The sequence below is a fragment of the Pseudomonas moorei genome (assembly GCF_042846945.1).
GTDB lineage: Bacteria > Pseudomonadota > Gammaproteobacteria > Pseudomonadales > Pseudomonadaceae > Aquipseudomonas > Aquipseudomonas moorei.
This window is the reverse complement of sequence record NZ_AP035776.1, coordinates 55,529-167,563: the sequence shown is the minus strand read 5'-3', so window position 1 is coordinate 167,563 and position 112,035 is coordinate 55,529. Positions and strand designations below refer to the sequence as shown.

Sequence of the window (112,035 nt, the reverse complement as noted above, 5' to 3'; positions counted from 1 at the left end):
GGGTCTTCAGGAAAAATGGGCAACAGGGCGGATCCACCATTGCCCGAACGATTGGGCGTTACAGATACTTGAGTTGCAGGGTCGCTGAGCCGTCGATCAGCACGTCGTCGGTCAGGGTCAGTTCCCTGGTTCTGGCGATTTGAGTGGTTATTCGAAGATCCAGGGTCAGGTCTTTCACTCGGAGCGGCGTACTGGTGTCGTCCATGGCGCCGACTGCCCAAAGATTGTCGGCATCCCAGTAATCCTTGATCCAGGTTTTTCCGCCGTCCGTCGATACAATATGTTGTGCGTCGACTCCGTCGGCCCTCATATTCAACGCATCAACCATGAAGCTGCCCAGCTTCTCGCCTGCATTGGTCAGGCCCAGTCCAAATTGACTGCGCGTGCCCCAGGCGGTACCGGCCCGATGGTCGATCGGAGAAAAGTAATACTGAACCGGCGCATCGCAGTTCACGGCCATTTGCAGCGCTAGTTTGGGCAAAGTAGTGGGGTTGTCGGGCCGGAGGTCTTTCGCGGAAATTTTGCCATGATCGACAATGCCACCCCGGACAGCGTCGGCGTGCACGCACTTGGGGTGATGACGCCAGTGACGGTCAAGTCGGTGCTGGCGGCAAAAGCGGGCGAAGCTGTCGTCAGGAGTAATGCAGTGCAGAGTGCGCTTAACGTCTTGTTCATGCAGGGGCTCTTTTCGGCAAAAGGGGATCAGGGATTGAGGCGCAATTTAGACGGGTGCAGTCAGCGATTTGAATGCAACAAATACGAAAAGCGATAGCACTGTTTATGTAGAGATGTATTGGGTGATGGCGGATGCACCGATTGCTGGTCGCCCACTGCTGTAGGTTTTTGCGTTGTGCAATGTATGAATAATCTGAAAGTTTGTAAGGTAAAAGCACTGGCCCTTGAATACGTTGACTGAACCCGTTTTCGGCGTCTGGCGAGGCATTGTGGGAGGGAGAAAACGGCGTTAATTTCCGCGCCCTTCAATCACAAGCAGGAGACCTCCCACTATGCGAGTCGTAATTGCTGACGACCACAGCGTCGTCCGCATCGGGCTGCGGATATTGATCAATGCCACCCGGCGATGCGTCATCGTCGCTGAGGCTGAGGGTACCGATAGCCTGATGCGCGTTCTTTCGGATACACCGTGCGATCTGTTGATCACCGATTTCTCGATGCCGGGAGGACGGCAGGCCGATGGTTTGAAAATGTTGAGTACGATTCGGCGCGACCATCCGGCATTGCCGGTCATTGTGCTGACGATGTTTACCAGCGTCGCGACAGCGAGGGCGGCGCTGGCTCAGGGGGTGCGGGCCATTGTCGCCAAATCCGCGTCGGAGACTGAACTGCCCCTGGCGATCAAAGCGGCGGGGGTGGGGCGCCGCTACATCAGTGAGTCATTGCGAACACTGCTGGCTGACACAGGCAGCCAGATGATTGAGTTGCCGTTGTCGGCCAAAGAGCATGAAGTGGTGAGAATGCTGGCCTGCGGCATGACCGTCAGCGAAATTGCCAGTCACTTCCAGCGCAGTGTGTCGACCATCAGTAAACAAAAAAACATGGCCATGCACCGCTTGGGCATCTCCACGGATGCCGAGCTTTTTTCCTACGCCCGTGACAGCGGAATGTCGCCCTAGACGCTCAGCGCAGGAGCGGTCCCGCTATTCTCGCGGCGAATGCCCATAGCGTTCGGCTCATTCGCAGACTATCGTGCAGGCCATCTTTCGAAAATATTTTGCAACAACAGGGAGCCTGCCCATGAGCGATGTCCACAGTGCATTGATCACCCGTTTCTACCAGGCCTTCCAGCGCCTGGATGCCGAGGCCATGGCTGCCTGCTATACCGATGACGTGGTGTTCAGTGATCCGGCGTTTGGCGAGCTGCACGGACGTGATGCCAGCGACATGTGGCGCATGCTGACCACCCGGGCCAAGGATTTCTCCCTGAGTTTCGATAACGTGCGCGCCGATGAGCGCACCGGCGCTGCCCATTGGGTGGCGACCTACCTGTTCAGTCAAACCGGAAACGTTGTGGTCAATGAGATTCAGGCGCGTTTTGTCTTCCGTGACGGCAAGATTTGCGAGCATCACGACAGCTTCGATCTGTGGAAGTGGTCGCGTCAGGCGCTGGGTTTCAAAGGCCTGCTGCTCGGTTGGACGCCGTTGGTGAGTAATGCAGTTCGTGCTCAGGCCTTGAAGGGGCTGAGGGCATTCCAGGCCAGCCGCTGATAAGATCGCGGCTTGTTTCCCTTTCAAGCACTGATCGTTACGTGAACGCCCCCAGCGAAAACCCTGTCGACACCGTCACTGCGGTGAGCAAACCCTGGTTCGTCTATCTCGTGCGCGCGGCCAATGGTTCGCTCTACTGCGGGATCAGCGACGATCCCGTGCGTCGCTTCGCCAAGCATCAAAGCGGCAAAGGGGCACGCTTCTTCCTGTCCAGCCCGGCCATGGCGCTGGTCTACACCGAAGTCTGTCGCGACAAGAGCGAAGCGTTGCGCCAGGAACGCCTGATCAAGAAGCTCAAGAAAAGCGCCAAGGAATGCCTGGTGGCCAGCGCGGCCGCAGGCTTATCACTCTGACTGATCAGGTCCCATCAGGCAGATCTGTAGGCTGCTAACCGATTGCGCGTTAAGCTGCGACTTCCTATTCGTGCGGCGGAGCCGAGCATGTCCGAGTTGATCCTGCATCATTACCCGACGTCCCCATTTGCCGAAAAGGCGCGATTGCTACTGGGTTTCAAGGGGCTGTCCTGGCGCTCGGTGAAGATCTCACCGGTGATGCCCAAACCTGATCTGACCGCGTTGACCGGTGGCTATCGCAAGACCCCGGTGCTGCAGATCGGTGCGGATATTTATTGCGATACTTCGTTGATCGCCCGTCGATTGGAGCAGGAAAAAGCCTTGCCGGCGTTCTTCCCGGAAGGACAGGAAATGATCGCCGCCAGCTTCGCCAGCTGGGCCGATTCGGTGGTGTTCCAGCATGCGGTCAGCCTGGTGTTTCAGCCGGAGTCGATCGCGGTGCGCTTTGGCAACCTGTCACCGGAGGCGATCAAGGCCTTTATCGCCGACCGCGCCGGGCTGTTCAGCGGTGGCAGTGCGACACGCCTGTCGGCGGAACAAGCCAGGCATCAATGGCCGACGATCATGTCTCGGCTGGAGCAACAGCTGCAGCGTGAGGAGGGGGATTACCTGTTCGGCGAGCCGTCGATTGCCGACTTCGCCCTGGCGCATTCGCTATGGTTTCTCAAAGCGACGCCCGTGACGTCTCCGCTTGTGGATAACTATCCTGCGGTGACCGCGTGGCATGCCCGTGTGTTGGGGTTCGGCCATGGCGCTTCGAGCGAGATGAGCTCCGAAGAGGCGCTGCAAGTGGCGCGAACGTCCACCCCGGCGGCATTGCCGGATGAGCAGTTCGATGAGCCGAATGGTTTCAAGGCTGGCCAGCCAGTGGTGATTGCTGCGACCGACTATGGCGTCGATCCGGTGGCGGGTGAGTTGTTGTTTGCCGGTCGCGAGGAGTTGATTCTTCGTCGCGAAGACGAGCGTGGCGGTGTGGTGCATGTGCACTTCCCGCGGTTTGGTTTCCGGATCGAAGCGCAGTAACCGCAAACCGCTGATTATCTGATGGCTCGATAACCTGTGGGAGCTGACTTGCCAGCTCCCACAAAGGGTAAGTCGGTTTGAGCGGTTATTTCAGGGCGGCCAGGATCGCATCCGGGTCATATTTGCGGATCAGCGTGCCGTTCACATCGATGATCGGAATCCCGCCGCCGCCCAGCGCTACATAGTCCTTGCGCGCCACAGCATCCTTTTCGATATCGAATTCCTTGTAAGGAATGTTCCTTTGATCGAGAAAGCGCCGGGTCTGTTTGCAGTAGCCGCACCAGTCCGTGCTGTAGATCACGACATTGGCTTTGAGCTGCATCTGCTCGGACACCAGTCGGGTCGGATCCATCAGGCGCTCGATCTTGCCCCAATTCTGGTAGACCACGACCACCAGCAGGATCAGCAGGCATTTCTTCAACACATTGCCCAGCATCAGTTGCGACGCTTGAGCTGGTCGGTGAGCGAGGTGGGCAGGCCCTTGATGATCAGCGTGCCGGCCTCTTCGTCATACTCGATCTTCGAGCCCAGCAAATGCGCCTCGAAACTGATCGACAGGCCTTCGGCGCGACCGGTGAAGCGGCGGAACTGGTTCAGGGTGCGCTTATCGGCCGGGATCTCCGGCGACAGGCCGTAATCCTTGTTGCGGATGTGGTCGTAGAAGGCTTTCGGGCGTTCTTCGTCGATCAGCTCCGACAGCTCTTCCAGGCCCATGGGCTCGCCCAGTTTGGCCTGGCTGCTGGCGTAATCCACCAGGGTCTTGGTTTTTTCGCGAGCGGAGTCTTCCGGGAGGTCTTCGCTCTCGACGAAGTCACTGAACGCCTTGAGCAGCGTGCGGGTTTCGCCCGGGCCGTCGACGCCTTCCTGGCAGCCGATGAAGTCGCGGAAATACTCCGAAACCTTTTTGCCGTTCTTGCCTTTGATGAACGAAATGTACTGCTTGGACTGCTTGTTGTTCTGCCACTCGGACACGTTGATCCGCGCCGCCAGGTGTAACTGGCCAAGGTCCAGGTGACGGGACGGGGTCACGTCCAGTTGATCGGTCACCGCGACGCCCTCGCTGTGGTGCAGCAGGGCAATGGCCAGATAGTCGGTCATGCCTTGTTGGTAGTGCGCAAACAGGACATGGCCGCCGACCGAGAGGTTGGATTCCTCCATCAGTTTTTGCAGGTGTTCCACCGCCACGCGGCTGAACGCCGTGAAGTCCTTGCCGCCATCAAGGTATTCCTTCAGCCAGCCGCTGAATGGAAAGGCCCCGGACTCCGGATGAAACAGCCCCCAGGCTTTGCCTTGTTTGGCGTTATAGCTTTCATTGAGGTCGGCGAGCATGTTCTCGATAGCGGCGGACTCGGCCAGTTCCGATTCGCGGGCGTGGAGAACTGCAGGTGTGCCGTCGGGTTTTTTGTCGATCAGGTGGACGATGCAATGACGGATCGGCATGGGCTTCTCGGCTGGTTGAAGAGAGGAGGGCGTGCTCCCCCGAAAAAGCGCTCAGTGTACCGCAACCGCTGGTTTTGGCGCGGAGCGAAGGCCAATTCCACGGTGACCGGCGGTGCTTATGCGATTTTTTCCCGGTTTAGAGCAATAAAGCTGACCAAATGGGTAGCTAGAGGCGGATATTTCCCCGTCTCTGTGCTAGTTTTGCCCGGTCTTACGCGAAGTCACTGCGTTAAGCGTGCATTCAGCATTTGTCAGGTCGAACCAAACCCTGATTTCGGTATCTATAATCCCGATCCAGTGGTTATTTGGCCGAGGGTGCCAGATCCAGAAGATCGGGCTCGATGGCTGACACTGCACTCTGCAATCCATATGAATTTGATAGGGAAGGAACACTACATGGCTCTTACTAAAGACCAACTGATCGCCGACATCGCTGAAGCTATCGACGCGCCAAAAACCACCGCGCGTAACGCTCTGGACCAACTGGGCCAAATCGTTGCCGATCAGCTGGAAAACGGCGGCGAAATCACTCTGCCAGGTATCGGCAAGCTGAAAGTGACTGAGCGTCCTGCCCGTACTGGCCGTAACCCTTCGACTGGCGCTGCCATCGAAATCGCTGCCAAGAAAGTGATCAAGCTGGTTGTGGCCAAAGGCCTGACCGACGCTGTTAACAAGTAAGACTTGTTAAAAGAAACCGTGCGCCGGAGCAGTCCGGGCACGGTTTTTTTGTGCCCGTCAAAAAGATCTGCGCCAGGTGGATCGATGTAACACTTTGTTTATTTAGCTGCATGACGTTTTGTCTCCTGATATTTCAGCGGCGATCATTTCTGGTAACGAATTTTTGGACATGTCGGTTAAATATCAATTCGGCTTTTTAGTGTGAGTTGAATAAGTCGGTTTTCTCTGTCTATCTAGCGAAATTTCCCACAGAACTGATAGTTAAGTGTATGCCGTGGATCGGTAGTATCGATCTGGTGTCGCGCTCGGCTTTGCGTAAAAGCCAAAAACTCAATTCTGGTTGTTAGTTACAGGGACGTTTTATGAAACTTAAACAGTTGGTGATGTGTGTGTCGATTCTGTTGTCCGGTCAGGCCTGGGCAAGTGTCACGGAGTACTGCCCAAGCCCTTCAGACATCAAGGAGTTGGCCTCGGGTGTCTACAAAGCCCCCACGGCCAGCGGTGACGGCGAGTGGTATGGCGTGTCTCAGGGCGGCCAGGGACCGGTGGGTGAGTTCGAGTTGGCGATCTTCATGCCTCACAAGGATGTCGAGGGGAATACCGTCATAGGGGAAGTCCAGCGTTGTGGTTACAGGCTGCAAAAGGGCGGCGCGGTGGATATGAAGTTCAAAAGGGAAGGGACTGTCGCGAGTATTGATGCCGGCGGGTCGTGGGAAGAGTGGAACTCACGGTACTACTGCGATAACAAAGAAGTGCGCGGGTGCGCATTCAAAGAGATCGTCAGGCCAGCGAAGCGCTGATGTATAGCCTGTTTGGCTTGGGCCACCTGGCGAGTTGCAATCAAAGGCAGCGTTCGCACTGTTAGTAAGTAAAACGTGTAAAAAAAACCGTGCACCGGATTAACCGGGCACGGTTTTTTTATGGCAACGACTTGTCCCAAGGCAAGTCACTGCGATGTTCTGTTATTCCGTTGAAGCCTTTGCCCAGCGCGCCTGACGCCAAGCCTGTTGCTGTGCCTTGGTCTGGAACGTCCAGGCGACGAAGCGACTCTGCTTCTGACCCTGGGACATTTCCACCACTCGGCTTTCCAGTGCGCCCGCCTTTTTCAGGGCGGACTGGATCGCAGGCAGGTTCGAGGCCTTCGACACCAGTGTGCTGAACCACAGCACCTGTTGCCCCACCTGCGCGCTCTCGCTGATCAATTGCGTGACAAACCGTGCCTCGCCACCCTCACACCACAACTCCGCCGCCTGACCGCCAAAATTCAACACCGGCAGTTTGCGCTTCGGATCGGCCTTGCCCAGCGCGCGCCATTTACGCGTGCTGCCTCGGGTCGCTTCCTCCAGAGACGCATGGAACGGCGGGTTGCACATAGTCAGGTCAAACCGCTCGGCGTTTTCGAGCAGGCCCAGCAGGATCTGTTTCGGGTTGCTCTGCTGACGGATCTGAATGGCCTTGTTCAAACCGTTGGACTGAATAATGGCTTTGGCGGCGGCGATGGCGGTGGCGTCGATCTCCGAACCGAGGAACTGCCAGCGATAGTCGCTGTGACCGATCAGCGGATACACACAGTTGGCGCCCATGCCGACATCCAGGACCTTCACTGCTGCGCCACGGGGGGATCACACCGTCATTGCCGCTGGCCAGCAGGTCGGCCAGAAAGTGCACGTAATCCGCACGTCCCGGCACTGGCGGACACAGATAGTCGGCCGGAATGTCCCAATGGGCGATGCCATAGAACGACTTGAGCAGCGCCCGATTGAACACCCGCACCGCATCCGGGCTGGCGAAGTCGATGCTTTCCTTGCCATACGGGTTGGTGATCACGAACTGCTTCAATTCCGGCGTGGTTTTGATCAGTGCCGGGAAGTCGTAGCGACCCTGGTGGCGATTGCGCGGATGCAGGCTGGCCTTCTCGCGTGGTTCAGCGGCTTTGGCTGCCTTGGTCGGTTCAGGCTTTTGGCGCGCAGGTTTGGGGGGGCGGGGGGCAGTCATGGGTGTGGTCGATTCGGGCATGGCTAAAAGTGGCGGGTATTGTCCCACATCTGCCTCCATGACGCGGTACAGGCTTTCTGAGCCGGCTTGCCGGCGAAAGAGGCTGTAAGGCCTGCGGTGATCTATCGGGCGTTTCGCTGGCAAGCCTGCTCCTACAAATCGCGGGTATGAAAAAGGGAGGCCACCCGGGCCTCCCTGTTTCATTGCGACTTGCCGTTACAGACTGGCAATCCGCGCGTGTTGCTCCGCCAGCTTGCCCAGAGCCTGTTCGGCTTCGGCCAGCTTGGCGCGTTCTTTCTCGATGACCTCAGCCGGTGCCTTGTCGACGAAGCCGGCGTTGGACAGCTTGCCGCCAACCCGTTGCACTTCGCCTTGCAGGCGCTGGATTTCCTTGTCCAGACGCGCCAGTTCCGCACCCTTGTCGATCAGGCCGGCCATCGGTACCAGCACTTCCATCTCGCCGACCAGCGCGGTCGCCGACAGTGGCGCTTCTTCGCCCGTTGCCAGAACGGTGATCGATTCGAGGCGCGCCAGTTTTTTCAGCAAGGCTTCGTTTTCAGTGAGACGACGCTGGTCCTCGGCGCTGACGTTCTTCAGGAACAGCGGCAGCGGTTTGCCCGGACCGATGTTCATTTCGCCACGGATGTTACGCGTGCCGAGCATCAGGCCCTTGAGCCATTCGATGTCGTCTTCGGCGGCCTGATCAATGCGTGTTTCATTGGCCACCGGCCAAGGTTGCAGCATGATCGTCTTGCCTTCGATGCCGGCCAGCGGCGCAATGCGCTGCCAGATTTCTTCCGTGATGAACGGCATGAACGGATGGGCCAGACGCAGGGCCACTTCCAGCACGCGAACCAGGGTGCGGCGAGTGCCGCGCTGACGCTCGACCGGTGCATTCTCGTCCCACAGCACAGGCTTGGACAGTTCCAGGTACCAGTCGCAGTACTGGTTCCAGATGAACTCATACAAGGCTTGGGCGGCCAGGTCGAAGCGGAACTGGTCCAGTTGGCGGGTCACTTCGGCTTCGGTGCGTTGCAGTTGCGAGATGATCCAGCGGTCAGCCAGGGACAGTTCGTAGGCTTCGCCGTTCTGGCCACAGTCTTCGCCCTTGTCCAGCACGTAACGCGCGGCGTTCCAGATCTTGTTGCAGAAGTTGCGGTAGCCTTCGACGCGGCCCATGTCGAACTTGATGTCGCGACCGGTGGACGCCAGCGAGCAGAAGGTGAAACGCAGGGCGTCGGTGCCGTAGCTGGCGATGCCGTCGGCGAATTCTTCGCGGGTCTGCTTCTCGATCTTCTTTGCCAGTTTCGGCTGCATCATGCCGGAGGTGCGTTTGCTGACCAGCTCTTCCAGTTCGATACCGTCGATGATGTCCAGTGGGTCAAGGACGTTGCCCTTGGACTTGGACATCTTCTGGCCCTGGCCATCACGCACCAGACCGTGCACATAAACCGTCTTGAACGGAACCTGCGGCGTGCCGTCTTCGTTCTTCACCAAATGCATGGTGAGCATGATCATCCGGGCAACCCAGAAGAAAATGATGTCGAAGCCGGTCACCAGCACGTCGGTGGAGTGGAATTTCTTCAGGAATTCGGTTTGCTCAGGCCAGCCGAGCGTCGAGAAGGTCCACAGGCCCGAACTGAACCAGGTGTCGAGAACGTCGTTGTCCTGTTGCAGTGCAACGTCCGGACCGAGGTTGTGCTTGGCACGCACTTCGGCTTCGTCGCGGCCGACGTAGACCTTGCCCGATTCGTCGTACCAGGCCGGGATCCGGTGGCCCCACCACAGCTGGCGGCTGATGCACCAATCCTGAATGTCGCGCATCCAGGAGAAGTACATGTTTTCGTACTGCTTGGGCACGAACTGGATGCGGCCGTCTTCAACGGCGGCAATGGCGGGCTCGGCCAAAGGCTTGGTGGACACGTACCACTGGTCGGTCAGCCACGGCTCGATGATGGTGCCGGAGCGGTCGCCTTTCGGGACTTTCAGGGCGTGATCGTCAACGCTGACCAGCAGGCCTGCGGCTTCGAACGCGGCGACGATCTGCTTGCGGGCTTCGAAACGGTCGAGACCGGCGTATTCGGCCGGGATCTTGCCGTCGATGCTTTTGTTCAGCGTGCCGTCGAGGTTGAATACCTGGGCGGCTGGCAGGACGTTGGCGTTCTTGTCGAAGATGTTCAGCAGCGGCAGGTTGTGGCGCTTGCCGACTTCGTAGTCGTTGAAATCGTGGGCCGGGGTGATTTTCACGCAGCCGGTGCCGAATTCAGGGTCGCAGTAATCGTCGGCGATGATCGGGATGCGGCGGCCGACCAGCGGCAACTCGACAAATTTGCCGATCAGGGCTTTGTAGCGTTCGTCGTTCGGGTTCACGGCCACGGCGGCGTCGCCGAGCATGGTTTCCGGACGAGTCGTCGCGACGATCAGGTAGTCGTTGCCTTCAGCGGTTTTGGCGCCATCGGCCAGCGGGTATTTCAGGTTCCACAGGAAACCTTTCTCATCGTGGTTTTCCACTTCGAGGTCGGAAATCGCCGTGTGCAGCTTGGTGTCCCAGTTGACCAGGCGCTTGCCGCGATAGATCAGACCGTCTTCGTGCAGGCGTACGAAGGCTTCTTTCACCGCTTCCGACAGGCCGTCGTCCATGGTGAATCGCTCGCGGCTCCAGTCGACGGACGAGCCTAGGCGGCGGATCTGACGGCTGATGTTGCCGCCGGATTCATCTTTCCATTCCCAGACTTTCTCGAGGAATTTCTCGCGCCCCAGGTCGTGGCGGCTCTGGCCTTTGGCTTCGAGTTGACGCTCCACCAGCATCTGCGTGGCGATACCGGCGTGGTCGGTGCCCGGCTGCCACAGGGTGTTGCGACCCTGCATGCGGCGGAAACGGATCAGGGCGTCCATGATCGCGTTGTTGAAGCCGTGACCCATGTGCAGGCTGCCGGTGACGTTCGGCGGCGGGATCATGATGGTGTAGGACTCGCCCGCGCCTTGCGGGGCGAAGTAATTCTCTGACTCCCAGGTGTTGTACCAGGAGGTTTCAATGGCGTGCGGCTGGTAGGTCTTATCCATGCGCGGCGGGACCCTATTGGCATTTATTCAGGAAAAGCCGATGAGTATAGCGGGGATATACTGTTACGCGTAGAGCGGGGCGGTAACGGGTGGGGAAAATTCGCGACCGGTTGGGGATATGTTTTGCCAATCAGGACGCCATCGCGGGCAAGCCACGCTCCCACAGGTTCTTTGTCGTGCAATTCCGTGACCGACTTCAATCCTGTGGGAGCGGGCTTGCCCGCGATGGCGATCGGTCAGGCGACCCGATTCAAATCGTTATGCCGGGTTTCCTTCAGGCACAGCACCGCAATCAAGCTCAGCACCGCTGCCCCGGATACATACCCGCCGACATAACTCAAACCGCCCATCGCCACCAGTTTTTGCGCGAAAAACGGTGCCGCCGAGGCCCCGACAATACCGCCCAGGTTGTAGGCGGCCGAGGCGCCCGTGTAGCGCACGTGGGTCGGAAACAATTCCGGCAACAGAGCGCCCATTGGCGCAAACGTCACGCCCATCAGAAACAGTTCGATGCACAGGAACAGCGCCACGCCCCAGGTCGAGCCCTGGGTCAGCAGGGGTTCCATCAAGAACCCGGACAGAATGGCCAGCACGCCACCGATGATCAGCACCGGCTTGCGCCCGAAGCGGTCACTGGCCCAGGCCGAGAGCGGCGTGGCGGCGGCCATGAACAGCACGGCGAAGCACAGCAGGCCGAGGAAGGTTTCGCGGCTGTAGCCGAGTGTCGCCACACCATAGCTCAGCGAAAACACGGTCGAGATGTAGAACAGCGCGTAGCACACCACCATCGAACCGGCGCCCAGCAAAACCGGCGCCCAGTATTGGCTGAACAGCTCAATCAGCGGGATCCTCACCCGTTCCTGGCGTGCCATGGCGCTGGCGAACTCTGGAGTTTCGTGGAGCTTGAGACGCACATACAGCCCGACCATCACCAGTACGGCGCTGAGCAGAAACGGAATCCGCCAGCCCCAGGAGCGGAACTGTTCGTCGTTCAGGGCCATGGCCAGCGTCAGGAACAGGCCGTTCGCCGCCAGAAACCCGATGGAAGGGCCCAATTGCGGGAACATGCCGAACCACGCACGTTTACCTTTGGGCGCGTTTTCCGTGGCCAGCAAGGCGGCACCGCCCCATTCGCCGCCCAGCCCCAGCCCTTGGCCGAAGCGCAGCACGCAGAGCAGAATCGGCGCCCAGGCCCCAATGCTGTCGTAGCCCGGCAGCACGCCGATCAGCGTGGTGCACACCCCCATCAAGAGCAGGGAGGCCACCAGGGTGGACTTGCGGCCGATACGGTCGCCGAAGTGACCGAACAGCGCCGAACCCAGTGGGCGTGCAAGGAATGCGATGCCGAACGTGAGGAATGCCGAAAGCATCTGCGCCGTGCCGGATGTCTGCGGAAAGAATACCGGGCCGATCACCAGTGCGGCTGCGGTGGCATAGACGTAGAAATCGTAGAACTCGATGGCGGTGCCGATGAAACTCGCCGTGGCCACGCGGGTGGCGGAGTTCGTCGGTTGCGCGGGTGTGGAATCACTGTAAGTCGTGCTGGTCGTCATGCGGTTATCCCTGACAGTCATGTGCCCCAGTGGAGCGAATTATTATGGTCGATACCCAGGGATGTGGGTGGGGGCGCGGTCGCCATTCCAGGTAGGAACAGTCGTCGGTTTGTTGCGGATATTACGGGTGGTCGGGCCGTAACCCGTGGTGTGCAGGGTAAGCACAGGGGCGGCGCGGCTTGGGTAAGCGGCTCGATTATAGGAAGGTGGCTAACGATTCAACAAGGGGCTTGGGGCAGCGTTGTTTTCAGTGGCGAGGGAGCTTGCTCTCTCGCCACAGGGGAAGTTGCACCGAGTTCTAGATCACCACCGGCATCGGGGTGGTCTGCCAGATCAGTACCCGCGTCACCCGATTGTCCTCGGTCTCGAGGATTTCCAGGCGATAACGACCGATCTTCAGGCATACCGCGCTCTCGGGGATGGTTTCCAGCGCCTCGGTCACCAGACCGTTCAGGGTTTTCGGGCCGTCGCTTGGCAGATGCCAGCCCAGGCTCTTGTTGAGTTCGCGTATCGAGGCGGCGCCTTCGATGACCAGGCGGCCGTCGGCCTGGGGATGGATGTGCGGGTTGTTCAGGCTTTGCTGGCTTTCGAACTCGCCGACGATTTCTTCGAGAATGTCTTCCAGGGTCACGATGCCGAGCACCTCGCCGTACTCGTCGACCACCATGCCCAGTCGGCGTTGCTGTTTGTGGAAATTCAGCAGTTGCAGTTGCAGTGGCGTGCTTTCGGGCACGAAGTAAGGTTCGCGACTGGCAGCCAGCAGTGCTTCCAGGGTCAGGCTCGCATCGGGCAGCAAGTGGCCGATTTGCCGGGTGTTGAGCACGGCTTCGACCTGATTGATATCGCTGTGGAATACCGGCAGGCGGGTGCGCTTGTTGTGGCGCAGTTGCTCGATGATTTCCTCGATGGGATCGTCAAGGTTGATCCCGTCGACTTCACTGCGCGGTACCAGAATGTCGTTGACCGTGATGTTGTCCAGCGCATGGATGCCCGGCAGTGAGTGAGGACGGCAGATGGCGGGTTCGCGATCGTCGTATTGGGCTTTCGGTGGCTCGTCTTCGCTCTGTTGCACCACTTTGGCCTTGCGCGCGAGCGGTCGCAGCAGCAATTGGCTGGTGGCGTTGAGCAGCCAGGCTGCCGGGTAGATGATCTTCAGCGGGATGCGCAGCAGGTTGTTGCCCAGGGCCAGGATCGCATCCGGATGGCGGGTGGCGAGGGCACGTGGCAGGTAATCGGCGAACACCAGCAAAATGGCGGTCGCACCCAGGCAGGCCACCCACGGGCCCTTTTCGGCCCAGGTAAAAATGGCCAGCAAGGTGCTGATGACCACCACCAGTGCACGGCACAGGGTGTTGCACAGGATCAGGCTGTTGAGCGGAAAGCTCAGCCTGGCCAGCGGCTTGTCGCTTGAGCGTGTGGCGATGCGCCGGGCCAGCACATGCTGGTAAGCAGCCTCAATGGCGGTAAACAGCACCGACCATAAAATCAGCAGGGCCACTACAGCGAGCATCGGCCCTATGGGCAAGTCGTCCATTAATACCGCCCGTCAGATATGCAGGATGTATTCACGAACCAGCTTGCTGCCAAAATACGCCAGCATCAGCAGGCAGAAACCGGCAAGGGTCCAGCGAATGGCTTTGTGTCCGCGCCAGCCGAGGCGGTTGCGACCCCAGAGCAGTACGCTGAAGACGATCCAGGCCAGGCAGGCCAGCAAGGTTTTATGTACCAGATGCTGGGCAAACAGGTTTTCGACGAACAACCAGCCCGAGATCAGCGACAGGGACAGCAGGGTCCAGCCAGCCCAGAGGAAGCCGAACAGCAGGCTTTCCATGGTTTGCAGCGGCGGGAAGTTCTTGATCAGTCCCGACGGGTGCTTGTGCTTGAGTTGATGGTCCTGAACCAGCAGCAGCAAGGCCTGGAACACCGCGATGGTGAACATGCCGTAGGCGAGGATCGACAGCAGGATATGAGCGAGGATGCCCGGTTCTTCATCAATGATCTGTACGGTGCCGGCCGGAGCGAATTGCGCAAGCAATGCTGTTGCGGCCCCCAGAGGGAACAGCAATACCAGCAGGTTTTCCACCGGTATGCGCGAGCAGGCCAGCAGGGTCAGGGCTATGACGGCCACCGCAATCAGGCTGGCGGCGCTGAAGAAGTCCAGGCCCAGGCCGATTGGCGTCAATAGATGTGTGACCAGGCTGGCGCCATGGGCCAGCACCGCCAGCACGCCGAGCGTGACGAGCAGGCGTTTGTTCGCCTTGGCGCCGTTGGCCAGGCGAGTGCCCTGATAGAAAGTCGCAGCGGCATATAAGCAGGCGGCGGCGAGGGTGGTTAGCAAACTGGGTGACAAAGGGAGCATAAGTCCTGTTAGGCAAGCCCGAAAGCCGATGAGTTTGGCATAGAACCCACACGGCACGAAAGTGCGAGGTGTCCGCCAGACGCAGTCTTCGCTATAATCCGCGACCTGCCCACGCCGCAGGCTCGCCGAGTACACGTTCAGTCCGGTCTGGGCCGCCACTATCCCGGTCTACACAGGGCCTGAAAGGATCGCGCAATGTTTGAAAACTTAACCGACCGTCTCTCGCAGACGCTGCGCCATGTCACCGGCAAGGCCAAGCTGACCGAGGACAACATCAAAGACACCCTGCGTGAAGTGCGCATGGCGTTGCTTGAAGCCGACGTCGCCTTGCCGGTGGTCAAAGACTTCGTCAATTCGGTCAAGGAACGCGCTGTCGGCACCGAGGTGTCGCGCAGCCTGACGCCGGGCCAGGCCTTCGTGAAGATCGTCCAGGCCGAACTCGAAAGCCTGATGGGCGCGGCTAACGAAGACCTGAACCTGAGCGCCGTTCCGCCTGCCGTGATCCTGATGGCCGGCTTGCAGGGTGCTGGTAAAACCACCACCGCCGGCAAGCTTGCGCGCTTTCTTAAAGAGCGCAAGAAGAAGTCGGTCATGGTTGTGTCCGCGGACGTGTACCGTCCAGCGGCGATCAAACAGCTGGAAATGCTCGCGGGCGAAGTCGGCGTCACCTTCTTCCCTTCCGACCTGACCCAGAAGCCGGTCGAGATCGCGCAAGCCGCTATTAAAGAAGCAAAACTCAAATTCATCGACGTGGTGATCGTCGATACCGCCGGCCGCCTGCACATCGATGAAGAGATGATGGGCGAGATCAAGGCGCTGCATGCCGCGATCAACCCGGTCGAGACGCTGTTCGTGGTCGACGCCATGACCGGCCAGGATGCCGCCAACACGGCCAAGGCCTTCGGCGATGCGCTGCCATTGACCGGTGTGATCCTGACCAAGGTTGACGGTGATGCCCGTGGCGGTGCGGCCCTTTCGGTGCGCGCCATCACCGGCAAGCCGATCAAGTTCATCGGTATGGGCGAGAAGAGCGAAGCGCTCGATCCGTTCCACCCTGAGCGTATTGCTTCGCGGATCCTCGGCATGGGTGACGTGCTCAGCCTGATCGAGCAGGCAGAAGCCACCCTCGACAAGGACAAGGCCGACAAACTGGCCAAGAAGCTGAAGAAGGGCAAGGGTTTCGACCTCGAGGACTTCCGCGATCAGCTGCAACAGATGAAAAACATGGGCGGCCTCGGCGGCCTCATGGACAAACTGCCGAACATGGGCGGTGTGAACCTGGCGCAGATGGGCAATGCCCAGAGCGCGGCAGAAAAACAATTCAAGCAGATGGAAGCCATCATCAACTCCATGACCCCGGCCGAGCGTCGTGACCCTGAGCTGATCAGCGGTTCGCGCAAGCGTCGTATCGCCATGGGTTCCGGCACGCAAGTGCAGGACATCGGTCGCTTGATCAAGCAGCACAAGCAGATGCAGAAGATGATGAAGAAATTCTCCGCGAAAGGCGGAATGGCCAAAATGATGCGCGGCATGGGCGGTATGTTGCCCGGCGGCGGCATGCCGAAAATGTAAAGAATACGCGCGAGAGCTTGCTCTGGCGCAGCCCACAGGGAAGTGGGATCTCCAGCAAACCCGCATAGGCGGGAGCTGATCGGCCGTTTTCAACGACGGCTCTATGGCAAATCTGCATGGCGGCCAACAGGCGCCGGAAAAAGTCATTTGCAAAAGTCCGGATATTCCTTAGAATATGCGGCCTTTCGGGCACCCATGCCCGCTGTGCATTTAGATTTGCAGCACCGACTACAGGAACGATGTTCACATGCTAACAATCCGTCTTGCCCTTGGCGGCTCCAAAAAGCGCCCGTTTTACCACTTGACCGTAACCGACAGCCGCAACCCGCGCGACGGTTCGCACAAGGAACAGGTTGGTTTCTTCAACCCGGTTGCTCGTGGTCAAGAAGTCCGTCTGTCCGTGAACCAAGAGCGCGTAGCCTACTGGCTGAGCGTTGGTGCACAACCTTCTGAGCGCGTTGCTCAGTTGTTGAAGGAATCTGCTAAGGCTGCGGCCTGAGCAATATGAACGCGACGCCAGCTGTTGCTGATGATTTGATCGTTATCGGCAAGATTTATTCGGTTCACGGCGTTCGCGGCGAAGTGAAGGTGTATTCCTTTACTGATCCGATTAAGAACCTGCTGGATTACAAAACCTGGACGCTCAAGCGTGACGGCAATGTAAAGCAGGTAGAGCTGGTCAGCGGACGCGGGAACGACAAGTTCCTGGTCGCAAAGCTCAAGGGTCTCGATGATCGTGAGGAAGCTCGTCTTCTGGCCGGTTATGAGATCTGCGTGCCGCGCAACCTGTTCCCTGAACTGACCGACGGCGAGTACTACTGGTACCAGCTGGAAGGTCTCAAGGTTATCGACACCCTCGGACAACTGTTCGGGAAGATCGATCACCTGCTCGAGACCGGCTCGAATGATGTCATGGTGGTCAAGCCTTGCGCTGGCAGCCTGGATGATCGCGAACGCCTGTTGCCCTATACCGAGCAATGCGTGTTGGCTGTCGACCTGGCCGCAGGCGAGATGAAGGTGGATTGGGACGCGGATTTCTAAGCGTGGCTAACTTGCGCGTAGAAGTGATCAGTTTGTTTCCCGAGATGTTCTCCGCCATCAGCGAGTACGGCATCACCAGTCGTGCGGTGAAACAGGGGCTCTTGCAGCTCACCTGTTGGAATCCGCGAGACTACACGACGGATCGACATCACACTGTGGATGATCGCCCATTTGGCGGTGGTCCGGGCATGGTGATGAAGATCAAGCCCCTGGAAGATGCTCTGGTTCAAGCCAAGGCAGCCGCCGGGGAGGGCGCGAAGGTGATTTACCTGTCGCCCCAAGGCCGCCAACTGACTCAGTCGGCGGTGCGCGAGTTGGCGAATCTGGATGCATTGATCATGATTGCCGGCCGCTATGAAGGCATTGACGAGCGTTTTATTGATGCTCATGTCGATGAAGAGTGGTCGATTGGCGACTATGTACTGTCTGGCGGTGAGCTGCCGGCGATGGTCCTGATCGATGCGGTTACACGACTGCTGCCTGGAGCTTTAGGGCATGCGGACTCCGCCGAGGAAGATTCCTTTACGGATGGTTTGCTGGATTGCCCGCACTACACCCGACCTGAGGTGTATGCGGATCAGCGTGTTCCCGACGTATTGCTAAGTGGCAATCACGCGCACATCCGGCGTTGGCGTTTACAGCAGTCCCTTGGTCGGACCTATGAACGACGCGCCGATCTTCTAGAAAGCCGCTCGCTTTCTGGAGAAGAGAAGAAGCTGCTCGAGGAATACATCCGCGAGCGGGACGATAGTTAACAACGTATCGATGGTAGATCCGACGATTTACCTTAGGAGCACAGCATGACTAACAAAATCATCCTTGCACTCGAAGCAGAGCAGATGACCAAAGAGATCCCTACCTTTGCCCCGGGCGACACCATTGTCGTTCAGGTGAAAGTGAAGGAAGGCGACCGTTCGCGTCTGCAAGCGTTCGAAGGTGTTGTTATCGCCAAGCGTAACCGCGGCGTAAACAGTGCATTCACCGTTCGTAAAATCTCCAACGGTGTTGGCGTAGAGCGTACTTTCCAGACCTACAGCCCGCAAATCGACAGCATGGCTGTCAAGCGTCGCGGTGACGTACGTAAAGCCAAGCTGTACTACCTGCGTGACCTGTCCGGTAAAGCAGCTCGCATCAAGGAAAAACTGGCTTAAGTCCAGCTTCCGATGCAGAAAAAAAGCAGCCTACGGGCTGCTTTTTTGTTGCCTGTGATTTAGCGACGCTCGAGCGGATTGCCGTGGTATTGAGCCTACTCGGTCGTGGACTGAATCAACGTCGGCAGGGTCCACTCGACTGTCCGGTTGCTACAGAGCCTGCGCAATGTTTGTGCAGACGTATCAGTACAAAACGGGATCGGCCAGAATGCCAGCATCAACTGCTGTTCACTCATTCAAGCTCCCTGTTCCTTGCAATGGCTGGCTATGAAAGACTAGCGGCCGTTTCTACAGTCCTCCTGATTTTTTACGCGCCGTTTCAAGGCCGTGTGTTTTGAGTGCCCATGCCTGCCATCGAACATCCATTGATAGACCAGTTCCTCGACGCACTCTGGTTGGAGAAAGGTCTTTCCGATAACACCCGCGATGCCTATCGCAGCGACCTGGCCCTGTTCAACGGCTGGTTGCAGGATAAAGGGCTGGAGTTGGTTAACGCCGGACGCGAGTTGATCCTCGACCATCTGGCGTGGCGTGTGGAGCAAAACTACAAGCCCCGTTCAACCGCACGATTTCTCTCGGGCGTGCGTGGCTTCTATCGTTATCTGCTGCGGGAAAAACTGATCGCGGTTGACCCAACGCTTCGTATCGATATGCCGCAACTCGGCAGGCCGCTGCCCAAGTCCTTGTCGGAGGCCGATGTCGAAGCCCTGTTGAAGGCGCCTGATTTGAGCGAAGCCATCGGGCAGCGCGACCGCGCCATGCTTGAAGTGCTTTATGCCTGCGGCCTTCGGGTGACGGAACTGATCAGCCTGACGCTGGAACAGGTCAATCTGCGCCAGGGCGTATTGCGAGTGATGGGCAAGGGTAGCAAGGAGCGACTGGTGCCGATGGGCGAGGAGGCGATTGTCTGGGTCGAGCGCTACCTGCGCGACGGACGCGGCGAGCTGCTCGGCGGGCGTCCCAGCGATGTCTTGTTCCCCAGCCAGCGAGGAGAGCAGATGACGCGGCAGACATTCTGGCATCGGATCAAGCATCAGGCGAAAGTCGCCGGTATCGGCAAGTCGCTGTCGCCGCACACGCTGCGCCACGCTTTCGCCACCCACTTGCTCAATCATGGTGCCGACCTTCGGGTGGTGCAGATGCTGCTGGGCCACAGCGATTTGTCGACCACCCAGATCTATACCCATGTTGCCCGGGCTCGGTTGCAGGATCTGCACGCCAAACATCATCCTAGAGGCTAGTGAAAGTCCTGTGGGAGCGAGCTTGCTCGCGATGAGGCCTGAACATCCAACATTAATGGCGCCTGACTGACTGCAATCGCGAGCAAGCTCGGTCCCACGGAAAGCAGTCGCCAAAGCCTTGCATCACCGGGAGTCGGACACCGTTGCCTTATGTGGTAGGCTTTGACGGTTTGCACGATGGGCGGTTATGACCCGGTGTTTCGGCACGGGCGTTCTGACCGTCCCATTTGTCCGCCTTCAGGAGTTCTCATGCGTCTGATCCAGATTTTCGCCGCCGCCGCCATTGCGTTGGTCAGCACCTTTGCCGTCGCCGATGACGCGGCCGACAAAGCCATCCGTAAAAGCCTGGAAAACCTCCAGCTCGAAGTGCCCGTAGAAAGCATCACCGCCAGCCCGCTGCCGGGCCTGTACGAAGTCAAATTGAAGGGCAGCCGCGTGCTGTATGCCAGCGCCGACGGTCAGTACGTGGTTCAGGGTTACCTGTTCCAGCTCAAGGACGGCAAGCCGGTCAACCTGACCGAGAAGACCGAGCGCCTGGGCATCTCCAAACTGATCAACGAGATTCCGGTTGCCGAAACCGTGGTTTATCCGGCCATTGGCGAAACCAAATCGCACATCACCGTGTTCACCGACACCACTTGCCCGTACTGCCACAAACTGCACGCCGAAGTGCCTGAGTTGAACAAGCGTGGCATCGAAGTGCGTTATGTTGCGTTTCCGCGCCAGGGCCTTGGCTCGCCAGGTGACGAACAGCTACAGGCCGTGTGGTGCTCGAAAGACAAAAAAGCGGCCATGGACAAGATGGTCGATGGCAAGGAAATCAAGGCCGCCAAGTGCGATAACCCGGTTTCCAAACAGTTCGCCCTCGGCCAGTCGATTGGCGTGAACGGTACACCGGCCATCGTTTTGGCCGACGGTCAGGTCATTCCGGGCTACCAGCCTGCGCCACAAGTCGCCAAACTGGCGCTGGGCGCGAAGTAAATTCGCATCGTCATGGTCCGCCATTGACGATCGTGGTCCGGCAGCAGCATTCGCCGGGCCATCAATAGAGAGCCGCGAGCATGCGGTTGTTTTCACGGCCGGCCTTGAGTCGGCCGTTTTATGGGGAGTTCACAGTGAAACCGGTCAAAGTAGGCATCTGTGGGTTAGGAACCGTCGGTGGCGGTACCTTCAACGTACTTCAGCGCAACGCCGAGGAAATTGCTCGTCGTGCCGGGCGTGGAATCGAAGTGGCACAAATTGCCATGCGCACGCCAAAGCCTCAGTTCCAAACGACCGGTATTGCGATTACCAACGATGTCTTCGAAGTGGCCACGAACCCTGAGATCGACATCGTTATAGAGTTGATGGGCGGCTACACCGTTGCCCGTGAGCTGGTACTCAAGGCCATCGAGAATGGCAAGCATGTGGTCACCGCGAACAAGGCGTTGATCGCCGTTCACGGTAACGAAATTTTCGCCAAGGCTCGCGAGAAGGGCGTGATCGTTGCGTTCGAAGCAGCCGTGGCGGGTGGCATCCCGGTGATCAAGGCGATCCGCGAGGGCCTGTCGGCCAACCGTATCAACTGGGTGGCCGGGATCATCAACGGCACCGGTAACTTCATCCTGACCGAAATGCGCGAGAAGGGTCGCACCTTCGAAGACGTGTTGGTTGAGGCGCAGGCCCTGGGTTACGCCGAAGCCGATCCGACCTTCGACGTTGAAGGCATCGACGCGGCGCACAAGCTGACGATCCTGGCGTCCATCGCTTTCGGTATCCCGCTGCAATTCGACAAGGCCTACACCGAAGGCATCACCAAGCTGACCACCGCTGACGTGAACTACGCCGAAGCGCTGGGCTATCGCATCAAGCACCTGGGCGTGGCGCGCAGCACTGCGGCCGGTATTGAATTGCGCGTCCACCCGACGCTGATCCCGGCCGATCGTTTGATCGCCAACGTCAACGGCGTAATGAACGCGGTCATGGTCAACGGTGATGCTGCTGGCTCGACCCTGTTCTACGGTGCCGGCGCCGGCATGGAACCGACCGCTTCGTCGGTCATTGCCGACCTGGTGGATGTGGTTCGCGCCATGACGTCCGATCCGGAAAACCGCGTACCGCACCTGGCCTTCCAGCCGGATTCGCTGTCGGCCCACCCGATCCTGCCGATCGAGGCCTGCGAAAGCTCCTACTACCTGCGCATTCAGGCCAAGGACCACCCGGGCGTGCTGGCGCAAGTGGCGAGCATCCTGTCGGAGCGTGGCATCAACATCGAATCGATCATGCAGAAGGAAGTTGAAGAACACGACGGCCTGGTGCCCATGATCCTGCTGACCCACCGTGTGCTGGAGCAGCATATCAATGACGCGATCGCCGCCCTGGAAGCCTTGGCTGGCGTTGTGGGTCCGGTCGTACGGATCCGCGTCGAGCACCTGAACTAAGCCGTTATCGTTCACCGGGCTCACGGGTTGAGCCCGGGTTTGCGAACACTGTCCATTGGAGTCAGTCATGCGTTACATCAGTACCCGCGGCCAGGCACCGGCCCTGAATTTCGAAGACGTCCTGCTGGCCGGTCTGGCCACCGACGGCGGTCTGTACGTCCCGGAAAACCTGCCACGTTTCACCCAGGAAGAAATCGCTTCCTGGGCCGGCCTGCCGTATCACGAGCTGGCGTTCCGGGTCATGCGCCCATTCGTCACCGGCAGCATTCCGGACGCCGATTTCAAAAAAATCCTCGAAGAAACCTACGGTGTGTTTGCCCACAGCGCCGTTGCGCCCCTGCGTCAGTTGAACGGCAACGAATGGGTGCTGGAGCTGTTCCACGGCCCGACCCTGGCCTTCAAGGACTTCGCCCTGCAACTGCTCGGTCGCCTTCTGGACTACGTGCTGGAAAAACGCGGCGAGCGCGTGGTGATCGTTGGTGCGACCTCCGGTGATACCGGCTCGGCCGCCATCGAAGGCTGCAAACACTGCGAAAACGTCGATATCTTCATCCTGCACCCGCACAACCGTGTATCGGAAGTGCAGCGTCGGCAGATGACCACCATCTTCGGCGAGAACATCCACAACATTGCGATCGAAGGCAACTTCGATGACTGCCAGGAAATGGTCAAGGCGAGCTTCGCCGACCAGGGCTTCCTGAAGGGCACTCGCCTGGTGGCGGTGAACTCGATCAACTGGGCGCGGATCATGGCCCAGATCGTTTACTACTTCCACGCTGCGCTGCAGCTGGGTGGCCCGGCGCGTTCGGTGTCGTTCTCGGTGCCGACCGGCAACTTCGGCGACATCTTCGCAGGCTACCTGGCGCGCAACATGGGCCTGCCGATCAATCAATTGATCGTCGCCACCAACCGCAACGACATCCTGCACCGCTTCATGAGCGGCAATCAGTACGTCAAGGAAACCCTGCACGCCACCCTGTCGCCGTCCATGGACATCATGGTGTCGTCGAACTTCGAGCGTCTGCTGTTCGACCTGCACGGTCGCAATGGCGCGGCGATTGCCGGGTTGATGGACAGCTTCAAGCAAGGTGGCGGCTTCAGCGTCGAGCAGGAGCGCTGGACCGAAGCACGCAAACTGTTCGATTCGCTGGCGGTGGATGACGCACAAACCTGCGAGACCATCGCCGAAGTCTACGAGCAGACCGGTGAGGTGCTGGATCCGCACACTGCCATCGGTGTCAGGGCCGCGCGGGAATGCCGTCGCAGCCTGGACATTCCGATGGTGATCCTGGGCACGGCTCACCCGGTCAAATTCCCGGATGCCGTGGAAAAAGCCGGTGTAGGAAAAGCGCTCGAACTCCCGGCACATCTTTCTGATTTGTTTGAGCGAGACGAACGTTGCACGGTGTTGCCGAATGACCTTAAAGCCGTACAGGCCTTTGTCAGTCAGCATGGCAACCGCGGCAAGCCTTTGTAACCGGCAAAAGCTGTCACAAATTGAAGCCCGTCTCATGACGGGCTTTCTCGTTTCTGCATGCCACACTGATCAGCTGGAGTCGCCCATTAAGGACGGGCGAGCTGATCATCAAGGAAGTGGCAATGTTGTTTTTCAGAAAGTTAACGCCCGCCCCGCGCTGGCTGATTTTGCTCGGGACCCTGGGTTTTACCCAGTGGGTGCTGGCGGCAGATTCGGCGGCTCCCGCGCCTGCGAAGGCCCTCAAGCTGGACGAGCAAGAGCGTAAATGGATTGCCGAGCATCCGCGCGTCATCGTCGCTTCGCTGGAGTACCCACGGTATCTGTTCAAGGATGAGCATGGCCGCTGGATCGGTTTGAACAAGGATGTACTCGATCGCATCGGCGCCATGACCGGTTTGCAGTTCGTTCATGTCGAAGCGTTTTCTACCGATCAGATGCTGGCCAGCCTGGAAAGCAGTGAGGCGGACATGAGCACCACGCTGGCAATCAATGACGAACGCAAGGTGTTCCTGGACTTCAGCCATGCATATGGTGGCGCGGGCTGGGTATTCGTCGGGCGGGCAGAGGCACCGAAGGTGCAATCTTTGGAGGATCTGGCGAAGCGGGTGCTGGTGTTGCCGGCTCGTCATGCGTTGGAAGCATCAATTCGCCATGAATACCCGACCATTGAGCTACGCACCGTCAAAACCTACGCGGAGGCCCGTGCGCTGGTTGAAAGCGGTGAGGCCTATGCCACCATCGACAACGAAATCGGCGCTCAACTCTTTCCCTCGGGGCAGCTTCAGCTGGGGCATATTCTGGAGGGACGGTGGGACCCTGAGCATCTGGCGGTGCGCAAAGGCCAGCCGCATCTATTGAGCATTCTCAACAAGGCACTGGAGGCGTTTCCCCCCGCCGAGTTACGCGCCATTCGCCGCAAATGGCTCAATGGTGTCGTTACGACCGCAGAGCCGACGGTTTGGCAGCGGGTGACACAGTGGAGCTGCCGGGGTGTGTTTGTCGTCAGTGTATTCGCCGTGCTGTTCCTGCTCTGTAACCGCCGGCTGGCCTCGGTGGTCCGGCAACGACTGGAGACTGAGCAGCGTCTTGGGGATCAGCTCGCTTTCCAGCAGGCGCTGATGGACGCGACGCCTGACCCGATGTTCGTTCGTGATCTGCAAGGGCGCTTGATCCTGTGCAACAGGAGTTTCGAAGAGAGTCTGTCGACCCGAATCGATCGGATTCAGGGGCGGCAGCTGATTGAATTGGAGATCCTGCCCAAAGAGACCGCTGAACTGTTGCATACCGAATTCATGGCCCAGCTGGGCTCGCGCTCCACACGATTCTGCAGGCGGCAATTGATGTTCAACAACGGCCTCAGGGACATCTACCAATGGACGGTGCCGTTTTACGGTGCGGACGGCCAGCTGCGCGGTTTGCTGGGGGGCTGGACGGATCTCGGTCAGCGTATCCGACAGGCGTGATGCGACTGTTTTTTCTCTGTCATCTTTGCCATGCATGCTCTTTCGACCGGAGACGCAGACGAAGTTGCATCCGGTATTCAGAACTTTCTTCTCGGGCCAGCGGTCATTTACTGTAGGCACGCCCCAGGCACTTTTTTCGGACTATTGAGTGGTGATCGAGATGGAAAGTATCAGTCTCTTGCTCGGTGAGGCTCTGAGCCCGTACCAGGTGACGCTGACCCCCTCGGGTATTCATGGTGAATGCCGGGTGACATTGACCAATACCATGGGCACCACTGTGGTTGAACGTGAGTTCAGTCAGGCCCAGTTTAGCGATAAACGTCTGCTCACCGATGTGGTCGACGGTTTGCATCGTGATGTACTGATTGCGGAAGGTCGCCTGGAGCCCTGTGTTATCGCGGCGTTGCGCAATGCTGCGCAAGACAAGTTGCTTGCCAGCCGCAACTGAATTGTTTTTTGTGGGAACCTTCCTGCACCAACGTCAGTCAGATCTCTTAACAGCAGGATCAAGCATTGTGCTCCGGTGCTTGTAGCTTGCTGCTACGGGTCTTTATGTAGGCCACGTTTAACCCCGAGTCGTCTCCCCACTTCTCGGGGTTTCTTTTGCCCGGGATTTGTCAGTGCCCGGCCTGCTGTTCAAAAAACGCCTTGGCATCTCTCAGATAATCGCTGCGCCTTTCCGGGTCCAGCCAATCGGCGTATAGCTGATCCAGTCGGTCGTGCGGCAAGGTGCGCAAAAGCAGGTTTATCTCGCTGATCGCCTCTCGGCCCTGAGGTGTATTGGAGCAGCCGATGTACCCGAACAGGTATTTTCCCGTCCCCTTGATCGGATAGAACTGCAGCTGCTCATCGGAGATGTGTTTCTGTTGTGCCTGATAACGGATCTCGGGCCAGTAACCCAAAACCACCTGTAATCGCCCCAGGCGTTGCATCTGCAACAGACTGCCAAGGGCGTCATTGCCGTAATGGGGCGTCAAGGCGCCGGGCGGTGCCTGTCGCAGCAGGGTGTCGAGAAATTGACCGTAACTGCGGCCAGCCACTACGCCGACTTTTTTCGTGCCACTGGCCAACATGGCTGCCAGATCGACTTCTCCGTCGACCAGAAAAGGTTGCAGAACCGATCGATCTTCCTGCCGGACCGCAAGGCCATTACTCACCGCAAGAAACGCCGGAATGGAGAATGTAATCCACTGCTCCCGCTCTTTGGTCCAGACCAGCGAGGGATCGCAAGTAAAAGATTCTTCGTGGAGCATTTGCATTCCACGAGCGCGGTTAACCCGCATCAAAGTGTGTTCGTACTGCGGCATGCCGGCGATCAACAGCGGCAACAGTTGATCGATGACACCCTGATCTTTTTTCGGGCCTTCAAGAATCATGGTGGGTGGCAAATCGCGCAGGAGCCAGATCAAGGTGTCCCTGGGTTGCGCCAAAACGGGCGAGGCCAGTCCCGCCAACAGCGCGAACACGGTCAGTACGCGTTGATTGCGGCAGGAATGGCTTGCTGATGAAAACAGGCGCTTCAGCTTAGATGGCCCCGTCTTCACGCAGCTTTTCGATCTGTCCCTTGTCATAGCCAAGATCGTGGAGTACCTGAGCATTGTGTTCACCCAGTTGCGGCCCGACCCATTCACATTCACCGGGTGTCTCTGAGAGTTTCGGCACAATCCCCGGCATCTTGAAGCCTTTGCCATCCGGAAGTTTGGCTTGCAGGAACATTTCCCGGGCGAGGTATTGCGGGTCGCTGAACATGTCTTCGGCGCTGAAGATCCGGCTGGCGGGCACGTCGGCCTGGTTCAAACGCTCGATGACCGTGTCCAGCGGCAACGAATTGACCCAGCGATCGATCACCCCGTAGAGCTCGTCGCGGCGGGTGTCACGTCCGTCGTTGCTGGCCAGGGTCGGGTCATTGGCCAGGTCTTCGCGACCGATGATCAGCATGAAACGCTTGAAAATCGCATCGCCATTGGCGCCGATCTGCACGTGTTTGCCATCGGCGCTGGTGTGGATAGAGGAGGGTGTGATGCCGGGCATGATGTTGCCGGTGCGCTCGCGAATGAAGCCGAACACATCGAATTCCGGGACCATGCTTTCCATCATGGCGAAGATCGCTTCATACAGCGCCACATCCACCACTTGGCCCTGGCCACCGTTGACCTCGCGATGACGCAGGGCCATCAGCGCGCCAATCACGCCCCAGAGCGCGGCGATCGAGTCACCAATGGAAATCCCGGTGCGCACCGGTGGCCGGTCTTCGAACCCGGTGATGTAACGCAGGCCCCCCATGGATTCACCGACCGCACCAAAACCAGGCTGATCCTTCATCGGACCGGTCTGACCGAAGCCCGAGAGTCGCACCATCACCAGTTTCGGGTTCAGCGCGTGCAAGACGTCCCAGCCCAAACCGAGTTTTTCCAGCACGCCGGGGCGGAAGTTTTCGATCAGGATGTCCGCTTCGCTGAGCAATTTTTTCAGAATCGCCAGGCCATCCGGATGTTTGAGGTTGAGCGTCAGGGATTTTTTGTTGCGCGCCTGAACGAACCACCACAGCGAAGTCCCCTCGTACAACTTGCGCCACTTGCGCAGCGGATCGCCACCGTCCGGAGACTCGATCTTGACCACATCGGCACCGAATTCAGCGCAGATGCGCGAGGCAAAAGGACCGGCAATCAAAGTGCCCAATTCGATGACTTTCAGACCCGAGAGCGGTTTGTCAGTGAGCGGCATACTAAATCCTGTAGGACAAAAGACTGAGCGAATACAGACTTTTAACATAGCCGACTGTCAGGCGCTCAAGGTAGATCGCCTTCTATTCGTTGATTGCCTGTCGCATCGGTTAGACTTGCCGACTTTCCTCGTATCAAGAAGCCCGTTCATGGCCCAGCCGTCCACGACCTACAAGTTTGAACTGAACCTCACCGACCTCGACCGCAGCGTTTACGAGAGCGTCAAGCAGACCATCGCCCGTCACCCTTCGGAAACCGAAGAGCGTATGACCGTGCGCCTGCTGGCCTATGCCCTCTGGTACAACGAGCAGCTGTCCTTTGGCCGTGGTCTTTCAGAAGTGGATGAACCGGCCTTGTGGGAAAAAAGCCTGGATGACCGTGTCCTGCACTGGATCGAAGTCGGCCAGCCGGATGCCGAGCGCCTGACCTGGTGCTCGCGTCGCACCGAACGCACCAGCCTGCTGGCCTACGGCAGCCTGCGTGTCTGGGAAGGCAAAGTGATCCCGGCGATCAAGAACCTGAAAAACGTCAACATCGCCGCCGTGCCTCAGGAAGTACTGGAAACCCTGGCCAAGGACATGCCTCGCGTTATCAAGTGGGACGTGATGATCAGTGAAGGGACGATTTTCGTCACTGACGATCGTGGTCAGCATGAAGTCCAGTTGCAGTGGCTGGCCGGCGAACGCGGCTGATCAATCGCCGCTGGACCGCGTCATGCACTTCTATCCCACATACTGAAGAGAAACCCCTGTCACCCCATGCGCATCGAATCTCGCCTGTTGCCCGACCCCTTTCCATTGCTGGGTGATCTTCCACCCCTGCTGACCCGACTCTACGCCGCGCGGGGCGTGCAATCCGCAGTCGAACTGGACAAAAGTCTGGCGCGGCTGATTCCGTTCCAGCAGCTCAAGGGCATTGATGCTGCCGTGGATCTGCTGGTTACAGCGCTCGAACAGCGGCAACGGATTCTGATCGTCGGCGATTTCGATGCCGATGGCGCGACGGCCAGTACCGTGGGCACCCTGGGTCTGCGCCTGCTGGGCGCGGCTCATGTCGACTACCTGGTGCCCAACCGTTTTGACTACGGTTACGGCCTGACACCGGAGATTGTCGCCGTGGCGCTGGAGCGTCAGCCACAGCTGTTGATCACCGTGGACAACGGTATTTCCAGTGTCGAAGGTGTGGCAGCGGCGAAAAAGGCTGGCCTCAAGGTGCTGGTCACCGATCACCACTTGCCCGGTGATGAATTGCCGCAGGCCGATGCCATCGTCAACCCGAACCAGCCAGGTTGTGAGTTCCCGAGCAAGGCGCTGGCCGGTGTCGGGGTGATTTTCTATGTGCTGATGGCCCTGCGTGCGCGCTTGCGCAGTCTGGGCTGGTACGAGAACAAGCCGCAGCCGAACATCGGCGAATTGCTCGACCTCGTGGCGCTGGGCAGCGTGGCGGACGTGGTACCGCTGGATGCCAATAACCGGATTCTGGTGCACCAGGGCCTCGAGCGGATTCGCGCCGGACGTGCGCGACCGGGCATCAAGGCGATCCTCGAAGTGGCCAAGCGTGAGCCAGCGCGCATTACCTCCACCGACCTGGGATTCATTGTCGGCCCGCGCCTGAACGCGGCGGGGCGCCTGGATGACATGAGCCTGGGCATCGAATGCCTGCTGACCGAAGATGCGACGCTTGCCCGTGAGATGGCTGCTCAACTGGACGGCATGAATCAGGACCGTAAATCCATCGAGCAGGGCATGCAGCGTGAAGCGCTGGCGCAGCTCAAGGATTTGCCCGTTGATTCCATGCCCTTCGGTCTGTGTCTGTTCGATCCCGAATGGCACCAGGGTGTCATCGGCATTCTCGCGTCGCGCATGAAAGAGCGTTACTTCCGTCCGACCATTGCCTTTGCCGATGCGGGAGACGGGCTGCTCAAGGGTTCGGGGCGCTCGGTGCAAGGCTTCCATATTCGCGATGCCCTGAGCGTGGTAGCGGCGCAGCACCCGAACCTGATTACCAAATACGGCGGCCATGCCATGGCCGCTGGTCTGACCCTGCCGGAAGCGAATTTTCCGCTGTTCGCCGAAGCCTTTGACGCCGAGGTGCGCAGGCAAATGCGTGAAGAGGACCTGACCGGGCGCCTGCTGTCGGACGGCACCCTGGCGGTCGAGGAATTTCACCTGGAACTGGCCCGCGCGCTGCGCCATGCCGGTCCCTGGGGGCAGCATTTTCCGGAGCCGCTGTTTCACGGGGTGTTCCAGTTGGTCGAGCAGCGTGTCGTCGGCGAGCGGCACCTCAAGGTGGTGCTCAGAAGCGAATGTGGTTCGGTCAAGCTCGATGGCATTGCCTTTGGTATCGATCGCGATATCTGGCCGAATCCGACCATCAAGTGGGTGGAACTGGCCTACAAGCTCGACGTCAATGAATTCCGCGGCAACGAGACCGTGCAACTGATGATTGCCCACATCGAACCGCGCTGAGTCTTTTTCGCCGTTGTGGCGAGGGAGCTTGCTCCCGCTGGAGGGCGCAGCACTCCCAATGCGGGCTGATGCGGTTTATCAGATCGACCGCGGTGATTTGTTTTGGGACGGCTGCGCCACCCAGCGGGAGCAAGCTCCCTCGCCACAGTGCGCTGTACCCTGTGCGGGTCATCTGTGTTTTCAGTTCTTGAACCCTCCCTCATCCCCCGTTGTCGACTAGGCTCTAAGCACTGCTTGATAATCCTTGTGACGTCTTGTCGAATTTTTTGCCCGCGGGGGCGGGTGCTGCACCTTTTTCCTGTCACTCGTCGACTTTTCAAACAGAACCCTGGAGCCTGCCCACTGATTCGAGAGGTGCCCCATGAGTCTGCTGCTTGAACCCTATACCCTTCGTCAACTGACCCTGCTCAACCGCATCGCGGTATCGCCAATGTGCCAGTATTCCAGTGCCGATGGTCTGGCCAATGACTGGCACCTGGTCCACCTCGGCAGCCGTGCCATCGGCGGGGCCGGACTGGTCTTTACCGAAGCCACGGCGGTCACGGCCGACGGGCGCATCACCGCGCAAGACCTCGGTTTGTGGAACGATGAACAAATCGAGCCGCTGCAGCGCATCACTCGCTTTATTGCCGCCCAAGGCGCCGTTGCCGGTATCCAGCTGGCTCATGCGGGGCGCAAGGCCAGCACCTTTCGGCCGTGGCTGGGCAAACATGGCAGTGTCAAACCCGAAGACGGCGGCTGGCTCCCGGTGGGGCCCTCACCGATCGCGTTCGATCCACAGCACACACAGCCCAGGCAGCTCGATGACGGTGAAATTGCCACTATCATTCAGGCCTTTGTCGATGCGGCAAAGCGTGCGTTGGTCGCCGGTTTCAAGGTGGTCGAAGTGCATGCAGCCCATGGTTACCTGCTGCACCAGTTCCTTTCGCCCTTGAGTAATCAGCGGCGTGATCAGTACGGTGGCTCATTCGAAAACCGCATCCGCCTGGTGTTGCAAGTCACCGAAGCCGTGCGGGCGGTCTGGCCTGAAGAGTTGCCGCTGTTTGTCCGGGTCTCGGCCACCGACTGGGTGGAAGATGGCTGGAATCCCGATGAAACCGTCGAGCTGGCGCGGCGCTTGAAAGCCCTGGGCGTGGACCTGATTGATGTGTCGTCGGGAGGCACGGCAGCCAACGCGGAAATCCCGACAGGCCCCGGTTATCAGACTCGCTTCGCCGAACGAGTGCGCAAGGAGGCTGAAATTGCGACTGGCACCGTGGGAATGATCACCGAGCCGGCTCAGGCCGAGCACATTCTGCGCACCTGTCAGGCGGATATCATTTTCCTGGCCCGTGAGCTGTTGCGCGATCCTTACTGGCCGTTGCATGCCGATGACGACCTCGGCGGACGCAAGGCCATCTGGCCGGCGCAGTACCAGCGGGCGACCCACCGTGACCAACCCATCCATGAATCAGACTTGCGGGATATATGAGACAAAGCCTCTTGTAGGAGCGAGCCTGCTCGCGACGGACGTCAACGATAACGCGCTCTGTCGGGTACTCCGCGTTGTCCTGGCGTTCTTCGCGAGCATGCTCGCTCCTTCAGTATCAAGCGGTGCAATCAGGCTGCTTCGATCTTGCTGCGGTTCTGTTCGACCTTGTTCAAGTAGTCCTTGAGCTTGTCTTGTTCAGCCAGCGTGGTGAACAACCCGAGCTTGCTGCGACGCCACAGAATGTCCTGCGCGGTGGTTGCCCACTCTTCGTGCCACAGGTAATCGACTTCGCGGGTGTAGAGACCGCCGCCGATGTGTTCGCCCATGTCGCTCAGCTTTTCCACGCCTTCGAGCAGGCGCCAGGTGCGGCTGCCGTAGCTGGTGGCCCAGCGACGCGAAATATCTGTCGGGACCCAGTCGAACTTGTCGCGAATCAACGCGCTCAGCGCTTGCGGGGTGGTCATGTCTTCGCCGCCCGGCAGCGGTGCGTTGGCCGTCCAGCTCGGCTTGATGTGCTGGAAGTAAGGTGCCAGTTGCGCCAGCGCCGACTCCGCGAGCTTGCGGTAGGTGGTCAGCTTGCCGCCGAACACCGAAAGCAACGGCGCTTCTTCGCCACTGCCGGACAGCGCCAGGGTGTAATCGCGGGTAACGGCCGAAGGGTTATCGGATTCGTCATTGCACAGCGGACGCACGCCGGAATAGCTGTGCAGGATGTTGTCGCGGCTGATTTGCTTTTTGAAGTGGGCGTTGACCACTTTCAGCAGGTAATCGGTCTCACCGTCAGTGATCGCCACTTTTGCCGGATCGCCCGTGTATTCGCGGTCGGTGGTGCCGATCAGGGTGAACTGGTTCAGGTAGGGAATGGTGAATACGATGCGCTGGTCTTCGTTTTGCAGAATGTGCGCGTGCTCGCCTTCGTACAATTTTGGCACGATCAGGTGGCTGCCCTGGATCAGGCGGATGCCGTAGGGCGATTCCATCTTCAGATCGTCGCGGATGAACTTGGCGACCCATGGGCCAGCGGCATTCACCAGCGCCTTGGCGCGGATCGAAAACAGGCTGCCATCGGAACGTTCCAGATGCAGGTGCCACAGGCCTTTGGCGCGACGAGCGCTGACGCAACGGGTCTGGGTATGGACATGGGCGCCTTGTTCCCGGGCGGCCATGGCATTGAGTACCACCAGCCGGGCATCGTCGACCCAGCAATCTGAGTATTCGAAGCCTTGGGTGATTTCGCTTTTCAGTGCGCTGTCGGGACCGAACTTCAGGCTTTTCGAACCGGCGAGTTTTTCCCGTTTGCCAAGATGGTCGTACAGGAACAGGCCGGCGCGAATCATCCAGGCGGGCCGCAGGTGCGGGCGATGCGGCAACACAAAGCGCATCTGTTTAACGATATGCGGAGCCTTGGCCAGCAGGACTTCCCGCTCGGCCAGTGCTTCGCGCACCAGGCGGAATTCGTAATGTTCGAGATAGCGCAGACCGCCGTGGATCAGCTTGCTGCTGGCTGACGAGGTATGGCTGGCCAAATCATCCTTTTCGCAAAGGAACACCGAGAGGCCGCGACCCGCGGCATCCGCTGCGATCCCCACACCATTGATCCCGCCACCGATGACGGCGATATCGTAGACCTCGGCAAGAGGGGGCGTGGGCAAGGTGGAAGTGGGCATCGGCTCGGGCCTCGGAATTCTTTGATGTTCTGTATTTGAAATCGAACATTAATGTTCATTTGCGAAAATACTAGCCCATAAAGACGCGCACAGCCAGTCAGATTCGATTGAAAATACTCATCGAAAGGCGATAAAAGGAAAATTTACGAACATTGGGTGCGTAATCTGACTGCTTTGCTGGCGAGGGCGCTCGCTCCCACCGCTTTTGCGGCGAGTTCAGTGGGTTTGAATGAGCTCAATTGAAGGGTTGAGGGCCGCTTCGCAGCCCAGTGGGAGCAAGCTCCCTCGCCACGGGAGATGTGCTTAAACGACTTCCAGTCGGACTTTGTGCTGGTTTAAAAGCTGCATCAGCGCCGGGGAAGGCTGCTGATCGGTCACCAGGCAATCGATCAGGCTGATCGGCCCCAGGCGAATCATGGCGTTACGCCCGAACTTGCTGGAGTCAGCCGCCAGAATCACCTGTCTGGCGTTGGCGATGATCGCCTGGGAAACCCGCACTTCCTGATAGTCGAAATCCAGCAGGCTGCCGTCTTCATCGATGCCGCTGATGCCAACCAGGGCAAAGTCGACCTTGAACTGGTTAATGAAATCGACGCTGGCCTGACCGACCACGCCACCGTCACGCCGCACATTGCCCCCGGTCAGCAGAACGTCGAAGTCGTCCTTGGCGCTGAGCATCGAAGCCACATGCAGGTTGTTGGTGATGATCTTCAGATGATTGTGGTTGAGCAGCGCCCGGGCAATCGATTCGGTCGTCGTACCGATGTTGATGAACAGCGAGGCGTGATCGGGGATCTGTGCGGCGATGGCTTCGCCGATACGCTGTTTCTCGTCGCGCATCTGATCGGCGCGCATGGCGTAGGCGGTGTTTTCAACGCTGGAGTCGTAGGCTGCGCCGCCGTGGTAGCGGCGCAACAAATTGGCTTCCGCCAGCTGATTGATATCGCGGCGAATGGTCTGCGGTGTAACAACGAACAGCGTGGCCATTTCCTCGATGCTGACATAGCCGCGTTCGCGGACCAGTTCGAGAATTTGCTGCTGACGGGGAGGCAGATTCATGGGGCGTCCTTTGGGCTGCCGAGCAAAATTTGCCCATGATGCCGCAGGAATCGCCTCCCGACCAGTTACTCGCAGATACAGTCAGCGGCTCGGCTTATTCAGCCCCTTCGTGCGGCTCCCAATCGCGGGTGCGGCTGACGGCTTTTTGCCAGCCAGCGTAGAGTTTTTCCTTTGCCGCTTCGTCGAGCGCCGGTTCGAACTTGCGTTCGATAACCGCCTTGCCGCGCAGCTCTTCCAGGCTGCCCCAGAAGCCGCAGGCCAGGCCCGCCAGGTAAGCGGCACCCAGCGCGGTGGTCTCGCGCATTTGCGGGCGTTCGACCTGCGTGCCGAGGATGTCGGCCTGGAATTGCATAAGGAAGTTGTTCGCCACGGCGCCACCGTCCACGCGCAGTGCCTTGAGTCGCTCGCCGGCGTCCTGCTGCATGGCGTCGAGTACGTCGCGGGTCTGGTAGGCGATCGACTCCAGCGCTGCACGAATGATGTGATCCACACGTACACCGCGGGTCAGGCCAAACAGTGCGCCACGGGCATACGGGTCCCAGTACGGCGCGCCCAGACCAGTGAACGCCGGTACCAGGTACACGCCGTTGCTGTCCTTGACCTTGTTGGCGAAGTATTCGGTGTCATGGGCGTCGTTGATGATTTTCAGCTCGTCGCGCAACCACTGGACGGTGGAGCCGCCATTGAACACCGCGCCCTCCAGGGCGTAGGCCACTTCACCGCGCGGACCGCAGGCGATGGTGGTGAGCATGCCGTGTCTGGACTTCACGGCTTTGTCGCCGGTGTTCATCAGCAGGAAGCAGCCGGTGCCGTAAGTGTTCTTGGCCTGGCCTGCCTCGACGCACATCTGACCGAACAGCGCTGCTTGCTGATCGCCGGCGATTCCGCCGATGGCGATGCCGCTTTTGGTATGGCCGTAGATTTCCGACGACGATTTCACCTGAGGCAGCATTTCCTGCGGGATATCCAGCAGCTCCAGCATCTTCGCGTCCCACTCCAGGGTGTGGATATTGAAGAGCAGGGTGCGCGAGGCGTTGGTGTAGTCGGTGACGTGGACCTTGCCGCCGGTAAATTTCCAGATCAGCCAGCTGTCGACGGTACCGAACAGCAGCTCGCCATTGCGCGCGCGTTCACGGCTGCCTTCGACGTGGTCGAGGATCCACTTGAGCTTGGTGCCGGAGAAGTACGGGTCGGTGACCAGGCCAGTGGTCTCGCTGATGTATTGCTCGTGGCCATCACGCTTGAGCTGCTGGCAGATTTCGGTACTGCGGCGGCACTGCCAGACGATTGCGTTGTAGATCGGCCGGCCGGTGTTCTTGTCCCAGACCACGGTGGTTTCACGCTGGTTGGTAATGCCGATGGCCGCGACCTGATCGTGATGCAGGCCGGCTTGAGCCAGGGCCTCGACCATCACGGCGCTCTGGGTGGCGAAGATTTCCATCGGGTCGTGTTCGACCCAGCCCGCTTGCGGGTAATGCTGGGCGAATTCGCGCTGTGCGGTGCAGACCACGTTGGCGTCGCGGTCGAAAATGATCGCGCGGGAGCTGGTCGTACCCTGATCGAGGGCAATGATGTAGTTCTTATTCTGAGTGTCGGTCATGTCGATTGCCTTGGACGAAAAAAGGGAATGCGGTCTGGCGCGCGATTGAATGGGCAGTATCACGCGCCAACGGTATCAAGAAATTTCTGGTTTGCCGTCAATGGCCGGTGTTGTGTCCTTTGTAGCAGGCGCGACGCTTGGCAGATGGCGGGCAATCACCCCGCGATAGGCTGCGGCGCCGAGGCAGGCCCCGATAATCGGTGCGAAAACCGGAACCAGGAAGTACGGGATATCGCGCCCGCCGGTGAAGGAAATGTCACCCCAGCCAGCGAAGAACGTCATCAATTTGGGGCCGAAGTCACGGGCCGGGTTCATGGCGAAGCCGGTCAGCGGTCCCATCGAGCTGCCGATCACTGCGATCAGCAAGCCAATCAGGATTGGCGCCAGTGGTCCGTTCGGCAGGCCATTGTTGTCGTCGGTCAGGGACATGATCACGCCCATCAGAATGGCCGTGATGATCACCTCGACCAGAAAGGCCTGTGACGTGGTCAGGCTCGGGTTGGGGAAGGTGGAGAACACCGACGCCAATTCCAGGCTGGCTTCAGTGCCTCGAACCATATGGTGAGTTTGTTCGAAATCGAAGAACAGATTGCTGTAAAGCGTGTAAACCAACAAGGCGCCACAAAAGGCACCCGCCACTTGGGCCAGAATGTAGAACGGCAGTTTGCGCTTTTCGAAGTCGGCGAAAATGCTCAGGGCGATGCTGACGGCAGGGTTGAGATGAGCGCCGGAAACCCCGGCAGTCAGGTAGATCGCCATGCTCACGCCGATGCCCCATATGATGCTGATTTCCCACAGACCAAAGCTGGCGCCCGCGACCTTGAGGGCGGCGACGCAACCCGTACCAAAAAAGATCAGCAGAGCAGTACCCAAAAACTCGGCCATGCATTGGCTCGAGAGAGACGGTTGTTGTAAGGCGGTTGTCATTGAAACCTCATTTTTATTTTTTGGCGCTTTCTTTCCATCATGGTCAAAGCGCGTTTTTCACCGGGTCAGGATCCCCATCCAGTTCCCGGATTGCTGCTGGGTGCTGCGGTAGGACGTTTCGTGCAGTTTCAGAAACGAAAAAATATAGACAAGAAACACTGCTGTCAAAGGTCGAAAGTGAACCATCGCTCACAAATGAACTATTAGTCTTGTGAATGAGTGCGTTGATACGTGGATGAAATCCGGGTGGGCGACGATGCGCACTTGTTGAAAAGGCACCGCGATAGAGCCTTTTGTGGATCAATGTCCTAGAATCCGGCGCAGTATTTTTTGCTGCCGCCAAGTCTGGAGCTGTCATGACACCCGCATTGGATTTGTTGAAAAAAGTTCGTGCCGAACACCGAGTGCACAGTTATGAACATGACCCGAAGGCCGCCTCCTATGGGTTGGAAGCGGCGGAAAAACTCGGGCTCGACCCTGCTCAGGTGTTCAAGACCCTGCTGGCGGCCAGTGAGAAAGGAGAGTTGCTGGTAGCGGTAGTGCCGGTTGCCGGCAGCCTGGACTTGAAGGCCCTGGCTCACGCGGCCGGGGTGAAAAAGGTCGAGATGGCCGACCCTGCGGCGGCGCAGCGTTCAACCGGTTACCTGTTGGGCGGGATCAGTCCGTTGGGGCAGAAGAAGCGCTTGCGCACGTTTATCGATAATACGGCTCAGCCCTTTGCGAGCATTTTTGTCAGCGCTGGGCGACGCGGTCTGGAAGTTGAATTGGCTCCCGCCGTGTTGGCCGAACATACCCAGGCGAAGTTTGCCGATATCGGTCGCGCCTGAGCGGCATCACTCGCCGCTGTATGGTGGAAATACGCCGGTTCTGTCACTGGTGCGTTTGTTTCGACGGCTCCATGCTCGCTGACCTGACAAAAGGGAGAAGGTTATGCAGCTAGCGTTTCATCAGGTCGATGCGTTCAGTGATCGGCCATTTGGCGGCAATCCGGCAATGGTTTATCGGCTGGACGCCTGGCTCGCCGATGAGTTGATGCAAAAGATCGCCGCCGAGCACAATCTCGCCGAGACCGCCTTCGTGGTGCGCGAAGGGCAGGTCTGGCACATTCGTTGGTTCACCCCGACCACCGAGGTGCCGTTGTGCGGTCACGCAACCCTGGCCAGTGCTTATGTCTTGTTTGAGATCCATAAGGAACCGGTCGAGCGCCTGGACTTTATCGGCAAGTCCGGTCCGCTCAGTGTGAGCCGTGAGGGTGAGCGCCTGTGGCTGGATTTTCCGGTGATCGTACCGTCGGCAGTCGGCGTGACCCTGGATGTCGAACGTGCACTCGGTGTCGAAGCTGTCGAAGTGTTGGGGTCCAATGAGTTGTTCGTGGTGCTGGAGTCCGAGCAGGCGGTGCTCGACTGCAAGCCGGACATGGTTGCCCTGGCGAAGCTGCCGTGGCTGGGGGCGATCGTGACCGCCCGGGGCAGCAAGCACGATTTCGTTTCGCGCTATTTCGCACCGGCCATTGGCATCAATGAAGATCCCGTGACCGGGTCGACCCATTGCAGCCTGATTCCTTATTGGTCGGCGCGGTTGGGCAAGTCGAGCCTGACGGCTTATCAATGTTCGGCCCGCGGCGGAGCGTTGTTCTGCCGATTGGAGGGGGAACGGGTGAAGATCGGTGGGAATGCGACGCTGGTGGCGAGCGGAACGCTGATGCTGGGTTAAACAGATTCCTTTGTGGGAGCAAGCCTGCTTGCTCCCACAGGGATTGTGTTTCTCAGTGAGTGGTGCTGTACCGCCGGACACCGGATTCGACGACCGGAATCTGTGCCGCTGTGCTACCGGATGCCTGGAACAGTACCAGGTGTTCCGCCGCGACCCGAATGCCCACTTCTACGCCAACCTGATGATCGACGTGGCTCGGGAAGATCGACTCCAGTTGTGCGCCGGTCACCAGTTGCAAGCGATACAAGGTTGAAGCACCAAGGAAGGTCTTGCCGACGATCCGCGCCTTCAACGGGCTGTCCGGCGCATAAACAATATCGTCCGGACGCAACAGCACATCCACCGCACCGCCGACCGGCCAGGTGTAGGCACGGTTGCCGCGCAATTCGCCCAGTTCGGTCTGCACCGACTCAGGACTGCTCAACTGGCCACGGATGAAATACCCCTGGCCGATGAAACTGGCCACAAAGGGCGTCAGCGGTTCGTGATAGAGGTTGAAGGGCGTATCCCACTGCTCCAGTCGACCTTCCTTGAACACGCCCACGTGATCGCTGACGGCGAACGCCTCTTCCTGGTCGTGGGTCACCAGTATCGCGCTGGTGCCTCGGGCCTTGAGGATGTCACGAACCTCATGGCTGAGCTTGCGGCGTAATTCGCCATCAAGGTTGGAAAACGGTTCGTCGAGCAGCAGCAATTGCGGCTCTGGCGCCAGGGCGCGGGCCAGGGCGACGCGTTGCTGTTGGCCGCCGGAAAGCTCATGGGGGAAGCGCTTGCCGAGGTTTTTCAGGTTGACCAGCTCAAGCAGCTCTTCGGTGACGCGATCCTTTTGCGGGTGCTTGCGGATCCCGAAGGCGATGTTGTCGGCCACGCTCAAATGCGGAAACAGGGCATAGTCCTGAAACACCATGCCGATGCGGCGTTTTTCCGGGGCAAGGGTGAAACCGGCGCTGGAAATCGTTTCGCCCGCCAGCTGGATGTCACCTTCGTGCACCGGTTCGAACCCGGCAATCGCACGCAGGGTGGTGGTCTTGCCGCACCCGGAAGAGCCCAGCAGGCAGCCGATATCACCGGCGTTCAAATGCAGGTTGAGGTTCTGCACCACGCGCTGGTCTTGATAGCCGCAAGCCAGGTTGCGCAGGTTGAGCAGTAATGGCTGGCTCATGCGTGGTGATAGGCCGGCTCAACGAGAAATTCGAGCAGTGCCTTTTGTGCGTGAAGACGGTTTTCAGCCTGGTCCCAGGCCACTGAGCGTGGGTCGTCGAGCAGGTCGACGCTGATCTCTTCGCCACGATGCGCCGGCAGGCAATGCATGAACAGAACGTCCGGGGCAGCCAGGTCGAGCAGGGCGCGATTGACCTGGTATGGTGCGAACAGCTCGAGACGCTTGGCGGTTTCCTCTTCCTGGCCCATGGAGGTCCAGACGTCGGTGCTCACCAGATGGGCGCCGCGAACGGCATCCTTGGGGTCGCGGACGATGGTGACCCGGTCGCCGGCCATGGCCATGAACTCGGGGTTCGGCTCGTAACCTTCCGGGCAGGCAACGCGTAATTGGAAGTCGAACTGGATTGCCGCTTCTATATAGCTGTTGCACATGTTGTTGCCGTCGCCGATCCAGGCCACGGTCTTGCCCTGGATGGCGCCACGGTGTTCGAGGAACGTCTGCATGTCAGCCAGCAATTGGCACGGGTGCAAGTCGTCGGACAGGCCATTGATCACCGGTACGCGCGAGTTGGCGGCGAATTCGGTCAGGGTGCTGTGGGCAAAGGTACGGATCATCACCGCATCGAGCATGCTCGACATGACGATGGCGCAGTCGCTGATCGGCTCGCCACGGCCCAGTTGGGTGTCACGCGGCGACAGGAAGATCGCCTGGCCACCGAGCTGGATCATGCCGGCTTCGAACGAAATGCGGGTGCGAGTCGAGGACTTCTCGAAAATCATCCCGAGCACGCGGTTTTTCAGGGGCTCGAACAGTACGCCGCGGTTACGCAGGTCCTTGAGCTCAACGCCTCGACGGATCACGCTGACCAGCTCTTCGGGCGTGCAATCCATCAGGGAGAGAAAGTGCCTTGCGCTCATCATTGACTACCTTTTTGCTACAAACCGCAGATGCTCAAAGCCTTGTTTAACGGAACAACGGGCGAGACCTGCGGCGTAAGCCGCACGGGGCGACGAAATAGGGGAAGGCGCGATCTTATAATTAAATGTCGCGTCTTACCAATAGGGCTACGGTTTTTAGGGGATTTCAGAGGGGCTACGGGATAACCGCAGTAGCGCTTTTGAAGCCTGTTTCCTGACAGCAGCTGGCCATTTGTACACCGCCCCCGCTCAGCTTGGCAATCAGGCGAGACGGTGGCGGCAAGCTGACGGTCGGTTTCTGACCTGCTGTTCGCTGCTCGCGCATGGCACTTGCGATTTGAAACACTTGCTAATGCAAAGTGCTGGGTTATAAATAAATCACGAGTGATGCAGGAAGCTTCAGCATGGAATCGAAAGAACAGCAGTTGATGGAATTGCTCGGCCTTACGGCCCGCTCCCTGACTCACCTGACCGCCTCGATGACCTCGATGTCCTTCGAACTCTTGCGAAGTGACGACAAAGTGACCCGGGAAGCCGGGCGACGCATGATCGATCGCATGGTTACCATCAGCGCCGGGCTGGATGAGCATTGGCGCCTGATCGGCGAGCTGACCGGTGTGCAGGCCGCCCACGACCCCATCGAAACCCTTCAACAAATCCAGTCGCAGGCGCCGCCCAGGCTGCCGTCGAGCTGATAGGCAGGCGCCATCGGCCGGCCTGATGGCCAGCAATTCACAAGACAAACGTCGCTGGCGCGGTCGCGGGGCAGGCGCCATAGTTTTGTTCCCGCGGCCGACATTGCCCGCTCAGAACAAGACAGAGACTGGCCATGACCAAGACTCTCCATCACCGTGCGTGCCACCTGTGTGAAGCCATCTGCGGACTGACCATCGAAACCACCGAGCTCGAAGGCAGGGTGCAGATCACCTCGATCAAGGGCGATCCGCTGGATACGTTCAGTCGTGGGCATATCTGCCCCAAGGCCGTCGCCCTGCAGGACATTCAGAGCGACCCTGACCGTCTCCATCAACCCATGTTGCGGGTGGGCAGTGAGTGGCAGCCCATCGAGTGGCAGGACGCCTTCAACCTTGTGGCTGAACGCCTGGCGGCGATTCAGGAGCGTCATGGGCAAAATGCGGTGGCGGTCTATCAAGGCAACCCCAGCGTGCACAACTATGGATTGATGACCCACAGCAATTACTTCCTCGGTCTGCTGAAAACCCGCAACCGGTTTTCTGCGACATCGGTCGATCAATTGCCCCATCACCTGACCAGTCATTTGATGTATGGCCACGGTCTGCTTCTGCCGATACCGGACATCGATCACACTGACTTCATGCTGATCCTCGGCGGTAATCCGCTGGCCTCCAACGGCAGCATCATGACCGTACCGGATGTGGAAAAACGCTTGAAAGCGATCCAGGCCCGGGGCGGCAAAGTGGTGGTGGTCGACCCGCGCCGCAGCGAAACGGCGGCGATTGCCGACCAGCACCTGTTCGTGCATCCGGGTGGCGATGCGGCTCTGCTGTTTGGCTTGCTCAATACCTTGTTCACCGAAGGACTGACCCGCGACAGTCATTTGCCGGTGGAAGGCCTGGATGAGGTGCGCGAGGCTGTTGCAGGTTTCACTGCCGAGGCCATGAGTCCGTTGTGCGCGGTGCCCGCCGGGCAGATTCGCCTGTTGGCGCGGGACTTCGCCGCAGCGCCAAGCGCGGTTTGCTATGGCCGCATGGGCGTCTCGACCCAGGCGTTCGGCACGCTGTGCCACTGGGTTGTGCAGTTGATCAACCTGGTCACCGGTAACCTCGATCGCGTCGGTGGTGCGTTGTGCACCGAGCCGGCGGTGGACCTGGTGGCCTCCACATCGGGCGGACATTTCAATCTGTGGCAGAGCCGCGTTTCGGGGCGCCCCGAATATGCGGGCGAGCTACCCGTATCGGCGCTGGCCGAAGAGATGCTGACCGAGGGGGAAGGGCAGGTTCGTGCGCTGATCACCGTGGCCGGCAATCCGGTGTTGTCCACGCCCAACGGCAGGCAGTTGGAGCAAGCGCTGGACGGACTGGAGTTCATGGTCAGTGTCGACTTGTACATCAATGAAACCACGCGCTATGCCGACCTGATCCTGCCGTCTACCTCGGCGCTGGAAAATGACCACTACGACACCACGTTCAACCTGTTTGCCGTGCGCAACGTCACGCGTTTCAACCGCGCAATTCTGGCCAAACCCGAAGGCGCGCTACATGACTGGGAGATTTTTGTCGGGTTGGCCAAGGCCTTCGCCGCGAAGACCGGCAAGGAATTGAAACCGACCATCGCCCCTTCGCAGATGATCGATCACGGCTTGCGCATGGGGATGTATGGTGATGCCTCGGAACACAAACTGTCTTTGGCAACGCTGTTCGATCATCCCCATGGGGTCGATCTGGGGGCGCTGAAGCCCAACCTGGCGCCACGCCTGAAAACCGCCAGTCAGCGCGTACAGGCCGCTCCCGCAGTGATCCTCGCTGACCTGGCGCGCTTTGCGGCACTGCAGGCGCCGGCCGCCGATGAATTGTTGATGATTGGTCGGCGGCATGTGCGCAGTAATAACTCGTGGATGCACAACTATCACCGCCTGGTGAAAGGCAAGCCGCGTCATCAGTTGCTGATGCATCCGGATGACCTGGCCAGTCGCGGCTTGAGCGACGGGCAGCGGGTTCGGGTGAGTTCGCGGGTCGGCACGATCGAAGTTGAAGTGCTTGGCAGCCTGGATATGATGAAAGGAGTGGTCAGCCTTCCGCACGGTTGGGGCCATGCTCGACCGGGTGTGCAAACGACCATTGCCAGTGGTCAGCCGGGATCCAGCGCCAATGACCTGACGGACGAGTGTCAGCTCGATGAGTTGTCGGGTAATGCGGCGTTGAATGGCGTTCCGGTGACCGTGGCGGCCGCCTGATCGTATCTGACGGAGAGACCGAGCAGGGCGCTCGGCTTTCCGTTACAATGCGCCACCGTGCCGACCCATGAGTCGGAAAGTTCAGCCGAGGTGCTCCATGGATATCATCGAAACGATTAAAGAGCAGATTGCCAACAACACCATTCTGCTTTACATGAAAGGCTCGCCAAATGCCCCGCAGTGCGGCTTCTCCGCGAAAGCCGCGCAGGCCGTGATGGCGTGTGGTGAAAAGTTTGCGTACGTGGACATCCTGCAGAACCCGGAAATCCGCGCCAACCTGCCAAAATACGCCAACTGGCCAACCTTCCCGCAACTGTGGGTGGCTGGCGAGCTGGTTGGTGGTAGCGACATCATGACTGAAATGTCCGCTGATGGTTCGCTGCAGGCGCTGATCAAGGACGCTGCCGCCAAGGCTGCTGCTCAGAAGACCGAAGCCTGATTCGCTTCCTGTAGGAGCGAGCTCGCTCGCGATGGACTAAAGAACGCCGCGGAGTGTCAGGCCCCAGCGTTATCGTTAACGACCATCGCGAGCAAGCTCGCTCCTGTAGACGGCACAAGAAAGCCCCGCCTCTTGAAAGAGAGCGGGGCTTTTTATTGCATCGAGATTAATGGCCTGAAACTTACTCGTCTTCGCCCATCTGCGATTGCAGGTAGTTCTCGATACCGATTTTGTCGATCAGGCCAAGTTGGGTTTCCAGCCAGTCGATATGTTCTTCTTCGGACTCGAGGATATCTTCCAGCAGTTCACGGCTGCCGAAGTCGCCCACGGTTTCGCAATGGGCAATGGCAACCTTGAGGTCGGCATGACCGGTGCGCTCGATGCGCAGGTCGCATTCAAGCATTTCCTTGGTGTGTTCGCCGATGTGCAGCTTGCCCAGGTCCTGAACGTTCGGCAGGCCTTCCAGGAATAAAATACGCTTGATCAGCTTGTCCGCGTGCTTCATCTCGTCGATGGATTCGTGGTACTCGTGCTTGCCGAGTTTGTTCAGGCCCCAGTCCTCATACATGCGCGCATGCAGAAAGTACTGATTGATTGCGACCAGTTCATTGCCAAGGATTTTGTTGAGATGCTGGATGACTGTTACGTCGCCTTTCATGATGGGGTCCTGCCCTTTATTAGCTGTCAATAAGCCTGAGTTTGAGCCGCGCACTTAATAGTGTCAAACCTAAGTTATTGAAACTTATATGAAAAATTAATAGGAATAAGAATGTTTGTGTTCCGCGTCTGGAGCATAAGCGATTGATTTGCAGGCATAAAAAAACCGGACAGGCGTCCGGTTTTTTGGAATGCGGTATTTATGCTGCTGTAAATTCTGCTGGAAAAGGAATCGCGGCCTGGGCCGTTTGCAGTTTTGTCAGGGTCTCGCGGACCACTTCCTTGGCGAGGCAGGCACATTTGCCGCATTGACTGGCAACGCCGGTGGCCTGGCGGACTTCCTTGTAGCTGCAGCATCCTTCATAGATCGCATCGCGGATTTGGCCGTCGGTGACGCCAGTGCAGAGGCAAACATACATAAGTGAAGACCGTCGCTTGTTTATGTCTGGAATGCGATGGATCTTAATGTTAACGAGAATGATTGTCAAAGTGCTTTCGGAAGGCTTTTTCCGGTACTGACGAACGGTTCATCTCTGGGCGTGAGAAACAAAATCCGGCCGCGCATTTTCAGGGCGGAGGGAAAAAAGCGTTGAGGACAGGCCAAAAACGCAGTGTATGATGACCGGTCTTTTCGAAACGGGTTTGTGTCACAGGGCTGTCGCCTGAGGGTGGCAGGCTGGCACCAACCTTGTTTTTTACGTTTCTACACCAGGAGATATCCAATGAGCGTACTCGTAGGCAAACAAGCCCCTGACTTCACCGTACCGGCCGTACTCGGCAATGGCGAAATCGTTGACAGCTTCACCCTGTCTTCGGCCATCAAAGGCAAATACGGCCTGGTGTTCTTCTACCCACTGGACTTCACCTTCGTTTGCCCGTCCGAGCTGATCGCTCTGGACAACCGCCTGGCTGACTTCAAGGCGCGCAACGTGGAAGTGGTCGCTGTGTCGATCGACTCGCACTTCACCCACAACGCATGGCGCAACACCCCGGTGAACAACGGCGGTATCGGCCAGGTGGGTTACACCATGGCTGCCGACATCAAGCAGGAAATCATGAAGGCCTACGACGTTCAGTCCGCTGACGGCGTTGCTTTCCGTGGCGCGTTCCTGATCGACGACAAAGGCGTTGTTCGCTCGCAGATCGTCAACGACCTGCCACTGGGCCGTAACATGGAAGAGCTGATCCGTCTGGTTGACGCTCTGCAATTCCACGAAGAGCACGGCGAAGTCTGCCCTGCCAACTGGAAAAAAGGCGACAAGGGCATGAACGCTTCGCCAGAAGGCGTTGCGGCTTACCTGACCGAGCACGCTGCTGCGCTGTAAGGCACGTTCCCAAAAAAACCGGCCTCTGAGAGGCCGGTTTTTTTATGGGTGATTTTTATGCGCTCCTGCAGGTCAATCGTCGAAATCTTCCCAGCCGCCCATTTGCTTCCAGCGATTGACGATGCCGCAGAACAGCTCGGCCGTCTTCTCGGTGTCGTAGCGAGCCGAGTGAGCCTCGCGACCGTCGAAGTCGATATCGGCTGCCTGACAGGCCTTGGCCAGCACGGTTTGACCGTAAGCCAGACCGGCCAGGGTCGCGGTATCGAAGCTGGAGAACGGGTGAAACGGGTTGCGCTTCATGTCCAGGCGCGCGACCGCAGCGTTGAGGAAGCCCAGGTCGAAGCTGCTGTTGTGCCCGACCAGGATCGCCCGCTTGCAGCCGTTGGCCTTCAGGGCCTTGCGCACGCCACGGAAGATGTCGTTCAGGGCTGTTTCTTCACTCACGGCCATACGCAATGGGTGATCGAGCTTGATGCCGGTGAATTCCAGGGCTGCTGCTTCGATGTTCGCACCTTCAAACGGCTCGACACGGAAAAAGTAGGTGTGATCCGGGTACACAAAACCCTTTTCATCCATGGCGATGGTGGTCGCGGCGATTTCCAGCAGGGCGTCGGTGGCCGAGTTGAAGCCACCGGTTTCTACGTCGACGACAACAGGCAGGTAACCACGGAACCTGGCAGCCATTGGATGACGTGGACCGCCTCCGCCGCCATGACCATCCTGTTCGTCGTCGAAATGCTCTTCACTCACGCGTGTTCCTCCAGCAGGCGCCAGCGCAGTTTTTCACCGGCGCGCAGCGGGATAACGGTCAGCTCGCCAAACGGCAGGCTGGTTGGGGCGGTCCATTCTTCGCGGACCAGGGTAATGCGATCGGTGTTCGCCGGCAGGCCATAGAAACGCGGGCCGTTGAGGCTGGCGAAGGCTTCCAGCTTGTCCAGCGCATTGCGCTGTTCGAAGGCTTCGGCATACAACTCGATGGCGGCATAGGCGGTGTAGCAGCCAGCGCAGCCACAAGCGGCTTCTTTGGCGTGCTGGGCATGGGGCGCCGAGTCCGTGCCGAGGAAGAACTTCTCGCTGCCGCTGGTGGCGGCGTCGAGCAGGGCTTCCTGGTGCGTATTGCGCTTGAGGATCGGCAGGCAGTAGAAGTGCGGCCGAATCCCGCCCACCAGCATGTGGTTGCGGTTGTACAGCAGGTGATGGGCGGTGATGGTTGCGCCCACGTTGGCCGGAGCCGAGTTGACGAACTGCACGGCGTCCGCGGTCGTGATGTGTTCGAACACCACTTTCAGGGTCGGGAAACGCTCGACCACACGGCGCATGTGCTCATCGATGAAGATCTTTTCGCGGTCGAACACGTCGACATCGCCACGGGTGACTTCACCGTGAATCAACAGGGGCATTCCGACTTCGGCCATGGCCTCCAGTGCAGGAAAGATCTTGTCGATGCTGGTCACGCCAGAGTCCGAGTTGGTGGTCGCGCCGGCCGGGTACAGCTTGGCGGCGTGGACGAAACCGCTGGCCTTGGCCTCGCGAATTTCTTCAGGTTGGGTGCGGTCGGTCAGGTACAGGACCATCAGCGGTTCGAACGGGCTGCCGGCCGGGCGAGCAGCGAGAATCCGCTGGCGATAGCCGTCGGCCTCAGCCGCATTGCGGACCGGCGGAACCAGGTTGGGCATGATGATGGCGCGACCAAAGGTGCGCGCAACATCCGCAACGGTATTGGTCAACACGGCACCATCGCGAAGATGAATGTGCCAGTCGTCGGGACGCAGCAGGGTCAGGCGGTCGGACATGAGGGGATTCCAGGCGGGTCAAACTGAGGGGAATGCTACCGGAAAAGACTCTTGCAGGCACTCGCTATCAAGTTTTGCGGGAAGCTTCCGATATCCAACAGGTATGCCGTAAACATATGTGTGTCGGTCTTTTTGTTGTAGAAGCCAGTGGAGCCTCCCGTGCGCCAGCGTTATTTAGCCTTGCTCAGTGTGTTTGCCAGCCTCCCTGCGATGGCGCTCACTTTCCAGACCCGACTGGAGAGCATCGAGTGGACGGTCGAAGGTGACAAGTTCGAATGCAGGCTGACCCAGCCGATCACTGACTTCGGTTCGGGTGAGTTCGTGCGTCGTGCCGGCGAGCAGGCGACGTTTCGTCTGAAAGCCTACAACGCGGTGATGGGGGGCGGTTCAGCCACCTTGCTGGCGGCGGCTGCGCCTTGGCAGCCGGGGCGTGGCGACATCAACCTGGGTACGGTGAGCATCGGCAGTGGCAACGTGCTGTTCAACAGTTCGCAGGCGCAGGCCGGGCGATTGATCAGCGGCCTGATGGACGGGCGCAGTCCTGTGGTCCGCCATTCATCGGGCGATGGCCGCGTGTCGGAAGTGCGACTGCTGCCGGTAAAGTTCAGCAAGGCGTTCGCCGACTATCAGGGGTGCGTGGCCAAGTTATTGCCGAAAAACTTCGAGCAGGTGAAGCAATCCGAAGTGGGCTTCCCCGGCGGCGGAATTGATCTGGACGCTGCCGCGAAAGCCAAGTTGCAGGTGATGCTTGAGTATATGAAGGCCGATCCAACGGTCAATCACATCGAGCTCGATGGACACTCCGACAACAGTGGCAATCGCCTGACCAATCGTGAGCTGTCACGGCGCCGGGCCCTGGCGGTCATGGAGTTCTTCAAGGCCAATGGCATTCAGGAATCCCAGGTCACCATGCGGTTTCACGGTGAGCGCTACCCGTTGGCACCTAACACCAATAACGCCAACCGGGCCAAGAACCGTCGAGTTGCGGTGCGCCTGGAGCGAGGCGCAGCGCCGGAACAAGTCGCCCCGCAAGCCACGAAGCCCACTACATCGGCGACTTCCTGACTCACCGGTCATCGTCGCGCTCTCGACATAATCTGTCGCTTCGTCGTCATAAGCTGTCGCGCCTCTGTAAATTATCCTGCATGAGCGGTAGACTTCCCGGCTTTCCGTAGAACCCCGTGGAGTGATGGCATGGCGGACGTAAACAAGGTCGTTCTGGCGTATTCCGGCGGCCTGGACACTTCGGTGATCCTCAAGTGGCTGCAGGATACTTATAACTGTGAAGTGGTGACCTTCACCGCTGACCTGGGTCAGGGCGAAGAGGTCGAACCGGCACGCGCCAAGGCACAGGCCATGGGCGTGAAAGAGATCTACATCGACGACTTGCGCGAAGAATTCGTGCGCGATTTCGTTTTCCCGATGTTCCGCGCCAACACCGTTTACGAAGGCGAGTACCTGCTGGGTACTTCCATCGCTCGTCCGTTGATCGCCAAACGCCTGATCGAAATCGCCAACGAAACCGGCGCAGACGCCATTTCCCACGGTGCCACCGGCAAAGGCAACGACCAGGTTCGTTTCGAACTGGGTGCCTATGCCTTGAAACCAGGCGTGAAAGTGATTGCCCCTTGGCGTGAGTGGGACCTGCTGTCCCGTGAGAAGCTGATGGATTACGCCGAGAAGCACGCCATCCCGATCGAACGTCACGGCAAGAAAAAATCTCCGTACTCGATGGATGCCAACCTGCTGCATATCTCCTATGAAGGCGGCGTGCTGGAAGACACCTGGACCGAGCACGAAGAAGACATGTGGCGTTGGACCGTCTCCCCCGAGAAGGCACCTGACAAGCCGCAGTACCTGGAGCTGACCTACCGCAACGGCGACATCGTCGCACTGGACGGCGTCGAAATGACTCCGGCCACTGTGCTGGCAACGCTGAACCGTATCGGTGGCGAACACGGCATCGGTCGTCTGGACATCGTTGAGAACCGTTACGTGGGCATGAAATCCCGTGGCTGCTACGAGACACCTGGTGGCACCATCATGCTGCGCGCCCACCGTGCGATCGAATCGATCACCCTGGACCGCGAAGTGGCTCACCTCAAGGATGAGCTGATGCCGAAGTACGCCAGCCTGATCTACACCGGCTACTGGTGGAGCCCTGAGCGTCTGATGCTGCAGCAGATGATCGACGCGTCCCAGGCTCACGTGAACGGTGTTGTGCGCCTGAAGCTGTACAAGGGCAACGTGATCGTCACCGGCCGCAAGTCCGACGAGTCGTTGTTCGACGCCAACATTGCCACGTTCGAGGAAGATGGCGGCGCCTACAATCAGGCTGATGCGGCGGGCTTCATCAAGCTCAACGCATTGCGCATGCGCATTGCCGCTAACAAAGGCCGGAAGCTTTTCTGAGACCTTTGAGTGGGTAATGGATTTGTGGCCTCGTCATTGACGAGGCCACAAGCCCGGAATTTGTTTTTACCTGGCGTTGCGATACCACGATCTAACCTGTCACTTGTCGATACCTTCCCTCTTTAATTCCGCTTCACGTGTCCTGCGTTACGACCTGCTTATCGTTGGTCGCTCTGATCAATCACTGTCACCTCATGTGAATTCAAATTGTAAGCAGCATAAAATGCGGCCTTGTCGTGTTTTCGTGCCTGACTTGAATGTTTGAATGCGCTTTCTTTCAGTGCCGTCTCCGATTCAGCACAGGTGAGAAACAAAATGATGTGTGTCTGTCTTTCCTGCGGCTTCTGGATTTTCTCCAGCAAAGCGCTGAACTGAGTTTTTTTGCCAAGCCAGCGTGCATCAATGATGCAAAGATCATTCAGCACCTCGGCCTGTTGGATGCGCTGCTGTACGCCTGGGCCCGCAGTCGGCGTCTGAGTGGGGGAAGAAGGCGAAGTGGATCGCCGGTCATCCGTTGGCTTATGTCGCTTGGTGTTTTCCCTCGATACCGATGAATCGTTGTTTGCCGAAGGCTCGGTATTATCCAGAGCTTTCAGGAAGTGCTTTCCCTTTTCAAAATCCGATGGGGCGTATAGCGACCGATAATTGAAATTGAGTGTGACGAAGAAAAGAAGCAGCAAATAAAAGGGGAAGCTGATCAGAAACCATATGTAGATTTCTCTGTCCTTATTGTCCAGAAAAGGCAGGGAAATGGCTGCTGATGTTTCGGATAATGTTGCGAATATCGCGATGACAGTCATGGGGTTGGTGATCTTGCTTGTTAGTTTTGTCATGTTGTCTGCTCATTTAAGTTGGTCTTCTCGGTGGGTTGATAAATTGATTTTGGATGGGTGTTGTCATGGTGTCCATGTGTTGGCAATTTCGATTTATCTAATTTAATGGGTGGTGTTCTGTGCGTGTATTGGGGCTGGTTGCTGGGTTGTCGTATTTTTTAATATATCGCGCATAATAATTTTCCTGCTGTAAGAGTAAGCGGATGCTGGGTGTGTGATATTTCTGGTAAGAAAATAGATGTGGAAAATATCAGTTACTTTTTAGGTGTGATTGAATGATTTGTATCTGTTGGACTACCGCTTTCCCGCAGTCGTGATCATTTTTTTTGGTCGTAAGTGGATACAAAAAGCCGTTGAGAATCGAATTGTCTTCACACGAATTTTGTTTCCGATGCATTTTGAAGGCGGTTTTTTTGTAAGACTAATCCGCGATGTTTGTAGGGAATGTCTCTCGGTGTGGGTGGCTGGGGGGAGCGGCATGCCATGGGTGAAACGACTAGGCTATTGTGCGGGCTCTAAAAATTCGAACAGCGAAAATTGGACTGCCCATGAATAAAGTGCTGATCGTGGATGATCACCCCGTCATTCGTCTTGCGGTACGTATGCTGATGGAGCGTCATGGCTACGAAGTCGTTGCAGAAACAGACAATGGCGTGGATGCATTGCAACTTGCCCGTGAACATATGCCGGATATTGTTATTCTGGATATTGGAATACCGAAACTGGATGGGTTGGAAGTCATTGCTCGATTGGCAACGCCTACGATGCCCATGAAAGTGTTGATATTGACATCCCAGGCGCCAGGACATTTTTCCATGCGTTGCATGCAATCGGGGGCTGCCGGGTATGTTTGCAAACAACAGGATTTGACTGAGTTGCTCAGTGCAATAAAAGCTGTTTTATCCGGCTACAGTTACTTTCCCAATCAGGCGTTGCACACGGTTCGTGCAAGTCTGGGGAACGCGAGTGAAGCCGATATGGTGGATCGTCTGTCGGGGCGGGAAATGATGGTCTTGCAACAGTTGGCCAAGGGCAAGACTAACAAGGAGATTGCCGATGGAATGTTCTTGAGCAACAAGACTGTCAGCACTTACAAGACCCGTTTGCTGTTGAAACTTAATGCGCGCTCTCTGGTTGACCTGATTGAATTGGCGCAACGTAACGGACTGGTGTGATGGCATCAGTATTTGGCGAAGTGCGATGAACGGGCATTTATCGCGGTACGGTCAAAGTAAAAAGCCTCCGTTTCGGGAGGCTTTCAGGTGTCATAAGTCAAAATCGTAATCGGCCAATTGCTTTTGCAGTCGGCGCTCCTCCAGCAGATTGTCGATGGTACGGCGTTTGCTCAGGTTGGTTTTCGCCACTTCAACCACAGGTTCAGCGTCATCGGCCTCAACGGGGGTAAAGTCGTCTTCTACGTCCAATTGCTCTTTGCCAGTGCTCATTTAGTTACTCCAGGCTAAGACTGCCTTTGGGGCTCCTTATATCGATAATCTCCCGGCGGGTAAAAAAGATTTTTTCAATCGATAAATCAATAAATCCAATAGCGCCTCAATCGTCGGAGGTTTTGTGCTTGTATTCGCACAAATCTTCGATGCGGCAACTGCCACAGCGAGGCTTGCGGGCCAGGCATACGTAGCGCCCGTGAAGGATCAGCCAGTGATGGGAATCGAGCAGGTATTCCTTGGGCACGAATTTCATCAGCTTCTTTTCGACCTCCACCACATTCTTGCCAGGCGCGATGCCGGTGCGGTTACTGACCCGAAAGATGTGGGTGTCCACGGCCATGGTCAGTTGGCGAAAGGCGGTATTGAGCACTACGTTAGCCGTTTTGCGTCCCACGCCGGGCAGTGCTTCCAGTTCCTCGCGAGTTTGCGGCACTTCGCCAGCGTGGCGCTCCAGCAGCAAGCGACAGGTTTCGATCACGTTTTTTGCTTTGCTGTTGTACAGGCCGATGGTCTTGATGTATTCCGACAACCCTTCGACGCCCAAGGCGTAAATCGCCGCCGGGGTGTTGGCAACCGGGAACAGCTTTGCCGTGGCCTTGTTGACGCCGACATCGGTCGATTGTGCCGAAAGAATCACCGCGATCAGCAACTCGAACGGTGATGAGTAGGCCAGTTCGGTCTTTGGTTCCGGGTTGTCTTCATGCAGTCTGCGGAAAATTTCCAGACGTTTTGCGGCATTCATGGGCGGTACGTTTCCTCGAAAGCGGTCAGTTTAAGGTGCTGGACGGTGCCAGATCTGCCAACCGGCAACCAGCATTCCCAACAGAATGAATCCTCCCGGGGCCAGTGTGGCCAAGCGCAAGCCACCATCGGCGGTCAATGCCCAGCCCTGCCAATCCGCTTGCGGCGTACCGGCGAGCCAAGGCAGATGGCGAGCGATAGTCCCGTAGCCAATCAGCTCGCGTAGCAGGCCCAGGCCCGCCATCAGCACACCGAACACACCGCACATGCGCAAGCGATCGGCCAGTGAACTCTGGAAATAACCGGAGTGTTCCAACAGGACACATTGCACCGCGATCAAGCCTGCATACACGCCCATTTGTTGATGCCATTGCAGCGACCAGGCTTGTGCGCCGAGTTCTGCACAACTGGTTAATGTCGCAGCAATCAGCACGCTCGCCAAAAGGTGTGTTGCGGACAGCAGTCGGGGCCGCAACGCGTTCATGCTCAGGCCAAAAGCACTGGTGACCGCCATGAACATCAGCCACACACCCGCAGCGGTCACCAGTGAGTCGGTAGCGCCAATCAGTGGTGCCAGCATCAGCGAGTTCCGCAGAAACGGTGACTTAATCATGGGACGCCTCCCCAAGCAGAGCTTGCCGGTGCTCATCGAAATAGCGCAGTGCGTCATGGGTGGCGTTAATCACCGCCCTTGAAGTGATGGTCGCCCCCGCGATCTGATCGAATTGTCCCTGATCCTTTTTCAGCGCCCAGCCGTTATCGCCCGGATCCGTACGAGACTTGCCGGAAAACACTTGCAGCCAGGCGTTGGGCCAATCGGCGATCCGGGCGCCAAGTCCCGGCGTTTCCGATTGCTTCAGGGTTTTGACCCCTACCAACCTGCCATGGGCGTCGATGGCGATCAGCAACTCGATGGCACCGGCGTAGCCCAGGGTCTGGCTACGCAGCAAAACCGCGCAGGGTTGGCCGGATTTGCTTGCCAGGTAACCACTCAGCACTGTGCTATTGGCCAGCGCTGTGTCTTCGAGCGTGAGCGGTTTTTCCAGCGGTTGATTGTCGTAACTGTCAGGCGGCAGCAGGTCCAGGAGGTTGCGACTGTCGATCAGGCGCTGCTCGGCCGCAATACGCGAAGCACTGCTGTGCTGCACAAAGTACGTCGCGCCAATACCAAGGCATGCCAGCAGTGCCAGGATCGCAACACTCGATACTTTGTTCATGGCACTGTGCGCTCCTGCCTGGACGCGACAAGCCGCTCCAGCGCCGGTACACACAGGTTCATCACCAGCACGGCAAACGCCACGCCGTCGGGGTAACCACCCCAGGTGCGAATCAAATATGTCAGCAGCCCGACACCCACGCCAAACAGCAGTCGGGCGCCGGGGCTTTTCGCGCCGGACACCGGTTCCGTAACGATGAAAAACGCGCCCAGCATGCTGGCGCCGCTGAGCAGGTGAAACAGAGGCGAACCATGGGAATCGGAGCCCGAACCGTTCCAGCACAACAAACTGATAACGAACAGGCTGGCGAGCATGCCAACCGGCGCGTGCCAACTGAACACGCGCTGTTGCAGCAAAAACGCGCCGCCCGCCAGAAACGCCAGATTCACCCATTCCACACCTCGACCACCGAAATGGCCAAATGCAGGGTTGGTAGCGAACAGTTCATCCATGGTCAGGCTTTTGTTGATCCGCAAGCTGTCCAGCGCCGTGGCCTGAACCCAGGCATCCGGCAACTGACCAATACTGAAAACCTGCTGAAGGCCACCCATCAGGTCCATGCCGTGGGAGGTTGGCCAGTGCGTCATTTGTTGCGGAAACGTCACCAGCACCAAGGCAAAACCAAGCATTGCCGGATTGAATGGATTCTTGCCGACGCCGCCATACAAGTGCTTGCCGAACAGCATGGCTGAAGTGGCGGCACTGACCGTCAACCACCAAGGGCAGTAAGGCGGCAGAGCCAGGGCCAGCAATGTTGCGCTGACCAATGCACTGCCGTCGCTCAGGCTTGGCTTGAGTGAGCGCTTGCGCAACTTCAGCACCGCCGCTTCAGCGGCCAGAGCGCCCACTGCCGCCAGAACCAGATTGATCAGGACCCCCCAGCCATACAGCCAGAACAACGCGAGCGTGCCCGGCAACGTAGCCAGGAGCACCCGCTGCATGGCCTGCTGAAGGCGCTCGTCGACCGGTTCAAGGGGTGACATGGGCGTTCACCTGACGCTCGGCTTCCTGCAGGCGAGCGCGGGCCTTTTCCATCAGTTCGGCGGGAGTATCGGTGCGACGTTCGAGTTTGCTGACGTCGGCCCTGGCGTAGGCCAGTTCGGTCTTCAGTTGCCGAAGCTGGCTGTCGATCGGACGCTTTTCCACGCGAGCCAGGTCAGGCAAGGGTTGTTCACTGAGGGCCTCGGCGGCATGCAAGGCTTGCTCGGCCTCGCTGAGCGCGCGCTCCAGCGTTTCGATCTGTTCAGTGGGCGCTTGATGGGTCTGAGCTTTCTTGAGTTCGGCGCGGCGCATGGCCAGCTGGATCTTGGCCCGTTTCAGATCGGCATCTTTTACTGGTGTAACGGCTGGCGCCGGGGCGGGCACAGCGGTATTTTCCAGCTGCATCAAGGCTTGCTCGGCCGCCTCGAACTGCTGTTGCAGGACGATCAGTTGCGATTGCTGCTCGAAGGTAGGCGGATGGCCGAAGGCCTTGAGCGATTTGTTCAATTGCGCCCGGCTCATCGCCAGATCGATCTTGGCTTTCTTCAATGCTGCGTCGGCAGTGGCGGCCTTCTGGGCGCGCACGCGTTCAAGGGCGGCCTGCACCGGGTCGAGCGTCGCTACGCTGGGTTGGGCGGCACGTTGCGCCCGGGCCTGGCGTTCGGCGGCCTTCAGTTCTTCTTCACGCTGCAACCGCGCATTGCGCTGCTCGAAACGGCGCCGTGCCCGATTGCGTTTGGCGGTGCGGGCGCGTTGCTCTTCAAGGCTGAATGCCAGGCCTCCAACAATCGGCAGCACTGTGGATATCGGCAACGGACGCATTTCAATGCAATCGACCGGGCAGGGTGCCACGCAGAGGTCGCAACCGGTGCACTCGTCGATGATGACTGTGTGCATCAGTTTGGCCGCGCCGACGATGGCGTCTACCGGGCAGGCCTGGATGCATTTAGTGCAACCAATGCATTCCGCCTCGCGAATATAGGCGATCTGCGCCGGAGCCGAACCACGGCTGGTGTCCAGTTCCAGCACCGGTATGTGCAGCAGTTCGGCCAGGGCGTTGATGGTTTCGCTGCCGCCCGGCGGGCACTTGTTGATGGGCTCGCCGTTGGCGATGCCTTCGGCGTAGGGCTTGCATCCGGGGTGGCCGCACTTGCCGCATTGAGTCTGTGGCAAGAGGGCGTCGATGCTTTGAATCAGACTCATGTTTTGATCAGTCCGCTGAATCCGAGAAAGGCCACCGCGATCAGGCCGGCGCTGATCAGATCGATCGGCAAGCCGCGGAAGGGCAGGGGGATATCATTATTGAGTGTGCGTTGGCGCAGGTCTTGAAACAGGCTCAGCACCAGCCAGAAGCCCAGCCCGGCACCCAGGCTCATGGCCGTGGCGTGAAAGAATCCATGGTCATCCTCGACGTTGAGCATCGCTACGCCAAGCACGCCCGCATTGCCCAGCAGCAACAGCCATAGACCATCGAAGGAAAGTGTCGGGAGCATCCTCCCCAGCAATTTCAGCAACGGAGTGATCAACAACACGCTCAATGGCAGAAACACAAACAGGCGCAGTGACGCCATGTCCAGCGGCACCAGCAACCAGTGGTAGAGCGCGTAGCCGAGTATGCCGGCGATCAGCATCAAGCAGGTGGTCGCGATGCCGAGTGCATGGACCTGCTGGCGTTCGCTGCCCAACAGCGGATCGACGCCCAGTGGCGAGTGCAACACGAGGTTGTTGATCAAGGCTGCACTGACAAGCGTAAGGAGCGTTTCGGTCATGATCGTGCCGGCAAGAACGGGGCTTTTTAACGAAAGCGGTCTAAAAAGCTTAGGCATTATCCGGCAAGGGCGGAGGGTGGGCCAGACATGAAAATCCCACAGTCGCGCCAGGCACGACTGTGGGATCGATTGGCCGCAGGACCTTACTTGATCCGCTGGCCAGGCTTGGCGCCGCTGTCAGGGCTCAGCAGGTAGATTTCTTCACCGCCGGGACCCGCCGCCATCACCATGCCCTCGGAGATCCCGAACTTCATTTTGCGAGGCTTGAGGTTGGCGATCATCATGGTCAGCCGACCATCGAGCTTGGACGGGTCCGGGTAAGCACTCTTGATGCCGGAGAATACGTTGCGTTGCTCGTCACCGATGTCGAGGGTCAGGCGCAACAGCTTGTCGGCCCCTTCCACGTGTTCGGCCTTGACGATCAGGGCGACGCGCAGGTCGACCGCCGCAAAGGTGTCGAAATCGATTTCCGGTGACAGCGGGTCCTTGGCCAGTTCGCCATTGCCGGCCGGTACAGCTGCGCCGGTATCGGTCTGACTGGCGGTCAGGTCTTCTTTCGAAGCATCGGTCATGGCTTGCACTTTGACCGGGTCGATACGGGTCATCAGCGCCTTGAACTCGTTCAGCTGATGGTTGCCGAGCAAGGTCGCATGGTCGTTCCAGGTCAGCGGGGCGACGTTGAGGAACGCCTCGGCATCAGCGGCCAGCAGCGGCAGGACCGGCTTGAGGAAGATCACCAGTTGGCGGAACAGATTGACGCCCGTGGCGCAGATGGCCTGGACCTCGTCCTGCTTGCCTTCCTGTTTGTTCAGCGACCACGGTGCCTTGTCGGCGATCCAGGCGTTGGCACGGTCGGCCAGGCCCATGATCTCGCGCATGGCGCGGGCGAAGTCGCGGGCTTCATAGGCGTCGGCGATGCCTGGCGCGGCGGCCAGGAACGCATCGGTCAGTTCCGGCGCGGCGTTGGTCTCGACCATCACGCCGGCATTGCCTTTGTGGATGAAGCCGGCGCAACGGCTGGCGATGTTGACGACTTTGCCCACCAGGTCGGAGTTGACCTTCTGCACAAAGTCTTCGAGGTTCAGGTCGAGGTCATCTACGCCACGGCCCAGCTTGGCCGCGTAGTAGTAGCGCAGGTATTCCGGCGACAGGTGGTCCAGATAGGTCCGGGCCTTGATGAAAGTGCCGCGGGACTTGGACATTTTCTGGCCGTTGACGGTCAGGTAGCCGTGCACGTTGATGCCGGTCGGCTTGCGGTAGCCCGCACCCTCAAGCATCGCTGGCCAGAACAGGGCGTGGAAGTTGACGATGTCCTTGCCGATGAAATGATACAGCTCGGCGGTGGAGTCCTTGCCCCAGAACGCATCGAAGTCCAGCTCCGGCGTGCGGTTGCACAGGTTCTTGAAGCTCGCCATGTAGCCGATCGGTGCGTCCAGCCAGACGTAGAAGTATTTGCCCGGCTCGTCGGGGATCTCGAAACCGAAGTACGGCGCATCGCGGGAGATGTCCCACTGTTGCAGGCCCGCGTCCAGCCACTCGGCGATCTTGTTGGCGACGGCGTCTTGCAGGGTGCCGCTGCGGGTCCAGGTTTGCAGCATTTCCTGGAAGTCCGGCAACTTGAAGAAGAAATGCTGGGAATCCTTGAGTACCGGGGTGGCACCGGAAATCGCCGACTTCGGATCTTTCAGGTCGGTCGGTGCGTAGGTCGCGCCGCATTTTTCGCAGTTATCGCCGTACTGGTCTTCGGTGCCGCATTTCGGGCAAGTGCCCTTGATGAAGCGGTCGGCCAGGAACATTTTCTTTTCCGGGTCGAAATACTGGGTGATCGAGCGGGTAGCGATGTGCCCGGCGTCCCGCAGCTTCAGGTAGATCTGGCTCGACAGCTCACGGTTTTCTTCGGCGTGAGTGGAGTGGAAGTTGTCGAAGTCCACCAGGAAATCGGCAAAGTCGGCGCTATGTTCAGCCTGGACGTTGGCGATCAGTTGTTCCGGGGTGATGCCTTCCTTTTCCGCGCGCAGCATGATCGCCGAACCGTGGGCGTCGTCGGCGCAGACATAAATGCATTGGTTGCCGCGGTGCTTCTGGAAGCGCACCCACATATCGGTCTGGATATATTCCAGCATATGGCCGAGGTGGATCGAACCATTGGCATAGGGCAGGGCGCTGGTGACGAGAATCTTGCGTGGCTCGGACATGGGGCTCGGCTACTTGATGAAACGGAGGTCGGTCACTATAAAGGGCTGGCGCAGATTTTTCACCCCGTGGCTCGGGGGAGTTGTGTTGCAAATGCGCTTTATGTGGCGAGGGGGCTTGCCCCCGACGGCTGCGAGAAGGCGAATGAGTCAAGTCTTGAACACGGCGTGGGTTTATTCGGGGCCGCTTCGCGCCCCAACGCGGGCAAGCCCCCTCGCCACAGGCAACTTTCCAGCCTCGCCACAAATCCGTGTCCGGCGTAGGATACCCGCCTGATTTTCCAGTCTTGTTATCGGAGTTGCCCATGAGCGCCGTCAATCGCGCAGCGGTGGAAGCCGTTCTTCGCCAGTACACCGACCCTTATCTGAACCAGGACCCGGTCAGCGCCGGATGTGTGCGCAGCATCGATATTGCTGGCGACCGCGTCAGCGTCCAGCTCGAACTGGGCTATGCCGCCGGCCTGTTCAAAAGTGGCTGGGCGCAAATGTTGCAGATGGCTATCGAAGGCCTGGACGGCGTGACGACTGCGCGTGTCGAGATCACCAGCGTGATTGCCGCGCACAAGGCCCAGGCTCAGATTCCCGGCCTGGCCAACGTCAAGAACGTGGTCGCCGTGGCGTCCGGCAAGGGGGGCGTGGGCAAATCCACCACCGCCGCCAACCTGGCATTGGCGCTGGCTCGCGAAGGCGCCAAAGTGGGCATTCTGGATGCGGACATTTACGGTCCAAGCCAGGGCATCATGTTCGGCATCGCCGAAGGCACCCGGCCGCAGATCAAGGATCAGAAATGGTTCGTGCCGATCCAGTCCCATGGTGTCGAAGTGATGTCCATGGCGTTCCTGACCGACGACAACACGCCGATGGTCTGGCGTGGGCCGATGGTCTCCGGCGCCTTGTTGCAACTGGTGACACAGACCGCATGGGGCGATCTGGATTACCTGGTGATCGACATGCCGCCAGGCACCGGTGACATCCAGCTGACGCTGGCGCAGAAAGTCCCTGTGGCCGGTGCGGTGATCGTTACCACGCCGCAAGACCTGGCCTTGCTCGACGCGCGCAAGGGCGTGGAAATGTTCCGCAAAGTGAACATTCCGGTGCTCGGCGTGGTGGAAAACATGGCCGTGCACATCTGCTCCAACTGCGGACATGCCGAGCATCTGTTCGGTGAAGGCGGTGGTGTGAAGTTGGCCAACCAGTACGGCGTTGAACTGCTGGCTTCATTGCCGCTGGCGATGGCTATCCGTGAACAGGCCGACGGTGGCAAGCCAACGGTGATCGCCGAGCCGGACAGCCCGATTGCGCTGGTCTACCAGGAGCTCGCCCGCCATGTCGGCGCGCGCATCGTGTTGCAGGAAGCTGCGACGCCGGCGATGCCGAACATCACTGTCAGCGACGATTGATGTGCTGTCTGTAGGAGCGAGCCTGCTCGCGATGGACGTAAACGATGACGCGTTTTTTCTGGAAAAACGCATCGCCATCCAGTCCATCGCGAGCAAACTCGCTCCTACCGTTGTTTTGCGTGGGCTTTAGATGCGCAACCCGCCATCCATTTCCAGGATCCGCCCGGTGTAGTAGTCGTTCTCGAAGATGTACACCGCCGAATGGGCGATCTCTTGCGGTTTGCCCATGCGCTTGAGCGGAATTCCAGACGTCATCTTCTCCAGCGCTTCCGGTTTCATGCCCAGGGTCATTTCGGTTTCGATAAAGCCTGGCGCAATGCCGGCGACACGAATGCCGTAGCGCGCCAGTTCCTTGGCCCAGGTCACGGTGGCGGCTGCAACACCGGCCTTGGCGGCGGAGTAGTTGGTCTGACCGACGTTGCCGGCACGGGAAATCGAGGAGATATTGATGATCGCGCCGCTGTTCTTCAGCTCGACCATTTTCGCCGCGACTTCACGGGTGCACAGGAACACACCGGTCAGGTTGACGTCGATGACCGCTTGCCATTGGGCCAGGCTCATCTTGGTCATTTCGCCATCCTTGACCTTGAGCAGCAGGCCGTCACGCAGGATCCCGGCGTTATTGATCAGTCCATGGATCGCGCCGAAGTCTTCGGCGACCTGGGACACCATGTGGGTCACTTGTTCTTCGTTGGCGACGTTGCACAGGTAGGCGCGGGCTTCGACACCCTTGGCCTTGCAGGCCGCCACGGCGTCGTCGAGCTTGTCCTGGTTAAGGTCCACCAGCGCCAGTTTTGCGCCCTTGTCGGCGAAATACTCGGCCATGGAGCGGCCTAAACCCTGGCAACCGCCAGTGATAATGATTACTTTGTCAGTGAGTTGCATTCGCATGCCCCGGTAGCAGGTCTGGAGTGGTTTCCTTGTAGAGAGCCTCTCGATCTGCGCCCGACGTGGCCTGGCTGCACATGAGAACTGCCCCGATGGCGATCTGGATCTATTGGCGATCGCCTGTCCGCTTTTGTGACGGATTCTATATAAGGAGTCATAAATTGAGCGTTGAAGCTGCCAAGCATGCACGAGAATTGCTGCTCAAGGAATACCGTGGGGTGCTCTCCACGCACTCCAAAGCGATGCCCGGTTTTCCATTCGGTTCCGTGGTTCCTTATTGCCTGGACGAGCAGGGCCGGCCGCTGATCCTCATCAGCCGTATCGCCCAGCACACCCATAACCTGCAAAAAGACCCGAAATGCTCGCTCTTTGTCGGGGAGCGTGGGGCCGAAGATGTACAAGCCGTCGGCCGTCTGACTTACCTGGCTGAGGCACAACAGCTTGAGGACGAGGCGGCCATCGAAGCGGCCGCTGAACGTTACTATCGCTATTTCCCTGAATCGCAGAACTATCATCAGGCCCATGATTTCGATTTCTGGGTGCTCAAGCCCGTGCGCCATCGTTACATCGGCGGTTTCGGCGCCATTCACTGGGTCAACGAACTGACCCTGGCCAACCCTTTTGCCGGCAAGGCCGAAGTGAGCATGGTCGAACACATGAATGCCGATCACGCCAAGGCCATTGCCCATTACGTCGATTTGAGCGGATTGCCGAAAACCGTAGCGGCACAGATGGTTGGCATCGACAGTGAGGGCATGCATCTGCGCATTGGCCAGGGACTCTACTGGCTGGCATTCCCGGCACTGTGTAATACGCCGACACAAGTTCGCGAAGCCTTGGTTTTCCTGGCTCACGCCGAGCATTGGCCGAAAAATGAAGTAGCCGACGCTTGAATTCACGAAACGGCGACGTCATCTAGGGATTACTGGCAAGGCATTCTTGCGTTGAGGAACCATTTGATGCGCCCTTTTCTGTTGCTCTTTGTACTGCTCCCGGTTTTGGAGCTGTTCGTTTTCGTCAAGGTGGCCGGGGCGATCGGGTTTTTCCCGGCCCTGCTGCTGATCATTCTCGGCTCGATGCTCGGCGTGTTCGTGCTGCGGATCGCCGGCCTGGCAACTGCGTTGCGTGCCCGTGAAAGTCTGAATCGAGGCGAACTGCCCGCCCAGACCATGCTCGAAGGCCTGATGCTGGCCCTGGCTGGCGGTCTGTTGATCCTGCCCGGCTTCGTCACCGACGTGCTGGGTCTGATCATGCTGCTGCCGCTCTCCCGTCGGCTGGTGGCCAACAAAATGCGTAAGCGCGCCGAGGAACAAGCGATCCGTCAACGCGCCTTCGCCGATGACCTTCAGTCCCGCGGCGGCCCTGCGCCACGCGAACCGTTGGGCCGCGAGCCCAACGTTATCGAAGGCGAATTCGAACACCGCGATACCAAGTAACGCCCTATATCGACACGGCACCTTCGGGTGCCGTGTTCGTTTGCGGAGCATCGAGATGAAATTTTTTCGATCGCCGCCCTTGTAATAACCTTATGCGCCCTTATGTAACGGTCACCGCAAGGTTTCTGGTGATAAGCCAGACAGACTTCCGCGGTTCGCTCGACGAACCGCACCCGGCACCGCCGGACTTTGTTAAACCCGCCGGGACCACACCGGCCGATGAAAACCACAATTAGGAGAGATCGACAATGAAGCTTCGTCCTCTGCATGACCGCGTCGTCATCCGTCGCAGCGAAGAAGAAAAGAAAACCGCTGGCGGTATCGTCCTGCCAGGTTCGGCTGCTGAAAAAGCCAACAGCGGCGAAATCCTCGCTGTAGGCACCGGCCGCGTACTGGAAAACGGTGAAGTGCGTGCACTGTCCGTGAAAGTGGGCGACAAGGTTGTGTTCGGTCCTTACTCCGGCAGCAACACTGTGAAAGTCGATGGCGAAGACCTGCTGGTAATGAGCGAGAACGAAATCCTCGCTGTTGTCGAAGGCTGATTCCCCGCTCATTTTCCCGCTACTACAAAGTATTTAAGGAATATCGATCATGGCTGCTAAAGAAGTTAAATTCGGCGATTCCGCCCGCAAGAAAATGCTGACCGGCGTCAACGTCCTGGCCGACGCAGTAAAAGCGACCCTGGGCCCGAAAGGCCGTAACGTGATCATCGAGAAGAGCTTCGGCGCTCCGACCATCACCAAGGATGGCGTTTCCGTAGCCAAAGAAATCGAACTGAAAGACCGTTTCGAAAACATGGGCGCGCAGCTGGTCAAAGACGTTGCCTCCCGTGCCAACGATGACGCGGGCGACGGCACCACCACCGCTACCGTTCTGGCTCAATCGATCGTCAACGAAGGCCTGAAAGCCGTCGCTGCCGGCATGAACCCGATGGACCTGAAGCGCGGTATCGACAAAGCGACCATCGCGATCGTCAAAGAACTGAAAGGCCTGTCCAAGCCATGCGCTGACACCAAGGCAATCGCTCAGGTCGGCACCATCTCCGCCAACTCCGACAGCTCCATCGGCGACATCATTGCCGAAGCCATGGAAAAAGTCGGTAAAGAAGGCGTGATCACCGTTGAAGAAGGCTCGGGCCTGGAAAACGAACTGTCGGTTGTAGAAGGCATGCAGTTCGACCGTGGCTACCTGTCCCCGTACTTCGTCAACAAGCCGGAAACCATGACTGCCGAACTCGACGGTCCGCTGATCCTGCTGGTCGACAAGAAAATCTCGAACATCCGCGAAATGCTGCCAGTGCTGGAAGCCGTTGCCAAAGCCGGCCGTCCACTGCTGATCGTGGCCGAAGACGTTGAAGGCGAAGCCCTGGCGACTCTGGTTGTGAACAACATGCGTGGCATCGTTAAAGTCGCAGCCGTCAAGGCTCCAGGCTTCGGCGACCGTCGCAAGGCCATGCTGCAGGACATCGCTGTTCTGACCGGCGGTACCGTGATCTCCGAAGAGATCGGTCTGAGCCTGGAAAGCACTACCTTGGAGCACCTGGGTAACGCCAAGCGCGTCACCCTGTCCAAGGAAAACACCATCATCGTTGACGGTGCTGGCGTACAAGGCGACATCGAAGCGCGCATCACCCAGATTCGCGCCCAGGTTGCTGAAACTTCCTCGGACTACGACCGTGAAAAACTGCAAGAGCGTCTGGCCAAGCTGTCCGGCGGCGTAGCAGTGATCAAGGTTGGCGCTGGCTCCGAAGTAGAAATGAAAGAGAAGAAAGCCCGCGTTGAAGACGCCCTGCACGCTACCCGTGCAGCCGTTGAAGAAGGCGTGGTACCTGGCGGCGGCGTGGCACTGGTTCGTGCCCTGCAAGCCATCAGCGAGCTGAAAGGCGACAACGATGACCAGAACGTGGGCATCCAGTTGCTGCGTCGCGCTGTAGAAGCGCCGCTGCGTCAGATCGTTGCCAACTCCGGCGACGAGCCAAGCGTTGTAGTCGACAAGGTCAAGCAAGGCGCAGGTAACTTCGGTTACAACGCCGCGACCGGCGAATACGGCGACATGATCGAAATGGGTATCCTGGACCCGGCCAAAGTGACTCGTTCGGCTCTGCAAGCGGCTTCGTCGATTGCCAGCCTGATGATCACCACCGAAGCCATGATCGCCGAGATCAAGGAAGACGCACCAGCTGGCGGCGGCATGCCAGACATGGGCGGGATGGGCGGCATGGGCGGCATGATGTAAGCCAGCCTTACCCCGTACGAAAAAACCCCGCCTGCGAAAGCAGGCGGGGTTTTTTATTGGCTTCACATTGGAGACTCGGTAGATCACGTCGCACCACCGCGGGCAGGCCGCGCTCCAGTGTGGGCGCGCGGTGTGTCCGCGATGGCGTCCGATCAGGATCTGACCGGTGCCGCCTTTGCCTCGCGTTGCGCCTTCATCGCTGGCCGATAAAGAATGAAGTAATACGACCCCAAACAGATCAGCCAGCAGAAAACTGCCGTCCACACGTTGTGCGAGAAAAAGTGCGCACCCTGCATCATCCGGCCGATGGAAAACACCGAGCCCAGGGCAAAGGCGAAGGCAAGCGCAGCGCGCGCCATGCGCGGCCGACGGTCGCGCAATACGAAGAACAGGGCAAACAGTGTGAAGCCGGTTGCCGCATGACCGCCGGGCCAGCAGCGACCCGGTTTATCGGTGTACGGGCGAGGGCTCAACAATTCACTGTAGGTCTCGTGCCCGCCGAATTGCTCAAGACTCCACGGGCATTGCACCGCCGTCACCGCTTTCATCGGGGTGACAAAAGAGGTCGCCAAACCCAGGGACAGCACCAGGCAACCCAGTTCCCGTTTGAGCGGCTTGAGTTTGACCATAAAGAACGAAGCAATGAAACCGAGGATGGCGAACACCGAAAACGCGATGACCACTTGCTTGGCGCGGTCGTGCAAGATGTTTTCCAGGAAGTAGCTGTGCTTGCCGATGAACTCACCGGCTACCGGGTCATAGAACAATCTGGCGAGATCCATGTCCAGGGAAGTCAGTTCCAGCAGGACCAGAATGAGCGCCGTGATGGCGGGAACGCCCAGGCACACCCAGAAATTGAGCGGGCGAGAGGCAGGGCGGACAACGGTTGATGACATGATGGATCCTGAACAATTGAAAAAGCCCCGGGGCATCAGCCCGGGGCCTTTCGGTTAACGTTCGCTGACTTGATCGGTGCCCTCCATGGGCGCTTTCCAGTCAAGCAGCTGTTGCTTGTAGCCATAACCGGCGGTTTGGTAATCGGTGATTACCTGGTTGATCAGCGGGTCAGTGGCCGTGGATTCGCGACTCTCGGTCAATCTTCATCGTGTCGCCGCAGCCTCTGACGGGGACTCAGAATCGCCAGGTTTTTGCCGTCGAACAGGCCCAGATGCTGATAATGGCCAACGACGACGCTCGGCGGCAGCATGTGCTGCCGGCGGTAAGGTCGGCGACGAGGATAGAGATTGTATTGTCGAACCGGGGCTTTTTGCGAGCCTGATCGAGAAACTCGCCAATAGCCTGGTCAGTGTACTTCACCGCGCCATCGCAGCCATTACCGGATTTGATGTCGATCCGGTTGTCTGGATAGGTTCAGGGGCAATGGTTGGACGTCGTCATCAATTGCAGCAGGAACGGCGCGAGGGGCAAGCAGTTGAGCACTCAGACCGGAGGCGATCAACAGGCCCAGCGCACTATTCCTTATGTCCAATCACGACCAGCTTGCGGCGCGGTCGCGGGCTTGTGACTCGGGGGTGAAAAACTCGTAAATTGGCTGCTTTGGTCGCGTAAGTCGACTCTGCGTCCTGCGGCCCTAGCCGTGAGCAACACTTGGCCTTAAGCTGCGCGGGCCAAGACGGCGGTTACTGTATACGGAGGAGATGCCGATGCGAATTTTATTGGTTGAAGACAACCGCGATATCCTCGCCAATCTGGCTGATTACCTGGGGCTCAAGGGTTACACCGTGGATTGCGCGCAGGACGGTTTGTCGGGCCTGCACCTGGCGGCCACCGAACATTACGACTTGATCGTGCTCGACATCATGCTGCCCGGTATCGACGGCTACACCTTGTGCAAACGCCTTCGCGAAGACGCCCGTCGCGATACGCCGGTGATCATGCTCACCGCACGCGATCAACTGGATGACCGGCTGCAAGGCTTCAAGTCCGGTGCCGATGATTACCTGATCAAGCCCTTTGCCCTGTCAGAACTGGCCGCGCGCATTGAGGCGGTCATGCGCCGTACCCAGGGTGGAGGTCGCCGCACCTTGCAGGTCGGCGACTTGAGCTACGACCTCGATACGCTGGAAGTCACCCGCCAGGGTCGCTTGCTCAAGCTCAATCCAGTGGGCCTGAAGTTGCTCGCTGTGCTGATGCAGAAAAGCCCCCATGTGCTGCGCCGGGAAATACTCGAAGAAGCACTGTGGGGCGATGACTGCCCGGACAGTGACAGTCTGCGCAGCCACGTTCATCAGTTGCGTCAAGTGATCGACAAGCCGTTCACCAAGCCGTTGCTGCAAACGGTGCACGGCGTGGGTTACCGCTTGGCCGAGGGCCGTGATGGAGTTTAAACAGAGCCTTTCCCAACGCATCATCATTGCCTTCGCGTTGATGAGCGCATTGGTGGCGGGCGCCTTTGCCATCGGCATTATCGCCACCGTACACCTGGTGGAGGCAAAGCTGATTTCGGCAAGCCTGGGTGGCGACCTGCAACGCCTGTTACTGATGGACAACATCGAGGAATGGCGCCATCGCCCTGAACCGGACCAGTTGTTCTATTTCAGTGGCGGGCATGGCGACTTCGAGCTGCCCAGGGATCTGCGGCACCTGGACGCGGGTTTTCACGAAGTGTTCCGCGAGAATCTGTCGTACCACGCGATAGTCGAAATTGTCGACGGACGGCGGTATGTGCTGTTGAAGGACCAGAGCGACTTCGAAGAGCGCGAACGGGTCCTGTTTGCCGTGGTGCTGGTGGGCTTCGTGCTCAGCCTGGCGCTGGCGGTTTTCCTCGGCTGGGTGCTGGCGCGCAAGGTAATGGCACCGGTGGTGCGCCTGGCCCGTCAGGTACGTCATCGTGACCAACTGTTGGGTTTGGCGCCGCCTCTGGCGCCGGATTACGCCGCCGACGAAGTGGGCGAGCTGGCGGTGGCTTTCGACGCCACGCTTGGACGGCTGCGGCAGGCATTGACCCGGGAGCGGCTGTTTACCAGTGACGTCAGCCACGAACTGCGTACGCCCTTGATGGTGCTGGCCAGTTCCTGCGAGTTGTTGTTGGAAAATCCCGGGATCGATCAGCGTGGCCGTGCTCAGGTCGAACGCATTGCTCGCGCGTGTGAGGAGATGCGCGAACTGGTTCAGACCTTCCTGATGCTGGCCCGCGCTCAGCGTGAAGACGCCAGCATGGCGCCACAGCAATCCGTTCGTCAGGTGGCCGATGGGCTACTCAATCTGTGGCGCGAGCCGATCGAGGAGAAGGGGCTCGAGTTGATCTTCGAGCCGGGTAACCCACCCGCCACCGGTTACAACGCCACGCTCCTGCACGCGGTCATGGGCAACCTGCTGCGAAACGCGCTGCATTACACCGAGCACGGGTTCATCCGCTTGACGCTCACGAGTAATGGGTTCCTGGTCGAGGACAGTGGCGTCGGCATTCCCGAAGAAAAACGTGAAGCCATGTTCGAACCTTTCGTCCGGGGCACCGAAAAGCGCGGTGAGGGCCTTGGGCTTGGGCTGTCTTTGGTCCAGCGAATTTGCGAAAACCAGGGCTGGAGCGTCAGCCTGACGACCATGGAACCCAATGGCTGTCGTTTTGAAGTGCAGTTGAAGGCCTCGACTGTGAACTGATCCCTCTTCACGGCCCTTCCTGGTTATTCAGCAAAACGTTATCCAGTAAAACTTCGAAATGATTTGGCGTTTCACTTAACTGTTTTTTTCACAAAGGCATGACCTGACGCCGACAAGTCCCTACCTATGGTGGTCGGTACCACGAGAGCAGGAGTCTTTGATAATGGCAGATGGCCCGATCAAGCTGGCGTTCTCCGAGAAGTATGACGACCAGCACGCTCAACGAACCCTGCGCAAGCAAACGGATGGGCTTGGGCGCCGTCTGTCCCACTGGCGGGACGAGCAATTGGCACGCAAGGCTCTGGCGCTGGCGGGCGATCCGGGGCTGGTTCTCGATTTGCCCTGCGGCGCGGGGCGCTACTGGCCATTGCTGGCAGAAAAAACCAACCGCGTGATCATCGGTGCCGACAACTCCAAGGCCCTGCTGCAGATCGCCATGCAGGCGCAACCGGTCGACGTGGTCAAACGCGTACAGACCTTGCAGACGTCCCCATTCGATATCGCCTTGCCTGATAACGCCGTTGACAGCATTTTTTGCATGCGTCTGTTCCATCACATCGGCGAAACCGAGCATCGGTTGGCCATCTTGCGTGAACTCGTGCGCGTGACCCGCGACAGCGTGATCCTTTCGTTATGGGTGGACGGCAATTTCAAAGCCTGGAAACGCAAGCGCGCGGAGAAAGCCCGTGGACAGAAGGGTTACCAAAACCGATTTGTGTTATCGGCCGCGACTGTAGAAAACGAATTTGAACAGGCCGGTTTCCAGATTCAGGAACAACTGGACTTTTTACCGCTCTATTCCATGTGGAGAGTTTATGTTTTACGCAAGAGGTGACCGCATGGCAGTGCAAAGTGCAGCAGGAATGGACATCGCACCCCAGGCCCCTGAAGTACGTCGCCACTCGTCGTTCAGCACGGCAGACAGGAACAAACTCGACTACTTTTACAAGACGGCGTTTGGCAGCGCTATCAAAGGTTTATAGCGATGAAACTCGAAGTTGCGCGAGGTTTGTTTCTGCTGGGAGCCTTGGCAGTCGCTTCACTGGCGGTGGCGGCCTGGGAGCAGCCCCGCATGCAAGTTCTCAGCTCGGTACACGGTGACGACCATTGTCCGTTGCCGCGAGTTGCCAAGGCATCCGTGGCAACCCATCCCGACCATGATTTATTGCTGTTCATGTTCGGACTCTCTCAGGGATTGAAGCCGCAAAGTTGAACAGAATGAAGCCCAGGTAAAAGGCCTCGCAAGTGCGAGGCCTTTTTTTTGCTGTTCCCGCACCGAGCGTTGGAACGACCGTTCGCATCAGCGCTTGTCGGTTTTAGCCAGCAAGGTGTACACGCAAGGCAACACAAACAGCGTAAACAGCGTTCCGATGGACATCCCCGTTGCGATCACCGTACCGATATCGAAGCGGCTGACTGCGCCCGCGCCCGTGGCGATGATCAACGGCACCATGCCGAAAACCATGGCGGCGGTCGTCATCAGCACCGGGCGCAGACGAATGGCTGCGGCTTCCTCTACGGCCTCGCGGGGTGTCAGGCCTTTATCCTTGCGCAACTGGTTGGCGAACTCGACGATCAGGATCCCGTGCTTGCTGATCAGACCGATCAGTGTCACCAGGCCGACCTGGGTGTAGATGTTCATGCTCGACCAGCCGAGGAATAGCGGAAGCAACGCGCCGCAGATCGACAGCGGCACCGTGACCAGAATCACCAACGGGTCGCGGAAGCTTTCGAACTGGGCGGCCAGCACCAGGAAAATGATCGCCAATGCCAAGGCAAAGGTGACCCACAGCGCACTGCCTTCCTGCACGTATTGGCGCGATGCGCCGGCATAGTCGACGGCAAATCCCGCCGGGGCTTCTTCCCGGGCGATCTGGCGCACGGCATCAATGGCTTCGCCCATGCTGACCAGCGGCACTCCGGAAAGAATGGCCGAGTTGAGTTGCTGGAACTGGTTCAATTGCCGAGGGCGCGCTCGATCAGTCACGCTGATCAGGGTCGACAGAGCCAGCAGTTCACCCTTGCTGTTCTTGACGTAATAGTTGTTCAGCCAATCAGGGTTATCGCGAAATGCTCGTTCGACCTGGGCAATGACTTTGTAGCTGCGACCCTCGATGGTGAACCGGTTGATTTCCGCTTCACCCAGCAAGGTGGCCAGTGTGCCGCCCAGGTCCTGCATCGACACGCCCATCTGGGCCGCCTTGGCGCGATCGATATCCACGACGACCTCTGGCTTGTCGAAGGCCAGGTCGACATCGACGAAAGCGAACTTGCCGGACTCCATCGCGCGCTTTTTCACCCGGTCCATCACCTGCAGCAGCAACTCGTAATCGTTGGCGGTGTTGATGACGAACTGGAAGGGCAGGCCCTCGCCAGTGCCGGGGAGGGACGGCAGGTTGAAACCGAAGACCTGCAGCCCGGCGATGCCCGCCAGTTTCGCCTGGACCTCGGGCAGAATTTGCATCTGGGTCCGGTGGCGCTCGTTCCACGGCTTGAGCAGGAAGCCGCCGACCCCGGATTGCACGCCATTGAAGCCGTTGATCTGGAACGAAGAGTAGTACTCGGGAAACGCCTTGAAGATCGTGACGAACTCGTCGGTGTAGGCGCTCAGGTAGTCAAGGTTGGTCGGTTGCGGGGCATTGGCCAGCATGAAAATGATGCCCTGGTCTTCATCCGGTGCCAGTTCCGATTTGGTGAACTTGAGCAGCACCGGAATCAGGCACAGCACGATCACGGCGAACACCAGCACCACCGGGCGGGTGTTGAGCGTGCCGTGCAGCATGCTTTGGTAACGGCGCTTCAGGCTTTCAAAAATCCTGTCCAGGCGATGGGCCAGGCCGCTGGGGTTTTCATCGTGGCGCAGCAGCAGGGCGCACATCATCGGCGACAGCGTCAGGGCGACGACGCCGGAGATGACCACCGCGCCGGCGAGGGTCAGCGCGAACTCCTTGAACAGCGCCCCGGTGAGGCCGGTCAGGAAGCCGATCGGCGCATACACCGCTGCCAGGGTGATGGTCATCGAGACCACCGGCATGGCGATTTCCCGTGCGCCCTCGATGGCGGCGTCCAGCGGCGTCTTGCCTTCCTCGATGTGGCGGTGAATGTTTTCCACCACCACGATGGCGTCATCCACCACCAGACCGATGGCCAATACCATTGCCAGCAGGGTCAGCAGGTTGATCGAGTACCCCATCATCTGCATGAAGAACATCACCCCGATCATCGACAGCGGGATGGTGACCACCGGGATCACCACCGAGCGCAGTGCACCGAGGAACAGGAACACGACCACGATCACGATCAGCACCGCTTCGAACAGGGTTTTGATGACCTCATTGATTGAGGCCTGAATGAACAGTGTGGCGTCGTAGGCAATTTCGCCCTTGAGATTCGGCGGTAGCTGGGCTTGCAGGTCCGGCATGATCTTGCGCACTTCCTTGATCACGTCCAGCGGGTTGGCACCGGGTGTCGCCTTGATGCCGATGTACACCGAGGGCGTGCCACCGAAAGAGCTGATGGTGTCGTAGTTTTCCGCCCCCATCTCGACCCGCGCCACATCCCGGAGCAGCACACGGCTGTCGCCTTCGACCTTGAGCGGGATCGCGGCGAAAGCCTCGGCGGACTTGAGTTCGGTGTTGGCGTTGATGCTGGTGACGACGTACTCGCCTTTCACTTCACCGGCGGCAGAGAGAAAGTTGTATTTGCGCACCGCATCGGTCACGTCGCTGGCGCTCAGACCGAAACCGGCGAGCTTCACCGGGTCCAGCCACAGGCGCATGGCGAACACCTGGTTGCCGAGAATCTCGGCTTCGGCCATGCCCGGCAGGGTTGCCAGTTTCGGCTGGATGACCCGCGACAGATAATCGGTGATCTGCGGGTTGCTCAGCTCCTTGCTGAAGAAACTGATGTACATCAACGCCGAGGCGTCAGCCGCCTGCTTGCTCAGGACCGGATCTTCGGCGTCCTGGGGCAAGCGGTTCTTGACCTCATTGGCCTTGGCCAGCAGTTCGGTGAACAGTCGATCGCTGTTTGAGCCGACGCGCGCGTAAATCGAGACCACCGAGAAGTTCTGGCGACTGACCGACGTCATGTAGTCGATGCCTTCGGCGCTGGCCAGGCTCTGTTGCATCGGTTGGGTGATGTAGCCCTGGATGGTCTCGGCGTTTGCCCCCGGATAGGCCGTGGTGACGGTGATCAGGGCATTTTCCATTTGCGGGTACTGGCGCAGCGGCAGCTTGCTCCAGGCCTGAAAGCCCAGCAGTACGATCAACAGGCTGACCACGGTGGCAAGCACCGGGCGGCGGATGAACGGATCGGTAAAAGCCATGGGGGTTCCTTGATCAGTCAGCGCGCGGCTGACTGTTCTTCTCGGCTAGGGTCTTGTCGTCGCTGATGGCGATGTGCGCACCGTTGTCCAGTTTGATCTGGCCGGCTGTAACCACTTTTTCGCCGTTCTGCACGCCTTTGGTGATCAATACCAGCCCCTCACGGCGCTCGCCGGTTTCGATGAAACGCCGTTCGGCGATCAGGACCGGCTGGCCTTTGTCGTCCTTTTCCACGCTGCCGTCTTCGGCCTTTTTCTGGGCGACCACATACAGTGAGTTACCGTACAACGTGTAGGTAATCGCGCTTTCCGGCACGACAATGTGCGCCTGCGGGTCGGGCAGCATCACCTGGAGACTGGCGAACATCCCCGGCAGCAACTTGCCGTCCGGGTTGGCCAGCGTCGCGCGGACCTGCATGTTGCGGGTGCTGTTCTCGAGTTTCGGGTTGATGGCACTGATCGTGCCGGGGAAGGTCCGGGTCGGATAAGCCGAGACAATGACTTCAACCGGCTGGCCGATGGCGATTTTCGGCACGGACTGCTCGGGCACGAAAAAGTCGACATACAGGCTGCTGAGGTCTTGCAGGGTGGCGATCATGGTGCCGCTGGCCACATAGTCGCCGACGTCGACCTGACGTATGCCGATGGTTCCGCTGAACGGTGCCAGGATGCTTTTCTTGCTCAGCGCCGCCTTGAGCTGATTGACCGTGGCTTTGCTCTTTTTCAGGACTGCCGAGAGTCGGTCGAACTCGCCTTTGGAAATGGCCTGGCTGCCTACCAGCTGGCTACCGCGACCGTAATCGAGTTGGGCCAGCCCCAGGTCGGCCTGGGCGGTTTCGAGCAGGGCACTTTCCACCGCGCTGTCGAGTCGCAGCAGGGGTTGGCCGGCCTTGACCTTCTGCCCTGACTCGAACTGCAGCTCGACGACGGTGCCGTCGGTCTCCAGACTCAGGTCCACGCCCTGTAATGCCTTGAGTGTGCCGACGGTCGGCAGACGCGCCTGCCACGGCTGTTCGGTGGCGGTGGCCACGGCGACACTGATCGGTGGTTTAGGCGCAGCGAAGCCTTGAATCATCGTGTAGATGGAGAAGGCTTTGTAACCGGCCAGGACCAGCACGATCAACAGAACAACACCCAACATGATCAGCATGCGGCGACGCAGCATATTTCCAGTTCCTTGGAGAAAATCAGGTGAGACAGACGGGAACCTTACCCCGACTCAGAGGGTGATTCCAATGGATGTTTCAGAGGGGGGGCGAACCGTAGGAGCCGGCTTGCCGGCGAAGGGGGCGCTGGATTCGCGGCGATCTTTCTGATGCCTTCGCTGCGATGGGCGACCCGACAAGCCAGCTCCTGCAAGGGAATGTTCAGGTCATCAGATGCAGATGGTTGTCCCAGAGCCCCGCTGGCAGCTCCAGCGGTTTTGCAACCAGATTTGTCTGGCGGCAATCGTAGTACCGGCATCGACCCTGGCCCGAGGTCACGACAAAACCATCGGCCACCGCGCCAACCCCTGCGCAATCCGGAAGAGGTGCGTCCAGGCGTACTTCGCCGCTGTCCAGGTCCCAGATGAAAAAGCGGTTGCCCCTTGGCGCGGTCAAGGCCACCAGCCGTAAATCACTGTGCACCGCGACGCTGGCGGTGTAATGCCCCATGGCCTGCAGTTGATGCTCGGGCACCGGGAACGCCACGAACGGTTGGCCCGGACGCTTGATCGCCAGCAGCTCCGAGGACTCGTGGGCAGGCCCCATGAATTGCTGGCCGGCAACGATGGTGCCGTCGCTGGCAATGGCCAGGTGCCGCACGCTGTTCATTTGCTGGGCCAGGGTTTCCTTGCTCAGCAGGGTGCCGTCCCGTTGCATCAGGACCAGGCTCGGCTCCATGGCGTTGAGGTTCATGTCGACGCGGCTTTCGGCCTCGGTACGAATCCCGCCGTTGGCCACCACCAGGGTTTCCCCGTCGGGCATCCACGACACCTGATGCGGGCCCAGACCATGGGTGGATATCTCGCCGGCATGCACCAGCCGTTCGCCTTCGAACTTATACACACCGAGCAAGCCGCGACCGGGATCGGTCGTGTCGTTCTCGGTGGCGTAGAGCCAGTCGCCACTCTTGTGAATCACGGCGTGACCGTAGAAGTGCCGGTTCGGTTGCGATGTCACGGTTTGCAGCAGCGTGCCGTCGCGCAAGTCGATCAAATAGCTCTCGGTGCCCGGACGCCGGGCGACGAACAGCGCCATCGGCAGTGTCGGGTGATTGATGATGTCGTGGCAGCGCTGGCCAACCTGGGTGGCAAACACCCGGGTGCCGTCCAGCCGATAACCGACGGCGTAGTGCTGGCCATCGGTGTCGTCCCGTGCCGAGAGCAGCAGCGGGCTTTTGTCCTTTTGCTTGAACAGCGTCCAGCCGCCCAGTGTCACTGCTCCGAGCAGCAAACTACCTAAAGTCAAAGCCTGACGTCGCAGCATGGCAGTCGCCCTCATCAGTCACCGTCGTTGGCGTTGAAGCCCAGTTGGATGCCCAGCGCCTTGGCCAGTTCGCCTTCGTGCAGGCGGTGGACGGTGTTGAGGCTGTCATAGAGATCGTTGAGTTGCTGGCGACCGGCGTCGTCAGCGAGCATTTCGGTCAGCGAACGCTGGGTGCTGGCGAACAGCTTCAAAGACGCGGCGTAGGCGGCGTCGATCTTGTCGGCCAAAGGCTTTTGCTCGCTCGGCAGCAGGCTGCGCAGACCCTTGTTATCGACACCTTCCCAGACGGTCTTGGCGGCAGCGAGGCTGGCTTCGAGACCGGTCAGGGAAGACTGGCTGCGCCAGGCATCAGCCAGGAACGGTTGCGGAACGCCTTTGCTCTGGCGGCCCATCGGCGTGCCGAGCTTTTTCTTCAAGGTGTCGATGGCGGTGACTTGCACACGCAGCAGATCGGCGATGGCTTCGTGGGAATCGGCATAGCGCTGGTTCGGGAATTTGCTCATCTGCGCGAGCATGCCGTCGGTGTTGTTCCAGCTCTTGAGAATTTCTTCGGCCAGTTGTTTTTGACGCTCGCCAATCGCGATCAGCAATGGGCAGTATTTGGCCTTCTGTTCGGCGTTGGCCATGTCCGGCTTGCTGTCGAACAGAATGTATTCGTAGGCCGACAAACCTTGCACCACGACGCTGGATTGGGCCAGGGCGGCGGCGTCGATCTGCGGTTGTGCAGTGACCAGTTGCTCGACCTGACGGCCGACCAGGTTTTTCTTGTCCGGCCAGAATTGCACCTGCCACGAACGGTTGCCCTCGGCCAGCGGGCCGATCAGCAGCGGTTGCAGCTCGGCCCAGGCTTTTTGTGCGTGCAGGAAATCGGCGCGGGCGGTGTCCAGGGACTCCTTGCCTTCACAGTAGGCGAGGGCGCTGACGGCCAGTTGCCGGTCGGCTTCGACCCAGCGGGTGTAGGTCGGCAGGATCACCGATTTGGCGATGGCCGCCGAAGTGACGGCCTGCGGGTCCTGTGGCGAACAGGCGCCGAGGGCTAGCGCGGCAAGGCTGGTGAACAATAATTTGGGACGGAACATGTCGGGCTCCCGCTGGAAGATTGCGTATTAAAGGGAATTCAAAAACGCCAGCAACGCAGCACGCTGCTCGGCATTGAAAGTCAAAACCTGTTGCTGCGCCGCCTTGGCTTCGCCGCCATGCCAGAGCACGGCTTCAAGCAGATTGCGGGCGCGGCCGTCGTGCAGGAACTGGGTGTGGCCACTGACCGCTTGCGTCAGGCCGATGCCCCACAACGGCGGCGTGCGCCAGTCGCGGCCACCGGCCTGAAATTCACTGCGGTGGTCGGCCAGACCTTCGCCCATGTCATGCAGCAGCAGGTCGCTGTAAGGGCGAATCACTTGATTGGCCAGCTCAGGTTCGGCGGCATTGGCGGCGGTGGTGTATTTCGGTGTGTGGCAAGACTGGCAGCCGGCCTGGAAAAACAGGTTCTTGCCGGCCAGCACGTCAGGTGCGCTGACATCGCGGCGGGCCGGTACGGCAAGGTTGCGGGTGTAGAACAGCACCAGGCGCAGGATGTTGTCGCTGACTTCCGGTTCGCCATCGGGGCCGTTGCCACTGGGCGCCTGCTTGCAGGCCCTTTGCGCATCGGTGCAGTCATCAAAGGGGCGCAGGCTGGTCGTGAGGCCCATGTCCCCCGAAAAAGCATGAACGTTCTGCTGATTGAGATTCGGTTGCCCGGCCTTCCAGCCAAACCGCCCGAGGACGGTTTGGCGTTGCGCGTCATCCCATACCCGGTTCGGGCGTCCGGCGATGCCGTTGTTGTCCCTGGCCTGAGCAGCGGCATTGGCCAGGATGGCCTCTTCGGGAATCGCCTCCAGCAAGCCCAGGCCGATCATCGGCGGCGCGACGCGGGCCGAGAAACGGGTGTCAGGGTGCATCGGGCCGTAGCCCAATTGAGTGATGCTCAGGCTCGGCTTGCGCAGCTCGATTTCGGTGCCGTCGTTGAAGCGAATCGGTACGGGCGTGTAATCGACACGTACCTTGCCTTCCGGCGCGACACCGGGGATCGCCATGTCCTGGAACTGCCCGCCGTACACCGGCTCCGGCACGACACCCTGTTGCTCGATGATTTTGGCGTAGGCCGGGGCATCGGGGATCGACAGGCGTACCAGCATCGACACGGCATTCGGCGCATCGGGCCCCGGCGGGTGGCCGCGGCCATCCTTGATATGGCAGCCCTGGCAGGCATTGGTGTTGAACAGCGGGCCGAGGCCGTCACGGGCGGTGGTGGTCGACGGGGCGATCACCCAGGGGCTGCGGAAGAAACTGTTACCGACACTGAAGTCCACGCGCCGCGAGGGTGGCAGGTTGGCGGAGGGCAGGGAAAAGGCGTTCTGATCGGTCTTGCGTACAGTAGCGCTGCCCCCCGAGCTGGCTTCACCGGGTTCGGCCTTGGTAAAACGCGGGGCGTCATCGCAGGCACTCAGGCCCAGGGCCAGGAACAGTGCGGACAAGCGAAGAGGCAGCGGGGGCATCAGACATCCTGCAAGACGAGCAAAACAAGGGCGCAAAGTCTAACAGGGGATGGGAATTTGAATAAGAGGAATTATCGTTTACTTGATGTGGGGCAGGATTCGGGTGAGACCGCGTCACGGCCATCACGGGCAAGTCGGGTCATCAACATCACTGAAAATTCAGGCAAGAAGGCGACCCGAAGGTCGCCTTTTTTGCAGCCAGCGTTGATCAGAACTCGTGATCAGCGTTGTCCGGGTTCAGATCCTTGATGCCCAGTTTGCCAGCGGCGGTTTCGATCGAACCGGTCTGCTTGACCAGGGCGGCAATGGCGTCACGTACGATCTGGTTGCCAGCGGTGTTACCGGCCGCGATCAACTGATCGTAGTGCTCACCCTTGTTGGCGTGATCAACCATGATCTGGATCTTGGCTTCGGTGGCGGCCAGGTCGGCTTTCAGTGCGGCGTCGGCGGCGGGGTCGGCCTTGGCCACCAGGGACGACAGGCTGGCGCCGGTCATTTTGGTGCCGTCGGTGCGGGTGTACTCGCCCAGGTAAACGTTACGGATACCTTTGGCATCGTAGAAGTGCGAGTTATGGGTGTTGTCGCTGAAGCAATCCTGCTCGTCTTCAGGGGAGTTGGCTTCCAGGGAAACCTTCATGCGCTCGCCCGCCAGTTCGCCCAGGGACAGGCTGCCCATGCCGAACAGCATTTTACGCAGGCCGGTTTCAGCCGGTTCCGCTTCCAGGGTGGCGCGGTAGTTGTCGGCCACGTTCGGCTTCCAGTTCCCGACCATTTCTTCAAGGTCGCTGACCAGCAGTTGGGTCACGGCTTTGAGGTAGGCGCGACGACGATCGTTGTGGCCGCCAGTGGCACCGGCGCCCTCCAGGTAATCCGAGGCAGGACGGTTGCCGGCGCCAGGGCCGGTGCCGTTCAAGTCCTGGCCCCAGAGCAGGAATTCGATGGCGTGGTAGCCGGTGGCGACGTTCGCTTCGGAACCGCCCAACTCGTTCAGGCTGGCGAGTTTTTCCGGGGTGATGTCTTTCACGTCGACCTTGTCTTCACCGATCTGAATTTCAGGGTTGGCGATGATGTTGGCGGTGGCGCCGGGGTTACCCAGGGCATGCTCGTAGGATTTGTCGACGTAGTCGATCAGGCCTTCGTCCAGTGGCCAGGCGTTCACCTGACCTTCCCAGTCGTCGATGATGGTATTGCCGAAGCGGAACACTTCGCTCTGCAGGTAAGGAACGCGGGCTGCAACCCAGGCGGCCCTGGCCGCTTTCAGGGTGTCGGCATTCGGCTTGGCGAGGAAGGCGTCGACGGCGGTCTGCAGGGTTTTTGCGGTGGATTCGGCATCGCTGTAAACAGCAAAAACCATGTCAGCGTAATGCGCGACAACGGCTTTGGCCGCGGCTTCGTCGACGTTGCCCACAGCGGCCGGCGCGACGGCAGTGCTGGAAGCCGGCGCGGGGGCAGCAGTTTTTTCCTTGTCTTTGCCTTCACCGCAACCGGCGAGGGAAATTGCGATGGCCAACAGACTGGCGGTAGCCAGAGGCATACGAATCATGGCGAACATCCTGCTTCGAAAGGGGGGTGGTAGGGCGCGCCCGGCGCGCAAAACTGCGACATAATGCAAATCTTTCGCATTATGTGTAAAGGTCGTTCTTGAAAATATTTCTTATTCGCACCGGAGCACACTCCACCCTGCAGGAGTCAGCTTGCTCACGATCAGCGTCCAGGCATTGCATTCTTTCAGACAGCCCGCGTCATCGTTGACGTCCATCGCAAGCTCGCGCCTAACGTGGTGAGCGAGGCGCGTTTGATACCCGATCACAAGATAGCGGCGTTGCTGCGCTGGGCCTGTTTCAAGTAAGCGCCCAGTTCCCGCGCCGGCAGCGGTTTGCTGTAGTGATAACCCTGACCTTCGTGGCAGCCTTCGGAAATGATGTAAGCCTCCTGTTCGGCGGTTTCCACGCCTTCGGCAATCACCTGCATGCCCAGGCTCTTGCCTAACTGGATGATGGCGCGAACGATGGTTGCATCGTCGTCGTCATCGAGCAGGTCCTGAACGAAGCTCTTGTCGATCTTGATCTTGTCCAGGGGCAGGCTTTTCAGATAGCTCAGCGATGAATAACCGGTTCCGAAGTCATCGATCGCAATCAGCGCGCCGGAACGGCGCAGGCTGAGCAAGTGCTGGGCGGCGGTGCTGATGTCTTCCATCAGGCCGGTTTCGGTGACTTCCAGCTCCAGGCTGCGCGGTGGCAGGCGGTACATTTGCAGGAGGTTGTTGACCACCCGCGGCAGCTCGGCGTGGTGCAGTTGCACGGTGGACAGGTTCACCGCCATGCGCAGCTCGCTGAACCCCTGGTCATGCCAGTCGCGCAGTTGTTTGCAGGCCTGATCCAGCACCCACTCGCCGATGGCGATGATGGTGCCGTTCTGTTCGGCCAGCGGAATGAACAAGTCGGGTGGAACCAGCCCGTGCTCGGGATGCTGCCAGCGAATCAACGCTTCCACGCCCACTACCCGGTGATCGCGATAGCTGATTTGCGGTTGATAGACGAGGTAGAACTGCCCGCGGATGAGGGCGTCGCGCAAGTCTTTCTCCAGTTCGCGACGGCGCCGCATCTCGGTGTCGACGCTGGCGATATAGAACTGATAGCGATTGCGCGAGCGGGTCTTGGCCAGGGTCATGGTCTGCTCGGCCTTTTGCAGCAGTTTCTCGGTGCTGTCGCCATCTTCGGGGAAGAGGGTGATGCCGATGGTGGCGCGCAGGCGGATTTCCTGATGATCAAGGGCAAACGCCGCTTCCAGGTCGTCGAGGATGCTTTGCGCCAGTTCCGCGGCTTCGTAGGGTTGTTCGATATCGGCCTGGACCAGGGCGAACTGGTCGCCGCCCAGACGGGCCAGGGCGCCGAGGCGACCGCTGTGTCCCCGCAGACGATCGGCAAGGGCCAGCAGCAACTGGTCGCCGGTCTGGTAGCTGAACTGTTCGTTGATGCCCTTGAAATCATCCAGACCGACGCACAGTACGGCGACCCGCCGCTGTAATTTGCCGGCGTCGACGAGGATCTTGTCCAGTTGCGTTTGCAATTGCTGGCGGTTGGGCAGGCCGGTGAGGAAATCGTACTGGGCCATGCGCAGCAGGCTGTTTTCCGCCTCGTGGCGCAAGTGGGTGTTGCGCTCAATGGATTCCAGCAACTGGTTGGCGGTATTGATCCAGATACCCAGTTCGTTTTTCTCGTGGCCCTTGAGCTGCGGGATCTTGTGTTCGCTGGGGCGGTCCGGATTGATTTCGGTCAGGTGCTCGATAATCCGCGACAAGGGTTTGGTCAGCAGCCAGTGATAGACCAGGTACAGCACCAGGCCCATCGCCAGGGCGCGCAACACGCCGGAAATGAAGATGATCACCGAACTGACGATGAAACCTTGCCCGTAGGTGGCGGTGTCGAGGGTGATGCTCAGGTCGCCGTAATACTCGCTGTAGGGGCCGCGACCCACCAGTTGGGTGGTGTAGGTGCGCTCCTTGCCCAGGATCAGATCGGTCAGCCAACGGCTCCTGGAGTGCTGCAACTCCCGTGATTTTTGCGCGAGCATGGCTTCGTTGGGATGGCCGATGGAGGCCTGGCGCACGGCATCATCCTGAAACAGTCCCTCGATAACCTGCATGCCCATCTCCCGGTCCAGGCTGTAGACGGCCTGGGTCGAAGGGTCGCGGAACATGTCGAGGATGCGTTGGGCATCGGCTGCGACGGCCTGGCGTGTTTTATAAGCATCGAAAACGATCTGCGCGCAGCTCAAGACCACGCCGACGATCAATGCCGACAGGAGCACGACCCGGAGCAACTTCACCGACAAGCTGTTCTTGAGTTCCAGCTTCAAAGGGTTATTCCTTGTTCCGTGCGGGTAGCATCAAGTTGCCATGAGTATTGGCAATCCCGCGATGGCAGTCAAAGGGACAATTCACCTTGCGGAATTTTGCCTGCAGCTTGACCGAAATGCTGTTGCTGGAGTTACTGCCCGATGAGTACTGTTTCGGTTGTCGAGTCCTTCAACTTGAGGGAGGGGGGCGAGATATTTTCCTTCTTGTTGATGTTAGACGGCTGTGGCGCTGGAGCAAGGGTGCAAACGCTGGTTTCTCTGGAGGCGCTGGCTTGCCAGCGAAGACGGCCCCATCGCTGCGTGGCTCACCTGTGCCCCATAAAAAAACCCGGCTAAAAAGCCGGGTTTTTTGACTGGGCATCAAGCTTAAGCGGTGAAGGTTTTGCCTTCGAACTGCTCAGCTACGAATTTCCAGTTGACCAGGTTCCAGAACGCTTCGACGTACTTCGGACGCAGGTTGCGGTAGTCGATGTAGTAAGCGTGTTCCCAGACGTCGCAGGTCAGCAGCGGGGTGTCGCCGTTGGTCAGCGGGTTGCCGGCGCCGATGGTGCTGGCCAGGGCCAGGGAACCGTCAGCCTTTTTCACCAGCCAGCCCCAACCGGAACCGAAGGTGCCGATGGAAGTCTTGCTGAATTCTTCCTTGAACTTGTCGAACGAACCGAAAGCAGCGTTGATGGCTTCAGCCAGAGCGCCGGTTGGTTGACCGCCGGCGTTTGGTGCCAGGCAGTTCCAGTAGAAAGTGTGGTTCCAGACCTGAGCGGCGTTGTTGAAGATACCGCCCGAGGAAGACTTGACGATTTCTTCCAGGGTCTTGCCTTCGAACTCGGTGCCTGGCACCAGGTTGTTCAGGTTCACGACGTAGGTGTTGTGGTGCTTGTCGTGGTGGTATTCCAGAGTTTCCTTGGAAATGTGCGGCTGCAGTGCATCGTGTGCGTAAGGCAGTGGCGGCAATTCGAAAGCCATGGTGGATCTCCTAATCAGGTCAGGTGCGGTGAGCGCAAGGCCGATCACGGGCGGCCAGACTAGCGCCGGGGAGTTTGTACTCTTTGCGGCGCAGGTCTCGGATCATAGCACCGGGGGTGCGGCATAACCACGCAACAACTGTGTGGAATAGAGGTTCCAGAGCTGTTTGGAATAAATCACCCGGCGGTAATCAGTTGCAGCGCTACGGCAAACATCATCACGGCCACCAACAGGTCAAGAATACGCCAGGTACTGGGGCGAGCCAGCCAGGGCGCCAACCATGCCGCGCCGAGCGCCAGGGTGAAAAACCACAGCAACGAGGCACTAGCCGCCCCCACCACATAGGCGCCGGGCTCTGTCTGCTGGGCGCCGAGGGAGCCGATCAGCAACACGGTATCCAGGTAGACGTGCGGGTTGAGCAGGGTCACCGCCAGCGCGCTGAGCATGACCGCCCGCAGCGAGCGCACGGTCTGGTTTTCACCCTGTTGCAGGCTTTGTTTCGAGCAGGCCCGACGCAACGCCTGGCTGCCATACCACACCAGAAACGCCGCGCCACCCCAGCGGGCGACGGCCAGCAAGGTCGGGTTTTGCGCCAGTACCGTCGCCAGGCCGAAAACCCCGGCGGCCACCAATAATGCGTCGCAGGCCACACAGAGTGCCGCCACCGGCAGGTGGTGTTCCCGACGCAGGCTTTGGGCCAGCACAAACGCATTCTGGGTACCGATCGCCATGATCAGTCCGAAGGCCACCAGCAGGCCGTTCACATAGCTTTGCCACATAATGATTACTCCGCGTTGGCTGCCAGATCACGCAGCACTTGCATGGCGCGTTCGGCATCGGCCTGGCCGACGAACAAATGGTCGTGGTAATAGCCGGCGATCACGTTGCAACTGATGCCGGCCTGGCCCAGTGCCGTGGCGAATGCTGCGGTCAGGCCGACGGCTTCGAGGGCTGAATGCACATTGAGGGTGATCCAGGCCGCGACGTAATCGAAAGCGAAACCGGCCTGCTCGGCGCGGGAACGTTCGAGAATCACGGTCAGACCTTCCTGCTCACGAAAGCTGCCGATGATGTCCAGGCCTGCCGGCAATTGACCGTCATGCAAGGTGCAGAACACGTACTCGCCGGCATTGAGTTGCGGGCTCATGCTGCGCAGCAGCGTTGCCAGTGAAGTTTCGCCAGCCATGGGGATGTTCCTTGTTCAAGTGTTCTTGCTGGTCATTCTCCGGTCTCAGGCTGTATAAGAAAAACCAATCTTGCTGATCGCTCATTAGGAAAACTGATGTTCGACTATAAATTGCTTTCGGCTCTGGCCGCCGTGGTCGAGCAGGCCGGGTTCGAGCGCGCTGCCCAGGTGCTGGGGTTGTCGCAATCGGCCATCTCCCAGCGCATCAAATTGCTCGAAGCGCGAGTGGGTCAACCGGTGCTGGTGCGGGGCACGCCGCCATCGCCGACGGAAATCGGCCGGCGTCTGCTTAACCATGTGCAGCAGGTGCGTTTGCTAGAGCGCGATTTGCAGAGCCTGGTGCCGGCGCTGGACGAAGAAGGCCTGCCGGAGCGCCTGCGTATCGCCCTCAATGCCGATAGCCTGGCCACTTGGTGGGCGCAGGCCGTGGGGGATTTTTGCGCGGAGCAACATCTGTTGATGGATCTGGTGGTTGAAGACCAGACCGTGGGCCTTAAACGCATGCGCGCCGGTGAAGTGGCTGCATGCCTCTGTGCCAGCGAGCGGCCGGTGGCGGGCGCCCGTAGCGTATTGCTGGGGGCGATGCGCTACCGGGCGTTGGCCAGCCCGGCGTTTATTGCGCGGCATTTTCCTCAAGGTGTGCGCGCCGATCAGTTGGCTCGAACACCCGCGCTGGTGTTTGGCCCGGATGATTTCCTGCAGCATCGATACCTGGCGTCTCTCGGCGTCGATGGCGGATTCGAACACCATTTATGCCCGTCCTCTGAAGGCTTTATCCGTCTCACCGAAGCGGGCCTCGGCTGGGGGCTGGTGCCCGAATTGCAGGTTCGTGAACAGCTGGAGCGCGGTGTGTTGCTGGAGCTTTTGCCAGATAAACCGATCGACGTGCCGCTGTACTGGCATCATTGGCGCAATGGCGGTCAATTGCTGGGGCTTCTTACCGATCAATTGGTGCGCGCGTCGAAACAATGGCTGGTGCCGTTGGACTGACGGGCAGCGTCAAGACCTCTCGCAATACGCAAAACGAAATATTCGGAGCAATACATGAAGATTCTGGTCACCGGCGCAAGCGGTTTCATCGGCGGGCGTTTTGCGCGTTTCGCCCTGGAGCAGGGCCTTGATGTGCGGGTCAACGGTCGCCGGGCCGAAGGAGTGGAGCATCTGGTGCGGCGCGGCGCCGAGTTCATCCAGGGCGACTTGAGTGATCCTGAACTGGCGCGCGACCTGTGTTCCGACGTCGAGGCCGTGGTGCATTGCGCCGGTGCCGTCGGTTTGTGGGGACGTTATCAGGACTTTCACCAAGGCAACGTCCAGGTCACTGAAAACGTAGTCGAAGCCTGCCTGAAGCAGCGGGTCCGGCGGCTGGTGCATTTGTCGTCGCCGTCGATTTATTTCGATGGTCGCGATCACCTGGGGTTGACCGAAGAACAGGTGCCCAAACGCTTCAAGCATCCTTACGCCGCGACCAAATACCTGGCCGAGCAAAAGGTCTTCGGTGCCCAGGAGTTCGGTCTCGAAACCCTGGCCCTGCGTCCGCGTTTCGTCACCGGTGCCGGTGACATGAGCATCTTCCCGCGCTTGCTGAACATGCAGCGCAAGGGACGTCTGGCAATAATCGGCAACGGCCTGAACAAGGTCGATTTCACCAGCATGCAGAACCTTAATGAAGCGTTGCTCAGCAGTTTGCTGGCCAGTGGTTCGGCCTTGGGCAAGGCCTACAACATCAGCAACGGAACACCGATTCCATTGTGGGACGTGGTCAATTACGTCATGCGCAAAATGGAAGTCCCACAAGTAACACGCTACCGTTCCTACGGCCTGGCCTACACCGTCGCCGCACTCAATGAGGGCGTCTGCAAAGTGTGGCCGGGGCGCCCCGAACCGACCCTGTCGCGGCTGGGCATGCAGGTCATGAACAAAAATTTCACCCTGGACATCAGCCGTGCCCGGCATTATCTGGATTACGACCCCAAGGTCAGTCTGTGGACAGCGCTGGATGAGTTCTGCGGCTGGTGGAAGGCCCAGGATATTCGCTGAGCAGCGCGGCACTGAACCGAGCCGGGGGGTGAAGGTCAATCGGTGCGGCAGTGAAGGTTATACTCGCCGCATCCAGTTATCACCGCGTTCCACAAAGGTTGACTCAATGTCCATGCGTAACGATGCCAACGATGACTTCGACGACGTACCGAGCCTGCGCGCCGACAGCCTCGACGACGATGATTTTCCGGTCACCAAGCGTACTTCCGTGCACTCACGGCCCGTGCCGGTAGTGCAGGCCAAAGGCCCGAGTACCGGGCCATTGTGGGCCTTGGTCGGGGCTCTGTTCTTTGCCTTCGCGGGGCTGGCCTGGTGGAGCTTTCAACAGATATCGCTGATGGAGCAGCAACTGGTGGCTACCCAGGAAAGCTTCGCCCGGATCAGTGAGGAAGCGGCGGGGCGCTTGCAGGACATTTCCGGCAAGGTCGTCGCCAGCCAGACCAACGTCACCAGCGACAGCGAAGCCCTGAAGTTGCAGATCAAACAGCTGGAAAGCAGGCTGCAGGACCAGAGCCAGCAGCAACAAGGCGTGGCCGGGCAAACCTCGGAACTGGACAAGCGCCTGGCGCAGATGACGGCGCAAACCACCGATCTGGACAAGCGCCTGGCGCAAATCACCGCGCAAAGCACTGAGCACCAAGCCGCCAACACGCAGTTGCAGGCCCAGGTCAAAGTGTTGATCAGCGACGTGGCCGCACTGAAGAGTGCCCCGGCAGACACGGGAAAATTCGATGCCCAGCTGAAAAGCCTCGGTGCCGACATCACTGCACTGAAGAAGCAAGGCAACCCGAGCGCCGCCATCGAGCGTCTGGAGCAGGAGATCGTGGTGCTCAAAAGCGAACAGGACAATCGCCCGACGCCGGTTCAAGGCTCGACCAACACCGCGGAGTTCGATGCGTTCCGCAGCCAGGTCACTCGCAATATCAATACCCTTCAGGCGCAGATCCAGAACCTGCAGCAGCAATTGCGCGCCCGCCAGTAATCGCGCGGGCAGGCAGACTTTGTGGCGAGGGAGCTTGCTCCCGCTGGGTGGCGAAGCCGCCCCGATACCTTCACTGCGGATCCTGAATATTCGTGCATATCCCCAACGCGTCTACGCTCTTGAAACACCATCAAGAACGAGGAATGCGCAATGGGGGTTCTGCACAAGTTGGCCTGGCTGGGCAGCATGCTTTTGCTGTGCCTGGGCCAGGTCCAAGCCGCCGACACAGAAAAGGCTGACAGTCAGGCGGCCATCGCCTTGCTGGAAAAAGCCCTGGCCTATTACCACGAGAATGGCGACAAGGCCTTCGCGGCGTTCAGCCGACAGGGCGAATTTGTCGATAAGGACCGCTATGTCTTTGTGCTCGACACCAAGGGCGTCATGCTCGCCAGTGGCGGGCCGTCTTCGGCGCTGATTGGCCGTGATGTCTCTGATGTGCTCGGGCCGGATTTGCAGAAAACCTTCAAGGACGCCCTGAAAGTGCCAGAGGGCAATGGCATTCAACAGGCGGAATACCGCTGGCAGAACTGGGCCGACGGCAAGGTCGAGCGCAAGCATGTGTTCTACCAGCGCGTGGGTCAGCGGATCATTGCGGTCGGTTACTACTTGCCCCGGGCGTCGGCGGAACAGGCCATGGCCCTGCTGAATAAAGCCGCGGCCGATCTGGCCAAGGACGAAAAGGGCACCCTGAAGGCCATCAACTCCCTCAAGGGCGGTTATTTGCAGGATGACCTGTATGTATTTGTGGTCGATCTCAATACCCAGCGTTACGTCGCCCACGGCACCAACCTGCGCTTGATCAACACCGATTTCAGCAAGATCAACGACCCCGAAGGCAAACCGGTGGGCGAGCCGATTCTGGCGTTGATCGCCAGGCAGGATTACGGCGAGTACGAATATCGTTGGAAAAATCCGGTGACCGGCAAGGTCGAGGACAAGCACGCCTACCTGAAGAAAGTCGGGCATTTTCTGGTGGCTGTGGGGTATTACAGCCCTTGAGGATGTGGTGTCTGTCGATGACGCCATCGCGAGCTTGCTCGCGATGGCAGGCGACACGTTCCAACTACCGGACTTTGTCCTCACGCCCGCGCAACAGCATGTTCGGCATGGCAATCGCCGCCGCCAGCCCCAGCAGCGACACCGCCGCGCTGACCATCAATAAATGCCGAAACGTCAGCAGCAGTTCGGCCCGCAGAGCGTTTTGTGTATCACCCGCCGCAGCGTTCAAACCGTCCAGCAGCACATTCCCCGAATGACCTTCGGCGATCAGCGACGAGCCGGCGAGGTGCGCGAAACTCGAATCCTGCAACAATGCCAGCAGCAGCGCCGACATCACCGAAACGCCCACCGCGCCGCCCAGCGACCGGAACAGGTTGGTGGTGCTGGTGGCGACGCCGATGTCACGTTGTTCCACTGAGTTCTGTGTGCCCACCAGTGACGTCGGAAACTGCATGCCCCCGGCGATGCCGCAGAGCAACATGCACAGGCTGCTGAGCAAAAACGCCTGGGGTGGGCTGAAGGCCATGCCGAGAATCGAGATCGGCATCAGCACGGTGCCGGTCAGGATCATCGGTTTGTAGCGTCCGGTCACAGACGTACGACGGCCGGCGAAATACGCACCGATCGGCAAACCCATGGCCAGCGGCAGCAGATGCAGGGCCGCGCTGTCGGCGCCGGCACCGGTGACGCTCTGAAAGCGCAGCGGCATGAGCACGATCAACGAAATCGCCTGGAAACTGGTAAAGAAAATCGTGCACCAGCACAGGACCGCATTGCGATTGGCGAACAGATGCATGGGCAGCAACGGTTCCGGTGCCCGTCGTTCATAGGCCACGAACAAGCCCAGCACGAACACTGCGCAACCGAGCAGGGCCAGCACTTCGGCGCTGCGCCATGAATGACCCTGACCAACCTGGGTAATGCCCAGCAGCAACGCCGTCAGCCCGATGATCATCAGCAGGGTGCCGAGGTAATCGATGACTGGCTTGCGCTGTGGAATCGGCAAGCCGACCAAGGTGCGATTGGCCACCAGCCAGGCACCCAGGCCGAGCGGCAGGTTGATCAGGAACACCCAGCGCCAGGACAAGTACTCAGTCATGTAGCCACCCAGCACCGGACCGGCCACGCTGGCCACCGCATACATGCTGCTGAAATAGCCCTGATAGCGACCGCGTTCCCGTGGCGGCACGATGTCACCGATGATCGCCTGGCTGACCGAGATCATGCCGCCGGCGCCGATGCCTTGAAAAATCCGCGCCAGCACCAGTTGCTCCATGCTCTGGGCCATGCCGCAGAACAACGACGCGAGGGTGAACAAGCCCATGCCGAACAGCATCAACTTGCGACGCCCATACAAGTCGCCCAGTTTGCCGTAGATCGGCACCGCGACCGTCATCGCCACCATGTACCCGGAAATCACCCAGGCCAGCAGACTGACGTCCTTGAACTGCGCGGAAATGGCCGGCATCGACACGGCGACGATGGTTTGGTCCAGGGCGCCGAGGAAAATCGCCAGCATCAGGGCGATCAATACGCTACGGATGGCCGGTTTGGGCGTTTCAGGCTGTTTGAGATTGGTCACGAGGAAAACCTGCGGGCAGTGATAACCCGCAAGTGGCAAGGCGAGCGGGGATGCTCGCCAGTGTAAGTCGGTAGCAGGCTATTCGATAGCCTCATACGGAAGGCCGACATAATTTTCTGCAATGGTTTTCCGGCCAGCCTCAGAATCAACGAAGTACTCCAGCTCCGACTCGGCAATGCGCTGGCTAAAGGCATCATGATCATCGAAGCGGTGCAGCATCGAGGTCATCCACCAGGAAAACCGTTCAGCCTTCCACACTCGCCGCAGGCAGACTTCGGAGTACTTTTCCAGCAGGTCGACACGGCCTTCGCGGTAAACCTTCAGCAGGATATTGAACAGTGTGCTGACGTCGCTGGCAGCCAGGTTCAAGCCCTTGGCGCCGGTGGGCGGGACGATGTGCGCCGCGTCGCCGACCAGGAACATCCGCCCGTACTGCATCGGCTCAACCACGAAACTGCGCAGTGGCGCGATGCTTTTCTCGATCGACGGTCCGGTCACCAGGTTGTCTGCCAAAGCTTGTGGCAGACGGCATTTAAGCTCATCCCAGAAGCGCTGATCGGACCAGTTCTCGACGCTTTCGTCAGCCGGCACCTGCAAGTAATAACGGGTGCGGGTCGCCGAGCGCATGCTGCACAGGGCAAAACCTCGCTCATGGCGGGCATAGACCAGTTCTTCGTGGACCGGAGGCGTGTCGGCAAGAATCCCCAGCCAGCCGAAGGGATAGACCCGTTCGAAGACCTTCAGGCACTCGGCGGGAATCGACTGTCGCGCCACGCCATGGAAGCCGTCGCATCCGGCGATGTAATCGCAGTCGAGGCGATACTGTTCGCCGTCTTTTTCAAAGGTGACAAACGCTTCATCGGTTTTCATGCCGTGGGGCACGACGTGGCTTGCCTGGTAAATCGTCTGGGCGCCGGCGACCTGACGAGCGGCCATCAGGTCGCGGGTGACCTCGGTCTGGCCGTAGATCATCACGTTTTTTCCGCCGGTCAGGGCTTGCAGATCGATGTGGATCCGGCGTCCGTCGAGGGCCAGTTCGAAGCCGCCGTGGGGCAATCCTTCGGCGTCCATGCGCTGACCCACGCCGGCCTGGCGCAACAGCTCTACCATGCCTTGTTCGAGGACCCCGGCGCGGATTCGCCCGAGCACATAATCCGGGCTTTGACGTTCGAGAATGAGGGTGTCGATGCCGGCGTTGTGCAGCAATTGACCGAGCAGCAGACCGGAAGGACCGGCGCCAATGATGGCGACTTGGGTTTTCAGGGTTTTCATTGTTTTTATGACTCGCAAGCTGCACACGACCAGGGTCGGTGAGTGAGTTTTATGGATCGAGTGCTTGCATTTTTCACTTGCGGGTCTGTCAATTGAAGGTGAAAACTGAGCTGATACCTGTACATTCTGCCAATCGGTGCGATTATCGCCCGTCATCTATTCCGAGGCCTGGATTGAAGTGATGAACAAGCCTGACCTGCCTTCGATTCCAGTGTTCAAGCTCTACGGTGAAAGCCTGGATTGGCCAACCCCGGACTTGCTGCACTGTGAAACCATTTCCAAACGCAGTCGCGAACATCAATGGGAAATCAAACCCCATCGCCACGCCGATTTATGCCAGTTGCTCTTCGTGTTCAAAGGTCAGGCAGAGCTTGAAATCGAAGGCAAACGTACGCAGCTGAGCGAACCGGCAATCCTGGTCCTGCCGCCGTTATCGGTGCATGGCTATCGTTTTTCCGAAGATGTCGAAGGCTTTGTCGTGACCCTGGCGGCGCCGCTGATCGCCCACCTGCAGGCGCAACTGGGGCAGTCGGTAAATGCACTGGCCCAGGCCGAGAGTTACCCGGCGGGCGAGAACAGCGAGTACCTCAACAGCCTGTTTTCGGCCTTGCAAGCCGAATACACAGGGCACCAGCCGGCGCGGGAAATGCTGATGCATTCGCTGGTCAGCGTGATCATGGTATGGATCAGCCGCCAGGTGATTCAGCGTCGTAACGCCACGCAGCGACCACAACGCGCCCGGGAATATCTCAACGGGTTCATTCAACTGGTGGAAGAAACCTATCGCCAACACGTCAAGGTCGAGGATCTGGCCCATCGACTGGGGATTTCCGTGTCCCACCTCAATGGTACCTGTCGCGAACTGGCCGGCCAGCCGGCGTTGCAGATCATGCACGAACGCCAGTTGCTGGAGGCCAAGCGCTTGCTGACCTACACCAGCATGACCATTTATGAAATGTCCGACGTGTTGGGGTTTTCAGATCCGACCAACTTCACGCGCCTGTTCCGACGCCGGGTGGGGATCTCGCCCAAGGCTTTCCGCGACCGCTTGAAGGCCGATCAGGGCAACGAGGCCTGACCTCTTCGTTTACCGCAGGGCGTTGAGGGTCGCGTTGTGTGGAATGCAGCGCTCGAAGTTGCAGCTGGCATATTCACGGGGCAGGTTGCGTAACTGCTCGACCCGCCAGGCCGCAGCGCCATAGAGCCCGAGCGTGACCGCGCAGGTGATGAAGATGGCGAGGTACCTTCTGGTTTTGATGTTCATGGCGCTGACCTCTGAACGAATACCTTTCGGTATTACTTTGAGCATAGGTCAGCGCTACTGAGTTGCCAGCTCGTACAGGGAACGGAGTTTAAAGGCCGACATCCCACACCGGTTCTTCGGGGAATCTCACCACCAGAAAATCCAGCAGGCTGCGCAATGCCGCCGGCATGTGTTTGCGCGAGGCGTATACCGCGTACACGCTCATCTGTCGCGGCTCGGCCCCTGGCAGCAAGCGCACCAACTCGCCGCTATGGATGTGCACGCCAGCCTGATAGGTCGGCAGCATCGCCACCCCGGCGCCGGCCATCGCCGCGCGCATGAGAGTGCTGGCTTCATTGGCGCTTATGTTGCCCTGGACGGGCACCGAGACCTCTTCGCCGTCCTGTTCGAAATGCCACAGGCTTTTGCCGAAGTAGGAATGGGTCAGGCAATTGTGCTGGCTCAAGTCCTCGACCCGTTGCGGGGCCGGGTGCTCGCGCAGGTAGGCGGGGGAGGCGCAGATCACCGAGCGGCAGACGGTCAGTCGGCGGGCGATCAGGTTGGGGTCCAGATCATTGCTGGTGCGAATCGCCAGATCGATGCGCTCATCGACCAGGTTCACGGTGCGATCGAGCATCTGCATGTCGATGCTCACGCCGGGGTAGCGCTTGACGTATGCCGCCATGGCATCAGCCAGCTGCGCCTGACCGAATGAAGTACTGACGCTGATCCGCAGCAGGCCGCGCGGAGCTTCGTCCGGTTCGCTGACGGCGGCTTGCATGTCGCTGGATAATTCGAGCATTTGCCGGCATCGGGGCAGGATTTCGCTGCCGGCGGCGGTCAGGCTCAACTTGCGTGTGGTGCGGTGCATCAAGCGCGCGCCGACCCAGTCTTCCAGCTCCGCCAGATACCGCGAAACCACCGGCCGGGATAGCTCCAGATGATCGGCGGCGGCCGACTGGCTACCGAGGTCGACCACCGTGACGAACACTCGCATTGCTTGTAGACGATCCATGATTTGCCCGATTTCAGAAACAAACTATGTTCCAGCATCGCATTTTTTGTACTGAACCGTGCAACTAAGCTGCGTTCCCTGTAGGAGCAAGCTCGCTCCTGCAAGGGACCACGACAGCCATTGGATTTACGGAGCAACAGATGATTGGTTTCACCACTCTCAAACGCGTTTTACTGGCCGGCGCCGCCTTGGGTTTTGCCACTCACGCTGCTGCATCGACGTTGACACTGGATGTTTACAACCCCGGCGATAAGGCTATTTTTCCGGTGTCGTCGGTGCTGGTCAGCGGGGAGAAAGAGGCCATTCTGGTGGATGCCCAATTCGGCAAGTCCCAGGCCGAACAGGTGGTGGAAAAAATCCGCGCCAGCGGCAAGCAACTGACCACCATCTACATCAGTCACGGCGACCCGGATTATTACTTCGGCCTCGACACCCTGACCGCTGCCTTCCCCAAAGCCAAAGTGCTCGCTTCCCGGCCGACCGTTGAGCACATCAAGCACACCGTCGACGGCAAACTGGCATTCTGGGGCCCGAAAATGGGGGCGGATGTTCCGTCCAAAACCATCGTGCCGCAGGTGCTGAAGGGCGACAGCCTGATGCTCGAAGGGCAGAAACTGCAGGTAGTCGGTCTTGAGGGCCGGCAACCGGATCGCAGCTTCGTGTGGATTCCATCGATCAAGGCCGTGGTCGGTGGTGTGGTGGTGGCAGAAAACATCCATGTGTGGATGGCCGATACCCAAACCCCGCAGTCCCACGCCGATTGGTTGGCTACGCTGCAGTCGATCGAAACCCTGAAGCCGAAAACCATCATCCCGGGTCATTACCTCGGTGACAGCGCCCGTTCCCTGGCGGCTGTGCAATTCACTGCCGATTACATCAAGGCCTTCGACGAAGAAACCGCCAAGGCCAAGGATTCTGCCGCGCTGATCGCCGCGATGAAAAAGCGCTTCCCGACCCTGGGTGACGAAAGCTCCCTGGAGTTGAGCGCCAAGGTCGCCAAGGGCGAGATGAAGTGGGGTGAATGAGTTTTTGTGATGACTGCTACATAAACATTTTTTGTCGCTACAGATACACCTCAACCAACTGGAGAACGTCATGAGCAAAATCGCAATCATCGGGGCCACCGGTCGTGCCGGTAGCCAGCTGTTGGAAGAAGCCCTGCGTCGTGGTCACAGCGTCACCGCCATCGCCCGCGATACTTCGAAGATCGGCCCGCGTGCCGGTGTGGTCAGCCAGAATGTCGACGCCCTCGACAGCGCGGCGTTGCAAGCCGCAGTCGCCGGTCATGACGTGGTGATCAGCGCCGCGCATTTCTCCACGCTGCCTGCCAGTGCCGTCATCGGGCCGGTGAAGAAGGCCGGGGTCAATCGCTTGCTGGTGGTGGGCGGTGCCGGGTCTTTGTTGTTGCCGGATGGCACCCGGGTGATCGACAGCAAAGGCTTCCCGGCAGAGTACAAGGCAGAGGCCGGGGCGGGTGCCGAGTTTCTGGAGAATCTGCGTCAGGAACAGGATCTGGACTGGACCTTTCTGTCGCCGTCGGCAGAGTTTGTCGAAGGCAAACGCACGGGCAAATTCCGGATCGGCAAGGATGATTTGCTGGTGAGCAGCGAAGGGCGTAGCTGGATCACGTTTGCCGACTATGCGATCGCCATGCTCGATGAAGTGGACGCGCCGAAGCACATTCGTCAGCGGTTTACCGTCGGGTACTGAACAGACGTTTTCTGTGGGAGCGAGCTTGCTCGCGATAGGGGGTGATCAATCAACAGTGATGTTGACTGATTCAGCGCCCTCGCGAGCAAGGTCGCTCCTACAGGGGGGGCTCACGCCAGGATTCCTGGCTTTCAGCGACTCTGCGCCTGTTCCACCAACCACCCCATCAACTCGCGTAATTTCGCCGAAGGTCCTGGTTTTTCGGGGAAAACCAGGTAATACGCCAAGCCGGTTTTTACGATCAGATCGAAGGGCATGACCAGCCGCCCGGCATTCAGGTCATCGCCAATCAGCGACCAGTCACCGATCGCCACACCGGTTCCCTGCGATGCCATCGACATCGCCAAATCCAGGGTTTCGAAATGCTGACCCTTGCTCACATTGCTCAAGCGAACATCCGCCGTGGCCAACCAGGTCTTCCAGTCCCGTTCATCCCGGGTCGGGTGCAGCAACATGTGCTGTTCCAGATCCTCCGGCCTTTGCAGCGGCACGGGGCCTTCGAGCAATGGCTTGGAACACACCGGTGTCAGCCGTTCCTCGAACAGGCGTTGCGACACCAGCGAAGCGTCCGGGGGCGCGCCATACATCACGGCCGCGTCGAATTGTTCGCGATGAAAATCCACACCGTGCTTGACCGTGGTGGTCAGTTCGACCGGCACGTCCGGGCGTTCTTTCTGCCACTGCAACAGGCGTGGCAACAGCCAGCGCATGACGCAGGTCGGGGCCTTGAGTTGCAGGGTTTCGCGCTTCTCGCCGATCTGCTCCACCGCTTCGTCGATCAGGCCGAAAATCTGCCGGACCCGTGGCAGCCATTCCCGTCCTTCGGCGGTGAGGTCGAGGCCGCGGGCCTGACGGATGAACAGTTCATAACCCAGGTGATCTTCCAGCCCGGCAATCTGCCGGCTCACCGCGCCCTGAGTGATGTGCAGTTGCTCGGCGGCCCGGGTGAAGTTGCAGCACTGCGCGGTAATCAGAAATGTGTACAGCGCCGGCAGGGGAGGCAGTCGTTTCATTCGGATCCAAGGTATGACGTGAGGACATGGCTAGTATGACTTTTTATCCATTGTTGCGGCTACGTGTCGCCCGTTCCAATGAGGCCATCCCTGGACCTGCGAATCCATCATAAACACTGCGCAGGCCCGGCGTCTCAATCGAACAAGAAGGGCAATGACATGGCGACGTGTGGCGAAGTATTGGTCAAGTTACTCGAAGGTTACGGGGTGGAGCAGGTGTTCGGCATCCCCGGGGTTCATACCGTGGAGCTGTATCGCGGGCTGGCCCGTTCGAGCATCAACCATGTCACGCCGCGTCACGAACAGGGCGCCGGTTTCATGGCCGACGGCTATGCCCGTACCAGCGGCAAACCAGGCGTGTGCTTCATCATCACCGGCCCGGGCATGACCAACATCACCACCGCGATGGGCCAGGCCTACGCCGATTCGATCCCGATGCTGGTGATCTCCAGCGTGCAATCGCGCAACCAGTTGGGCGGCGGTCGCGGCAAGCTGCATGAGCTGCCGAACCAGGGCGCCCTGTGCGCCGGTGTCGCGGCGTTCTCCCACACCCTGATGTCGGCGTCGGAATTGCCGGGTGTTCTGGCCCGTGCGTTTGCGCTGTTCCAGGCCGGTCGTCCGCGCCCGGTGCACATCGAAATTCCGCTGGATGTACTGGTGGAAGAAGCCGACGACCTGCTCGACAGCGTCCCGGTGAACATCGACCGTGCCGGTGCTTCGCCGAGCGCAGTGTCGCGCATGGCCGAGATGTTGGCCGGCGCCAAGCGTCCGCTGATTCTCGCCGGTGGCGGTGCCATCGATGCCGCTGCCGAGCTGACTGAACTGGCTGAGCTGCTGGAGGCGCCTGTCGCGTTGACCATCAATGCCAAAGGCATGCTGGAGTCTGGCCATCCGCTGCTGATCGGTTCGACCCAGAGCCTGGTCGCCACCCGTGCGCTGGTCGCCGAGGCAGACGTGGTGCTGGCCATCGGTACTGAATTGGCCGAGACCGACTACGACGTCACCTTTGCCGGTGGTTTCGAGATTCCTGGCAAGTTGCTGCGCGTGGACATCGACCCGGATCAAACCGTGCGCAACTACCCGCCGCACCTGGCGCTGGTGTCCGACTCGCGCAACGCGGCGCAAGCCTTGTTGAGCGCGCTGTCGGATAAATCGTTGGCCCAGCGCCAGGGCGATTGGGGTCAGGTCCGTGCCGCGCGTTTGCGTGAAGAGCTGGCGGCCTCCTGGGATGCGCCGACCCTGGCCCAGACCTGTTTCCTGGAAACCGTGCTGCAGCAATTGCCTGACGCGGTGTTCGTCGGCGATTCGACCCAACCGGTGTACACCGGCAACCTGACGTTCAACCCGGAGCGCCCGCGTCGCTGGTTCAACTCGTCCACCGGTTACGGCACCCTCGGTTACGCCTTGCCGGCCGCGATTGGCGCCTGGTTGGGTGGCAGCACCGAAGCTGGCGCCCGCCCGCCGGTGGTGTGCCTGATCGGCGACGGTGGCCTGCAATTCACCCTGCCGGAACTGGCCAGTGCCGTTGAAGCGCGCACACCGGTGATCGTGCTGCTGTGGAATAACCAGGGCTACGAAGAGATCAAGAAATACATGGTCAACCGCGCCATCGAGCCGGTCGGCGTGGACATCTATACACCGGACTTCATTGCTGTGGCCAAGGGCCTGGGCTGCGCCGCCGAAGCGGTCAGCGACGTCGAGCAACTGCGTGGTGCATTGCGCGTGGCCTCGGATCGTCAAGGCCCGACCCTGATTGAAATCGATCAGACTGCCTGGACCAAGGCGGTGTCGAAATGAGCGTTGCCTTGACCTTACCAACCACTCTGGACGGCCTGTTCATTGACGGCCAATGGTCGGCCGGCAACGAACACTTGCGTGTGATCAACCCGTCGACCGAAGCCTTGTTGACCACGGTCAATGGCGGTGACGAACGGGCTGTCGAGCAAGCGGTCGGCGCGGCGACCAAAGCGTTCGCCGACTGGTCGAAAACCACCGGTGCCGAGCGTGGTGCGATTCTGCGCAAAATCGCCGCTGGCGTGCAGGCCGGTCGTGACCGCCTGATGCATTTGCAGTCGACCAACAACGGCAAGCCACAGTTCGAAGCGGCCATCGATGTCGACGACGTGATCGCCACGTTCGAGTACTACGCCGGTCTGGCCGAAGGCCTCGACGCGAAACAGGACAGCGCCGTCGAATTGCCGAGCGAAGATTTCAGCGCTCGTCTGCGCCGCGAACCCTGCGGTGTGGTCGGCCTGATCGTGCCATGGAACTTCCCGATGGTCACCACGGCCTGGAAACTCGCCCCGGCCCTGGCTGCCGGTTGCTGCGTGGTGCTCAAACCGTCGGAAGTGACGCCGCTGCCGGAGCTGGAACTGGCCCGCATCATTGCCCAGGCCGGTTTGCCCGATGGCGTGTTCAACCTGGTATGCGGCACGGGTCTGGCGGTCGGCGCACCGTTGTCGGCGGACCCGCGCATCGCCAAGGTGTCGTTCACCGGCAGTAACGCGGTAGGCGTGCAAGTCATGCAGCGCGCGGCGGAAACCGTCAAGGGCGTGAGCCTGGAACTGGGCGGAAAATCCTCGTTGCTGGTGCTGGCCGATGCCGATATCGATTTGGCGGTGGAAGTCGCCTGTGGCGGCGGATTCTTCAACGCCGGGCAAATGTGCTCGGCCACCAGCCGCGTGCTGGTCGCCGATGAAGTGGCCGATGAATTCCTGATTCGTCTGAAGGCCCGTGCCGAAGCGATTCGCGTGGCAGACCCGTTCGACCCGAACGTGGAGATGGGCGCGCTGGTCAACCAGGCGCAATACCAGCGCGTGCTCGGCCACATCGACCGCGGTCTGAGTGCCGGTGCCAAGCTGATTTGCGGCGGAAATCGTCCGGCGGATCTGCCGCGCGGATATTTTTTGCAGCCGACAATCTTCACGGAAGTGCCCCTCGACAGTGCGTTGTGGTGTGAAGAGATTTTCGGCCCGGTGATCTGCGTACGCAGCTTTGCCAGCGAAGCCGAAGCGATTGCCTTGGCCAACGACAGCCAGTTCGGTCTGGTCGCCAGCGTGGTCACGCGTGATGCACAGGCAGCGGATCGCGTCGCCAACGCTTTGCAGGCGGGGCTTGTGTGGATTAACGCACCCCAGGTGATCTTCCCGCAGACCGCCTGGGGTGGCTACAAACAGAGCAGCATCGGCCGCGAATTGGGCCCATGGGGCTTGCAGGCATTCCAGGAAATCAAGCACGTGATTCGGGCCGTCTGAAGGCACGAAAAAGGTGAGTGCATGCCTCCAAACGAGGCATGCACTGGCGTCATGGCTTCGATGAGTTTTTATCGATAGTCAGGTGTTTTACACGACCTCAGGATGAACCCGTCGGCTCAGCTCAAGCCCCGTAAACAAGGGGGTTTGAAGCTGGTCTGGCCGCGCGGATGCAACGGTTGCGACCAACCTAATACTTAAAAAAACAAAGGGAGTCCGTAATGGGCAAGCACGATCTGAACAGACGTCAATTCATCAAGACCGTGGGCGTAGCCTCGGTTGCAGCGGCAGCCATGAGCCTGCCGTTCGTCAGGGCCAATGCCAGTGACACGCGCTTTCAGGGCAAGACCCTGCGTCTGCTGACCTGGTCCGATGACACCGGTCTCGCCGCACTGCGCAACATCGCCGCGACTTTCGAAGACAAGTACGGTGTCAAGGTCATCGCCGACCGCACCGGCAGTACCTCGGAGATGGTTGCCAAGCTCAAGGCCGGCGGTGATCGTCCGCAGTACGACATCATCACCCTGGCAGGCGTTGGCGCCGAAGGTCTGGCCGCCGCCAACCTGCTGGAAAAACCTGACCTCAACCGCATTCCGAATATCGTCGACGTACCGGAAAAATACCGCACCGGCGCCAATGGCCACGGTATCGGTTACCTGCTCTGGTGCAACAGCCTGGTCTACAGCACTCGCACGCAGAAGGAAGCTCCGGACAGCTACGCCGCCCTGTGGGACGCCGAGCTGGCACCGAACATCTTCCTGCCGCCGCCGAACTGGACCGAGGCCATGGACCTGATCATCATCGCCGCCAAACTGGCCGGTGGTGACGAACACAACATCGAGCCTGGCTTCAAGAAGCTCGCCGAGCTCAAGGACCGCGTGGTGACCCTGGGTGAAAACCCGAACCAGATCGCCGAACTGTTCCGCACCGGTTCGCTGGACATGGGGGGCCTGTATGCGCCGGCATTTTTCCCGAAACAGATCCGCGATCCGAACTACGGCCTGAGTGCAACCTTCGGCATGAAAGAAGGTTTCTACACCGACCTGATGCAATCGGTGATGCCGAAAAACCGTCCGGGCGACACCGACCTGGCCTACGCCTTCATCAACCACTCTCTGGACCCGCTGGTACAGGGCAAGATGGCCGAAGACATCTACAACGGCCCGGTCAACGCCAAGGCGATCATCTCCGCCGAAGCGCGCAAGAGCCCGTACATCCTCACGCCAGAGCAGATTGCCGAGAAGGCGATCATGCACGACAACGCCTTCCTGGCCACCGTGCATGACCAATGGATTCGTCGTTACACGGAAATCTTTTCTTCCTGATTTCTGAGGTTCAAAGAGCTTTTGTGGCGAGGGAGCTTGCTCCCGCTCGGCTGCGCAGCAGCCGCAATACCAGGCACCGCGATCTATCCGGATCAGCACGGTGATTGATTGGGGCCGCTTTGCGACCCAGCGGGAGCAAGCTCCCTCGCCACAGGTTTTTTACCCAATCTCAGTCTTGCTGCTTTCCATTGACGAGACCCTTTGCTATGGAACACCAACCTCTGACCCATCCGGTGAGTGCCGCCCCCGTGCGCGCCGATCGGGGTGTTTCGCCGACGACGCGCGCCTGGCTATTTCTTTCGCCGTCGATGCTGTTCATGGGCGTGCTGATTGCCGCCAGCCTGCTGGTCCTGCGCATGAGCGTGGGCACCAAGGGCGCGGAATGGACCGGGTTCAGCCTGGCCAGCTACGCACAATTGCTGGAACCCTACTACCTCAAATCCCTGGTCCTGACCTTGCGCCTGGCGCTGATCAGCGCGGTGATCGCGGTCGTGCTGGCGATCCCTGTGGCCTACACCATGTCGCGCCTGACCTCGCCGTTCGTGCGCCGGATTTTCCTCGCGGCGGTGCTGCTGCCATTGCTGGTCAACCTGCTGCTGCAAAGCTACGGCTGGCTGGTGATTCTCGGCCCGGGCGGGATGCTCAACCAGACGCTGATGGGCCTGGGCCTGATCAAGCGTCCGATCATGCTGCTGTACAACCAGAACGGCGTGTTGATGGGCCTGGTGCAAACCGCCTTCCCGCTGGCCGTACTGCCAATCGCCAGTGCCATGCGCGGCGTTGCCCGCAGTTACGAAGAGGCCGCCGCTACCCTGGGCGCCAGTCGTTTTCAAGTGTTCCGCCAGGTGGTGCTGCCGATGAGCCTGCCGGGGATCATCACCGGTGCGACCCTGGTATTCGCTTACAACGCCAGCAGCTTCGTGGTGCCGCTGCTGCTCGGTGGCCGTCGCGTGCCGATGCTGGCGGTGATGGTGCATGACCAGATCGCGCCGCTGATGAACTGGCCCGCCGCGTCCGCTGCCGGTGTGGTGCTGATCGTTACCACGCTGGCGATCATGACGTTGTCCGAATACATCACTGGCCGTCGTCGGCGCATGCTGGAGGCTTCGCAATGAGTACCCTGATCAAAAAGCGCCAGTCGCTGTTGCCGGGAGAGACCGGCAAGTTCGCGGGCATACTGTCCGGCTTCATCCTGTTGCTGGCGGTGTTGCCGATCCTGACCATGATCGTCATGTCCTTCAGTGGCTCGTCGAACCTCGACTTCCCGCCGAGCAGCTACAGCCTGCAATGGTACAAGGCCGCCTGGCACACCTTCGTTTCGCCGGACGCCAGCGACGTGCTGAGCCTGGGCAAAGCCATGACCACCAGCCTGATGGTGTCGTGCCTGACCATGGTCTTCGCGACGCTGATCGCAGTGCCGGCGGCGTACGCGCTGACCCGTTGCGAGTTCCGCGGCAAAGCCGTGGCGATGCAGTTGATGTCGCTGCCGCTGGTCTTCCCGATGGTGGTGTTGGGCCTGGCGTTGCTGCTGGTGTTCGACAGCCTGCCGTTCCAGATGACCATCTCGCGCCTGGTGATTGCCCACGTGATCCTGGCGTTGCCGTTCGTGGTGAAGAACTGTACGGCCGCCATGCTGTCCATCGGCAGCGAAGTCGAGGAGGCGGCGCAAATGCTCGGCGCTTCACCGCTGCGGGCGATCGTCGATGTGGTGGTGCCGTTGATGAAATCGGGGATTCTGGCGGGCATGCTGCTGGCGTTCATCGTTTCGTTCAACGAATTCACCGTGACCTACTTCCTCTACACCATCGACGTCATGACCGTGCCGATCTGGATGTACAGCCGCACCGTGTCCTCGCTCGACCCAACCGTATTTTCGTTTGCCGTGCTGATCGTGCTGATCGACTTCGTCCTGATCTGGGCGCTGGAGAAGCTGGTTGGTGAAGGTGGCGTTTCGTTCTGATTTCTTGAGGTGATTTATGTCTGGCTTGATTCTGGAAAACGTCGAGAAACGCTACGGCTCGGCCTGCGCGGTAAAAGATGTAAACCTGCATTTGCCCGAGGGCAAGCTGGTGTGTTTCCTGGGCCCTTCGGGTTGCGGCAAAACCACGTTGCTGCGGATGATCGCCGGCCTGGAAACCCTGTCCGGCGGTGAGATTCGTCTGGACGGTGAAGACATCGGCCAAACCCCGGCGCACTTGCGCAATTTCGGCATGGTGTTCCAGTCCCTGGCCCTGTTCCCGCACATGACGGTCGGGGAGAACATCGCTTATCCACTGAAACTGCGCGGGGTCAGCAAGGCTGATCAGCAGGCGCGAGTGGTGGAGTTGCTGGAGTTGATCCAGTTGCAGCAGATGATTGATCGTCCGGTGGCGAAACTGTCCGGCGGGCAGCGCCAGCGCGTGGCGATTGCCCGGGCGATTGCCAATCACCCGAAAATCCTGTTGCTCGACGAACCGCTGTCGGCGCTGGATGCCAAGCTGCGCGAGTCGATGCAGGTGGAAATCCGTCAACTGCAACAACGCCTGAACATCACCACCATCATGGTGACTCACGACCAGCGCGAAGCCATGACCATGGCGGATATCGTGGTGGTCCTGGGTGAGCATCGGGTGCAGCAGGTCGGCACGCCGATCGAAATCTACCGGCACCCGGCCAACGAATTCGTCGCGGATTTCATCGGCTCGGGCAACATCTTCCCGGCCACGGCGCTGGGTAATGGGAAGGTCAGTCTTCCGGGCGGCGATGCGCTGCAAGTGCCGATCTGCAGCAGCATTGTGGTCGGTGAGAAAGTGAAGATGCTGATTCGCCCGGAAGACCTGCAACTGTCGGAGCCGCAGGCGACGGCGGGCAATCGTCTGTTGGGCAAGGTGACGTTTGTGCGGGATATCGGCGCGACCATCGAAACCACGGTCGAGTGTTCCGGGGTGACGTTCACGGCGCTTAGCACACCGTGTCAGGGCTTTGGCTTGAGCGTTGGGCATCCGGTGTCGGTGACCTTGCCGGCGGAGGCTTGCAGGGTGTTGGGCGCCTGATCCGGATTGGATGTTGGCCTGTCTGGCCTCTTCGCGAGCCTGCTCGCGATGGGGCCGGTACTGACGGCATAAATCCGGATTAAACGCTCAACCGCAACCGCGCCAGATCCCGCAACGGCGGCGCGCCGAACAAATGGCTGTACTCGCGACTGAACTGCGAAGGGCTTTCATACCCGACGCGGTAACCTGCGGCCGAAGCTTCCAGCCCTTCGGCCAGCATCAAGCGTCGCGCTTCCTGCAATCGCAGTTGCTTCTGATACTGCAACGGGCTCATCGCCGTCATCGCCTTGAAACGATGATGCAGCGTCGAAACGCTCAGATTCACTTCTTTCGCCAGATCATCGATGCGCAGCGGCTGTTCATAATTGCTGTTGAGCCATTTGATCGCCTGGCTGATGCGGTGGCTCTGACTGTTGGCGATGGCAATTTCGTATAGCCGGTGTCCCTGTTTGCTGCGCAGCAACCGATAGAGAATTTCCCGGCGAATCAGTGGCGCGAGCATGGCGATGTCTTTCGGTGTGTCGAGCAACCGCGCCAGGCGCAGCACCGCATCGAGCATCGCGCTGTCGAGCCGTTCGACATACAGGCCGCGCCCGGTCGGTCGTGTAGGCACGCCAAGCGGACCTGCGTCGGCGATCAACGCGGTGATTTCCGTCGGGTCGATGTCCAGCCGCACGGCCAGTATCGGTTCTTCGGCCGAGACGTTCACCACCCGGCCGCTCAGAGGCATCGAGACAGAGACCACCAGGTAGTTGAGCGGATCGTAATTGAAGTACTCGTCGGCCAGCCGAACTTCCTTGCGCCCCTGGGCCATGATGCACAGCGCCGGTTGCGCCAGCACCGGGGCGAAGTCGTGGTTTTGGCTATGACGCGACATGAACAGCGAATCAACAGCGGTGGCATAACTGCCATCTTCGGCGGTGTTGCGACGAATGATCGCCGCCAGTTCCGCGCGCTGTTTCTCCATGTCGGCGTCCAGCGGGGCTTGAAAGTGATCGAGCGACGACATGCGAGGCATCCTCGGCAAGGTTGGGTTTGACGGGCAGAGCATAAGTTTGTGCAAGCGACAGCGGTAGACACATCCTGCCTGATGCTTGCCTGATTCTGCATGGGTGTTGCTTTCTCCCCCGACAAGACCTGACAGGCGCGGGGAAACTTGCTTGAAACTCGTGGGGCAGAACCGTGACAGGGTTTTGCCGATTGTTACAGAGAATCCCTGCACGCTCGCAGGATTGTGCAACGCCCCGGCAGAAATCGACTAACGAGCCACGCGCGCCAACCCTTAACCTTTGATCCTGTCGCAGCCCGTCCCCCGGCTGCCACGCGACTCCCCGGGAGGGTTGAACATGTCAAAGCAGATCCCCGTCAGTCATATGGCCTTCGTTCGAGCGCGCGCCGGGCGTTCGCAGGAGCTGGGTATGCGCCTGAGCGCATTGATCGAGCCGTCTCGCGCCGCGCCAGGCTGCCTGAACTTTGCCTTGCAGCATTCGCAATGCGATCCGCAGCTGTGGCTGGTGTCCGGTTTCTGGAGCAATCAACAGGTCATGACCGCGTACTTCAACACGCCGGCGATGGAGATTTTTGCGGAGCTGGTGCAGGAACTGGTGGTCGACAGCCTGGATTTCCATACCTTCAAGGATGTGTCGGCGGAACAGGCCCTCGGTCAGTCCGGCGCAGCAGTACACAAACTGGCCGGTTGAGGGTTTAATGACGACATTCTCAACCCGCCAGGATTCGTGACATGGCAAGAAAAGCCTTTGAACACTTCGAAGCTGTTTCCGCTGTAGTACCGGGTGAGGGCGGCTACCACGCCGCAATCGCCGTCAAAGCGCTGGGAGGGGCCGGCGCCCCGCGTTTTCACAAGGTGCTCGAAGGCCAGACCTTCAAGACCGCCCACGAGGCCGACGAAGCGGCCGCCAGGGAGCTGACTCGCCTCAAGGACGTCAAGGAAAACACCGACCTGCTCTGGTGATCACTTCACTGCCCCCGGGCGGTACATCTTGAACAGCGCCTCAGGCCCCAGCTGGAAATAATCCGCCGGCCCGCCGCCGCGCAGAATCGGTTCTGCCGCGGCGGTGTCGTAGACCCCGTCCTTCAACAGCCATTTGGCGATATGCACGGCGACCACTTCGCCCAGAATCAGCCAGCTCGGCACGACATTCCCATCCGCTCGCTGCAACTGAATGATCTGCGTGACCTTGCACTCGAAGGACACCGGGCTTTCGGCGACTCGCGGCACCTGAATGACTTTCGACGCGACGGGCGTCAGCCCCGACAGCTCGAACTCGTCGACCTCTGGCCCGACCATGGCGCAGCTTTGGTTCATCTGTTCGGCCAATGGCCGGGTGGCCAGGTTCCACGCGAATTCGCCGGTCTGCTCGATGTTGTTCAGGCTGTCTTTGCGTCCGATGCTGGAAAAACCAATGATCGGCGGAATGTAGTTGAAGGCATTGAAGAAGCTGTAGGGCGCCAGGTTCAAATGGCCCTCGGCATCCTGTGAAGAGATCCAGCCAATGGGGCGCGGGCCGACGATGGCGTTGAACGGATCGTGGGGCAGGCCGTGGCCGTTGGCGGGTTCGTAAAAGTGGATGTCGTCGGGCATCGGGTAAACCTGGGTTTTTCGAGAGAGGGTCATATTGCTGGCGACGATGAGTAATTTCCAGTCAATCGCAAGAGATGGGGTCTTCTATGGGGAACCTGTGGGAGCGGTTGTCATAATTTGTGTTCCCCCGGAAATGACTCAGCCCGGCCGAAGCCGGGCTGTGGTACCGCGATTGCGGATCAGCTGATGGAAGCGCCGCCCGTGCGGTCGTAGCCGTCTTCGGCGACGGTGGCGCCGCCCGTGCGGTCGTAGCCATCTTCGGCGACAGTGGCAGAGCCGGTGCGGTCATAGCCGTCTGCTGCAACAGCGGAGCCGGTACGGTCAAAGCCGTCGGCGGCGAAGGTGTTGGCGGTCAGTACGGTGAGGGCCAGGGCGAGGAACAGTTTGGTTTTCATCTTCATTTCTCCAGATTCGTTGGCGGTTGTGTCTTGGGCATGGGTCTCATGCTACGCCAATTAAACTGATTAAAAAGCGCAAATAAATGCTAAAAACAATCGATTAAATAGATGTTAAGGGCCGCAGATGTTTTTGCTTTCAAGGTCTGAGTGAGCGCATCAGCGTTTATCGATCAGGCAGGTTCAGGGTGGTGGTTGAGCATTAACTCGTGATTAATCCGGCTCTCGCGGGAGTGAAGGTTTTTTCATGGCAGCCAAACAAAAAAGGGGCAGACCCATGACGGTCTGCCCCTTTCGATGGTGATGCGGCTGGACTTAGTCCGTGACGATCCGCGAATGCTTGCGGGTGTCTTTCATGGTGATGTACACCAGCAGCGACACGGCGATGCAGGCGGTGACGTACCAGTAGTAACCGGTTTCCATGCCGATGCTCTTGAACCACAACGCGATGTATTCAGCGGTGCCGCCGAAGATCGACACGGTCAGTGCGTAGGGCAGACCAACACCCAGTGCGCGGATTTCGGTCGGGAACAGTTCGGCTTTGACCACCGCATTGATCGAGGTGTAGCCGCTGACAATGATCAGCGCCGCCATGATCAGGAAGAACGCGCCCCACCACGTGGTGATGGTGTGCAGGGTGGTGAGGATCGGTACGGTGAACAGCGTGCCCAGGATGCCGAAGGCAATCAGGATCGGCCGACGACCGATTTTATCCGACAGGCCGCCGATGACCGGTTGCAGGCACATGAACAGGAACAGTGTGGCGGCGGAAATGGTGGTGGAGTCGGAAATGCTCATGCCGACGGTATTCACCAGGTATTTCTGCATGTACGTGGTGTAGGTGTAGAACGCCAGGGTGCCGCCCATGGTCAGGCCGACCACGGTCATCAGTTCCTTCGGATGACGCAGCAAGGTGCGCATCGCGCTTTCCTTGGCTTTTTCCTTCTTGGTGAACGATTCGGTTTCTTCCATGCCGCGACGCAGGTACAGCGCGACGACGGCACACAGTGCGCCGATGGCGAACGGAATGCGCCAGCCCCAGGCATAAAGCTCCTCGGTGGTCAGCAGTTGTTGCAATACGATCAATACGGCCAGGGCGATGAGCTGGCCGGAAATCAGGGTCACGTACTGGAAGCTGGAGTAGAAGCCACGACGTTCCTTGGTTGCCATTTCGCTGAGGTAAGTGGCGGAGGTACCGTATTCGCCACCGACCGACAGGCCCTGCAGCAAGCGGGCGAACACCAGCAGGATCGGCGCGCCGATACCGATGATTTCATAGCCCGGGCTCAGGGCGATCAGCAGCGAGCCAAAACACATCAGGTACACCGAGGCCATCAGGGCCTTTTTGCGCCCGACCTTGTCGGCATACAGGCCCATCAGCCAGCCACCGATCGGGCGCATCAGGAAGCCCACGGCGAAGATTGCGGCGGTGTTCAGCAGTTGTGCAGTGGTGTCGCCTTTCGGGAAAAAGGTTTTGGCAAAGTACAACGAGAAAGCGGCGTAGACGTACCAGTCATACCACTCGACCATGTTGCCGACGGAACCGCTGAAGATCGATTTGATGCGGCTGGAGGTGGTGCGTTCTCTTGTCGGCGCGGCGGCCGACCCACGGGGCAGGGTATTGGAGTTATCCATTGAAGGATCCTTCGTCTAATTATTTTTTGTGGAGCGCGCGTTAACGCAGCCTGCGGGGGCTATAGCAGGAGGTGTGCCAAGGGGTAGAGGGCCGGTTTAGAGGGGTTTGAGCGGTTTGATGAGCGGAAATCCGCTCATGAAAAATTGGGCGTGAGCGAAAAATTGCTCATGGGGTCATGGGTGATGTTGCCTGGACCTGCCTCTTCGCGGGCAAGCCCGCTCCCACAATGACCGAGCTGATCGCGAATTTTGTGTACGACACCGGCCCCTGTGGGAGCGGGCTTGCCCGCGAAGAGGCCATCAAAGGCGCTGGAGCATTCAGTTTTCTTGCAGGAACATCTCTCGGCTCAAGCCATGGCGCTGCATCTTTTCGTTGAACGTGCGGCGTGGCAGTTGCAGCTCTTCAAGCACGGCCTTGACGTCACCCTTGTGTCGCGTCAGCGCTGCGCGCAGGCACTGGGCCTCAAAGGCTTCCTGCTGCGCCGCCAGTGACTGCCCGGGGTCGATGCCTGCCGGAACAGGCTCGCCAAGTCCCAGTACCTGACGCTCGGCGACATTCGCCAGTTCGCGCACATTGCCCGGCCAGTCGTGGCTCAACAGGTGGCTCAACTGCGGCCCGCTCAGCGGCGGCAGGGTACGTCCCAGGCGCTCGGCGGCATGGCGGGCGAACGATTCGTACAACAACGGAATGTCTTCGCGGCGGTCGCGCAGCGGTGGCAGGCGCAGTTCGGCGACGTTCAGGCGATAAGCCAGATCCTCACGGAAACGTCCGGCCCGTGCCTCGTCGAGCAGGTCCGGCTTGGTCGCGGCAATGATCCGCAAGTCCACGCGGATACTCTGATTCGAGCCCAGGCGTTCCAGTTTCTGCTCCTGCAACACCCGCAGCAGCTTTACCTGCTGTGCCAGGGGCATGCTTTCGATCTCATCGAGAAACAGCGTGCCGCCATCGGCGTATTCGAGTTTGCCGATGCGTTTGCCCTGGGCGCCGGTAAACGCACCGCTTTCGTGGCCGAACAGTTCGGCTTCAAACAGCTGCTCGGGGATGGCCGCGCAATTCAATGCTACAAAAGGTTTGTCCGCACGCGGGCCGAAATCGTGCAGGCAACGGGCGACCAGCTCCTTGCCGCTGCCGGTTTCGCCGCGGATCAGTACGTTGACTGGCAGTGACGCCAGTTCCAGTACCTGCCGGCGCAAGGTTTGCAAGCCACGGGACACGCCCAACAGCGTGGCATCGAGTTTGGCGCGGTTGTCCGCCTGTTCGTGCAGGGCGCGGTTTTCCAGGACCAGCCGGCGCTTGTCCAGTGCCCGGCGCAAACTGCCAAGCAGGGCTTCGGGGCTGAAGGGTTTTTCCAGAAAGTCGTAGGCGCCGTCGCGCATCGCATCGACGGCCATGGGCACGTCGCCATGGCCGGTCAGGAGGATCACCGGCAGCTCGGCATCGCGCTGCTGCACTTCGGCCAACAGGTCCAGGCCGCTCATGCCGGGCATGCGTACATCGCTGAGAATCACCCCGGCAAAATGTTTCGGTAACTTCGCCAGGCACTCGTCAGCCCGGCTGAACAACTGAACGTCGAAACCCGACAGGCTCAGCCATTGTTCGACGGCGCTGCGAATGCTGCTTTCGTCGTCGACCACCATCACGGAATTCAGCATGAGCCATGGGCCTCCAGGTCGATGGGCAGGGTCAGGGAGAACACCGCGCCTTTGTCGCGATTACCGGCAGTCAGGCGCCCGCCCGATTCGTGAACGATTGCAAACGAAACCGCCAGCCCGATGCCCAGTCCGTCGCCGACCGGTTTGGTGGTGAAGAACGGGTCGAACACTTTGGCCAGGTTCTCTTCGGCGATACCGCCACCGTTGTCGATGACGCTCAGGCGCCACAATTGTTCATCGGCCTCGAGACGGATTTCCAGGCGCTTGCAGGGTTTATCCTGCATCGCGTCCAGCGCGTTGCGCAGCAGGTTGATCAGCACCTGTTCCAGGCGAATCGCATCACCCCGTACCCAGGCCGGGCGGGTCAGGTGCAGCACGGTGCTGACCTGTTCATCGCGCAATCGGGTATCGAGCAGCTCCAGGGACTGATCCACCACCGCCGCCAGATCGAGGCGTTCGCGCAAGCCGCTGGGGCTTTTGCGGGCGAAAGTTTTCAGGTGGCCGGTGAGGGCGGCCATGCGGGTCAGCATCTCGTCCACGGGTTTGAGTGCCTTGTAGGCGTCGTCGACGCGGCCGTGGTCGAGCAGCAACCTCAGCGTGGCAAGCTGCATGCGCTGAGCAGTCAAAGGCTGGTTGATCTCATGGGCAAGGGCGGCGGACATCTGCCCGAGGGCGGCGAGTTTGGCCGATTGCACCAGGCCTTCCTGGGCGGTGCGCAGGTCGCGGGTACGTTCTTCTACCAGCTGTTCAAGCTCTTCGCGGCTGCGCTGACGCATTTTCGCCAGCCGCCAGCGCTGATTGAGGAACAGCAGCAGAAATACCAGGGTCAGCCACAGGCCGGCAGCGGCGAGGGCGGCGTTGCGACTGTCTTCGAACGCCACCTGCGGGCGACGCAGCAGGTGCAGGGTCCAGCCTTCGGCAGTCAGCGGCAGGGACTCCCATAGGTAATCTGCCTTGCCGTCCGGGCCATCGACCCGCGCCAGCTCGCTGTTTTCGTCGAAGCGGCGCAGCGATTGATAATCAAGCGGTGTCAGTGGCTGCTTGTCGTATTGGCGGGTGGCCTTGAGTTCGGCGTGATCGCTGTCGTTCAGCGGCTTCAGTTGGCGGTAACGCCAGCCCGGCTGGTTGGCGATAAAAATGATCCCGCGCGCATCGCTGACCAATAGCGTGTCGCTGCCTTGACGCCACTCCCGTTCCAGCTCGGGAAACTCCAGTTTGACCACCATGGCCCCGAGAAACTGCCCGTCGTCATCGGTGACGGCGCTGGACAGGAAGTAACCAGGTATACCACTGGTCACGCCCACGGCGTAAAAGCGCCCGGTGCCCTGGGTGCGGGTCTGACTGAAGTAAGGGCGGAAGCCGTAGTTGTGCCCGACGTAGCTGCTGGGCAGGCGCCAGTTACTCGCCGCCACGGCCAGGCCGTTGCGATCGAGCAGTTCCAGGGTCGAGGACTCGGCGGCGCCGTTGATTTTTTCCAGCTTGCGGTTCAGCACGTCCTGTTGCTCGGGGCTTACCGGGCCATTGAGTGCTTCGCGTAATTGCGGGTCCAGCGCCAGCACCGAGGGCAGGGCACGGTAACGTTCGATCAGGGTATGCAGTGACGTGGCGTACAGCGCCAATTGTTGATTGGCCCGGGCGGCGTCTTCGACCATGGATTGGCGCAGGGTGTGACGCGTGGCCAGGGTGGCGGCGATGACCGCACCGGCGATGATCACCAAGGTGTAGATCGTCAGACGCAAGGGGCGGGATAACTCGAACATGCTGGGTATTACACACAGGTACAGAGGGGGCGCACCATAACATGAGCCGCTTGCCCCTTGTAGGAGCGAGCCTGCTCGCGATGGTCGTCAACGATAACGCGGGGCACCCGAC

Annotated in this window: 106 protein-coding genes and 3 pseudogenes; 55 read left to right on the top strand and 54 right to left on the bottom strand. The window is 59.5% G+C overall.

Annotated elements, in window-relative coordinates; genetic code table 11:
• Positions 1–58: 58 nt before the first annotated feature.
• Entirely contained in the window at positions 59–460 is a 402-nt protein-coding gene (locus ACGJAX_RS00820; RefSeq protein ID WP_390957198.1) for a hypothetical protein, read from the bottom strand.
• 66 nt (positions 461–526) lie between these two features.
• Here ACGJAX_RS00820 and ACGJAX_RS00815 point away from each other — a divergent pair, with 66 nt between their 5' ends.
• From ACGJAX_RS00815 to ACGJAX_RS00795, 5 genes are all read left to right on the top strand, one after another.
• Positions 527–772 carry a hypothetical protein gene (locus ACGJAX_RS00815; protein ID WP_390957197.1) on the top strand — a complete coding sequence of 82 codons (246 nt, stop codon included), beginning with the start codon at positions 527–529 and terminating at the stop codon, positions 770–772.
• A gap of 235 nt (positions 773–1,007) precedes the next feature.
• On the top strand, positions 1,008–1,634 hold the full coding sequence (locus ACGJAX_RS00810) for a response regulator (RefSeq protein WP_390957196.1): 627 nt from the start codon (positions 1,008–1,010) through the stop codon (positions 1,632–1,634).
• 121 nt (positions 1,635–1,755) lie between these two features.
• Entirely contained in the window at positions 1,756–2,226 is a 471-nt protein-coding gene (locus tag ACGJAX_RS00805; RefSeq protein WP_090324952.1) for a nuclear transport factor 2 family protein, read from the top strand.
• A gap of 41 nt (positions 2,227–2,267) precedes the next feature.
• Positions 2,268–2,579 carry a GIY-YIG nuclease family protein gene (locus ACGJAX_RS00800; RefSeq protein ID WP_247256386.1) on the top strand — a complete coding sequence of 104 codons (312 nt, stop codon included), beginning with the start codon at positions 2,268–2,270 and terminating at the stop codon, positions 2,577–2,579.
• Positions 2,580–2,666: 87 nt separating this feature from the next.
• On the top strand, positions 2,667–3,602 hold the full coding sequence (locus tag ACGJAX_RS00795) for a glutathione S-transferase family protein (RefSeq protein WP_090324949.1): 936 nt from the start codon (positions 2,667–2,669) through the stop codon (positions 3,600–3,602).
• Between the two features lie 85 nt (positions 3,603–3,687).
• Here the strand turns inward: ACGJAX_RS00795 and ACGJAX_RS00790 are convergent, their stop codons facing one another.
• Positions 3,688–4,038, bottom strand: coding sequence for a glutaredoxin family protein (locus ACGJAX_RS00790; protein ID WP_090324948.1), 351 nt, complete (start codon positions 4,036–4,038; stop codon positions 3,688–3,690).
• Entirely contained in the window at positions 4,038–5,042 is a 1,005-nt protein-coding gene (gene yejK / locus ACGJAX_RS00785) for a nucleoid-associated protein YejK (RefSeq protein WP_247256388.1), read from the bottom strand. Before yejK ends, ACGJAX_RS00790 begins: the two co-directional genes overlap by 1 nt.
• Before the next feature lie 396 nt (positions 5,043–5,438).
• Here yejK and ACGJAX_RS00780 point away from each other — a divergent pair, with 396 nt between their 5' ends.
• The gene (locus tag ACGJAX_RS00780; RefSeq protein WP_007905514.1) at positions 5,439–5,720 is read left to right on the top strand and encodes an HU family DNA-binding protein; all 282 of its coding nucleotides are present in this window, start codon (positions 5,439–5,441) and stop codon (positions 5,718–5,720) included.
• 362 nt (positions 5,721–6,082) lie between these two features.
• Positions 6,083–6,520 (top strand): DUF3757 domain-containing protein, encoded by a 438-nt coding sequence (locus ACGJAX_RS00775; RefSeq protein ID WP_390957195.1) that lies wholly within the window; start codon positions 6,083–6,085, stop codon positions 6,518–6,520.
• 162 nt (positions 6,521–6,682) lie between these two features.
• Here ACGJAX_RS00775 and rlmF read toward each other — a convergent pair.
• From rlmF to ACGJAX_RS00750, 5 genes and pseudogenes are all read right to left on the bottom strand, one after another.
• Positions 6,683–7,715 (bottom strand): annotated as a pseudogene (gene rlmF, locus ACGJAX_RS00770) (23S rRNA (adenine(1618)-N(6))-methyltransferase RlmF).
• Between the two features lie 216 nt (positions 7,716–7,931).
• Complete coding sequence (locus ACGJAX_RS00765) at positions 7,932–10,778, bottom strand: valine--tRNA ligase (RefSeq protein ID WP_390957194.1); 2,847 nt, start codon at positions 10,776–10,778, stop codon at positions 7,932–7,934.
• Positions 10,779–11,014: 236 nt separating this feature from the next.
• The gene (locus ACGJAX_RS00760; RefSeq protein ID WP_390957193.1) at positions 11,015–12,331 is read right to left on the bottom strand and encodes a metabolite/H+ symporter; all 1,317 of its coding nucleotides are present in this window, start codon (positions 12,329–12,331) and stop codon (positions 11,015–11,017) included.
• A gap of 298 nt (positions 12,332–12,629) precedes the next feature.
• Positions 12,630–13,865: a CNNM domain-containing protein gene (locus ACGJAX_RS00755; RefSeq protein ID WP_247256393.1), complete on the bottom strand. Its 1,236-nt coding sequence runs from the start codon at positions 13,863–13,865 to the stop codon at positions 12,630–12,632.
• Positions 13,866–13,877: 12 nt separating this feature from the next.
• The gene (locus tag ACGJAX_RS00750) at positions 13,878–14,690 is read right to left on the bottom strand and encodes an inner membrane protein YpjD (protein WP_247256394.1); all 813 of its coding nucleotides are present in this window, start codon (positions 14,688–14,690) and stop codon (positions 13,878–13,880) included.
• A gap of 195 nt (positions 14,691–14,885) precedes the next feature.
• Between ACGJAX_RS00750 and ffh the strand changes: the two genes are divergently transcribed.
• From ffh to ACGJAX_RS00695, 11 genes are all read left to right on the top strand, one after another.
• Entirely contained in the window at positions 14,886–16,262 is a 1,377-nt protein-coding gene (ffh, locus tag ACGJAX_RS00745; RefSeq protein ID WP_090324937.1) for a signal recognition particle protein, read from the top strand.
• A gap of 247 nt (positions 16,263–16,509) precedes the next feature.
• Positions 16,510–16,761 (top strand): 30S ribosomal protein S16, encoded by a 252-nt coding sequence (rpsP, locus tag ACGJAX_RS00740; protein WP_003198088.1) that lies wholly within the window; start codon positions 16,510–16,512, stop codon positions 16,759–16,761.
• Between the two features lie 5 nt (positions 16,762–16,766).
• A complete protein-coding gene (rimM, locus tag ACGJAX_RS00735; protein ID WP_007972729.1) occupies positions 16,767–17,303 on the top strand; it encodes a ribosome maturation factor RimM in 537 nt (178 codons plus the stop codon).
• 44 nt (positions 17,304–17,347) lie between these two features.
• Positions 17,348–18,058 carry a tRNA (guanosine(37)-N1)-methyltransferase TrmD gene (gene trmD / locus ACGJAX_RS00730; RefSeq protein ID WP_390960041.1) on the top strand — a complete coding sequence of 237 codons (711 nt, stop codon included), beginning with the start codon at positions 17,348–17,350 and terminating at the stop codon, positions 18,056–18,058.
• Between the two features lie 45 nt (positions 18,059–18,103).
• Complete coding sequence (rplS, locus tag ACGJAX_RS00725; protein ID WP_003175895.1) at positions 18,104–18,454, top strand: 50S ribosomal protein L19; 351 nt, start codon at positions 18,104–18,106, stop codon at positions 18,452–18,454.
• 344 nt (positions 18,455–18,798) lie between these two features.
• Positions 18,799–19,695 (top strand): site-specific tyrosine recombinase XerD, encoded by an 897-nt coding sequence (gene xerD, locus ACGJAX_RS00720; RefSeq protein ID WP_390957192.1) that lies wholly within the window; start codon positions 18,799–18,801, stop codon positions 19,693–19,695.
• A 249-nt stretch (positions 19,696–19,944) separates the two neighbouring features.
• Entirely contained in the window at positions 19,945–20,676 is a 732-nt protein-coding gene (locus ACGJAX_RS00715) for a DsbC family protein (protein WP_248916081.1), read from the top strand.
• A gap of 134 nt (positions 20,677–20,810) precedes the next feature.
• Positions 20,811–22,115, top strand: a complete 1,305-nt coding sequence (locus ACGJAX_RS00710) for a homoserine dehydrogenase (RefSeq protein ID WP_090327524.1) — start codon at positions 20,811–20,813, stop codon at positions 22,113–22,115.
• Between the two features lie 67 nt (positions 22,116–22,182).
• Positions 22,183–23,592 (top strand): threonine synthase, encoded by a 1,410-nt coding sequence (thrC, locus tag ACGJAX_RS00705; RefSeq protein WP_090324933.1) that lies wholly within the window; start codon positions 22,183–22,185, stop codon positions 23,590–23,592.
• Between the two features lie 122 nt (positions 23,593–23,714).
• Positions 23,715–25,055: a transporter substrate-binding domain-containing protein gene (locus tag ACGJAX_RS00700; protein ID WP_390957191.1), complete on the top strand. Its 1,341-nt coding sequence runs from the start codon at positions 23,715–23,717 to the stop codon at positions 25,053–25,055.
• Positions 25,056–25,215: 160 nt separating this feature from the next.
• A complete protein-coding gene (locus ACGJAX_RS00695) occupies positions 25,216–25,503 on the top strand; it encodes a DUF3509 domain-containing protein (protein WP_390957190.1) in 288 nt (95 codons plus the stop codon).
• A 169-nt stretch (positions 25,504–25,672) separates the two neighbouring features.
• On the opposite strand, the gene ACGJAX_RS00690 is transcribed toward ACGJAX_RS00695, so the two are convergent.
• Together ACGJAX_RS00690 and ACGJAX_RS00685 are read right to left on the bottom strand one after the other, a co-directional pair.
• Complete coding sequence (locus tag ACGJAX_RS00690) at positions 25,673–26,599, bottom strand: TIGR02285 family protein (RefSeq protein WP_390960039.1); 927 nt, start codon at positions 26,597–26,599, stop codon at positions 25,673–25,675.
• Positions 26,580–27,779, bottom strand: coding sequence for a CaiB/BaiF CoA-transferase family protein (locus ACGJAX_RS00685; RefSeq protein WP_090324927.1), 1,200 nt, complete (start codon positions 27,777–27,779; stop codon positions 26,580–26,582). Before ACGJAX_RS00685 ends, ACGJAX_RS00690 begins: the two co-directional genes overlap by 20 nt.
• Positions 27,780–27,927: 148 nt before the next feature.
• Between ACGJAX_RS00685 and ACGJAX_RS00680 the strand changes: the two genes are divergently transcribed.
• The 3 genes from ACGJAX_RS00680 to ACGJAX_RS00670 all read left to right on the top strand — a co-directional run bounded on the left by ACGJAX_RS00680 (position 27,928) and on the right by ACGJAX_RS00670 (position 31,717).
• On the top strand, positions 27,928–28,470 hold the full coding sequence (locus ACGJAX_RS00680; RefSeq protein ID WP_047532723.1) for a YaeQ family protein: 543 nt from the start codon (positions 27,928–27,930) through the stop codon (positions 28,468–28,470).
• Positions 28,471–28,536: 66 nt separating this feature from the next.
• The gene (gene recJ / locus ACGJAX_RS00675; protein WP_390957189.1) at positions 28,537–30,246 is read left to right on the top strand and encodes a single-stranded-DNA-specific exonuclease RecJ; all 1,710 of its coding nucleotides are present in this window, start codon (positions 28,537–28,539) and stop codon (positions 30,244–30,246) included.
• A 361-nt stretch (positions 30,247–30,607) separates the two neighbouring features.
• Positions 30,608–31,717 (top strand): NADH:flavin oxidoreductase/NADH oxidase, encoded by a 1,110-nt coding sequence (locus tag ACGJAX_RS00670; RefSeq protein WP_390957188.1) that lies wholly within the window; start codon positions 30,608–30,610, stop codon positions 31,715–31,717.
• 128 nt (positions 31,718–31,845) lie between these two features.
• Here ACGJAX_RS00670 and glpD read toward each other — a convergent pair whose 3' ends face one another.
• The 5 genes from glpD to ACGJAX_RS00645 form a co-directional block, all read right to left on the bottom strand.
• Positions 31,846–33,384: a glycerol-3-phosphate dehydrogenase gene (glpD, locus tag ACGJAX_RS00665; protein ID WP_390957187.1), complete on the bottom strand. Its 1,539-nt coding sequence runs from the start codon at positions 33,382–33,384 to the stop codon at positions 31,846–31,848.
• Between the two features lie 303 nt (positions 33,385–33,687).
• Positions 33,688–34,443, bottom strand: coding sequence for a DeoR/GlpR family transcriptional regulator (locus ACGJAX_RS00660; RefSeq protein WP_090324920.1), 756 nt, complete (start codon positions 34,441–34,443; stop codon positions 33,688–33,690).
• Between the two features lie 94 nt (positions 34,444–34,537).
• Positions 34,538–36,043 (bottom strand): glycerol kinase GlpK, encoded by a 1,506-nt coding sequence (gene glpK / locus ACGJAX_RS00655; protein ID WP_390957186.1) that lies wholly within the window; start codon positions 36,041–36,043, stop codon positions 34,538–34,540.
• Between the two features lie 75 nt (positions 36,044–36,118).
• Entirely contained in the window at positions 36,119–36,970 is an 852-nt protein-coding gene (locus tag ACGJAX_RS00650) for an MIP/aquaporin family protein (RefSeq protein ID WP_247257400.1), read from the bottom strand.
• Between the two features lie 43 nt (positions 36,971–37,013).
• A complete protein-coding gene (locus ACGJAX_RS00645; protein WP_390957185.1) occupies positions 37,014–37,328 on the bottom strand; it encodes a hypothetical protein in 315 nt (104 codons plus the stop codon).
• Between ACGJAX_RS00645 and ybaK the strand changes: the two genes are divergently transcribed.
• Together ybaK and ACGJAX_RS00635 are read left to right on the top strand one after the other, a co-directional pair.
• Positions 37,327–37,797 (top strand): Cys-tRNA(Pro) deacylase, encoded by a 471-nt coding sequence (gene ybaK, locus ACGJAX_RS00640; protein WP_090324916.1) that lies wholly within the window; start codon positions 37,327–37,329, stop codon positions 37,795–37,797. The genes ACGJAX_RS00645 and ybaK overlap by 2 nt on opposite strands.
• A gap of 103 nt (positions 37,798–37,900) precedes the next feature.
• A complete protein-coding gene (locus tag ACGJAX_RS00635; protein WP_390957184.1) occupies positions 37,901–38,683 on the top strand; it encodes a PhzF family phenazine biosynthesis isomerase in 783 nt (260 codons plus the stop codon).
• Positions 38,684–38,735: 52 nt separating this feature from the next.
• Here ACGJAX_RS00635 and ACGJAX_RS00630 read toward each other — a convergent pair whose 3' ends face one another.
• Both ACGJAX_RS00630 and argF read right to left on the bottom strand, forming a co-directional pair.
• Positions 38,736–39,845 (bottom strand): ATP-binding cassette domain-containing protein, encoded by a 1,110-nt coding sequence (locus ACGJAX_RS00630; protein WP_390957183.1) that lies wholly within the window; start codon positions 39,843–39,845, stop codon positions 38,736–38,738.
• On the bottom strand, positions 39,842–40,762 hold the full coding sequence (gene argF, locus ACGJAX_RS00625; protein ID WP_090324911.1) for an ornithine carbamoyltransferase: 921 nt from the start codon (positions 40,760–40,762) through the stop codon (positions 39,842–39,844). The genes ACGJAX_RS00630 and argF overlap by 4 nt, the downstream gene beginning before the upstream one ends.
• A gap of 404 nt (positions 40,763–41,166) precedes the next feature.
• On the opposite strand from argF, the gene ACGJAX_RS00620 reads away from it, so the two are divergent.
• The 3 genes from ACGJAX_RS00620 to grxD all read left to right on the top strand — a co-directional run bounded on the left by ACGJAX_RS00620 (position 41,167) and on the right by grxD (position 44,136).
• A complete protein-coding gene (locus tag ACGJAX_RS00620) occupies positions 41,167–41,457 on the top strand; it encodes a hypothetical protein (protein WP_090324909.1) in 291 nt (96 codons plus the stop codon).
• A gap of 134 nt (positions 41,458–41,591) precedes the next feature.
• A complete protein-coding gene (locus tag ACGJAX_RS00615; RefSeq protein ID WP_390957182.1) occupies positions 41,592–43,697 on the top strand; it encodes a molybdopterin-dependent oxidoreductase in 2,106 nt (701 codons plus the stop codon).
• A 97-nt stretch (positions 43,698–43,794) separates the two neighbouring features.
• A complete protein-coding gene (gene grxD, locus ACGJAX_RS00610) occupies positions 43,795–44,136 on the top strand; it encodes a Grx4 family monothiol glutaredoxin (protein ID WP_047532696.1) in 342 nt (113 codons plus the stop codon).
• A 181-nt stretch (positions 44,137–44,317) separates the two neighbouring features.
• On the opposite strand, the gene bfr is transcribed toward grxD, so the two are convergent.
• A complete protein-coding gene (gene bfr / locus ACGJAX_RS00605; RefSeq protein ID WP_090324906.1) occupies positions 44,318–44,794 on the bottom strand; it encodes a bacterioferritin in 477 nt (158 codons plus the stop codon).
• Between the two features lie 199 nt (positions 44,795–44,993).
• Entirely contained in the window at positions 44,994–45,212 is a 219-nt protein-coding gene (locus ACGJAX_RS00600; protein ID WP_090324905.1) for a bacterioferritin-associated ferredoxin, read from the bottom strand.
• Positions 45,213–45,515: 303 nt separating this feature from the next.
• On the opposite strand from ACGJAX_RS00600, the gene ACGJAX_RS00595 reads away from it, so the two are divergent.
• Entirely contained in the window at positions 45,516–46,118 is a 603-nt protein-coding gene (locus ACGJAX_RS00595; protein ID WP_090324903.1) for a peroxiredoxin, read from the top strand.
• A gap of 72 nt (positions 46,119–46,190) precedes the next feature.
• On the opposite strand, the gene rnt is transcribed toward ACGJAX_RS00595, so the two are convergent.
• Entirely contained in the window at positions 46,191–46,868 is a 678-nt protein-coding gene (rnt, locus tag ACGJAX_RS00590; protein WP_090324901.1) for a ribonuclease T, read from the bottom strand.
• Positions 46,865–47,911 carry a dihydroorotase gene (gene pyrC, locus ACGJAX_RS00585; protein ID WP_247257395.1) on the bottom strand — a complete coding sequence of 349 codons (1,047 nt, stop codon included), beginning with the start codon at positions 47,909–47,911 and terminating at the stop codon, positions 46,865–46,867. Before pyrC ends, rnt begins: the two co-directional genes overlap by 4 nt.
• Positions 47,912–48,070: 159 nt before the next feature.
• On the opposite strand from pyrC, the gene ACGJAX_RS00580 reads away from it, so the two are divergent.
• On the top strand, positions 48,071–48,976 hold the full coding sequence (locus ACGJAX_RS00580) for an OmpA family protein (protein WP_390957181.1): 906 nt from the start codon (positions 48,071–48,073) through the stop codon (positions 48,974–48,976).
• 129 nt (positions 48,977–49,105) lie between these two features.
• Positions 49,106–50,323, top strand: coding sequence for an argininosuccinate synthase (locus tag ACGJAX_RS00575; protein ID WP_020799894.1), 1,218 nt, complete (start codon positions 49,106–49,108; stop codon positions 50,321–50,323).
• Between the two features lie 158 nt (positions 50,324–50,481).
• Here ACGJAX_RS00575 and ACGJAX_RS00570 read toward each other — a convergent pair whose 3' ends face one another.
• Positions 50,482–51,156 carry a hypothetical protein gene (locus tag ACGJAX_RS00570; RefSeq protein WP_390957180.1) on the bottom strand — a complete coding sequence of 225 codons (675 nt, stop codon included), beginning with the start codon at positions 51,154–51,156 and terminating at the stop codon, positions 50,482–50,484.
• A gap of 548 nt (positions 51,157–51,704) precedes the next feature.
• Between ACGJAX_RS00570 and ACGJAX_RS00565 the strand changes: the two genes are divergently transcribed.
• Positions 51,705–52,331, top strand: a complete 627-nt coding sequence (locus tag ACGJAX_RS00565; protein WP_090324894.1) for a response regulator transcription factor — start codon at positions 51,705–51,707, stop codon at positions 52,329–52,331.
• 90 nt (positions 52,332–52,421) lie between these two features.
• On the opposite strand, the gene ACGJAX_RS00560 is transcribed toward ACGJAX_RS00565, so the two are convergent.
• From ACGJAX_RS00560 to metG, 8 genes are all read right to left on the bottom strand, one after another.
• The gene (locus ACGJAX_RS00560) at positions 52,422–52,601 is read right to left on the bottom strand and encodes a PA3496 family putative envelope integrity protein (protein ID WP_007898493.1); all 180 of its coding nucleotides are present in this window, start codon (positions 52,599–52,601) and stop codon (positions 52,422–52,424) included.
• Between the two features lie 106 nt (positions 52,602–52,707).
• Entirely contained in the window at positions 52,708–53,346 is a 639-nt protein-coding gene (gene nth, locus ACGJAX_RS00555; RefSeq protein ID WP_090324892.1) for an endonuclease III, read from the bottom strand.
• Between the two features lie 30 nt (positions 53,347–53,376).
• Positions 53,377–53,958, bottom strand: a complete 582-nt coding sequence (locus tag ACGJAX_RS00550) for an Rnf-Nqr domain containing protein (RefSeq protein ID WP_390957179.1) — start codon at positions 53,956–53,958, stop codon at positions 53,377–53,379.
• The gene (locus tag ACGJAX_RS00545) at positions 53,951–54,562 is read right to left on the bottom strand and encodes an RnfABCDGE type electron transport complex subunit G (protein WP_390957178.1); all 612 of its coding nucleotides are present in this window, start codon (positions 54,560–54,562) and stop codon (positions 53,951–53,953) included. The genes ACGJAX_RS00550 and ACGJAX_RS00545 overlap by 8 nt, the downstream gene beginning before the upstream one ends.
• A complete protein-coding gene (locus ACGJAX_RS00540; protein ID WP_390957177.1) occupies positions 54,559–55,545 on the bottom strand; it encodes an RnfABCDGE type electron transport complex subunit D in 987 nt (328 codons plus the stop codon). Before ACGJAX_RS00540 ends, ACGJAX_RS00545 begins: the two co-directional genes overlap by 4 nt.
• Positions 55,532–56,746, bottom strand: coding sequence for an electron transport complex subunit RsxB (gene rsxB / locus ACGJAX_RS00535; RefSeq protein WP_390957176.1), 1,215 nt, complete (start codon positions 56,744–56,746; stop codon positions 55,532–55,534). Before rsxB ends, ACGJAX_RS00540 begins: the two co-directional genes overlap by 14 nt.
• Positions 56,743–57,312 (bottom strand): Rnf-Nqr domain containing protein, encoded by a 570-nt coding sequence (locus tag ACGJAX_RS00530; protein WP_390957175.1) that lies wholly within the window; start codon positions 57,310–57,312, stop codon positions 56,743–56,745. The genes rsxB and ACGJAX_RS00530 overlap by 4 nt, the downstream gene beginning before the upstream one ends.
• Positions 57,313–57,455: 143 nt before the next feature.
• Positions 57,456–59,507 carry a methionine--tRNA ligase gene (metG, locus tag ACGJAX_RS00525; protein ID WP_390957174.1) on the bottom strand — a complete coding sequence of 684 codons (2,052 nt, stop codon included), beginning with the start codon at positions 59,505–59,507 and terminating at the stop codon, positions 57,456–57,458.
• 302 nt (positions 59,508–59,809) lie between these two features.
• Between metG and apbC the strand changes: the two genes are divergently transcribed.
• Entirely contained in the window at positions 59,810–60,904 is a 1,095-nt protein-coding gene (apbC, locus tag ACGJAX_RS00520) for an iron-sulfur cluster carrier protein ApbC (protein ID WP_090324881.1), read from the top strand.
• Between the two features lie 126 nt (positions 60,905–61,030).
• Here the strand turns inward: apbC and ACGJAX_RS00515 are convergent, their stop codons facing one another.
• Positions 61,031–61,789: an SDR family oxidoreductase gene (locus tag ACGJAX_RS00515; RefSeq protein WP_390957173.1), complete on the bottom strand. Its 759-nt coding sequence runs from the start codon at positions 61,787–61,789 to the stop codon at positions 61,031–61,033.
• Positions 61,790–61,953: 164 nt separating this feature from the next.
• Between ACGJAX_RS00515 and ACGJAX_RS00510 the strand changes: the two genes are divergently transcribed.
• The 4 genes from ACGJAX_RS00510 (at position 61,954) to groL (ending at position 65,463) form a co-directional block, all read left to right on the top strand.
• The gene (locus tag ACGJAX_RS00510; RefSeq protein WP_390957172.1) at positions 61,954–62,685 is read left to right on the top strand and encodes a DUF2470 domain-containing protein; all 732 of its coding nucleotides are present in this window, start codon (positions 61,954–61,956) and stop codon (positions 62,683–62,685) included.
• 66 nt (positions 62,686–62,751) lie between these two features.
• Entirely contained in the window at positions 62,752–63,228 is a 477-nt protein-coding gene (locus ACGJAX_RS00505; RefSeq protein WP_390957171.1) for an FxsA family protein, read from the top strand.
• 248 nt (positions 63,229–63,476) lie between these two features.
• Complete coding sequence (locus ACGJAX_RS00500; RefSeq protein WP_020799908.1) at positions 63,477–63,770, top strand: co-chaperone GroES; 294 nt, start codon at positions 63,477–63,479, stop codon at positions 63,768–63,770.
• Between the two features lie 49 nt (positions 63,771–63,819).
• On the top strand, positions 63,820–65,463 hold the full coding sequence (gene groL, locus ACGJAX_RS00495; RefSeq protein WP_090324874.1) for a chaperonin GroEL: 1,644 nt from the start codon (positions 63,820–63,822) through the stop codon (positions 65,461–65,463).
• Positions 65,464–65,615: 152 nt separating this feature from the next.
• Here the strand turns inward: groL and ACGJAX_RS00490 are convergent, their stop codons facing one another.
• The gene (locus tag ACGJAX_RS00490; protein ID WP_390957170.1) at positions 65,616–66,359 is read right to left on the bottom strand and encodes a phosphatase PAP2 family protein; all 744 of its coding nucleotides are present in this window, start codon (positions 66,357–66,359) and stop codon (positions 65,616–65,618) included.
• 54 nt (positions 66,360–66,413) lie between these two features.
• Positions 66,414–66,879: pseudogene (locus tag ACGJAX_RS00485) on the bottom strand (sulfatase-like hydrolase/transferase); the annotation flags it as partial.
• 248 nt (positions 66,880–67,127) lie between these two features.
• On the opposite strand from ACGJAX_RS00485, the gene colR reads away from it, so the two are divergent.
• From colR to ACGJAX_RS00460, 5 genes and pseudogenes are all read left to right on the top strand, one after another.
• Entirely contained in the window at positions 67,128–67,811 is a 684-nt protein-coding gene (gene colR / locus ACGJAX_RS00480; protein ID WP_247257382.1) for a two-component system response regulator ColR, read from the top strand.
• Positions 67,801–69,084 carry an ATP-binding protein gene (locus tag ACGJAX_RS00475; protein WP_390957169.1) on the top strand — a complete coding sequence of 428 codons (1,284 nt, stop codon included), beginning with the start codon at positions 67,801–67,803 and terminating at the stop codon, positions 69,082–69,084. The genes colR and ACGJAX_RS00475 overlap by 11 nt, the downstream gene beginning before the upstream one ends.
• 163 nt (positions 69,085–69,247) lie before the next feature.
• The gene (locus tag ACGJAX_RS00470; protein WP_390957168.1) at positions 69,248–69,919 is read left to right on the top strand and encodes a methyltransferase domain-containing protein; all 672 of its coding nucleotides are present in this window, start codon (positions 69,248–69,250) and stop codon (positions 69,917–69,919) included.
• A 55-nt stretch (positions 69,920–69,974) separates the two neighbouring features.
• Positions 69,975–70,067 (top strand): annotated as a pseudogene (locus ACGJAX_RS00465) (InaA protein); the annotation flags it as partial.
• Positions 70,068–70,069: 2 nt separating this feature from the next.
• Positions 70,070–70,297 carry a hypothetical protein gene (locus ACGJAX_RS00460; protein ID WP_090324868.1) on the top strand — a complete coding sequence of 76 codons (228 nt, stop codon included), beginning with the start codon at positions 70,070–70,072 and terminating at the stop codon, positions 70,295–70,297.
• A gap of 87 nt (positions 70,298–70,384) precedes the next feature.
• Here the strand turns inward: ACGJAX_RS00460 and ACGJAX_RS00455 are convergent, their stop codons facing one another.
• The 10 genes from ACGJAX_RS00455 to ACGJAX_RS00410 all read right to left on the bottom strand — a co-directional run bounded on the left by ACGJAX_RS00455 (position 70,385) and on the right by ACGJAX_RS00410 (position 84,417).
• Positions 70,385–73,411, bottom strand: coding sequence for a multidrug efflux RND transporter permease subunit (locus ACGJAX_RS00455; protein ID WP_390957167.1), 3,027 nt, complete (start codon positions 73,409–73,411; stop codon positions 70,385–70,387).
• Between the two features lie 13 nt (positions 73,412–73,424).
• Positions 73,425–74,573 (bottom strand): efflux RND transporter periplasmic adaptor subunit, encoded by a 1,149-nt coding sequence (locus tag ACGJAX_RS00450; protein ID WP_390957166.1) that lies wholly within the window; start codon positions 74,571–74,573, stop codon positions 73,425–73,427.
• Positions 74,574–74,775: 202 nt separating this feature from the next.
• Positions 74,776–75,876, bottom strand: a complete 1,101-nt coding sequence (locus ACGJAX_RS00445; RefSeq protein WP_390957165.1) for a DUF1513 domain-containing protein — start codon at positions 75,874–75,876, stop codon at positions 74,776–74,778.
• Between the two features lie 14 nt (positions 75,877–75,890).
• On the bottom strand, positions 75,891–76,955 hold the full coding sequence (locus tag ACGJAX_RS00440; protein ID WP_390957164.1) for an imelysin family protein: 1,065 nt from the start codon (positions 76,953–76,955) through the stop codon (positions 75,891–75,893).
• Positions 76,956–76,982: 27 nt separating this feature from the next.
• Complete coding sequence (locus tag ACGJAX_RS00435; RefSeq protein WP_390957163.1) at positions 76,983–78,410, bottom strand: di-heme oxidoredictase family protein; 1,428 nt, start codon at positions 78,408–78,410, stop codon at positions 76,983–76,985.
• Positions 78,411–78,618: 208 nt separating this feature from the next.
• Positions 78,619–79,953, bottom strand: a complete 1,335-nt coding sequence (locus tag ACGJAX_RS00430) for an imelysin family protein (RefSeq protein WP_390957162.1) — start codon at positions 79,951–79,953, stop codon at positions 78,619–78,621.
• Between the two features lie 263 nt (positions 79,954–80,216).
• Positions 80,217–82,268, bottom strand: a complete 2,052-nt coding sequence (locus tag ACGJAX_RS00425; protein WP_090324858.1) for a bifunctional diguanylate cyclase/phosphodiesterase — start codon at positions 82,266–82,268, stop codon at positions 80,217–80,219.
• A gap of 366 nt (positions 82,269–82,634) precedes the next feature.
• The gene (locus ACGJAX_RS00420) at positions 82,635–83,231 is read right to left on the bottom strand and encodes a superoxide dismutase (RefSeq protein WP_008156084.1); all 597 of its coding nucleotides are present in this window, start codon (positions 83,229–83,231) and stop codon (positions 82,635–82,637) included.
• Positions 83,232–83,407: 176 nt separating this feature from the next.
• On the bottom strand, positions 83,408–84,010 hold the full coding sequence (locus ACGJAX_RS00415; protein WP_090324857.1) for a LysE/ArgO family amino acid transporter: 603 nt from the start codon (positions 84,008–84,010) through the stop codon (positions 83,408–83,410).
• Between the two features lie 5 nt (positions 84,011–84,015).
• On the bottom strand, positions 84,016–84,417 hold the full coding sequence (locus tag ACGJAX_RS00410; protein ID WP_090324855.1) for an ACT domain-containing protein: 402 nt from the start codon (positions 84,415–84,417) through the stop codon (positions 84,016–84,018).
• A 96-nt stretch (positions 84,418–84,513) separates the two neighbouring features.
• Here ACGJAX_RS00410 and ACGJAX_RS00405 point away from each other — a divergent pair, with 96 nt between their 5' ends.
• The 4 genes from ACGJAX_RS00405 to ACGJAX_RS00390 all read left to right on the top strand — a co-directional run bounded on the left by ACGJAX_RS00405 (position 84,514) and on the right by ACGJAX_RS00390 (position 88,435).
• On the top strand, positions 84,514–85,407 hold the full coding sequence (locus ACGJAX_RS00405) for a LysR family transcriptional regulator ArgP (RefSeq protein WP_247257373.1): 894 nt from the start codon (positions 84,514–84,516) through the stop codon (positions 85,405–85,407).
• 54 nt (positions 85,408–85,461) lie between these two features.
• The gene (locus tag ACGJAX_RS00400) at positions 85,462–86,454 is read left to right on the top strand and encodes an NAD(P)-dependent oxidoreductase (RefSeq protein ID WP_247257372.1); all 993 of its coding nucleotides are present in this window, start codon (positions 85,462–85,464) and stop codon (positions 86,452–86,454) included.
• Between the two features lie 106 nt (positions 86,455–86,560).
• Positions 86,561–87,436, top strand: coding sequence for an ATPase (locus ACGJAX_RS00395; RefSeq protein WP_247257371.1), 876 nt, complete (start codon positions 86,561–86,563; stop codon positions 87,434–87,436).
• A 150-nt stretch (positions 87,437–87,586) separates the two neighbouring features.
• A complete protein-coding gene (locus ACGJAX_RS00390; protein WP_390957161.1) occupies positions 87,587–88,435 on the top strand; it encodes a cache domain-containing protein in 849 nt (282 codons plus the stop codon).
• 64 nt (positions 88,436–88,499) lie between these two features.
• Here the strand turns inward: ACGJAX_RS00390 and ACGJAX_RS00385 are convergent, their stop codons facing one another.
• Positions 88,500–90,017, bottom strand: coding sequence for a DHA2 family efflux MFS transporter permease subunit (locus ACGJAX_RS00385; RefSeq protein WP_390957160.1), 1,518 nt, complete (start codon positions 90,015–90,017; stop codon positions 88,500–88,502).
• Between the two features lie 78 nt (positions 90,018–90,095).
• Positions 90,096–91,280: a 4-hydroxybenzoate 3-monooxygenase gene (gene pobA, locus ACGJAX_RS00380; protein ID WP_390960037.1), complete on the bottom strand. Its 1,185-nt coding sequence runs from the start codon at positions 91,278–91,280 to the stop codon at positions 90,096–90,098.
• Positions 91,281–91,470: 190 nt separating this feature from the next.
• On the opposite strand from pobA, the gene ACGJAX_RS00375 reads away from it, so the two are divergent.
• Entirely contained in the window at positions 91,471–92,367 is an 897-nt protein-coding gene (locus tag ACGJAX_RS00375; RefSeq protein ID WP_090324844.1) for a helix-turn-helix domain-containing protein, read from the top strand.
• A 9-nt stretch (positions 92,368–92,376) separates the two neighbouring features.
• Here ACGJAX_RS00375 and ACGJAX_RS00370 read toward each other — a convergent pair whose 3' ends face one another.
• Together ACGJAX_RS00370 and ACGJAX_RS00365 are read right to left on the bottom strand one after the other, a co-directional pair.
• The gene (locus ACGJAX_RS00370; protein ID WP_162837843.1) at positions 92,377–92,553 is read right to left on the bottom strand and encodes a hypothetical protein; all 177 of its coding nucleotides are present in this window, start codon (positions 92,551–92,553) and stop codon (positions 92,377–92,379) included.
• Positions 92,554–92,641: 88 nt separating this feature from the next.
• Positions 92,642–93,547 (bottom strand): LysR substrate-binding domain-containing protein, encoded by a 906-nt coding sequence (locus tag ACGJAX_RS00365; protein ID WP_390957159.1) that lies wholly within the window; start codon positions 93,545–93,547, stop codon positions 92,642–92,644.
• A gap of 140 nt (positions 93,548–93,687) precedes the next feature.
• Here ACGJAX_RS00365 and ACGJAX_RS00360 point away from each other — a divergent pair, with 140 nt between their 5' ends.
• Positions 93,688–94,572, top strand: coding sequence for an MBL fold metallo-hydrolase (locus ACGJAX_RS00360; protein WP_390957158.1), 885 nt, complete (start codon positions 93,688–93,690; stop codon positions 94,570–94,572).
• Between the two features lie 70 nt (positions 94,573–94,642).
• Positions 94,643–95,257, top strand: a complete 615-nt coding sequence (locus ACGJAX_RS00355) for an NAD(P)H-binding protein (RefSeq protein ID WP_390957157.1) — start codon at positions 94,643–94,645, stop codon at positions 95,255–95,257.
• A gap of 131 nt (positions 95,258–95,388) precedes the next feature.
• On the opposite strand, the gene ACGJAX_RS00350 is transcribed toward ACGJAX_RS00355, so the two are convergent.
• Positions 95,389–96,270: a LysR substrate-binding domain-containing protein gene (locus ACGJAX_RS00350; protein ID WP_090324837.1), complete on the bottom strand. Its 882-nt coding sequence runs from the start codon at positions 96,268–96,270 to the stop codon at positions 95,389–95,391.
• 159 nt (positions 96,271–96,429) lie between these two features.
• Here ACGJAX_RS00350 and ACGJAX_RS00345 point away from each other — a divergent pair, with 159 nt between their 5' ends.
• From ACGJAX_RS00345 to ACGJAX_RS00320, 6 genes are all read left to right on the top strand, one after another.
• Positions 96,430–98,067: a 5-guanidino-2-oxopentanoate decarboxylase gene (locus ACGJAX_RS00345; RefSeq protein ID WP_390957156.1), complete on the top strand. Its 1,638-nt coding sequence runs from the start codon at positions 96,430–96,432 to the stop codon at positions 98,065–98,067.
• Between the two features lie 8 nt (positions 98,068–98,075).
• On the top strand, positions 98,076–99,524 hold the full coding sequence (locus ACGJAX_RS00340) for an aldehyde dehydrogenase family protein (protein WP_390960035.1): 1,449 nt from the start codon (positions 98,076–98,078) through the stop codon (positions 99,522–99,524).
• Between the two features lie 218 nt (positions 99,525–99,742).
• Positions 99,743–100,846, top strand: a complete 1,104-nt coding sequence (locus ACGJAX_RS00335; RefSeq protein ID WP_247257363.1) for an extracellular solute-binding protein — start codon at positions 99,743–99,745, stop codon at positions 100,844–100,846.
• Positions 100,847–101,052: 206 nt separating this feature from the next.
• Complete coding sequence (locus ACGJAX_RS00330; protein WP_247257362.1) at positions 101,053–101,961, top strand: ABC transporter permease; 909 nt, start codon at positions 101,053–101,055, stop codon at positions 101,959–101,961.
• A complete protein-coding gene (locus tag ACGJAX_RS00325; protein WP_247257361.1) occupies positions 101,958–102,806 on the top strand; it encodes an ABC transporter permease in 849 nt (282 codons plus the stop codon). The genes ACGJAX_RS00330 and ACGJAX_RS00325 overlap by 4 nt, the downstream gene beginning before the upstream one ends.
• A gap of 16 nt (positions 102,807–102,822) precedes the next feature.
• Positions 102,823–103,878, top strand: a complete 1,056-nt coding sequence (locus ACGJAX_RS00320) for an ABC transporter ATP-binding protein (RefSeq protein ID WP_390957155.1) — start codon at positions 102,823–102,825, stop codon at positions 103,876–103,878.
• A 79-nt stretch (positions 103,879–103,957) separates the two neighbouring features.
• On the opposite strand, the gene ACGJAX_RS00315 is transcribed toward ACGJAX_RS00320, so the two are convergent.
• Positions 103,958–104,887 carry an AraC family transcriptional regulator N-terminal domain-containing protein gene (locus ACGJAX_RS00315; RefSeq protein ID WP_390957154.1) on the bottom strand — a complete coding sequence of 310 codons (930 nt, stop codon included), beginning with the start codon at positions 104,885–104,887 and terminating at the stop codon, positions 103,958–103,960.
• 337 nt (positions 104,888–105,224) lie between these two features.
• Here ACGJAX_RS00315 and ACGJAX_RS00310 point away from each other — a divergent pair, with 337 nt between their 5' ends.
• Both ACGJAX_RS00310 and ACGJAX_RS00305 read left to right on the top strand, forming a co-directional pair.
• Entirely contained in the window at positions 105,225–105,578 is a 354-nt protein-coding gene (locus ACGJAX_RS00310; protein WP_390957153.1) for an antibiotic biosynthesis monooxygenase, read from the top strand.
• 41 nt (positions 105,579–105,619) lie between these two features.
• On the top strand, positions 105,620–105,850 hold the full coding sequence (locus ACGJAX_RS00305) for a hypothetical protein (RefSeq protein ID WP_090324824.1): 231 nt from the start codon (positions 105,620–105,622) through the stop codon (positions 105,848–105,850).
• Here the strand turns inward: ACGJAX_RS00305 and ACGJAX_RS00300 are convergent, their stop codons facing one another.
• The 5 genes from ACGJAX_RS00300 to ACGJAX_RS00280 form a co-directional block, all read right to left on the bottom strand.
• A complete protein-coding gene (locus tag ACGJAX_RS00300) occupies positions 105,851–106,480 on the bottom strand; it encodes a flavin reductase family protein (protein ID WP_248916050.1) in 630 nt (209 codons plus the stop codon).
• A 179-nt stretch (positions 106,481–106,659) separates the two neighbouring features.
• Positions 106,660–106,875 carry a hypothetical protein gene (locus ACGJAX_RS00295; protein ID WP_390957152.1) on the bottom strand — a complete coding sequence of 72 codons (216 nt, stop codon included), beginning with the start codon at positions 106,873–106,875 and terminating at the stop codon, positions 106,660–106,662.
• 315 nt (positions 106,876–107,190) lie between these two features.
• On the bottom strand, positions 107,191–108,510 hold the full coding sequence (locus ACGJAX_RS00290) for an MFS transporter (RefSeq protein WP_090324821.1): 1,320 nt from the start codon (positions 108,508–108,510) through the stop codon (positions 107,191–107,193).
• 318 nt (positions 108,511–108,828) lie between these two features.
• Positions 108,829–110,163 carry a sigma-54 dependent transcriptional regulator gene (locus tag ACGJAX_RS00285; protein WP_390957151.1) on the bottom strand — a complete coding sequence of 445 codons (1,335 nt, stop codon included), beginning with the start codon at positions 110,161–110,163 and terminating at the stop codon, positions 108,829–108,831.
• The gene (locus tag ACGJAX_RS00280) at positions 110,157–111,923 is read right to left on the bottom strand and encodes an ATP-binding protein (RefSeq protein WP_090324818.1); all 1,767 of its coding nucleotides are present in this window, start codon (positions 111,921–111,923) and stop codon (positions 110,157–110,159) included. Before ACGJAX_RS00280 ends, ACGJAX_RS00285 begins: the two co-directional genes overlap by 7 nt.
• Positions 111,924–112,035 lie beyond the last annotated feature (112 nt).

Coding starts and splice junctions, on each gene's coding strand:
- ACGJAX_RS00820 (WP_390957198.1), bottom strand. CDS start 460: ATGGCCGTGAACTGCGATGCGCCGGTTCAGTATTACTTTTCTCCGATC.
- ACGJAX_RS00815 (WP_390957197.1), top strand. CDS start 527: ATGATCGACAATGCCACCCCGGACAGCGTCGGCGTGCACGCACTTGGG.
- ACGJAX_RS00810 (WP_390957196.1), top strand. CDS start 1,008: ATGCGAGTCGTAATTGCTGACGACCACAGCGTCGTCCGCATCGGGCTG.
- ACGJAX_RS00805 (WP_090324952.1), top strand. CDS start 1,756: ATGAGCGATGTCCACAGTGCATTGATCACCCGTTTCTACCAGGCCTTC.
- ACGJAX_RS00795 (WP_090324949.1), top strand. CDS start 2,667: ATGTCCGAGTTGATCCTGCATCATTACCCGACGTCCCCATTTGCCGAA.
- ACGJAX_RS00790 (WP_090324948.1), bottom strand. CDS start 4,038: ATGCTGGGCAATGTGTTGAAGAAATGCCTGCTGATCCTGCTGGTGGTC.
- yejK (WP_247256388.1), bottom strand. CDS start 5,042: ATGCCGATCCGTCATTGCATCGTCCACCTGATCGACAAAAAACCCGAC.
- ACGJAX_RS00780 (WP_007905514.1), top strand. CDS start 5,439: ATGGCTCTTACTAAAGACCAACTGATCGCCGACATCGCTGAAGCTATC.
- ACGJAX_RS00775 (WP_390957195.1), top strand. CDS start 6,083: ATGAAACTTAAACAGTTGGTGATGTGTGTGTCGATTCTGTTGTCCGGT.
- ACGJAX_RS00765 (WP_390957194.1), bottom strand. CDS start 10,778: ATGGATAAGACCTACCAGCCGCACGCCATTGAAACCTCCTGGTACAAC.
- ACGJAX_RS00760 (WP_390957193.1), bottom strand. CDS start 12,331: ATGACGACCAGCACGACTTACAGTGATTCCACACCCGCGCAACCGACG.
- ACGJAX_RS00755 (WP_247256393.1), bottom strand. CDS start 13,865: ATGGACGACTTGCCCATAGGGCCGATGCTCGCTGTAGTGGCCCTGCTG.
- ACGJAX_RS00750 (WP_247256394.1), bottom strand. CDS start 14,690: ATGCTCCCTTTGTCACCCAGTTTGCTAACCACCCTCGCCGCCGCCTGC.
- ffh (WP_090324937.1), top strand. CDS start 14,886: ATGTTTGAAAACTTAACCGACCGTCTCTCGCAGACGCTGCGCCATGTC.
- rpsP (WP_003198088.1), top strand. CDS start 16,510: ATGCTAACAATCCGTCTTGCCCTTGGCGGCTCCAAAAAGCGCCCGTTT.
- rimM (WP_007972729.1), top strand. CDS start 16,767: ATGAACGCGACGCCAGCTGTTGCTGATGATTTGATCGTTATCGGCAAG.
- trmD (WP_390960041.1), top strand. CDS start 17,348: ATGTTCTCCGCCATCAGCGAGTACGGCATCACCAGTCGTGCGGTGAAA.
- rplS (WP_003175895.1), top strand. CDS start 18,104: ATGACTAACAAAATCATCCTTGCACTCGAAGCAGAGCAGATGACCAAA.
- xerD (WP_390957192.1), top strand. CDS start 18,799: ATGCCTGCCATCGAACATCCATTGATAGACCAGTTCCTCGACGCACTC.
- ACGJAX_RS00715 (WP_248916081.1), top strand. CDS start 19,945: ATGCGTCTGATCCAGATTTTCGCCGCCGCCGCCATTGCGTTGGTCAGC.
- thrC (WP_090324933.1), top strand. CDS start 22,183: ATGCGTTACATCAGTACCCGCGGCCAGGCACCGGCCCTGAATTTCGAA.
- ACGJAX_RS00700 (WP_390957191.1), top strand. CDS start 23,715: ATGTTGTTTTTCAGAAAGTTAACGCCCGCCCCGCGCTGGCTGATTTTG.
- ACGJAX_RS00695 (WP_390957190.1), top strand. CDS start 25,216: ATGGAAAGTATCAGTCTCTTGCTCGGTGAGGCTCTGAGCCCGTACCAG.
- ACGJAX_RS00685 (WP_090324927.1), bottom strand. CDS start 27,779: ATGCCGCTCACTGACAAACCGCTCTCGGGTCTGAAAGTCATCGAATTG.
- ACGJAX_RS00680 (WP_047532723.1), top strand. CDS start 27,928: ATGGCCCAGCCGTCCACGACCTACAAGTTTGAACTGAACCTCACCGAC.
- recJ (WP_390957189.1), top strand. CDS start 28,537: ATGCGCATCGAATCTCGCCTGTTGCCCGACCCCTTTCCATTGCTGGGT.
- ACGJAX_RS00670 (WP_390957188.1), top strand. CDS start 30,608: ATGAGTCTGCTGCTTGAACCCTATACCCTTCGTCAACTGACCCTGCTC.
- glpD (WP_390957187.1), bottom strand. CDS start 33,384: ATGCCCACTTCCACCTTGCCCACGCCCCCTCTTGCCGAGGTCTACGAT.
- ACGJAX_RS00660 (WP_090324920.1), bottom strand. CDS start 34,443: ATGAATCTGCCTCCCCGTCAGCAGCAAATTCTCGAACTGGTCCGCGAA.
- glpK (WP_390957186.1), bottom strand. CDS start 36,043: ATGACCGACACTCAGAATAAGAACTACATCATTGCCCTCGATCAGGGT.
- ACGJAX_RS00650 (WP_247257400.1), bottom strand. CDS start 36,970: ATGACAACCGCCTTACAACAACCGTCTCTCTCGAGCCAATGCATGGCC.
- ybaK (WP_090324916.1), top strand. CDS start 37,327: ATGACACCCGCATTGGATTTGTTGAAAAAAGTTCGTGCCGAACACCGA.
- ACGJAX_RS00645 (WP_390957185.1), bottom strand. CDS start 37,328: ATGACAGCTCCAGACTTGGCGGCAGCAAAAAATACTGCGCCGGATTCT.
- ACGJAX_RS00635 (WP_390957184.1), top strand. CDS start 37,901: ATGCAGCTAGCGTTTCATCAGGTCGATGCGTTCAGTGATCGGCCATTT.
- ACGJAX_RS00630 (WP_390957183.1), bottom strand. CDS start 39,845: ATGAGCCAGCCATTACTGCTCAACCTGCGCAACCTGGCTTGCGGCTAT.
- argF (WP_090324911.1), bottom strand. CDS start 40,762: ATGAGCGCAAGGCACTTTCTCTCCCTGATGGATTGCACGCCCGAAGAG.
- ACGJAX_RS00620 (WP_090324909.1), top strand. CDS start 41,167: ATGGAATCGAAAGAACAGCAGTTGATGGAATTGCTCGGCCTTACGGCC.
- ACGJAX_RS00615 (WP_390957182.1), top strand. CDS start 41,592: ATGACCAAGACTCTCCATCACCGTGCGTGCCACCTGTGTGAAGCCATC.
- grxD (WP_047532696.1), top strand. CDS start 43,795: ATGGATATCATCGAAACGATTAAAGAGCAGATTGCCAACAACACCATT.
- bfr (WP_090324906.1), bottom strand. CDS start 44,794: ATGAAAGGCGACGTAACAGTCATCCAGCATCTCAACAAAATCCTTGGC.
- ACGJAX_RS00600 (WP_090324905.1), bottom strand. CDS start 45,212: ATGTATGTTTGCCTCTGCACTGGCGTCACCGACGGCCAAATCCGCGAT.
- ACGJAX_RS00595 (WP_090324903.1), top strand. CDS start 45,516: ATGAGCGTACTCGTAGGCAAACAAGCCCCTGACTTCACCGTACCGGCC.
- pyrC (WP_247257395.1), bottom strand. CDS start 47,911: ATGTCCGACCGCCTGACCCTGCTGCGTCCCGACGACTGGCACATTCAT.
- ACGJAX_RS00575 (WP_020799894.1), top strand. CDS start 49,106: ATGGCGGACGTAAACAAGGTCGTTCTGGCGTATTCCGGCGGCCTGGAC.
- ACGJAX_RS00570 (WP_390957180.1), bottom strand. CDS start 51,156: ATGACAAAACTAACAAGCAAGATCACCAACCCCATGACTGTCATCGCG.
- ACGJAX_RS00565 (WP_090324894.1), top strand. CDS start 51,705: ATGAATAAAGTGCTGATCGTGGATGATCACCCCGTCATTCGTCTTGCG.
- ACGJAX_RS00560 (WP_007898493.1), bottom strand. CDS start 52,601: ATGAGCACTGGCAAAGAGCAATTGGACGTAGAAGACGACTTTACCCCC.
- nth (WP_090324892.1), bottom strand. CDS start 53,346: ATGAATGCCGCAAAACGTCTGGAAATTTTCCGCAGACTGCATGAAGAC.
- ACGJAX_RS00550 (WP_390957179.1), bottom strand. CDS start 53,958: ATGATTAAGTCACCGTTTCTGCGGAACTCGCTGATGCTGGCACCACTG.
- ACGJAX_RS00545 (WP_390957178.1), bottom strand. CDS start 54,562: ATGAACAAAGTATCGAGTGTTGCGATCCTGGCACTGCTGGCATGCCTT.
- ACGJAX_RS00540 (WP_390957177.1), bottom strand. CDS start 55,545: ATGTCACCCCTTGAACCGGTCGACGAGCGCCTTCAGCAGGCCATGCAG.
- rsxB (WP_390957176.1), bottom strand. CDS start 56,746: ATGAGTCTGATTCAAAGCATCGACGCCCTCTTGCCACAGACTCAATGC.
- ACGJAX_RS00530 (WP_390957175.1), bottom strand. CDS start 57,312: ATGACCGAAACGCTCCTTACGCTTGTCAGTGCAGCCTTGATCAACAAC.
- metG (WP_390957174.1), bottom strand. CDS start 59,507: ATGTCCGAGCCACGCAAGATTCTCGTCACCAGCGCCCTGCCCTATGCC.
- apbC (WP_090324881.1), top strand. CDS start 59,810: ATGAGCGCCGTCAATCGCGCAGCGGTGGAAGCCGTTCTTCGCCAGTAC.
- ACGJAX_RS00515 (WP_390957173.1), bottom strand. CDS start 61,789: ATGCAACTCACTGACAAAGTAATCATTATCACTGGCGGTTGCCAGGGT.
- ACGJAX_RS00505 (WP_390957171.1), top strand. CDS start 62,752: ATGCGCCCTTTTCTGTTGCTCTTTGTACTGCTCCCGGTTTTGGAGCTG.
- ACGJAX_RS00500 (WP_020799908.1), top strand. CDS start 63,477: ATGAAGCTTCGTCCTCTGCATGACCGCGTCGTCATCCGTCGCAGCGAA.
- groL (WP_090324874.1), top strand. CDS start 63,820: ATGGCTGCTAAAGAAGTTAAATTCGGCGATTCCGCCCGCAAGAAAATG.
- ACGJAX_RS00490 (WP_390957170.1), bottom strand. CDS start 66,359: ATGTCATCAACCGTTGTCCGCCCTGCCTCTCGCCCGCTCAATTTCTGG.
- colR (WP_247257382.1), top strand. CDS start 67,128: ATGCGAATTTTATTGGTTGAAGACAACCGCGATATCCTCGCCAATCTG.
- ACGJAX_RS00475 (WP_390957169.1), top strand. CDS start 67,801: ATGGAGTTTAAACAGAGCCTTTCCCAACGCATCATCATTGCCTTCGCG.
- ACGJAX_RS00470 (WP_390957168.1), top strand. CDS start 69,248: ATGGCAGATGGCCCGATCAAGCTGGCGTTCTCCGAGAAGTATGACGAC.
- ACGJAX_RS00460 (WP_090324868.1), top strand. CDS start 70,070: ATGAAACTCGAAGTTGCGCGAGGTTTGTTTCTGCTGGGAGCCTTGGCA.
- ACGJAX_RS00455 (WP_390957167.1), bottom strand. CDS start 73,411: ATGGCTTTTACCGATCCGTTCATCCGCCGCCCGGTGCTTGCCACCGTG.
- ACGJAX_RS00450 (WP_390957166.1), bottom strand. CDS start 74,573: ATGCTGCGTCGCCGCATGCTGATCATGTTGGGTGTTGTTCTGTTGATC.
- ACGJAX_RS00445 (WP_390957165.1), bottom strand. CDS start 75,876: ATGCTGCGACGTCAGGCTTTGACTTTAGGTAGTTTGCTGCTCGGAGCA.
- ACGJAX_RS00440 (WP_390957164.1), bottom strand. CDS start 76,955: ATGTTCCGTCCCAAATTATTGTTCACCAGCCTTGCCGCGCTAGCCCTC.
- ACGJAX_RS00435 (WP_390957163.1), bottom strand. CDS start 78,410: ATGCCCCCGCTGCCTCTTCGCTTGTCCGCACTGTTCCTGGCCCTGGGC.
- ACGJAX_RS00430 (WP_390957162.1), bottom strand. CDS start 79,953: ATGATTCGTATGCCTCTGGCTACCGCCAGTCTGTTGGCCATCGCAATT.
- ACGJAX_RS00420 (WP_008156084.1), bottom strand. CDS start 83,231: ATGGCTTTCGAATTGCCGCCACTGCCTTACGCACACGATGCACTGCAG.
- ACGJAX_RS00415 (WP_090324857.1), bottom strand. CDS start 84,010: ATGTGGCAAAGCTATGTGAACGGCCTGCTGGTGGCCTTCGGACTGATC.
- ACGJAX_RS00410 (WP_090324855.1), bottom strand. CDS start 84,417: ATGGCTGGCGAAACTTCACTGGCAACGCTGCTGCGCAGCATGAGCCCG.
- ACGJAX_RS00405 (WP_247257373.1), top strand. CDS start 84,514: ATGTTCGACTATAAATTGCTTTCGGCTCTGGCCGCCGTGGTCGAGCAG.
- ACGJAX_RS00400 (WP_247257372.1), top strand. CDS start 85,462: ATGAAGATTCTGGTCACCGGCGCAAGCGGTTTCATCGGCGGGCGTTTT.
- ACGJAX_RS00395 (WP_247257371.1), top strand. CDS start 86,561: ATGTCCATGCGTAACGATGCCAACGATGACTTCGACGACGTACCGAGC.
- ACGJAX_RS00390 (WP_390957161.1), top strand. CDS start 87,587: ATGGGGGTTCTGCACAAGTTGGCCTGGCTGGGCAGCATGCTTTTGCTG.
- ACGJAX_RS00375 (WP_090324844.1), top strand. CDS start 91,471: ATGAACAAGCCTGACCTGCCTTCGATTCCAGTGTTCAAGCTCTACGGT.
- ACGJAX_RS00370 (WP_162837843.1), bottom strand. CDS start 92,553: ATGAACATCAAAACCAGAAGGTACCTCGCCATCTTCATCACCTGCGCG.
- ACGJAX_RS00365 (WP_390957159.1), bottom strand. CDS start 93,547: ATGGATCGTCTACAAGCAATGCGAGTGTTCGTCACGGTGGTCGACCTC.
- ACGJAX_RS00360 (WP_390957158.1), top strand. CDS start 93,688: ATGATTGGTTTCACCACTCTCAAACGCGTTTTACTGGCCGGCGCCGCC.
- ACGJAX_RS00355 (WP_390957157.1), top strand. CDS start 94,643: ATGAGCAAAATCGCAATCATCGGGGCCACCGGTCGTGCCGGTAGCCAG.
- ACGJAX_RS00350 (WP_090324837.1), bottom strand. CDS start 96,270: ATGAAACGACTGCCTCCCCTGCCGGCGCTGTACACATTTCTGATTACC.
- ACGJAX_RS00345 (WP_390957156.1), top strand. CDS start 96,430: ATGGCGACGTGTGGCGAAGTATTGGTCAAGTTACTCGAAGGTTACGGG.
- ACGJAX_RS00335 (WP_247257363.1), top strand. CDS start 99,743: ATGGGCAAGCACGATCTGAACAGACGTCAATTCATCAAGACCGTGGGC.
- ACGJAX_RS00330 (WP_247257362.1), top strand. CDS start 101,053: ATGGAACACCAACCTCTGACCCATCCGGTGAGTGCCGCCCCCGTGCGC.
- ACGJAX_RS00325 (WP_247257361.1), top strand. CDS start 101,958: ATGAGTACCCTGATCAAAAAGCGCCAGTCGCTGTTGCCGGGAGAGACC.
- ACGJAX_RS00320 (WP_390957155.1), top strand. CDS start 102,823: ATGTCTGGCTTGATTCTGGAAAACGTCGAGAAACGCTACGGCTCGGCC.
- ACGJAX_RS00315 (WP_390957154.1), bottom strand. CDS start 104,887: ATGTCGTCGCTCGATCACTTTCAAGCCCCGCTGGACGCCGACATGGAG.
- ACGJAX_RS00310 (WP_390957153.1), top strand. CDS start 105,225: ATGTCAAAGCAGATCCCCGTCAGTCATATGGCCTTCGTTCGAGCGCGC.
- ACGJAX_RS00305 (WP_090324824.1), top strand. CDS start 105,620: ATGGCAAGAAAAGCCTTTGAACACTTCGAAGCTGTTTCCGCTGTAGTA.
- ACGJAX_RS00300 (WP_248916050.1), bottom strand. CDS start 106,480: ATGCCCGACGACATCCACTTTTACGAACCCGCCAACGGCCACGGCCTG.
- ACGJAX_RS00295 (WP_390957152.1), bottom strand. CDS start 106,875: ATGAAAACCAAACTGTTCCTCGCCCTGGCCCTCACCGTACTGACCGCC.
- ACGJAX_RS00290 (WP_090324821.1), bottom strand. CDS start 108,510: ATGGATAACTCCAATACCCTGCCCCGTGGGTCGGCCGCCGCGCCGACA.
- ACGJAX_RS00285 (WP_390957151.1), bottom strand. CDS start 110,163: ATGCTGAATTCCGTGATGGTGGTCGACGACGAAAGCAGCATTCGCAGC.
- ACGJAX_RS00280 (WP_090324818.1), bottom strand. CDS start 111,923: ATGTTCGAGTTATCCCGCCCCTTGCGTCTGACGATCTACACCTTGGTG.